A 112,319-nucleotide genomic window follows, 5' to 3' on the forward strand; every position below is an offset into this window, starting at 1 on the left:
TCAGGCCGATGATCCGTTCGGTGCCCTCGCTGCGGTCCACCGTGCCGCCGAAATAGACCGGATCGCACATGATGGTGATGTCATCCGGGCCGAGTTCCTCGGCGAAGGTCTTCGCCAGTTCGTGCCCCATCTGGCGCAAGGGGCCATAGCCGTGCGGCTGGAAGAAGGCGATCACCCGGCCCGGCTGGCTTTTCAGCGTGCGCAGGGTGGCGCGGCATTTCTCAGGATTGTGGCCGAAATCGTCGATCACCACGATCCCGTCACTCGACGTGCCGACGATGTCGAACCGCCGCGCCAGGCCCTTGAATTCGGCCAGGGCCAGGACCGCATCATGCATGGTGACCCCGGCGGCAACGGCTCCGGCAATCGCCGCCAGGGCATTGGCCAGGTTGTGCCGCCCGGGAACGGGCAGGCGCAGCGGGTGGACCGTGTGGTCGCGGCGGTCGAGCAGCAGGGCGCTGATGCTGGTGGGGCCTTCGCGGATCGAATCGGTCTCCACGCCGATGTCGGCATCCTGGCTGTTGATGGCGAAAGTGATCCGCTTTGCCGCCCGCTCGCCCAGGAAGCGCGAATCCTCGTCATCCAGGTTGATTGCCGCGATGCCCGCACGCGCCACGAAGTCCCCGAACAGCCGACGCAGTTCCTCGATGCTCTTGTGATCCAGGCTGACGTTGAGCAGGACCGCCACCGAAGGATTGTAGAGATCGATCGAGCCGTCGCTCTCGTCCACCTCGGCCACGAATGTGCGGCCGCGGCCCACCACGGCGCTGGCGAAGGGGTTGGCGACGCTGGCGAAGTTCTTCATCACCGCACCGTTCATGATCGTGGGATTGCGGCCGTCCTTTTCGATGATCCAGCCGATCATGCCGGTCACCGTGCTCTTGCCGCTTGTGCCGCCCACGGCGATGGAGCGGGGTGCGGTGTTGAACAGGGCGCTGAGCAGTTCGGCCCGCGTCACCCGGTCGCACCCCAGGGCCTTGGCGCGGATCACCTCGGGCACGGTGTCCTCGATCGCCGCGCTGGCGACCAGCACCTGCTGCGGCGAGGTGATGCCGCTGCCGTCCTGCCGGAAGATGCGAATGCCCTGGCGGCGCAGCCAGTCGAACTTTTCGGGCGTGCGGCCCTGGTCCCAGCTGCGGTCCGATCCCGACACTTCGGCGCCCACGCCGCTGGCGATCACGGCTAGGGGCAACATGCCCGATCCGCCGATGCCGCAGAAGAACAGGGGGCGGGAAACAAGCTCGGCAGGTGTCAGGGCGTCCATTAACCCTGCCTATTATCCCGGTGGCACTTTGAAAAGCGGGTGGGTAGGAATGTTTTGCCATGACGCTGAAAATCGCCCTCGTGTGTCCCGGAAAACCGCTGCTGCGTGATCGCGCGGAGGCCGTGCTGGCCCTGGCGGCTGCCGAATATCCGCAGGTGGAACTGGCGTTCCACCCGCAGTGCTTCCTTGAGCAGGGCCACTTTGCCGGGCCGGACGAGGCGCGGCTGGCCGCCTTTCTGGAGGTAGCGAACGACCCGGCGGTGGATGGCGTCTGGTTCGGCATGGGCGGCTATGGCTCCAACCGCATCGCCCATGCGGCCATCGCCGGGCTGGGCGAAGCGGCCATGGACAAGACCTACCTCGGCTATTCGGACTGCGGCACCCTGCTGGGGGCGCTTTACCGCAACGGCATCGGCAAGCCCGTCCACGGGCCGCTGGCGGGCGATATCCGGCGCGAAGGCGGCGAGGATGCCGTGCGCCGGGTGCTCGACTGGTTCATTGGTAACCCGCAAGGATTGGAGGGCGGGCTGGACCATCGCCCCGCCGTGGCCTTCAACCTGATGACGCTGGCCATGCTGGTGGGCACCGACCTGATGCCCGACGTGGCCGGCCACGTGGTGCTGGTGGAGGAGGTGGCCGAGCATCTCTATGCGGTGGACCGGCTGATGTTCCATGTGACCCAGCACCTGCAAGGTGTGGCCGGCCTGCGCCTCGGCCGCGTGTCCGCCGTGCCTGAGAATGACCGGCCCTTCGGTGCGACCGAGGAGGATATTGCCCGTTACTGGTGCCAGCGCAGCGGCATTGCCTGGCTGGGCCGTGCGGACATCGGCCACGATGCTGCCAACAGGATTGTCCCATTCGGCCTTGCCTGATCGCGCCCGCAGTCATAGGCGCTGCCGCCAACAGAGGAGACCCCCGCGCAATGATCGCATTCGTTTTCCCCGGTCAGGGCAGCCAGAAGGTGGGCATGGGCGTGGACCTGGCCGCAGCCAGCGCCGCCGCCCGCGAAGTGTTCGAAGAAGTGGACGAGGCGCTGGGCCAGAAGCTGTTCGCCCTGATGGCCGAAGGGCCGGAGGACGAGCTGACGCGCACCGCCAATGCCCAGCCGGCGATCATGGCGCATTCCATCGCGGTCGCCCGCGTGCTGGAGCAGGACTTTGGCGTAAAGCTGGCGCAGGTGGGTGAGGCGGTGGCCGGTCACTCGCTGGGCGAATACTCAGCACTGACCGCCGTGGGAGCCTTCGGGCTGGCCGATGCCGCCCGCCTGCTGCGCGTTCGCGGCGATGCCATGCAGGCCGCCGTGCCGGTGGGCGTGGGCGGCATGTGCGCGCTGCTGGGGGCCGACCTGGAAAAGGCGCAGGCCCTGGCCGATGCCGCCGCGCAAGGGGAAGTGTGCGAAGTCGCCAATGATAACGATCCGGGCCAGGTGGTCCTCTCGGGCCATGCCGGGGCCATTGCCCGCGCGGTGGACCTGGCCAAGGAGTATGGCTGCAAGCGCGCCGTGCCGCTGCCGGTCTCCGCTCCGTTCCACTGCAGCCTGATGCAGCCTGCTGCCGATGCAATGGCCGAGGCGCTGGCCAAGTGCCCGCCGAAGGGCCTGCTGCTGCCGGTCTATGCAAACTTCACCGCCGCGCTGGTGAGCGATCCGGCTGAGGAACTGGACCTGCTGGTAAAGCAGGTAACCGGCCGCGTCCGCTGGCGCGAGAGCATGGCCGCCATGGGCGAGGCCGGGATCACCCGTTTCGTGGAGCTTGGCGGCAAGGTGGTGGGCCCGATGATCCGCAAGATCGTGCCCGACAGCACGCAGGACAGCCTGGTATCGATGGCCGAGATCGAGGCGCTGGCGAAGGAGATTGCATGATGTTCGACCTTACCGGAATGAATGCCCTGGTCACCGGCGCAGCGGGCGGGATCGGTTCTGCCATCAGCCGCGCGCTGGCGGCGCAGGGCGCTCGCGTGGCCCTGTCCGGCTCCAACGGGGCCAAGCTGCGCGCCTTTCGTGACGAGCTGAACGAAAGCTTCGCCCACCACGACCATGACGGGCATGTCGAGATAACCTGCGATCTCAGCAACACCACCCAGGTGGAGGAACTGGTGCCCGCCGCGCTCGACACGCTGGGCAAGATCGACATCCTGGTGAACAACGCCGGCATCACCCGCGACAACCTGGCCATGCGCATGAAGGACGAGGAATGGGACGCGGTGATCCGCATCAACCTGGAATCGACCTTCCGGCTGATGCGCGCGGTTACCCGGCCGATGATGAAGGCGCGCTTTGGCCGCATCATCACCATCACGTCCGTGGTGGGGGCCACCGGCAACCCGGGGCAGATGAACTATTGCGCGGCCAAGGCGGGAATTACCGGCATGACCAAGAGCCTGGCGCAGGAAGTGGCCAGCCGCGGCATCACCGCCAACTGCGTAGCTCCCGGCTTCATCCGCACCCCGATGACCGAGGTGCTGACCGATGACCAGAAGGCCGCCATCAACGGCCGCATCCCCATGGCCCGCATGGGCGAGGGCGATGATATCGGGGCGGCCGCGGCCTATCTCGCCAGCCGCGAGGCGGGCTATGTCACCGGGCAGACGCTGCACGTGAACGGCGGGATGGCGATGATTAGCTGAACGAACGCCCATCCGGGCGTTCGTCCTCGGTGCTGTTTACTCCGCTTCGCTTCGCGGCACCTGCGGGCGGCCGGTCGGCCTTGCGGCGGGTGCGTCGCCGTTGGCGCTTAGTTGCGGGATTTGTGCAGCTTTATCCCCAAGGAATCGCCCTTTGCGGGCCAGATTTCCCAAGCGGTGCTTGCCCCCTCTGGCACCCCGGTTAAGACTGTAACGGTCATTTTCCGGCGCCTGTGGGCGATTCCGGCCAATACCGGTCAGGATCACGGCTACAGGCGCGCGAGATCAGGGGTTTGAAGGCGATGAAGGCCACCATCGAACGGGCAAAACTGCTCCGCTGCCTGAGCCACGTGCAAAGCGTGGTGGAGCGGCGCAACACCATCCCGATCCTGTCCAACGTGCTGATCGAGGCATCCAGCGATGGCCTGGTCAAGATCATGGCGACTGACCTGGACCTGCAAGTGGTGGAAAGCCTGGCCGCCAACCGGGTGGACAGCGCCGGATCGATCACCGTTTCCGCCCACCTGCTGTTCGACATTGCCCGCAAGCTGCCCGATGGGGCGGAAGTCAGCCTGGAGACGGCGGACAACCGCATGGTGGTGAAGGCCAACCGCAGCCGGTTCCAGCTGCCCACCCTGCCGCGCGATGATTTCCCGGTAATCGTGGAAGGTGACCTGCCGACCAGCTTCGAGTTGCCCGCCACCACCCTGGCCGAGCTGATCGACCGCACCCGCTTCGCCATCTCCACCGAGGAGACGCGCTATTATCTCAACGGCATCTTCCTGCACGTGGCGGAGGAGAACGGCGGCGTGCTGAAGGCCGCTGCCACCGATGGCCATCGCCTGGCGCGCTTCACCGTGACGCGGCCCGCCGGGGCGGAAGGCATGCCGGACGTGATCGTGCCGCGCAAGTGCGTGGCCGAACTGCGCAAGCTGCTGGAAGAATCGCTCGATACCAACGTGCTGGTCGATCTGAGCCCTTCGAAGATCCGCTTCACCCTGGGTGGCGAGGGCGGGGTGGTGCTCACCTCCAAGCTGATCGACGGCACTTTCCCCGATTACAGCCGCGTGATTCCCACGGGGAACGACAAGCTGCTGAAGCTCGATCCCAAGAGCTTCTTCGCCGGGGTCGACCGCGTGGCCACCATCGCCACCGAGAAGACCCGCGCGGTCAAGATGGCGCTGGAGCCGGACAAGGTGACGATCTCGGTCACCAGCCCGGACAACGGCAACGCATCCGAAGAGCTGGCCGCCGACTATCGCAGCGACCCGATGGAAATCGGCTTCAACGCCGGTTACCTGAAGGACATCCTGGCCCAGATCGACAGCGATACGGTGGAACTGCACCTGGCCGACGCCGGTGCGCCCACGCTGATCCGCAAAGACGAGAAGAGCCCGGCGTTGTATGTGCTGATGCCGATGCGGGTGTGACGCGGGGGGCGGAGCGTGGAGCAGTCCGCACCCTTGTGGATCGTCCCGCTGTTCCTGATCGGGTTTTTAGCCTTCTGGCTGCTTGTGACGACCTTGCTCTTGGCGCTGGCCGACTGGCCGGCTCTCGCTGATCGCTTTCCCGACAGGCAGGAGACCGCGGTTAAACGGTTTCGCATGTGCTCGGGTGGGATGGGTACGACGTTACCGGAGTTTTTCGGCGTAAATTTCGGCAATTGTCTTACGCTTGATGTTGCCCATGCGGGCTTGCGGGTCAGCGTCTGGAAGCTTTTCAGGCCCTTTTCGCCGCCAATCCTGGTGCCGTGGAGCGAGATCGAAGCGGCTCACCGCAAGGTGCTGTTCTGGCCGCAGATACGCCTTGGTTTTGGCCATCCTGAAATCGGTCGCCTGACGATCATACCCCGTCTCGCCGTCAAGCTGGCGGAAGCCAGCCAAGGTAAGCTCAAGCTTCCCCCTTCGCCCTGATCATCGCCGCTACATCGACGAATTTCTCGCGCGGGGCGCCATCCCGCGCAGCCTTCTCCTCGGCCTCCTCGATCTTCTTCCAGTCGCGAAAGGTGACCACGTGCAGGCTGCGCTGTTCGGCAATGGTATCAAAGCCCTGGCGACCTTTCTTGCCACCCGGTCCCAGTACGCCCGAGGCAATGTCCTCGACCACCTTGTCGATCACCGAATAGCCATCGGGCCGGTTGGTGCCGATGGTGCCGGACGGGCCGCGCCGCGCCCAGCCGACGCAATAGAGGCCGGGCAGGATGCGCCCTTCATCGTTGGCGAAGCGGCCGGCGCGTTCCTCGAACGGCACCCCGGGGATCTCGACGCTGCGATAGCCGATGCAGGCCACTACGAGATCGGCCGGCAGGGTTGCGCGCCGTCCTGTGGGCACGGCCTTGCCCTTGATCACCTCGGTCTCCTCGATCACCACGCCGGTAACCTTGCCGCCATTGCCCACCAGCTCCACCGGCTGGGCGCAGAAGGCAAACTCGATGGCCACCGGCTTTTCGGCGCGGATGTGCTCCGGCACGGCGGCGAACTGGCGCAGCAGGGTCACGCTTTTCCGCAGGCCCGGCTCCAGCAGCGCGTCCTCCGCTTCCGGCGGCAGGTCACCGCGCGCGACGTGCGGGGCGGCGCGTTCCAGCTCGCCCAGCTCGCCCAGTTCCTTTGGCGTCATCATGATCTGGTGCGGCCCGCGCCGGCCCAGCAGCACGATGCGTTCCAGCTTCGATCCCGCCAGCAGGTCCAGCGCGTGGGCCACGATGTCGCTGCCGGCGAATTCCGCCGGGGTCTTTGACAGGATGCGTGCCACGTCCAGCGCCACGTTGCCCATGCCGATAACCACGGCGGTGCCGCCCGACAGGTCAGGGTCAAGCGCGGCGAACTGTGGATGCCCGTTGTACCAGCCCACGAAGGCAGCCGAGCCGAACACGTTGGAAAGGTCCTGCCCGGGAATCCCCAGTTCGCGGTCTTTCGGAGCGCCGGTGGCCAGGACCACGGCATCATAAAGCTCGCCCAGCTCGGCCACGGAAATGTCGCGCCCCACCATCACGTTGCCCACGAAGCGCACGTTGTCGGTCAGCGCGACTTTTTCGTACCGTTTGGCCACCCCCTTGATCGATTGGTGATCGGGCGCCACGCCGCTGCGGATCAGCCCGTAAGGCACTGGCAGACAGTCGAAAATGTCCACCCGGACATCCCCTCCCAAGGCCTTCTGCGCGGCCTCGGCGGTATAGTAACCCGCCGGACCCGAACCGATAATTGCAATATGCCGGACCGCCATGGCGCTGCCTCCGTCTCCCGAGGCGCGAGTGTAGCGCGCCTGACCGGCTGCTCAAGCGATTGTCACAAGGCAGCCGCAATCTTGCGCGCCCCACGTAGAATCGCGCAGGTTTTCCCCTTGCGGGTTAACCGTTTTTCAAAGCCGCATGCTGCATTGCGGCTGCATGGAGCGAGCAAGGCAGCCACAGGTTTCGCGCGATGCGTCCGCGGCGTACGATGCTGGGTCCGCGCCGCCTGCGGCGACGCCCCAGCCTGTTGCCCGGCCTGCCGTCCATGTTGCCGCGCCACCCCTGCCTGCCGAGGAAGTCGCCGACCGGCGCGTAAGATCCCGCCGCGAACAGTCTGCCACCCGCGTCTTTGCTCCACTGGATGCAGACCTGCTGCAGGCCAGCATGCAACCGCTGCGCTGGTACCTGGCCACGGTCACCATGGCCCTGGTGGCCCTGGTGGGCGGCCTCGCCACGATGGTCCTGCCCGGGTTGATGACCGTCAGCCTGTTCCTGCTGGCACTTGGCCTTTCGGCGCTGGTTCCGGTGGTTCACCCATGGATCGTGCAGGAGAAGCCGACCTGGCGCACCCCGGGCGAGCTGGTGCTGCTGGGTCTGCCCATGCTGCTGTTCGGCGCGGCCACATCGCTGTGGGTTCAGGAAGGCATGGACCTGATCGTGGGCCTGGCCATGCGCGTTACGCTGGGCGCGGTAGCTGCCGTCAGCCTGCGATCCCGCCCCGGCCTGATCGTGGCGACACAATGGGCATTGTGGGCCAGCCTGACGCTGATGGAACCGAGCTTCCTCAGCATTGGCTCGCTGGTCTTTGCCGGCGCCATCGCCTTCTCCATCGGCCGGAACGAGCAGGCCGAGCAAACCCGCGAGGAGCAACTGCGCGCCGCCCAGGAACGCGCCCAGAGCCGTGCCCGCGACATCCTTTCGGATTACGAGGACACCGGGCAGGGCTGGTTCTGGGAGACCGATCGCCGCTCGCAGCTTACCTATGTCTCGGAGACGGTGGCGCGCCTGCTGGGCCGCACTGCCGATGCCATGGTGGGCCGCCCGCTGGTGCAACTCTTCGACCTGGCGCAGACCGACGAGAACAGCGAGCGGACGCTGATGTTCCACCTCTCCACCCGCTCGGCCTTCAAGGAACTGGCCGTGCGGGCGGCAATCGAGGGTGATGACCTCTGGTGGTCGATCAGCGGCCGGCCGATCTTCGACAGCTACGACAATTTCGTGGGCTTTCGCGGCTCTGGCACCGACCTGACCGAACGCAAGCGCAGCCAGGAGGAAGTATCCCGCCTGGCCAATTTCGATTCGCTCACCGGCCTTGCCAACCGCCGCCAGATCAGCCGTGTGCTGGAAAAGCTGCTCAGCGCCCCGCAGGCCGACAAGCGTGATTGCGCGGTGTTCCTGCTCGATCTCGACCGGTTCAAGCACGTCAACGATACCATGGGTCACCCGGCGGGCGACGCGCTGTTGAAACAGGTGGCGCAGCGGCTGGAGCGCACCGTGGGCAAGGTGGGCCAGGTGGGCCGCCTTGGTGGCGACGAGTTCAAGGTGGTCATTCCTGGCAAGCACAAGCAGCAGATGCTGAGTGAACTGGCCGGTGCGGTGATCCACGCGCTGTCGCAGCCCTATGCGATCGAGGGCCAGCGGGTGATGATCGGAGCGTCGGTGGGCATCGCCATCGCGCCCGACAACGGCAACAATGCCGATGACCTGGTGCGCAATGCCGACCTGGCGCTCTATGCCGCCAAGGATGGCGGGCGCGGGCGCTTCCACTTCTACGCGCAGGACCTGCACGCCGAGGCCGAGGCCCGCGCGCAGATGGAAGAGGAACTGCGCGACGCCATCACCAAGGGTGATCTGCAACTGTTCTACCAGCCCATCGTCTCCACCGCGACCGAGGAGATCACCGGCTTCGAGGCGCTGATGCGCTGGCACCATCCGGTAAAGGGCTGGGTGCCGCCCGATCGCTTCATCGGCATTGCCGAGGATACCGGGATTATCGCCCAGCTTGGCGAGTGGGCCCTGCGCACCGCCTGCAACGACTTGGCCGATATGCCCGCCAGCGTGCGGGTGGCGGTCAACGTGTCACCGCTGCAATTTTCCAATCCGCAACTGCCGGCGATCGTCACCCATGCCATCGCCCAGTCCGGCATCCAGCCCGACCAGCTCGAACTGGAGATTACCGAGAGCGTGTTCCTGTCTGACGATGCCGGCACGGATGCCATGTTCAAGGCGCTGAAGCGGGTGGGCGTGCGCCTGGCGCTGGACGATTTCGGCACCGGCTATTCCTCGCTCGGCTATCTGAAGACCGCGCCGTTCGACAAGATCAAGATCGACCAGAGCTTCGTGCGCGGCGCCACCCAGGAAGGCAGCCGTAATGGTGCCATCATCGCCTCGATCACCAGTCTGGCGCATGCACTGGGCATGGAAACCACGGCCGAGGGCGTGGAGACGATGGACGAGCTGGACCTGGTTCGCCTGCACGGCTGCAGTCACGTACAGGGATTCATTTACGACCGCCCGCTGGATGCCGCCACCGCCAAGAGCCGCCTGGCATCGGGGCTGATGGCCGTGGCCCGTGGTCCGCGAGCTTCGCGCGCACCGCGCCAGACCATGCTGCGCAAGGTGGTGCTGGAGCACGGCGGCCACTTCTACGATGGCACCATCCGCAACATCTCCACCACCGGGGCCATGATCGAAGGGCTCTGGAACGTGCCGGTCGGAACGGTGTTCTCGGTCCAGCTCTCGCAGGGCTTCGCCATCGGCTGCACCACGCGCTGGAGCCTTGACGAGAAGATCGGTGTGGAATTTGCCAATCCGCTGCGCCGTGATGAAAGCGGCCGGCTGATCGGGGTGCAGGGGCCGCCGGTCAAGCCGGTGGCCGCCGATCCCGCGCGCAAGGCCGGCTAGCGCAAGCGCCCGCGAAACCGTTCGTTAAGCCTGATCCTTTAGAAAGGCCCGATCATCGCGGTTGCCGCAACCGCGCACTTGGGGTTTGGCATCAATGGCGATGCGCGACATATTCCTGAAGCGGCGCGACAAAGAGAGCGCGACCGCTGGCAACGGGGCCGTAGCCGTGATCGGCAACGGCGAGCGCTTGGCCATGCTCGACGCTTTCGAGAGCAGTGATCTGGCCTGGTTCTGGTCCACCGATGCGGAGGGCCGGGTTAACTATCTTTCACCCAACGCCGCAGAGCGGTTCGGCGAGGACTTCCAGATCCTGGGCTGTCCGTTGACGGACCTGCTGGAGACGGTGGCCGAGGATGGTGTTTCCTCGGGCGAGCGGCCGCTTAATTTCTTCCTCTCGTCCCATACGAAGATCCAGGACCAGGTGGCGAAGCTGCTGGTCGGCGGCACGCAGGAATGGTGGTCGCTGACCGGCCGTCCCTACTTCGACCAGGACCACCAGTTCTGCGGCTTTCGGGGCAGCGCCAAGGATATCTCCAGCCAGTTCCAGCGCCAGCTCGACCAGACCCGCCTGGCACAGTTTGACGACCTGACGGGCCTGGCCAACCGCCACCGGATGCAGACACGGCTGGAATCGATCCTTTCGGCCTTCAGGGTCAGCCGCCGAAGCTGTGCGCTGATCATGCTCGATCTCGACAAGTTCAAGGCGGTCAATGACCGGCTGGGTCACCCGGCGGGAGACGAGCTGCTGCGCCAGGTGGCCCAGCGGCTGCGCGGTATCCTCGTCTCGCCGGCGGAGATCGGCCGGCTGGGCGGTGACGAGTTCCAGGTGATCATCCCCGACATGGACGATCGCGGCCTGCTGGGCGATCTCGCCAAGAAGATCATCCAGATGCTCTCGCAGCCCTATGACCTGCATGGGGACCGCGCGGTGATCGGCGCTTCGGTGGGCATTGCCATATCGCCTTACGACGGCGAGACCCCGGCCGACCTGGTCAAGAATGCCGACCTGGCGCTCTATGCGTCCAAGGGCGGCGGGCGCGGGCAGTACCGCTTCTTCGCCAGCGACCTGGCCAATGCCGCCCAGCGCCAGCGCGAGATCGGCGAGGAGCTGCGCGGGGCCCTGGCCAACGACCAGCTCGCCATGAGCTACCAGCCGATCGTGCGCGGCAGCGACAACACCGTCGTCGCCTTCGAGGCGCTGCTGCGCTGGGAGCATCCGCAGCTCGGTGCCATCAGCCCGGCCACATTCGTGCCCATCGCCGAGGAGCTGAACCTCACCGCGCGCCTGGGCGAATGGAGCCTGCGCCGCGCCTGTCAGGAAGCCGCCGCCTGGCCGGGTGACTTGCGGGTAACGGTCAATGTCACTCCGCAGCTGTTCTTCTCCGGCATGCTGGTGCCGGCCGTGGAGGAGGCATTGGAAGCCAGCGGCCTGCGCGCCAACCGGCTGGAGCTGGAGGTGAGCGAGGGCGTGTTCATGGGCGAGAGCAGCCAGGTGGACAAGATCTTCGCCCGTCTCGCCAAGCGCGGTGTGCGGCTGACGCTGGACGATTTCGGCAAGGGCTACTCATCGCTTGCCTTCCTGCGGCGGGCGCCGTTCGAGAAGATCAAGATCGACCAGGGGTTTGTGCGCGGCTGCACGCGGGTGGATTCGTCCAACGCGGCGATCATCTCGGCGATCGTCAGCCTGGCGAAGGCGCTGGATATGGAGACCACCGCCGCCGGGGTTGAGGCGATGGACGAACTGTCCACCGTTCTGCAGCAGGGTGCCACCTACATCCAGGGCTTCATCTATTCCCGGCCCGTGCCGCAGGAGGTGGTGCTGGAAAAGCTGGAGGGGGGCGACTTCGTCTTTCAGCCGGTGGGGCCCGAACACCACCGTGCCGAGCGGCGCACCGTGCTGCTGCGGATCGGGGTCTATCACGAGAACGACCGCTACGAGGCCACCCTGCGAAACCTCTCGCGCACCGGGGCCCTGATCGAGGGATTGCTCGATGTGCCGGTGGGCACCGACCTGGTGCTCGACCTGGGCGGCGGACAGCTGGCCGTGGCAACCGTGCGGCGCAGCCAGGATGCTACCCAGGGTGTCGAGTTCGAGACACCCCTGATCAGCGACGGTGCCAACGGCCTGTGCACCCGCCATCGTGTCTCCCCGCAGCAGATGGCGGCAGCCGGCTTCGGTCAGGCAGCGGGCGGCATTGCCGAGGGCATGGGGCAGGGCAGGCGGCGGTTCATCCAGGTCGACCTGTCCGCCACATCATCCCGCGCGGCCTAGGGCCTTTCAACGCTGCTGACAGGGCGGCCGGACCCCGCTAGAGGCGGGCCATGTCTACTGACCTGTCCCTGATCCGCAACTTCAGCATCATCGCCCATATCGACCATGGCAAGTCCACCCTGGCGGACCGGCTGATCCAGGCCACCGGCGGCCTGACCGACCGCGAGATGAGCGAGCAAGTCCTTGATAACATGGACATTGAGCGCGAACGCGGGATCACCATCAAGGCCCAGACCGTCCGCCTCAACTACACGGCGAAGGACGGCAAGACCTACGAACTCAACCTCATGGACACCCCCGGCCACGTCGACTTCGCCTACGAGGTCAGCCGCAGCCTGGCCGCCTGCGAGGGCGCGCTGCTGGTCGTCGATGCCGCGCAGGGGGTGGAAGCGCAAACCCTCGCCAACGTCTACCAGTCGATCGAGCACGACCACGAAATCGTCCCCGTGATCAACAAGATCGACCTGCCCGCCGCCGAGCCCGAAAAGGTCAAGGCCGAGATCGAGGACATCATCGGCCTGGATGCCAGCAACGCCGTGCTCACATCCGCCAAGTCCGGCATCGGCATTGCCGACGTGCTGGAAGCCGTGGTCCAGCGCATCCCGCCGCCCAAGGGCGATGCCAAGGCCCCGCTGAAGGCCATGCTGGTCGACAGCTGGTACGATCCCTACCTGGGCGTGGTCATCCTCGTTCGCGTGCTCGACGGGGTCATCAAAAAGGGCCTCCAGGTCAAGTTCATGCAGGGCGGCACCGAGCACCTGGTGGACCGCGTGGGCTGCTTCACCCCAAAGCGCACCGACCTGGCCGACATCGGCCCGGGCGAGATCGGCTTCATCACCGCCCAGATCAAGGAGGTGGAGCAGGCCCGCGTGGGTGACACCATCACCACGGTGAAGAACGGCGCCACCCAGGCGCTGCCCGGCTACAAGGAAGTGCAGCCGGTGGTGTTCTGCGGCCTGTTCCCGGTGGACGCGGCCGATTTCGAGAAGCTGCGCGAAAGCATTGCCAAGCTGCGCCTCAACGATGCCAGCTTCAGCTATGAAATGGAGAGCAGCGCCGCGCTGGGCTTCGGCTTCCGCTGCGGCTTCCTGGGCCTGCTGCACCTGGAAATCATCCAGGAACGCCTGAGCCGCGAGTATGACCTGGACCTGATCACCACGGCCCCGTCCGTGGTCTATCGCATCCAGCTTTCCGCCAGCAAGACGGATGACGCGCGCGAGATCTACCTGCACAACCCGGCCGACTATCCGGATCCCAACCGGATCGACACGATCGAGGAGCCGTGGATCAAGGCGGTGATCTACACGCCCGATGAATACCTCGGCTCCATCCTCAAGCTGTGCCAGGACCGGCGCGGCATCCAGACCAACCTGACATACGTGGGCGGCCGCGCGCAGGTGACCTACGAGCTGCCGCTGAACGAGGTGGTGTTCGATTTCTATGACCGGCTGAAAAGCATCAGCCGCGGCTATGCCAGCTTCGATTACGAGCAGATCGGCCTGCGCGAGGGCGACCTCGTCAAGATGAACATCCTGGTCAACAACGAGCCGGTGGACGCCCTGTCGATGATCGTCCACCGCGGCGTGGCGGAAGACCGCGGGCGCGGCATGTGCGAACGGCTGAAGGACCTGATCCCCCGCCACCTGTTCAAGATCCCGATCCAGGCCGCCATCGGCGGCAAGGTGATCGCCCGCGAAACCATAGCCGCCCTGCGCAAGGACGTGACCGCCAAGTGCTATGGCGGCGACATCACCCGCAAGAAGAAGCTGCTGGAGAAGCAGAAAAAGGGCAAGGCGCGGATGCGGGAGTATGGGAACGTGAGCATTCCGCAGGAGGCGTTTATCGCAGCGCTGCGGATGGGGGAGGAGTGAGCGGAGGCGCTAAGGAAGCTGGAGGCCGGTCAGTCGGCTGCCAAAATCGTGAATAGTTCCATTTGCTTTCCGCTAAGCTCATCTAGGATTTTGTGTTTCGTCTTTGGGCTCCGAAACATTTGATAATGAGCCACGGATTTCTGTTGACTGCAGGCTTTGGAAACAACTTCCACAGCCTCATCGATCAGCGGCTGCATTGCATCCCGATCCGGAATCGGCAAACCTCGCTTGGCGAGAAGCATCTTTATCGTAAATAGAACGAACCAATGGCCGTATATGAGATATTGGTAAGACCCACCGCTTTCAATATGCCCCGAAAAGTCGGCGCTATACCTATCTCTGAGTTCTTCAATCTTTTGATATAGATTTATTAGTCTAACTAGTTGCGATATGTCGTAGGATTCGTGAAAAATCTGATTAAATCGAATTCCAAATATGGAATCTGATTCACTACGTGCGCGTTCAGGCTCGTTTAGATAATATGATAGAATCATCTGACCCAATTTAAGCGCGTCAACACGAGAATCTGCCGCTTTGTCTGCGTGCATATTCCTTTTTCGTTCGAAAAATAGGCCGTGATCACTGAGTGCCAGTTCTAGCTTTTTGAGAACTTCCGTGTTCGAACGCAAATCTCGATTTTGGATCTTAGCTTGACTGTTGGTGGCGACTGCCACGCTCTCGACAATATCCTTCTCGCTTGTTGCATATATGCGGACTAGCAGCACAACATTTTGAAGTGATTCCGGGTCGAAGCGATAAGCTTCCATCAGAGAGTGTGACGTCTGTGCGCCATTGACAATTTGGAAGTCCTCCAAATTTATCACAGGATTTGCGTGCCCTTTATTATACGTGTAAGAGTTACAAATTATCGTAATTCCGTTATTTAAGTACCAAAAAAGATAACTCTTTGATGATGTTGCGGTTGCAATGATGTCAGCGTTATAGCCACCGCTTTGTCCAAGAAAGATTCGAAGGTTGTCATCAAATAGGTATCGTTTTACGGATTTTTTGTCTGAGCTAGCAATCATCTCAATAAAGGAATATGGGTCAACTGACGCAATCACACCCCTCACGTTTCCGTCTGTCCGCTCGAAAAGTTCTTTCCCTAAGACTTGAAGTTGCCCCTTTTCGCTGCGCTTTTGCCCTGCGCCCAAATCCGCCACGAGCTGTTCCGCGCCGTAGTGGATGTAGGAGATTTGTTCATGTCTATCGCAATACCCGTCTAAGATTGATGTTGCAGAGCTCGACAACCCTTCATCGTTTGAACAAAACACAATCTTGTAACGGCAAAACAAACCTTTCTCGTGGAGAGACCAAATTTGGCGGATTTTTTGACTGGTCAGAAAATTTGCTCCCGCAGCGAGGTCCGCCGAGCGGTCAAATAGATCATTAAGAAAGGCGCAGATCTTTAGCGCTTCATTGTCATTTATGGTTCTTTTCGAAGAGGAGTGTGTATCTCTGTATTTCGCTTGAAATATGTAAACCTCGGCAGAATCTTCCTTTTCTATAATGTGTATCGCATCCACACCCCGATCATTTTTTCCATCGGTAATGGTTTCAATGCGATCTTCTTCCGAACTTGGAAAAAATTGGTCTAGGATTAGCCAGAGGAAAGCCCATGACTTATTTGGCGTGCTGCGCCTTTCTTCGATCGCTTTCACTCGGGAGTCGACTATATCCCATTCTAGCCTCGAGATCGTCACTCTAAGGTCTCCGCAACTAAGTCTATGAGAGCGGGCGAGGTGTAGACATTAATAGTGCATTGAGTCTACGTAGTTCCTCCAGCGCCGAACGATCCGGCGAGAACCTCTATCGGATGCGAAATGACATTCGGCGTATTCATGCATAAGGACGGGTCGATCTACGACGACATTCCCGAAGTGCATTACCAGTTTCCGAAGAGCTATCTCAGCCGAGCCAAGCAAATGGTCGGCGATTGGATCGTATACCGAGAGCCGGTAAAGCTGCCGCAGTCCAAAGGCTTCTTCGCCGTGGCGAAGGTGGAACGGATCATCCCCGATCCAGCCGTGTCGGATCGCTACCGGGCGATCATTCAGGAAGGCAGCTATCTGCCATTCTCGCCTACCGTTCCGCACATCGTTGATGGCCAACCAGTTGAGAGAGATTTGGCGAACGCGCAGGCGGCAGTGCGGCCTCTCTCGGCATCGGATTTCTCGCGCATTATCGGCCTAGGCCTGCCCGAAGACGATACCCTGCCGCGCGTTGGCGAACTCGAGGGGGAGCTACGGGTCCGAGACCCGCAAATGCCGTTCGAGATCGAGCGGCCCATTGTCCAAACTCTGCTCAATCGCCCGTTCCGGGACCGTGCCTTTCGCCGCGCCGTGCTGCACGCCTATGATGGGCGCTGCGCAGTCACCGGTTGGCGGCTGGTCAATGGTGGCGGTCGTCTGGAGGCAGAGGCGGCGCATATCCGCCCCGTGGAGCGGGGAGGGCCAGACAGCATTCGCAATGGTTTGGCGCTCTCAGGCACGGCGCACTGGATGTTCGACCGGGGATTGATCGGGCTTAGCGACGATCTGGACATCATGGTTTCGCGTCACGTGAATGACCCTGCCAGCGTGGCGGGCATCATCAACCGTTCGGGAAAAGCCTTGGTGCCGCCGCGCGAGGGCGATAGGCCTCATCCTGAGTTCCTGAGGTGGCATCGGGACAACTGCTTCAAACACTGATCCCCACCACCCCTACAGACACCCGCCCCAACTTGCGCTAAGCGCCCCGCATCCCCCCATCCGGCGCGCGCCTCCACGCCCGCGCCCATCAGACAATAAAGTGACCGACTCCCATCATGGCAGGATTCAAGGACAGTTTCGAAGATCGCGCAGCCCGCTCGCAGGCGGCGCGGGAGAAGGCGTTGCAGATGCTCGCCAACCGCGCTCCGGTGGACGAGGCGGAGGTGGCCCGGCGCAAGGCGGCGCAGGAGGCCAAGGAAGCCGCTCGCGCCGAGAAGAGCGCCGCGCGCAAGGCGGCCATTGCCCAGGCCAAGGCCGACAAGGCGGCGGCCGCTGCCGTGCCCGTGAAGGCCGCGCCCACCGAGGCGGAGCTGAAGCAGGCGCGGGACGAGAAGTACGCCGCGCGCAAGGCACGCAAGGGCTGAGTGCGGGGGGCTGATCGACGGGCGGCTCAGTCGCCGAACACCATGTCGATGATCTGCCACACCTTCGCCCGCTTGTCCGGCGTGAACCAGCGGGCATAGTCTTCCTGCGCCAGGGCATGGTCGGCTTCGTCCCACGGGCCTGAGTGGCGGGCCATGCGGTCGGCTGTCTCGGCCTCGCGGAACGCGGCATAGGCGGCGCGGGCCTGCGGGCCAAGGGTGGTGAACCAGCGGCGGTGCAGCTCGGCCAGGTATTCCACCGTGGCCGCGCCGGTCTCGTCGTATTCTGCCGCCGCGCGGATGGCGGCCTCGCGCTCCCACTCCTCGCGCCACTGGGCCTTCAGGCGCTTCAGCTCGGCTGCATCGGTGGCGCTCAGCGCCTTGGGCTTGCCGCCGGTGAACCGATCGGGCGCGCGGTTCCTCAGCATGAACATCAGCAGCCGGTCGTTATACACGGTGCGCGTGCCCACCAGCTTGCCATAGGAATAGACCGGCACCTCCACCCCGTTCAGCGCGCGGTCCATCGCCACGTCCTCGATCCGGCGCATGCCGATGTCCAGCGCGGCATCCCACGCGGCGCGGAAGGCGGCGGCTTCCGGGTGGCGGCGCAGCATGTAGGCGCCGTGGTCGGCCCGGCCCACGCGGCGGCAGGCGGCCTTGACGCTGCCGGTCTCTGCCAGCGCCTCGATGAAATCGCGCTGCACCTGCGCGGTCCAGCCGTTGGAGCGGTGCTTGGCGCGGGGCACGGGGTCGAATGCGGGGAGGACGGCGGGAAGGGTCTGGTCGGTCATGCGGGTGGTCCTGTGGCAGGGTGCTGTGCGGACAGGGGTGGCGCGCCTGCGGGGCTGTAGGAAAGCGGTTTTGCCTGCTAGGGTGCCCTCCATCATCCCGTGGGGGGAGGGCAGGCGTTGCGCGATATCATGGCCCGGGTGCGGCACTGGCTGGCCGAGCGCAGCCTTTCGGCGGCGGGGCTGGCCGTGCTGGGCCTGCTGGCGCTGCTCGCCTGGACCGACCCCGCGCCGCTGCAGCGCGTGCGCTTGCAGGTGTTCGACGGCTGGCAGCGGCTGGCCCCCGCGCCGGTCGCCAGCGGGGCGGGGCAGGTGGTGGTGGTCGATATCGACGAGGCGTCCATCGCCACCCTGGGCCAGTGGCCCTGGCCGCGCACCGACCTCGCCACGCTCACCACCCGGCTGGGGCAGGCGGGGGCGAAGGTGGTGGCCTTCGACGTGGTCTTTTCCGAACCCGACCGCACTAGCCCGGAGCAACTGGCCACGCGGCTGGGCCTGCCCGCACTCGCCGCGCTCCCCGGCCACGATGCCGCGCTGGCGCAGAGCTTTGCCAGCGTGCCGGTGGTGGCGGGCTTCTTCCTCGATCGGCAGCGGATCGGCCGCGCGGTGGAGCCGGCCGCGCCGTTCCTGCTCCACGGCTCGCTCCCCACCCGATCGGTGGCGCAATACCAGGGCGCGCTGCTGCCGCTTCCGGTGCTGGAGCAGGCGGCGGCGGGCACCGGCTCGCTGACGCTGGAGGCGGACCCCGACGGCATCGTTCGCCGGGCGCCGCTGGTGGCGATCCATCGCGGTACGCTGGTCCCCTCGCTGGGCCTGGAGGCCGTGCGGCTGGCGACCGGCGCAGGCAACCCCGACCTGACCACCAGCGACGGCAGCGGCGAGACGCTGGCCGCTCCCGGCGCGGCGGTCTCGGTGCGGCTGGGCGATACGGTGATCCCGGTCGACGCGGGCGGCGAGATGTGGGTGCACTACCCGCGCAATGACACCCGCCCCGTGCTCAGCGCCGCGCGCATCATCGGGGGCGAAATCAGCCCGCAAGCCCTGCGCGAGGTGGTGGGCGGGCGGATCGTCTTCGTGGGCGGAAGTGCGGTGGGGCTGCAGGACCTCGTCTCCACCCCGCTGAGCGAGCGCACCGCCGGGGTGAACACCCACGCCGCCGCGGCCGAGCAGATGCTGGCGGGGCACTTCCTCCAGCGGCCGGACTGGGCCTTTGCGCTGGAATGGGTGCTGGCCCTGCTGGCCGGCGGCGCCCTGGCCCTGTCTCTGCCCCGGCTGGGCGCGGCCAGGGGGGCCGTGGTGGCGCTGGCAGGCGTGGCGCTGGCGGTGGGGGGCAGCTGGCTGGCCTTCACCCGCGCGGGCTACCTGCTTGATCCCACCTGGCCGGTGCTGGCGCTGCTGGCGGTCTATACCGTGCAGACGGTGCTGGCCTTCCGCCGCGAGGAGCGCCGCCGCAGCTATATCCACCGCGCCTTCGATCGCTACCTCTCGCCCGAACTGGTGCGCCAGATCGCCGCCGATCCGGGGCGGCTGGAACTGGGTGGCGAGGAGCGCGACATGAGCGTGCTGATGGCCGACATCCGCGGCTTCAGCCGCATTTCCGAACGCCTCAGCCCGCGCCAGGTGATCGACTTCCTGGTGGCCTTCCTCACACCGATGAGCGCGATCCTGCTGGCCCGCAAGGCCACGCTGGACAAGTACATCGGCGATGCCGTGCTGGCCTTCTGGAACGCCCCTCTGGACGATCCCGAGCACCCGCAGAACGCCGCCCGCGCCGCGCTGGAGATGGTTGCCAAGGTGGCGGAACTGAACCGCACGATGCCCCGGCAGAACAAGGTGCCGTGGCCCGGCGAGGTGAAGATCGGTGTGGGCCTGAACACCGGCCTGTGCTGCGTGGGCAACATGGGCAGCGCCGAGCGCCTGTCCTACACCCTGATCGGTGACACGGTGAACGTGGCCAGCCGGCTGGAGGGGCTGACCAAGCTCTACGGCGTGCCCATCGCCGTAGGCGAGGCCATGGCCGCGCGCCTGCCCGGCTTTGCCCTGCTGGAGCTAGACCGGGTGCGCGTGGTGGGCCGCGACCAGCCCGCCACCCCGTCTGCCCTGCTGGGTGACGAGACGCTGGCGGCCGACCCGCAGTTCCTGGCGCTGCGCCACCTGCACGACCAGATGCTGGCCGCCTACCGCCCGCAGGAATGGGACGCGGCGGAGCGCCTGCTGGCCGAGGGACAACCGCTATACGCGGCGCTCGGCATCCCCGGCCTGCACGCGCTCTACCGGCAACGCGTGGCCACGCTGCGCGCCGATCCGCCGGGCGCGGGCTGGGACGGGGTGTTTACCGCGACGGAGAAGTAGGCCCACGCTGACAGGCACAGGCGGCATGGCCCTGTGGCCTTCGGGTAACAGCCTGCCGCTGTCACGGCGCCGCAACAAATCTGTCGTCCCGTTGCAACGCAGCAGGGCCAGTGCGCCCCCGTCATTCAACCAGACGGGACCACCCCCATGCTTCGTTCGCGCTTCCTCCTCACCGCCGCCACTGCCGCCCTTGCCAGCGCCATTGCCCTGCCGGCCGCCGCCCAGGACCAGGCCCCCGCCGGAACGGCGGACGAGACCCAGGTGCAGGATGCCAGCACCATCGTCGTTCTCAGCGGCATCGGCTATCGCAACCGCAGCGAGGATGCCGTGCCCGAGCTGGTCTATGACGAGCAGTTCTTCCAGCGGTTCGAGCCGCTGACCGCCGGTGACGCGCTGCGCCGCGTGCCCTCGGTCACCTTCCTGTCGGACGTGATCGAAAGCGACGGTGCCCGCCTGCGCGGCCTCGATCCCGGCTATACCCAGATCCTGATCAACGGTGACCGCGTTCCCGGTTCCAACGCCGACCGCTCGTTCTTCCTTGACCGCGTACCCGCCGAACTGATCGAGCGGGTGGAGATCGTCCGCTCGTCCACCGCGCGCCGTACCGGTGATGCCGTGGCCGGCACGATCAACATCGAACTGCGCGATGGCCTGTCGCTGGATGGCGGCTACATGCGCGCGGGCGGCCTGTATTTCAACGATGGCGAGATCAAGCCCAGCGTGGGCGTCTACTTCGGCGGCGAGATGGGGCCGGGCCGCGTGCTGGCCGGCTTCAACGTCCAGGGCCGCTATAACCCCAAGCAGAAGACCAGCCTGCGCTTCGGCGATTCTCCCGAGAACAATCCGGACTTCTTCGCGGACGATTTCGACAACCGCGAGGACCAGACCGATACCCGTGACGGGATCGATTATGCCGGCAACGTGTCCTACGTGATCGATGCGGACACCACCCGGTTCGAGCTGGCGGGCAACTTCGTGCGCACCGACCGCACCGAGACCGAGCGCAGCTTTGAATACAACAGCCCCACCGCCATCAGCGGTCCGGTGCGCACCACCCCGCCGGGCAACCTGCTGACCGATAACGACAACGTCAACGACATCAGCCAGACCAGCTTCTCGCTGGAATCCGAGCTGGAGCAGGAATGGGCGCTGGGCGAGACCAAGCTGCGGGCTGCCTTCTCCCGCTTCACCGATGACCAGTTCGAGTACGAGTACGAGATCGACTTCGATCGCACCGCGCCGCGCTTTACCGGTGATCTGACGCAGGTCGACATCGTGGACGAGGAAATGTCGCTGCAACTGGAGCACATCTTCAAGCTGGCGGACGATCTTGACCTGGCCATCGGCGGCTTTGCCCAAAACAAGGACCGCGATACCGACATCGGCGAGATCCGCAGCCGCTTCAACCTGCCGGCGGCCATGCGCACCGGCTACAACCAGTTCAGCCAGACCCCGCTGGACTTCGTCGGCACCTTCGCCCCGTTCGCAGCCCCGGCTGGCGGCCTCAACACCATCGAGGAAGACCGCCGCGACCTGTTTGCCCTGATCGAGGGTGAGAGCGGCGCGCTGAGCTTCGAGGCAGGCATCCGCTGGGAAAACACCGATGTCACCATCGAGGACCTGACCGTGGCGGCGGCGCAGCGGGTGCAGACCAACTCCTACGATTACATCCTGCCTTCGGCCTCGGCCAAGATCAGCGTCGGCGATGGCCGCTTCACCCTGTCGGCCGCGCGCACCATGCGCCGTCCGCGCCTCGACTACATCAGCCCCGCGCTGCTGGAGGCCGAGCTGGGTGACAACGACCTGCTGGGCAATCCGCAGCTCGCCCCGGAAACCGCCTGGGGTGGCGATGTGGGCTATGAACACCGGCTGGGCCGCACCGGCGTGGCGGGCATCAATTTCTTCTACCGGGCTGTGCAGAACCTGGTGGAAGTGGCCAACACCGGGGTGGAGGGTTCGGAAGGCGCGGGCACTTTCGTGCTCCAACCGCGCAACACCGGCGACGGCAAGGTGTGGGGCGTGGAGTTCGACCTGTCGACCAGCCTCGGCTTCCTGGGCCTGCCCGATACCGGCGTGTTCGGCAACCTGGGCTATGTCGACAGCGAGATCACCGACGTGTTCGGCACCCGCCGTTTCAACGGGCAGAGCGAGTATGTCTACAACGTGGGCCTGATTCAGGACTTCCCCTCGCTGGGGGCCGCCCTGGGCGTGAACTACCGCAAGCAGGGGGCGGCGTTTGATCGCACCGTGGGCGAGGAAGTGACCACCACCTATGGCGCGGACCTGGAAGTGTTCGTGGAGAAGCGCTTCGGTGACAGCTTCACCGTGCGCCTGGTGGGCTCCAACCTGCTCGACTCCAGCAAGGACGAGGTGTTCAACAAGTTCACCACCATCGAAGACCAGCAGGATCGCAGCTTCGACGAGTACGAGCTGGAGACCGAGGAAGCCGGCCCGGTGTTCCAGCTGATCGCGCGGTACGCCTTCTGATGCGGGGGCAAGTTTTCATCGCAGCGGCCTGGGCTTTTGCCCTGGCCGCCTGCGCCACCACCCCGCCGCAGGGCCTGCCGCCGGTGACCGTTACCGCGCTGGCGGAAACCGTGCCGGTGGGCACCGCCAACCAGGATGCGGCGGACGATCCGGCGATCTGGCGCAACACGGCCAACCCGCAAGCCAGCCTGATCGTGGCCACCGACAAGAAGGCGGGCCTCTACGTCTATGGCCTGGACGGGCAGGTGAAGAGCTTCACCAACTCGGGCCTGGTCAACAACGTGGACGTGGTGGACCTGGGCCAGTCCGGGGGCGCGCAGGGCGTAATCGTGGTGGCGAGCGACCGCAACGACCTGACGCAGGCCGTGCTGCAGGTCTATCGCCTGAACACCGCCACCGCCACGCTGGAGCCGCTGGCCAATGGCCCCGGCGGCGCGGGCGAGGGCTATGGCCTGTGCCTGGGTTATCGCGATGGCGTGCTGCGCGCCTATTCGGTGCTGAAGGAAGGCCGCACGCACGAGGTGCGGATCGACCTTGCCGGCGCCACCCCGCAGTTCACGATGGAGCGCACGCTGACGGTCGCCAGCCAGCCCGAAGGCTGCGTGGTCGATAACCGCAACGGCACGCTCTACGTGGGCGAGGAGACGCGCGGGCTGTGGCGTTTTGCCGCCGGGACAAGCGCCGGGGAACTCGTCGCGCCGATCGACAACCAGTACCTGGTGGCCGATCTGGAAGGCTTGGCGCTCGCCCCGTCCGGCACCGATGGCGGCTACCTGGTCGCGTCCAGCCAGGGTGACAATGCCTACGCCGTGTTCGCGCTTCCCGGCGTGACCCCGGTAGGCCGGTTCCGCATTGCCGCAGGCACGCTTGGCGCAACCGAGGAGACCGACGGGATCGACCTGGTCCTGGGTGACTTCGGGCCGCTCTATCCGCAAGGGCTGTTCGTGGCACAGGACGGGCACAACGCCCCCGCCGCGCAGAACTTCAAGCTGGTGAGCTGGCAGGCCGTGGCAGAGGCGCTGGGGCTGGCCGAATAGGCGGTCATCCCGCCCGGTCTCAATTGGGCGGGGCGGTGGGACTGTTCGGCCCGCCCACGGTGGAATTGGGCACATCGTTCGGTGTCGTCACCGTTTGTCTGCCGTCCCCGTCACCATCGGTCAGCACGGCCACGCCTACCACGGCCGCCACGCCTGCGGCCACAGGCAGGATGTCGCCCAGCAGGCTGCCGTCGTTCGCCCGCTCCACCGTGGCGGAGACGCGATCGATGATCCGGCCAAGCCCTGCGTCGCTGATCTGGAAGGGGCCGATGGGCGGGGCACCGTTGCGCGGGATGAACGCGGCCATGCCGGGGCGGTCGAGCCGCACGGTGACCCCTGCCGCCGTGACGTCGGCCAGGCCGGGGGTCAGGCCGCCTGCCGTGCCGGGGCCGCGCAGCACCACCAGAGTTGCCTCGCGCTCGCTGGCGTTGTTGCCGCCGCCCACGGCGGGCTCGTTGCGGGCAATGGCGCGGGCGTGTTCGCCCACCAGCATGTCGAGCGCAGTGCCGCGGATGCCGATGCGGCCCGATGGCGTATCGATATCGGCGCTGTTGCCGCTGGCCTGCCGCCCGCTGAGGAAGCGCAGCGCCCCTTCCAGCAGCGTGGCCGCCAGCGAGCGGCTGGCGGCGGGATCATAGACATAGCGGTCTATCCGCAAGGTCGAGCGCGGGCCCACGCCGAAGGTGGTGCGATCTAGCAGCAGGATCTGCATCTGCGCGCCGTGGCCGGTGCGGATCTGGTCACCCCAGGAAAGGCGGCGGCCCAGCGCCACACGCTGCGGGCGGGTTATCACGGCGTTGGTCAGGTTGACCTCACCCACAACGCTGGCGGCGGTGCCCACCTGCTGTTGCTGCGCCACGGCAGGGGTGGCGAGCGCGAGGAGCGCCACGGCGGCAAACAGGGCGCGGGTCATTTCGCGGCTCCCGTTCCGGCGGCGCGGCAGCGGGCCTCGGCATTGGCCAGGATTGCTTCGCCATCGCGGCGGCGCTCGGCCAGTTCGCGGGGTTTCAGGCGCGCCAGTTCCAGCAGGCCGCCCTGCTTGTCGTCCACCTCGCACAGGTAGAGTGCGTGGAGCAGGCGCGAGCCTTGCGAGCGGGGGTTTACCGCCAGCACCCGGTCCAGCGTAGCCAGCGCCTCCAGCCAGCGCCCCTCGGCCGCCTGCTGCTGGGCAAGGGCGGTTCCGGCCTCCTCCTGCTGCGAGGCAGTGGCGAGGGCGTCCAGCTCGTCAAGCGACTGGGCATTTGCAGGGGCAGCCAGCAGCAGGGCCAGCAGCGGGGCCAGCACGGCAAGCGGGCGTAAACAGGCGGCGATCATCGGCCTCCCTCCTCCGTGGCGGAGAGTGCCACACTTGCCCTACACGCGGCAAGCGCCGGCCGTCAGTTGACGGCGTCGCTGACCGAGGAATTGACCTCGCTGTACTGGGTGCTGATCGTATCGCCCAGGTTGGCATAGGCCGTGACGGCGGCAAGGCCGACCAGCGCGGCGATCAGCGCGTATTCGAGCGCAGTGGCCCCGCGCGTATCGCGCAACAGGCGGCGGAAGGGGGCACGGATCATCGGCTTGGGTCCCGGAGACGCTGGAGTGGTTCCCCGCGCCTTACCCGGCCAGGCCTCGCCAGCCCCCTCCCGCAACCCTACGTAGTGCTGCGGTGGCGGGCCCGGTTACTGCACGGCGGCGGAAACCTTGCTGTCCACGCCCTCGAACTTGGCCTGCACCCCTGCACCCAGGGTATCCATGCCGGTCAGCGCCGCCATCGCGATCAGGCTGGCGATCAGGCCATATTCGATGCCGGTCACGCCGCGCGTATCCTGCGCCAGCCGGCGCCAGAAGCTCTTGCGAAAAAAGATCATGTCTCGCATCCCCAAAGTCTCGCGACCCCCAATTGTCGCCTAACGGGGGTGAAACAGGCCCGGTTAGCGGCGGGTTGCCGCTTGTGGTGAGGGGATGGCCTTAACCCGCTTTACACCACGTTTGTCCGGGCACGGTGCCGCTCAGGGCTTGCGCGCGGAGACCAGCGAGTAATAGCCGCCGCCGGTGCGCACCGCCTGCACGTCCACGAAACCCGCTTCCTCCAGGATGGCGCGGAATTCGGGCAGGGAATACTGCTTGCCCAGCGTGCCCAGCAGCATCAGCAGGCTGAAGGCGGCGGCATGCCAGGGGCCGGCCAGGTCATCGTTCATCAGGATTTCGGACAGCAGGATGCGGCCGCCGCTGGGCAGGGCGGCAAAGCTTTTCTTCGCCAGCAGCAGGTTGGTTTCCTCCGACCAGTCGTGGAACACGTTGGCGAAGAAGTGGGCATCGTGGCCGGTGGGCCAGTCCTCCTCGAACATGTTGGCGGGGTTGGTCTTCACCCGGTCCGACAGACCGGCGCGGGCGACATAGCCTGCCGCCTCGGCGCACATCTCCTTCAGGTCCAGCAGGGTCACGGCAAGCTGCGGGTTCTCGCGGGCAAAGGCGATGCCATAGACGCCCGATCCGCAGCCAACGTCCATCACGCTGCCGATCTCGCGGAATATACTCTGCACCGCCGCCCCCTTGGCCGGGGCCATCGAATGGGCGTGCATGAAGGCGGCGATCTGGCGGGCGGTCTCGGCACTCATCGTGCCGCGCTCCCATTCCGGGCCGCCGGATACGGCATCGGCCGGGCGCTTACCGGTGCGCAACGTTTCCAGCAGCTTGGCGTGGAGCGGCTCGGTCTGGCGGAAGCGGGCGATGAACCCGCCCCAGTAGCCTTCCGCTTCCGGGTGCAGCCAGGTGCGCGCGGCGGGGGTGGCCAGCCACCTGCCGTCCCGCTTTTCGACGAGACCGCTGGAGGCGAGCGCACCCAGATGGATGCCGAGGGCACGGGCGTCCACCCCGATCGCGGCGGCCAGATCCTCGGTGGTCAGCGGGCCGTTGCCCAGCGCGCGAAAGGTGCCCACCTCGTCCGCCACGGTGGCCACCGGCAGGCGGAACTGCGCCTCCCACATGTCCCAGATCAGCCGGTCGTCGGTGCTTGGCGGCAAGGGCCCCATCGTATCTCTCCCCCAACTCGAATCGCTTCGGTTGATTTTGTCCGCAGGCTATTGTTCCTGCTTGCGTAGCGCCAGTGCGCCGTTGCATGTTTCTAACAGACGTTATGATAGGGTTGGGAGAGAAGACAATGGCCAGTGTCCTGGAGAACGATCCGGAAGCGGGCGCGCGCGAGGTGCGGGCGATGATGCGCTATGTCGATCCGGGCGATTTCATCACCCGCCGCTATGTCAGCCAGGGTGAGGAGATCAACACCGGCACCTATTCCGACCACGAGGTGACGATCCGCGACGGGATGCCGGTGCGCTATCACTTCTCGCTGGATACCCACGGCTTCGTGATCGCCCGCAGCCGCAGCGCTGTGGCCGATTTCCATGACAAGGCGCAGGTCGATGCCCTGTACGAGCGCGAGGTGGAGCGCGAGGTGCTGCGGCTGACGGGCGCGGACAAGTGCGTGGCGCGCGGCTGGATGATCCGCACCAGCGCCGACCTGTCCGCAGTGAAAGCGCAGAAGGTGGCCGGCTACCAGCATTCCGGCGGCACGCAGCCCCCGGCGGGCGAGGCGCACGTGGACATCAACACCCCCACCGCGCGGCGCATGGCCGAGGCGACCTATGCCAAGCACTTCCCCCACGGGCCGGGTTTCAAGCGCTTCCTGATCAGCAGCTTCTGGCGCACCTTCAGCCCGCCGCCGCAGGACGTGCCGCTGGCGATGATGGACGGGCGCTCCAGCTTTGGCGGCGAGGAGAAATCGAACACCCTCTACATCGTCGACGAGTTTCCCGTGGGCGATGCGCTGCCGGCACCCGATCCGGGCGAGGGCGAGCGGCTGGCGGCGACCATCTTCAGTCATCACCCCGGCCACCGCTGGTGGTATTTCAGCGGCATGACGGCAGACGACGCGCTACTGTTCAAGTTCCACGACAGCGACCATTCGGTCACCTGGCGCTGCCCCCACTCGGCCTTCCGCGACAGCAGCGCTCCGGGCGCCAACATCCGGGAAAGCATCGAGTGCCGCAGCGTGGCGTTCTGGGAATAGCAGTCCGGCAATCAATTGCCTTTGTCAAAATCCCCTAAGTGACAGATTTAGCAAAGGTGCGAGGTTGCTTTTGTCCTCGCTTGCAATCGATTGCGGCTGTCCTTATGCTTTCCCGCAGAAGCACCCCGTCGCTGGATGACGAGGGTGCCGATTGGGAGGAACAACATGAACACCAGGCGAATTCTCGCGGCTTCCGTCGCGCCCCTTGCGCTCACCATCGCCCTTGCGGCGCCCGCTGCCGCGCAGGATAGCGATGCCGCCGAGGCGGCGCGCAACGACCAGCCGCCGGTCATCATCGTCACCGCCTAGCGGCGCGAGGAAGACCTGCAGGACGTGCCGATTGCCGCCACCGCGCTGTCGGGTGACATGCTGGACGACAAGGCGGTGGAACGCCTGGCCGACCTGCAATTTGCCGCCCCCTCCGTATCGATCACCGACCAGGGCCTGACCCAGTCGGTCAACCTGCGCGGCATCGGCATCGCCAGCGGCTCGCCGGCAGTGGCCAACGGCGTGGCGCAGTATATCGACGGCGTATTCCAGCCGCCGATCATCACCTCGTCCACGTTCTATGACATCGCCACGATCGAGGTGCTGCGCGGGCCGCAGGGCACGCTGGTCGGCTCGAACTCCACGGGCGGGGCGATCTTCATCAACACCCGCAACCCCGAACTGGACGCGATCGGGGGCTATGCCGAAGCCCATTATGGCAGCTATGATGCCTATGGCGTGGAAGGGGCGATCAACCTGCCGCTGGCGCAGGACGTGGCAGTGCGCGTGGCCGGCACCACCCGCTGGCGCGACAGCTATTACACCGATGTCGGCCCCTTCGCCAACGAGCCGGGCGCGCTGGACGAGCAGGCCGTGCGCGTGGGCCTGCTGTGGGAGCCGGAGAACTTCCGCGCCCTGGCCAAGGTTGAATGGATCGACAAGAACACCGGCGGCTATGCCTATCGCCCGATCGCCGGCACCACCTTTGCCAATGCGCGGCGGGCCGATTACCGGCTGTTGTCCTACAACGCCCCCACGCTCAACAACGAGCGCGCGTTCCACTCCAGCCTTGAACTGCGCTACGAGCTGGGCGACGGGATCGTGCTGCGCTCGGTCAGCGGCTACCTCAACAAACGGATCAACAATCTTTACGACCTGGACGGGTCCGATCGTGCCTCGACCAGTGATCCGGCGGCCAGCTTCGTGCAGGTCTCCGACCAATTCGTGCGCGAACGGCAGATCACCCAGGAATTCAACCTGATCTCGCCCGATGAAGGGCCCTTCACCTGGATCCTGGGCGGCTATTTCCAGCAGAACAAGATCGACGTCATCATCGAGAACCGCAGCGGCGATTTCGTGGGCGATCCGGTGGATATCCTCAACTTCCAGGACAAGCAGACGCTGGGCGTGTTCGCGCAGGTGGGCTTCGAACTGTCGCCGCAGCTCGAACTGCAGGTGGGCGGGCGCTATTCGGCCTATGACGTGACCAGCGAAGGCAGCGTGACGATCGGATCGGAAGGGCCGGTGTTCGGCCCCAACGGCCTGGTGGTGGCCAACCTTGCCGGCGCTCATGACGATGGCCGCGCCACGGGCAAGGTGGCGCTCAACTGGACGCCCAACGTGGACCACAACTTCTACGCCTTCGTCGCGCGCGGCTACAAGCCGGGCGGGGCCAACAACGCCACGTCCGAATTCGGGCCGGAAACGGTGATGGATTACGAACTGGGCTGGAAGGGCAGCTTCCTCGACAACCACCTGCGCACCCAGGTGGGCGCGTTCTACATGGATTACAGCGATTTCCAGTTCGACGCGCTGGAGCCGCTGACCGGGCAGACCGGGGTGATCAACATCGCCAATGCCACGATCAAGGGGCTGGAATTCCAGGCCCAGGCCAACGTGGGCGGGTTCGGCTTCGATGCGGGCCTCGCCTATGTCGACAGCTCGCTGGACGAGGTGGTGATCGTCAACCAGCGCACCCTGCCGCAGATCGGCCAGCTCGGGCCGCAGTGCCCCACGGGCACCGCGTCCAACCCGCCGGTGTGCTTCAACTATGCGCCGTTCCAGGTAACCGCCGGGGGCGGGCCCAACCTGTTCTCGCCCAAGTGGTCGTACAACTTCGGCCTGCAATACGAGATCTGGCTGGAAGGCGGTTCGCTGACCCCGCGCATCAACTATGCCTATGTCGGTTCGCGCTGGACCAACCTGCTGTACAACCCGGCGCTGGACTTCCTGCCCGGGCGCGGCTTGCTGTCGGCCCAGTTGACCGCCGATTTCGGCGACTATTCGATCGAACTGTATGGCACCAACCTGGCGGGCAAGGACTATGTCAGCGGCCAGTCGGGCAACAACGAGTTCTATGGTGCGCCCAGCGAAGTGGGGGTGCGGGCGCGGATCGACTTCTGATCCTTGCCTGTCGGTGACGGGGAAGGGGCCGGACCTGCCGACCCCTTTCGCCGCTCAGTCGAACAGTTCTTCCAGGAACGATTTCTTGCGCTTGGGATAGCCGCGCCGGTCGGGCCGGTAGTGGTCGTGGCCATAGGCCTGCTGCTGCGGCGGCGGGGCGGAGGAATAAGGGGCTGCGCGCGGGGTGACCAGCGGGGCCACGTCGTGTTCCACCGTGCGCTGGATGATCTTGTCGAGCTCGCCGCGATCGAGCCACACGCCGCGGCACTGCGGGCAATAGTCGATCTCCACCCCCTGCCGCTCGCTCATCACGAGGGCAACTCGGCATACGGGGCAGGGCATTCCGGCGGCGGGATTGGTCATCGGCAAGGGTCTCCTCGGTTGGCTGCTTCCAAACCGGGGTGGCCGATGCTGGCGGGGCGGGGGAACCAGGGAGCCGAGCCATCATCGGGTCACCCCGATGCGGTCCGACATCACGATGTTCCCATCGCCAGAGGGGCCCGGCCCGCACCCTCAATATGGGGGCGTGCCAGGCGTTCGCAAGAGCCGGAAAACCGCAGCGGCCGGATCATGCGCGGGCCAGCGGCACCGCAGGTCCCGGCACGGGTGACAAAGGCCACCCTTTCACTTGGCGTTCATCACCGCGCTGGTTATAGGCTGGCGGCATGAGGCATTCCAAGATCCTGTCCGTGGGCCTGCTGGCCGTGTCCGCCCTGGCCCTGTCCGCCTGTGCCGGCCGCGGTGGCGGGACCAACGAGCGTGAGACGCAGTACGTCGCGCGGGACGTGGAAACGCTGTACAATTCGGCCAAGGCCCGGATGGACCGCGGCGACCTGACCGTGGCCGCCGCCCTGTTCGACGAGGTGGAACGCCAGCACCCCTATTCGCCCTGGGCCCGCCGCGCCCAGTTGATGAGCGCCTTTGCCTATTACGCCAGCCGCAACTACAACCAGTCGATCCAGTCGGCCACGCGGTTCATCTCGATCCACCCGGGCAACCGCGATGCGCCTTATGCCTATTACCTGATCGCGATGTGCTATTACGAGCAGATCAGCGACGTCACGCGTGACCAGGCAATCACCCTGCAGGCCCAGCGGGCGATGAACGAGATCATCCGCCGCTACCCGCGCAGCGAGTATGCCGCCGATGCCCGCATCAAGCTGGACCTGGTGAATGACCACCTGGCCGGCAAGGAAATGGAAATCGGCCGCTTCTACGAACGGTCGGGCCACTGGCTGGCGGCGCAGTACCGCTTTCGCGAGGTGGTGGAGACCTACCAGACCACCAGCCACACACCCGAGGCACTCTATCGCCTGACCGAGACCAGCCTGGCGCTGGGCCTGCCGGTGGAAGCGCAGCGCTATGCCGCCGTGCTGGGGGCCAACTATCCGGGCAGCGAGTGGTACCAGAAGGCGTTCGACCTGATGCAGGAACACGCGCCTGCCGTAGCAACCGCCGGATAATCCGCTTTTGTTCCGCCGCGGCGATTGCGCTGCGGTGCGCGCCGCCTTAAGTCTGCGGGCCTTGCCATGCTGACTCACCTGGCCATCCGCAATGTCGTGCTGATCGAGGCGCTGGACCTGGCTTTCGGGCCGGGGCTGGGCGTGCTGACGGGCGAGACGGGGGCGGGCAAGTCGATCCTGCTCGATGCGCTGGGGCTGGTGCTGGGCAACCGCGCCGAGACAGGCCTGGTGCGCGCCGGGGCGGACGGGGCCTCAGTTACCGCCACCTTCGAATTCGCCGCCCTGCCTGCCGCCGTGGCCGGTCCTCTTGCCGAAGCCGAGGTGGAACTGGAACCGGGCGAGCCGCTGCTGATCCGCCGCACCATCAAGGCTGACGGGGGCAGCAAGGCCTTCATCAATGACCAGCCGGTGGGCGTGGCCCTGCTGCGAGAGATCGCCGGGGCGCTCGTGGAACTGCACGGCCAGCACGATGATCGCGGGTTGGTGAACCCCCGAGGCCACCGCCTGCTGCTTGACCGGTTCTGCGGCGGCGACGTCGATGGCGTGACCGCCGCCCATGCCGCCTGGGCCGATGCCGTGACGCGCCTCTCTGCGGCAAAAGCGGCCATCGCCAAGGCCAGCGCCGACCAGGACCTGCTGCTGGCCCACCTGGAAGAACTGACCGCCATGCAGCCCGAGGAAGGCGAAGAGGAGCGCCTGGCGCTCGCCCGGGCCGACATGCAGAAGGGCGAGCGGCTGGCGGATGACCTGCAGGACCTGCGGACCTACTGGGACGGGTCAAACAGCGCATTGGCGCAACTGCGCGCCGCCGCCCGCAAGCTGGACCGGATTGCCGACCAGCATCCCGTGCTGGCCGAAGCACTCGCCAGCCTTGACCGCGCCGTGATCGAGGCGGGCGAGGCGGAAGACTCCCTGCGCCGCGCAGCCGAGGCCATGGAGTTCGATCCGCAGGAGCTGGAGAACGCCGAGACCCGCCTGTTCGAACTGCGGGCGCTGGCCCGCAAGCACGATTGCCGGGTGGATGACCTGCCGCGCGTGATGCGCGAGATGCGCGCGGCGCTGGATGCCATCGAGCATGGTGAGGCCGACGTTGCCGCGCTGGAGGCGGAAGTCGCCAGCACCCGCCAGGTCTATCTGGCGCGGGCCGAGGCATTGCACGCCACGCGCGTTTCGGGCGCGCTGCAACTGGATGCTGCCGTGGCGGGCGAACTCGCCCCGCTGAAGCTGGACGCCGCCCGCTTCCGCACTGCCGTGACCCTGCTGGACGAGGACCGCTGGGGCGCGGGCGGCATGGATACGGTGGAATTCCTGATCGCCACCAACCCCGGCGCGGACTTTGCGCCCTTGGGCAAGATCGCATCGGGCGGCGAACTGTCCCGCTTCATCCTGGCGCTGAAGGTGGCGCTGGCGGAAAAGGGCGGGGCCGCCACGGTGATCTTCGACGAGATCGACCGCGGCGTGGGCGGGGCGGTAGCCAGCGCCATCGGCGAACGGCTGGCGCGGCTGGCTGGCCAAGGGGAAGAGGGGGGCGGGCAACTGCTGGCCGTCACCCACAGCCCGCAGGTGGCCGCACGCGGCGGCACGCACTACATGATCGCCAAGAGCAGCGAGGGGACTGTCACGCGCACCTCGGTGGCGCTGTTGGACAGTGCGGGGCGGCAGGAGGAGATCGCCCGGATGCTCAGCGGCGCGGAGATTACGCCAGAGGCGCGCGCCCAGGCAGACCGGCTTCTGGAGGGGGTGTGATGACAGTCCCTAAGCAGTTTTCGGCAAATTACATTCCGATAAAGTACTTTCTCTCCTCATTTCGTGCCTTGAGCGATGGACGTGGCGGAATAAGACACCTCAAGCATCTGCTCACACAGCCCAACTTTTTGCTTTCTGAGTGGAAGATCGTTTGGATCGGAACATGCACCACGCTCCGCAGCGCAATCGACCTCTTTAGAGTCGATAGCCGCTCATGCCTAGACTCCCGAATCCGCGATGAAATCAATGTTGAATGGAAGCTGATCAAGGCCGATCCCAGCAAGCACCAAATATACTGGGAATTTCTAAAAAAAGAGCGCGACAACATCATTCACGAATATAAGTGGTCCGCTTACGAGGCATGGCTTTCTCCTGACGGCGAGGTTCAGGCTCCGCCGTCCATCCTGGGAGGTTTACTCGGAAGAGGAGACGGTTCACCCATCATCTTAATGCGTAACGGCTTTTACAAAGGCCAGGATTCTTGCAATTTGCTCGAGCAGGCTGCCGACTGGGTCCAAGATCGAATTTTCGCAGCGATAGGTCGAGCGGGGTATGATCCAGACGAAAAGCGCGGAGCTTCAAATTTTGAGAGAATGCCTGAGACGAATCTAAAGATAATCGGTCCTCTTGCGGCTCAATTCAATGCCAAAGCCTGAAATCACCGAAGCCGATGCCGCCAACGAACTGATGCGGCTGGCGAAGCAGATCGCGCATCATAATCGGCTGTACCACGCCCATGACGCGCCGGAGATTTCCGATGCGGAGTTTGATGCGCTCGTCCGCCGCAATGCCGAGCTGGAGGCGGCTTTTCCGCACCTGATCCGCGCTGACAGTCCGTCGCAGGCAGTGGGGCACGAAGTGGCCGCGTCACCGCTGGGCAAGGTGGCGCACGAGGTGCGCATGATGAGCCTCGACAACGCCTTTGCCGACGAGGAGGTGGCCGATTTCGTCGCTCGCGTGCGGCGCTTCCTGGCGCTGGCCGATGATGCCCCGGTGGCGATCACGGCGGAAGACAAGATCGACGGCCTTTCGTGCTCGCTGCGCTATGAGAACGGCGTGCTGGTGCGCGCCGCCACGCGGGGTGACGGGCAGGTGGGCGAGGACGTGACTGCTAACGTGGCCTACATCGCCGACATTCCGCAAAATCTGCACGGCCAAGCCCCGGTGGTGTTCGAAGTGCGCGGCGAAGTTTACATGGAAAAGCAGGCTTTTGCCGCGCTCAACGCGCAGCAATCCGCCAGTGGCGGACGGCTGTTTGCCACCCCGCGCAATGCCGCCGCCGGATCGCTGCGCCAGAAGGACGCCAGCGTCACCGGCCAGCGCCCGCTGCGCTTCCTGGCGCACGGCTGGGGCGCGGCAAGTGCCCTGCCGGCAGAGACGCAGCTTGAAGTGATGCAGGCCATCGCCGGCTGGGGTCTGCCGATCTCGCCCGACCTGGTGCTGTGCCATTCGGTGGAAGAATTGCTGCAGCATTACCGCAGCATCGGCCAGCGGCGGGCCGGGCTGCCCTATGACATCGATGGCGTGGTCTACAAGGTCAACCGGCTGGACTGGCAGGCGCGGATGGGCTTCGTGGCCAAGGCCCCGCGCTGGGCCATCGCCCACAAGTTCCCCGCCGAGCGGATGGAAACAACCGTGGAGGCGATCGACATCCAGGTGGGCCGCACCGGCAAGCTGACCCCGGTGGGCCGCCTGGCCCCGGTGCTGGTGGGCGGGGTCACCGTCACCAATGTCACCCTGCACAACCGAGACGAGATTGCCCGACTTGGCCTGCGGGTGGGCGACCGGGTGGTGATCCAGCGCGCGGGCGACGTGATCCCGCAGGTGGTGGAAAACCTGACGCGAGAGGTGGAGCGGCCCGCCTACCGCTTCCCCGACCATTGCCCCGAATGCCACAGCGAAGCCGTGGCCGAGGAGGGCGAGGTGGACGTGCGCTGCACCGCCGGCCTCATCTGCCCGGCGCAGCGGACCGAGCGGCTGAAGCATTTCGTCTCCCGCGCGGCGATGGATATTGACGGGCTGGGTGACAAGACGATCGACGAGTTCTTCGCCCTGGGCTGGCTGGAGAGCCCGGCCGATATCTTCCGCCTTCGCCGGCGGCGTAGCGAGATCGTGGGCCGTGAAGGGTGGCAGGACAAGTCTGTGGACAACCTGTTGGCCAGTATCGAGGCGCGCCGCAGCCCCGATGCCGCGCGGCTGCTGTTCGGCCTGGGCATCCGCCACGTGGGCGCGGTGACGGCGCGCGACCTCCTGAAGCGGTTCGTGACGCTGGAGGCTTTGCGCGAGGTGGCCCAGCAGGCCCATACCGGCGATGCCGAGGCGCTGGCCGAACTGACCAGCATCGACGGCATCGGCCCCGCCGTGGTCGAGGCGCTGGGCGATTTCTTTCACGAGCCGCACAACGTGGCCGTGTGGGAGGACATCCTGCGGGAAGTGACCCCGCCGCCCTATGTGGTGGAGACGAAGGCCAGCGCGGTCAGCGGCAAGACTGTGGTGTTCACCGGCAAGCTTGAAACCATGAGCCGCGACGAGGCCAAGGCCCAGGCCGAACGGCTGGGCGCACGCGCTGCCGGCTCGGTCTCCGCCGCCACGGACCTGCTGGTGGCGGGCCCTGGCGCGGGGTCCAAGCTGAAGAAGGCGGCCGAGCTGGGCATCGAGGTGATCGACGAGGCCGCCTGGGCGCAGATCGTGGCCGAAGCGGGCTGATCGTTCCTCAGGCAAACGTTTTCTTGTCGGACAAATAGTGTTAGCCCCGCCCGAAAAGGGGAGAGGGACATGGCACAGGCACCCGTGGCGGCAGGCTTGGAGGCCGCCACCTATCGCAAGGTGGCGCGGCGGCTGCTGCCGATCCTGTTCGTGGGCTATTTCGTGGCCTACCTGGACCGGGTGAACGTGGGCTTTGCCAAGCTGCAGATGGCCGGCGACCTGGCCCTGAGCGATGCGGTCTACGGCGCGGGGGCGGGGATCTTCTTCCTGGGCTATTTCCTGTTCGAAGTGCCCAGCAACCTGTTGCTGCGGCGGATCGGCGCGCGCATCTGGATCGCACGGATCATGATCACCTGGGGGCTGATCTCGGCCGCCTTCGCCTTTACGGGGATGATCCACTGGGGTCCGGTGGCGCCGCTGTTCGGCCTCAACGATGCGGAATTCACCTTCTATTTCCTGCGCTTCATGCTGGGGCTGGCCGAGGCGGGGTTCTATCCCGGCGTAATCCTGTATCTCACCTTCTGGTTTCCCGCAGCGCGGCGGGCGCACATCATCGCCCTGTTCATGTCGGCCATCGCCTTTTCCAACATTGTCGGCTCGCCGGTATCGGGTGCGATCATGCAGTTCATGGACGGGCTGGCGGACTGGCGCGGGTGGCAGTGGCTGTTCGTGGTGGAGGGCATTCCTTCCGTGCTGATGGGGCTGGTGGTGCTGGCCGCGCTGCCCGATGGCCCGCACAAGGCCCGCTGGCTGGCCGATGACGAGCGCGCTCTGGTGCTGCAACGGCTGGCCGAAGAGGAAGACGGCAAGGCCGCGCGCGGCACCCGGCACGGCGTGGCGGACCTGTTCCGCGATGTGCGCGTGTGGCTGTTCGCCTTCGCGTTCTTCTGCCTCAACGCCGGGTTCTATGCCTTGAGCTTCTGGATGCCCACGATCATCCAGGAAGTGGGGCTGGCCCCCGATGACTACTTCGGCGTGGGCCTGCTCAGCATGATCCCGTGGAGCGTGATCGCCCTGGTGATGATCTACTGGGCGCGCCATTCGGACCGGACGGGCGAGCGCACCTGGCACGCGGTCAGCGGCTCGCTTACCGCCTGCGCGGGCATGCTGCTGCTGGCCTTCGGCGGCGGGCACGTGGCGCTGGCGCTACTGGCGCTGGCGATGGTGGGGGCAGGCGTGCTGTGCTGGCAGACGATCTATTGGTCGTTCCCCACCAGTTTCCTGTCGGGCGCGGCGGCGGCAGGCGGGATTGCCCTGATCAACGCGCTGGGCAACCTGGGCGGCTTCTTCGGGCCGGACCTCATCGGATCGATCCGCGATGCCAACGGGGGGGATAGCACCATGGCCTTCGTGGTGCTGGCCGGGCTGGCGGCGACCAATGCCGTGCTGACACTGGTGCTGTCACGCATGGCCGGGCCGGGCTGGCAGGGGCAGGGCGCGCTCATTCCCGCTGGCAAAGCCGGCGTGGAGGCGTAAAGGCGCGGCTGTGATGCGAATCGCCCTGCCTCACCGCCGACACCTGGCCATGCTGCTGCTGGCAGTAGCCCTGCTGGTGCGCGCCGTGGTGCCGCAAGGCTTCATGCTGGAGCGTGGCGGCGAAGGCGTGACCATCGCCATGTGCAATTCCGACATGACGATGACGATCCCGTTCAAGGACGGGAAGGGCCCCAAACAGGCGGACAGCAAGGCCGACCCTTGCGCCTTTGCCGGGCACCAGAGCGCCGCCGCCCCGCCCGAGGGCGTAGCCCCGCTGCCGCTGCCGCTGCTTGCTCCGGCGCCCTATGACGCGGTGCGTGAACGCGCCCTGTCACCCGCCAGCCCGCACCACCTGCCGCCTGCAACGGGGCCGCCGCACCTCGCCTGACACGACCGCCACGGCAATTGCCCGTCCTGCCCTTGCGGCATGATCCGGCCACTTGACCACGCTCACGCTTGTCGAGACGAGATTTTGCATGACTTTCCAGACCTTTTTGCGCTGCGCCAGTGCGCTGGTGCCTGCCACGCTTGCGGCCACCCCCGCCGTTGCCCAGCAACAGACCGCTGACATCGCCACCGACGTCATTGTCGTCACCGCTTCGCCCAAGCCTGACGAGACCACCGACATCATCGACGCCCCGCGACAGATCGCGCTGCCGGCCGATGCCGTGGCCATTGCCGCCCGGGCACCGGGGGCAGCGGCCGTGGGCAACGGCGCGCTGTCGGGCCAGCTCAGCTATCGCGGGCTGTTTGGTGAGCGGGTGACCGGCACCATCAACGGCCAGCGCTTTGCCACCGGCGGTCCCAACGCGATGGACCCGCCAATGCACTATGCCCCTTCGATCCTGGTCGAGAGCATCGCCATTGCGCGCGGTGTGTCGCCGGTGTCCGATGGCCCGGCCCTGGCTGGTGCGATCGATGCACAATTGCTGCAGGCCCACTTTGCCGGCGGTTCCGGCGTGGAGGTCCACGGCCAGGCGGCAGCCCAGTATCGCAGCGTCGATGAAAGCCATGCCGCCGGCGGCCTGCTGGCCCTGGCCACCTCCACCGTCCGGCTGGGGGTTATCGCCAGTCGCGAGGAAGGCAGCGACTACCGCTTTGCCGGCGGCAGGGCTGGCGGCACGTCGTTCGAACGCACCCTGTACGGCGTTCACGGCGGCATCCGGCTGGGGCAGGGCGAACTGTTTGCCGAGTACCGCCGCAGCGAAACCGATCCTTCGGGCAACCCGCCGTTCGCGCTGGACATCGTCTATTTCAACACCAACTTCTTCCAGGCCGGCTGGCGTGGCGATCTGGCTGACAATGTGGGCCTGCAGGTGCGCCTTGGCCGGGTCACCGTGGGCCACCTGATGGACAACCAGACCCTGCGCCGCCCGGTTGCCGCCGTGCCTCGGGCCAGCTTTGCCCAGGCCGATACCACCACTGCCGATGCCAGCCTGCGGATCGGATCGGCGGGTCGCCATATCCTGCTGGGCGGCGATGCCGAGTGGATCGACAAGACGGTGGTCATCACCAACCCGGCCAACGCAGCCTTCAGTATCACGGCCCAGCCTCTGTCGCAGGGGGACCGTGCCGGCGGTTTCATCCAGTGGCGGCATGGCAGCGGACAGGTGGAATGGGAGCTGGGCGCACGCCTTGATCGCACCCGCCAGCGGGTTGCCACGCCCGTGCTGGGCACCGCGGTCACGGGTGGCCCGGTGACACTGGCCAATGCCTTTGCCGCCAGTGCCCGCCGGGCAGGGGATACCACCGTGGATGCCGCGCTGCGTATCTGGCTGCCGGGTGACGAGGTTACTCCGCGCCTGAACCTGGCGCGCAAGACCCGCGTGCCCAGCCTGCTGGAGCGCTTCGCCTGGCTGCCGACCGAGGCCAGCTATGGCCTGGCCGATGGCAACATCTATGTGGGCAACCAGGCCCTGCGGCCGGAAGTGGCGTGGATTGCCGAGGCCGGCTTTGATCTGGACAGCGGCCCGGTGACCATGCGCCCCACGTTGTTCTATCGCCGGATTGACCATTACATCCAGGGCACGGCGTTCGATGCCTCGCCGGGGGTCATCAACAGCCCGGTGGAGATGGTCGCCAGCATGAACGGCGATGCCACGCCGTTGATGTTCCGCAACACCGATGCCCAACTTTACGGGCTGGATTTCGATTTCAGCGCTAGGCTGACCGATCACCTGCAGGTTGATGGCACCAGCAGCTGGGTGCGCGGCAAGCGGCGTGATACGGTGGACAATCTCTACCGCGTGCCGCCCCTGTCGCTGCGCCTGGCGGCGCTGTGGCAGGCCGAGCGCTGGACGCTGGGCGCGGAAATGACCGCTGCGGACAACCAGCGCATGGTCTCTGCCACCAATGGCGAGACGCCCAGCGACGGCTATGCCGTGTTCGGCCTGTTCGCCAGTTACGCCCTGAGCAGCGCTATCCGGCTGGAGGCGGGTGTCGAGAACCTGTTCGACGCGTTCTACCAGCCGCATCTTGCCGGGCTCAACCGCGTTGGTGTGTCCGATGTTCCCCTGGGACAGCGCCTGCCCGGTGCCGGGCGCGGCCTGTGGGCGCGGGCCAGCGCCAGCTTCTGAACCAGATCATCCCATTACCCTCTGATCGAGGAACCCGTACCGATGAAAAACACCACAATGATGGCGGCCCTGGCGCTTGCCACCAGCCTCACTCCCGTCTGTGCCCTGGCGCAGGTCCACCACGAAGAAGCCCCCGGCACCACCGCCGATACCACCTTTTCGGTCGGCACCATCGTCGTCACCGCGCGCGGCATGGCGGGCAGCTCCGCCAACGTGCTCACCTCGGTCGACGTGCTGGGCGGTGACGTGGCGCAAGGCTCCGATGTCGATAACGTCTGGGAACTGGTCGGGCGGATGCCCGGCGTGCAGGTGACCGATTTCAACCAGGGCACGACCAGCGGCAAGTTCTCGCTGCGCGGCTTCAACGGCGAAGGCACGATCAACGCGGTCAAGCTGCTGGTGGATGGCATTCCGTCGAACAGCAACGATGGCAACATGCCCTGGATCGACATGATGTTTCCGCTGAACGTGGCCGGGATCGAGGTGGTGCGCGGCACATCCGATCCGCGCTTTGGCCTCCACGCCATCGGCGGCAGTGCCAACATCATCACCCGCAGCGGCGGCAACTACGTGGACGCGCGGGGCTCCATTGGAAGCTACGAGACCTACGAGGGCCAGGTGGCGGTGGGCATCGAGCGCGGCAGGCTGAGCCAGAACTACATGGTCGGCTACCGCGATGGCGAGGGGTACCGCGATCACGGCAACTTCGACCGGCTGAGCCTGTCGGGCCGCTGGGGGCTGAACCTGACCGAGGAAGTGCGGCTGGGGGCCATTGCCCGGTACTACAAGGGCAATGCCGAAGAACCCGGCTACCTGACTTTTGCCGACAGTCGCCGCGATCCGCAGATGACCAATGCCTACAACGCGACCGATGCCGATGCGCGCGAGATGCAGCAATATGGCCTGACGGCGGACGTGACCTTCTCGCCCGCGCTGGACTGGTCGAGCACGTTCTACCTCAACCGCCTGCACGATGACCGTTACGTGAAATTCTCCGCCGGGGCCTCGCAGCAGCGGCGGCTGACGATCGAGGACCATTACGGCGCGATGACCGCGCTGCACTGGCACGGTGGCATGGCCGGCGTGCCGCTGATGCTGGAGGCGGGCGGCGATGTGCAGTGGCAGGACAACCAGTCGCTGCGCTGGCTCTCGGTCGCCCGCGTGCCCACCAGCCAGACGCGCAACCAGCAGTATGACCTGACCGTGGGCGGGGCCTATGTGCAGGCGATCATCGAACCGGCCGACTGGCTGCGGATCACGCCTGCGTACCGGATCGATTGGGTGGATGGCACCTTTGCCAACCGCTTGAACAGCACCGGCGCGCCGATCAACGATTATGGCAGCATCGACCAGCCCAAGCTGTCCGTCGCCGTGCTGCCGCTGGCGGGGCTGACGCTTTATGGCAACTGGGGCAAGACCTACCAGATCGGCCTCGCTTCGGGTGCCTACCTGATCCCGCCGCGGCTGGTGGACCTTGACCCGTCCATCAACGAGGGGTGGGAACTGGGCGCGAAGTACGAGGTGGGCGATGCCGTCCAGGCGCGCGTGGCCTGGTGGCAGCAGACCGCCAGCGGCGAGATTGCCCGCAAGCTCAACGATCCGCTGGGCGATTTCGAGAACGTGGGGGCCACCCGCCGCAAGGGGCTGGACGTGCAGGCCAGCCTGTCACCCGTGCAGGGCCTCAGCCTGTGGGGCGCCCTGGCCTGGCAGAAGGCGGTGATCACCGTGCCGCCCGCCGCCACGCCGCAATACCTGGGCAACCGCATCGACCACACGCCCGAATGGCTGTGGTCCGGCGGGGTGGAGGTGCAGCCGGTCGGCGGCCTCACCCTGTTGTTTGCCGGGCGCGGGGCCAGCAAGTATGACCTGACCAGTGCCAATGCCGAGGGCCGCTGGGGCGGGATGACCGCGTTCGACGTGACGGCCCTTTACGCCCTGACCGAACACCTGGACCTGGGCCTGGCGGTGAAGAACATCACCAGCGCCTACTACGAATACGTCTGGTGGGACGGCGCGCAGACGTTGCACAGCCCGGCCGATGGCCGCAACGTCACGCTCAGCCTGCGGGCCCGCTACTGATGCGCCAGCGGGGGGACCGGTTGCGCCATGCCGTGCGAAGGCTGCACCTGTGGCTGGGGCTGGGCGCGGGTGCGCTGCTGGTCCTCCTGGGGCTGACCGGATCGATCCTCGTCTTCTACCCGCAACTGGATGCCGTGCTGCATCCCGAACTGCGGGCGGAGGGCGAGGGGCCCCCCGATTTCGACCGCGTACTGGCCACCCTGCGCGCGGAGTTTCCCGACAAGGCCGGGCCGTGGCGGCTGGAGGTGACCGGCGGGCGGGGCGCGATCCCGGCGCGCTATTACAACCCGCCCGAGCGGGAGGGGCACGCCTTCCGCCCGATGATGGTCTGGCTCAGCCCCGATGGCGCGCGGGTGCTGCGGCGCGACTATTGGGGGGAGTACGCCGTCACCTTCATCTATGACCTGCACTATCGCCTGCTGCTGGGCGAGACGGGGGGCAAGGTGGTGGGCTGGAGTGGCTTCGTGTTGCTGGCACTGATGCTGTCCGGCCTGTGGGCCTGGTGGCCGCGCGGCTCCTGGCGCAAGGCGCTGCGCTTCAAGCGCCACGCGGCGCGCCAGCGGGCCCTGCGTGACTGGCACAAGCTGGCGGGTCTGGGTGGCCTGGCCTTCCTGCTGATCCTGACCGTGACGGGGATCATGCTCGCCCTGCAGGAGGAAAGTGACGCCGCGCTGGCGGCAGCGGGCCTGCCGGTAGTGGCCATGCCGCATGTCCATGACCACGGCAGCGGCGGGGTGGCCATTCGGCCCAGCGGAGCCGTGGCTGCCGCGCTCAAGAGCTTGCCCGGCGCGCGGGTGGCCTGGATCGAGACACCGCCAGCCAGCGGCGGATTCTATCGCCTGCGGATGCAGGTGGCGGGCGACCCGTCGTTCCGCTTCCCGCACAGCTATGCGTGGGTGGATGCGGCGACCGGGCGGGTGCTTGCCATCCACGATGCCCGTGCGGCGGGGGCAGGAGGCACGGTCAACCTGTGGCTCCACCCGCTGCACGATGGCTCCGCCGGGGGCATATGGGGCCGGCTGCTGGCCTTCCTTGCCGGGCTGGTGCCGCTGCTGCTGTTCGTCACCGGCTGGCTGCGCTGGCGGGGCCGGGCGCGCTAGGCCAGCTTCGCCAGCATCCACAAGCCCATCCCGATCATCGCCAGGTTCTCGGTTAGGGACACAAAGCCCAGTGGCACTTTCGAACTGCCGCCCACGCAGGCGCATTTCAGCTCGCGCTTGTCGATGTAGACCGCCTTGAACACGCTGACCGCGCCGATCGTGCCGATGAACAGCGACACCGGGATCGACAGCCAGGGCAGGGCGTGGGCCGTCATCAGCACGCCCGCCAGCGCTTCGCCATAGGGATAGACGCGCCCGTATGGCACCCAGCGTCTGGCCAGCAGGTCATAGTTGAGGAACATGGTGGCGAAGGCCTCCACATCCTGCAGCTTGAGCAGGGCGAGCAGGCACATCGACAGGCTGACGAACCATTCCGCCGCAGCCACGGTCAGCACGGTGCCGCTCATGTGCCAGCTCAGCGCGCCCGCCATCGCCGCGGCCATGGCGAACAGGGCCAGCACGGGACGATAGCTGACGGCATCCTTGTCCGGCACGGCAAGGCCGAAGTGGCGTCGCAGGTCGTCGAACCCGCCGATACGCTGGCCATCGATGAACACCTGCGGCGTGGTGGCGACACCATGCTGCGCCTTGAAAGCGTCCACCTGCTCGCGCGTGGTCAGCACGTGATCCTCCACCCGGTAGCCGCGCGAGCGCAGCAGGTGCCGCGCTTTCAGCCCGTACGGGCAGGTGTGATGTTCCAGCACCATGCGGTGCAGCACCGCCGTCTTCCCGTCGCTTGCCATGACTGTCGCTTCCCCATTCCGGAATATACCCTAGGGGGGTATATGGAGCAGGGCGTGACAGTTTCAAGGCCCGGGCGTGGCCGGTGGTTCGATCCAGCGCATCACGCCGCCGGCAAACGGCGTCCATCGGCCCATCGGCAGGCCGGCATCGGCCAGCCGTTCGCCGGTCCAGGTGTTGCAGGAATTGGCCAGGGTATAGTGGCCCAGCGCTGCGTAATAGGTGTCTCCCCTCTCCACCCCGCGCAATGGCTGGCGCGGGCCGCCGCCGGCATCGGGCAGGCTGGCACGGATCGAGCGGGCCAGTCGCCGGTAGCCCGCGCGGCTGATTACCACCGGACGGTGGTCCGGGCCGGGGGCGGGGCGGACATAGCTGGCCACGCGCATCACCGAAGGCCCCCCGGCAAAGGCGATCCGCAGCGCCGTGCCGATCTTCAGGTCACCCCAGGTGGGCGTGTCGAGGAATACCTCGCGCTCGCCCCAGCCGATCGAGACGTGGGTGGGCATCTCGCCCCCGCGCGCCAGCGCCACGCCGGGAAAATCCTGCCGCCAGTCCACGTCCTGCGTGACCATGGGCATGACGATGGCGGTGTGGATGCCGTTGGTCTCGACCATGACTTCCACGCCGTCAGCGCGAGGTCCGGCAGCGCTATCGGCATCGTTATTGCGCGGGATCAGCGCTCCGGCCCAGCCGGCCAGCACGAACAGCCCCGCCGCCAGCGCCATGCCCGCCAGGATGCGGGCCAGCACGCTTGCGGCCAGCCTTACCCGCGATAGCGCTGGCGCAGCCACAGCACGGCCCAGTCCCCCCGGTGGAGTCGCTGTTGCAGGCGGAAGCCCGCCTTGCGATAGGCCGCCAGCACCGCCGCCTCCTGCGTTACCAGCAGGCCGGACAGGACAATATGCCCCCGCTCGCAAACGGAAGCGGCAAAGTCCGGTGCCAGGTCGATCAGCGGCCCGGCCAGGATGTTGGCGATCAGCAGGTCATAGGGCGCGCGGGCTTGCAGGAACTCGTCCGCCATCCCTTCCGCCACCACCATCGCCAGCGCGCCGGGCTCGGTACCCATGGTAAAGCCGTTGAGCGCGGCGTTCTCCTCCACGGCGGGTAGGCATACCGGATCGATGTCGCTGGCGCTGGCCTTGGCGTGCGGCCACAGGACCATCGCGGCAAAGGCCAGCAGGCCCGTGCCGGTGCCGATATCGGCCACATTGCGGATCACCAGCCCCTGCCGTTTCATCGTATCGAGCATGGCCAGGCAGCCCCAGGTGGTGGCGTGCTGGCCGGTGCCGAAAGCCTGTGCGGCGGGGATGCAGAAGCTGGTTACACCTGCTTCCGCGCAGGGGGCGTGGTCGGGCGTGTGGACGAAGAAGCGCCCGGCGCGGATAGGGTCCACGCCCTTCTGGCTTTCCACCACCCAGTCCGCGTCGGGCAGCTTCTCCGCCGTCAGCGCGGGGGCGGGGGCATCGAACAGCGCGGCCACGGCCTGCGTCTGGGCCTTGGTGGGCTTGCCGGGGGTATAGGCGTCCAGCACCCAGTCATCAGGCCGGTCGGGGGCGATCTCGTAGCCGGTCAGGACCACGTCCTCGTCCCAGTCCCACGCCTCGTCCCGCCGCTCCAGCGCGGCTTCGACCAATTCCTTGCTTGCGTGGGCGACCAGTTTCCAGCTCATGGCCGTGCTTCACCGGCAAGGCGCGTGGCGAAAGTGGCTTCCGCCCGCGCGGCATAGGCGGCGCATCCCGCGGGATCGGCCAGCGGCGCACTGCCTGACAGGCGGGCGGCCAGGTTGCTCGCCTCCGGGTGGGGTGTGATCAGCACGCCGCACGGCACTGTGGCGGCCTTGGCAAAGGCGGCGCGCACACCGGCCACATAGTCCGGGTGGTCGGTGAAGCGATAGTCGTCCGCCGCCGGGGTGCTCAGCGAATCCATGTAGGCCATCGTCTGGCACCGGCTGCCTTCGCACGATTGCCAGGTCCAGCTGGTGGAGCCGGGGGTGTGCACGGGGTTGGAGTGGGCCACGAACGTGGTGTCGCCCAGGGTGATCGATCCGCCATCCTGGATCACGCTGTCGATAGCGAACCCGGTGAAGCGCGGGATGATGGTGGCCTGCGGGTCATAGGGCCAAGGCTCGCCCGTCTGCAGCGGCTGGCGGGCGGGTTCCAGCGCGGCAGTCAGCGCGCCGGTCATCCGCTGCAATTCCGCGGTGGCACCAACGTGGTCGAGATGTTCGTGGCTGGACAGCAGCCACTTCACATCTGCCAGCCGGACACCGACTTTCTCGATATTCGCGGCGATCAGCGGGGCGGCCTCGGGCATGCCGGTATCGAGCAGCACGGCCCCGTCATCGGTCACCACCAGCAGCGCGGTGATCCCGCAGGTGCCGACCATGTACGTGTTGCCGTAGATTCGCGTCGGCGGAGCGGGCTTGACCCAGCCATCGCTCCCCTGCGGCGCATCGGCACAGGCGGCGACCCATTGGGCAGGCGTGACTACCTGCGCCGCAACGGACTGCGACGGCGCGGGAGCGGGCGCGCAGGAAGCCAGAGCCAGGGCGGCGCAGAGCGTGATGGGGAGAGCTTTCATGCAGGTCCTTTGGCAGCGTAACGCGCCGCCGTCATGCGCGCTTTTGCGGTCCTAGCGAACATAACTGGCGCCATTGGCATCGATGGTGGCGCCGGTCATGCTGGCAGGGGCATCCAGCGCGCAGAATACGGCAATTTGCGCAATCTCCTCCGGCGTCGCCACGCGGCCCAGCGGAATGTCCTGCAACAGCCCCGCGCCGCCCCGGCTGGCCAGGTAATCCCCGGCCATCGCGGTATCGGTGAAACCCGGCGTGATCGCGAAGCTGAGGATCCCTTCGGCCGCATAGGCGCGGGCGATGGTCTTGTGCAGCGCCAGCATCCCGCCCTTGGCCGCGGCATAGTGCCAGTGCTCGGGCGAATCCCCCCGGTGGCCCGCGCGGCTGGCCACGTGGACGATGCGGCCCGCCAAGCCCCGTTCACGCCAGTGGCGCACGGCATAGCGGCTGAGTTGCGCCGCGCTGGTCAGGTTGATCCGCAGGGTATCCTCCCACCGGTCCAGCCAGGCGATGTCGCTGGCGTCCAGCGGGCTGGCTTCGAACAGGCCGGCGTTGTTGATAAGCACGTCCACCTGTCCGCCGCTGCGCTCCAGCGCCTCGGCCCACAGCATGTGCGGGGCGGCGGGCTCGGCGAAATCGGCGGCAATCGTACCTGCGTCCACCGCGCGCGTGGCATGGCCGATCACCGTGGCGCCGCGCGCAGCCAGGCCCGCCGCGATGGCCGCCCCTATGCCGCGGGAACTGCCGGTTACAAGGATCGTGGTCATGCCCGCCAGCCTAGCTGGCCCATCGCGCAAGAGAAAGGGCGGCACGGGGAAAAATACCGCCCAAGGGCCGCTTGCCTCACGGCTGCTATCCGCTAAGTGGGGCGCAACAGCGTGTGCGGGGCGCGCACGCGAAGGACTCGATTGGAGCCGGGGCATGGCCACAAGACCCTTATCGCCGCATCTCACCATCTGGAAATGGGGGCCGCACATGCTGGTCTCGATCCTGCACCGGATTACAGGCGATGGCATGGCGCTGGTCGGCATCCCGGTGCTGCTGTGGTGGCTGGGTGCGCTGGCGGCGGGGCCGGAAGCCTATGCCACGTTCCAGGAGCAGGCCAATTCCTGGTATGGCATGGTGGTGCTGGTGGGCCTGTCGTGGGCCTTCTTCAACCACCTGTGCAGCGGCATCCGCCACTTCGTGCTGGATATGGGCGCGGGTTTTGAACTGGATACCAACAAGCGCTGGTCGGTCCTCTCGATCGTCATCGCCGTGGTGCTGACCGTGGGCTTCTGGGCCGCGGTCTGGTTTGTGTAAGAGGGGCGCGGGCAATGGGTAACGGAACTCGGCTGGGCAAGGTTCGCGGCCTTGGCTCTGCGCGGCACGGCTCGGGCGAATGGATGCGCCAGCACGTGCTGGCTGCCGGCAACATGCTGTGCAGCATCTTCCTGGCGGTCAGCATCATCGCGCTGCCGGACCTGGGATACGAGACGGTCACCGCGTGGCTGGCCAAGCCCTTTCCGGCCACCGTGGCGGTGCTGTTCGTGGTCACCACGCTGTGGCACGCCCGGCTGGGCCTGCAGGTGGTTATCGAGGACTATGTCCACGTGGAAAGCAACAAGTTCGCCCTGCTGCTGGTGATGGACCTGCTGGCCGCCACCGGCGCCACCTATGGCGTGATCAGCGTGATCCAGCTTGTGACCCACCAGGACACGCTGACGCAGGAAGATGTCCAGCAGCAGCTGGGCCAGATGATGCAGCAGATGCAGCAGATGCAGATGATGGGCGTGCCTGGTGGCGCACCGGGAGGCGTACAGTGAGCACGCAGGCCGCATACAAGATCATCGACCACACCTTTGACGTGGTGGTCGTCGGCGCGGGCGGATCGGGCCTGCGCGCCACGATGGGCGCGGCGGAAGCCGGGCTGAAGACCGCCTGCATCACCAAGGTGTTCCCCACCCGCAGCCACACCGTGGCGGCGCAGGGCGGCATCGCGGCCAGCCTGGGCAACAACAGCCCGGACCACTGGACCTGGCACATGTTCGACACCGTCAAGGGGTCCGACTGGCTGGGTGACCAGGACGCGATCGAATACCTAGCGCGCGAGGCCCCCGCTGCGGTCTATGAGTTGGAACATGCCGGCGTGCCGTTCAGCCGCAATGCCGATGGCACGATCTACCAGCGTCCCTTCGGCGGCCACATGCAGAACATGGGTGAAGGCCCACCCGTGCAGCGCACCGCCGCCGCGGCGGACCGCACCGGCCATGCCATGCTTCACGCGCTCTACCAGCAGAGCCTAAAGTATGACGCGGACTTCTTCATCGAATATTTCGCCATCGACCTGATCATGGACGGCGAGGGCGCCAACAAGCGCTGCGTGGGCGTGATCGCCATGTGCCTGGACGATGGCACGATCCATCGCTTCCGAGCCCAGGCCGTGGTGCTGGCCACCGGCGGCTATGGCCGTTGCTACTTCACCGCCACTTCCGCCCACACCTGCACCGGTGACGGCGGCGGCATGGTGCTGCGCGCGGGCCTGCCGCTGCAGGACATGGAATTCGTGCAGTTCCACCCCACAGGCATCTATGGCGCGGGCGTGCTGATTACCGAAGGCGCGCGGGGCGAGGGCGGCTACCTCACCAATTCCGAGGGCGAGCGGTTCATGGAACGCTATGCGCCTTCCGCCAAGGACCTCGCCAGCCGCGACGTGGTCTCCCGCTCGATGGCGCTGGAAATGCGCGAAGGGCGCGGGGTGGGGCCGGAGAAGGACCACATCTACCTGCACCTCGATCACATCGATCCCACGGTGCTGGCCCAGCGGCTGCCCGGCATTACCGAAAGCGGCAAGATTTTCGCTGGTGTCGACCTGACGCGCCAGCCGCTGCCGGTGACGCCCACGGTGCACTACAACATGGGCGGCATCCCCTGTAACTACCACGGCGAGGTGGTCACAATCGGACCCGACGGGAACCCCGATCACGTGGTGCCCGGCCTGTTCGCCGTGGGCGAGGCGGCCTGCGTTTCGGTCCACGGGGCCAACCGCCTGGGCTCCAATTCGCTGATCGACCTGGTGGTCTTCGGCCGCGCCACCGGCCACCGCCTCAAGTCGCTGTTGCAGCCCGGTGCCAAGCAGCCGCAACTGGCCGCTGACAGCGCCGATTTCGCGCTGGGCCGGTTGGACCACTTCCGCAACGCCAACGGCGGGTCGCCCACGGCGCAGGTGCGGGCCGACATGCAGAAGACCATGCAGAAGCACGCTGCCGTGTTCCGCGATTCGGCCCTGCTGGCCGAAGGCAAGGCGCTGATGGACCAGGCCAACAAGCGGCTGCAGGATGTCCACGTGACCGACCGCAGCCTGATCTGGAATTCGGACCTGATCGAGACGCTGGAACTCGACAACCTGATGGCCCAGGCCGTGGTGACGATGAACAGCGCGGAAAACCGCAAGGAAAGCCGCGGCGCCCACGCGCACGAGGATTTCCCCGAGCGCGACGATGCCAACTGGATGAAGCACACCGTCGCCTGGTTCGACGGCTGGGGCGGCACCGGCGGCATGGGCAGGATCGATTACCGCCCGGTCCACGAGTACACGCTGACCGGCGATATCGAGTACATCAAGCCGAAGAAGCGCGTTTACTAGAATTGCGCTTCGGTTTTGTCGGGAACCGCCATCCCTTTCGGCTGTTGAACGTCCAGACGTCCTCCATTCGCGGATGACTGACGAACGGGGGTTTGCTGACATATGGACGAAGCCGGATGGCCGGAGCCCGGCTCGGGCTACACGCAGCGCGAGCTCGTGTACCGGCAACTGTTCGATTCGATGGACGAGGGATTCTGCGTCATAGAATTTCTCGATGGTCCTCACGGACCGATGAGCGATTATATCCATGTTCTCGCCAATGCCGCCTATGAGCGCAATGCGGGAATTCCAGATGTGGTCGGGCAGCGGCTGCGCAACATGGTGTCGGAACAGGCAGCGAACGACTGGGTATCCTACTATCGCAAGGTGCTGGTTACGGGCGAACCGATCCGTTTCGAGCGCGAGCTGGAGGAAACGGGGCGTTACCTGTCGCTGTCTTCATTCCGGATCGAACCGCCCGAAGCGCGCCAGGTTGCGGTCCTGTTCCAGGACATCAGCGCGCGGCGCAAGGCCGAGGAAGACCTGCGCGAGCTGAACCGCACACTGGAACAGCGGGTGGACCAGGCGCTGGCGGAAAGACGGCTGCTGGCTGACGTGGTCGAGCAGACCGATGCCTTTGTCCAGGTGGTTGATCTTGAAGGCAACTGGCTGGCGATCAACGCTGCCGCCGTGCATGAGTTTGAACGGGTTCACGGTGTGACTGCCGCTGCCGGGGCCAACATGTTCGAAGCCGTGGCCGGGCGACCGACCGCCGAGCAGGAGGTGCGATCGGTCTGGTCGCGTGCCCTGGCGGGCGAGGAATACACTGATATTGCCGAATTCGGCGATCCGGGGCGCGATCGGCGCTATTACGAGATGCGCTTCAGCAATTTGCACGGGCAGGGCGGCGAGCGGATCGGCGCTTATCTGATGTGCTATGATGTTACTGAACGGCTGGAAGAGCAAAAGCGCCTGGCCCAAGCGGAAGAGGCGCTGCGCCAGGCCCAGAAGATGGAAGCCGTGGGCCAGCTTACCGGCGGCCTGGCACACGACTTCAACAACCTGCTGATGGGCATTTCCGGCTCGCTGGAAATGATCTCGGCCCGGCTGGCGCAGGGCAAGACCGGCGATGTCGAACGTTATCTTAACGCGGCTCAGGGTGCCACCCGGCGCGCGGCTGCCCTGACCCACCGGCTGCTTGCCTTTGCCCGGCGGCAGACGCTGGAGCCGACGCCGGTTGTGGTCAACGATCTGCTGCCAGATCTGATGGAGCTGGTCCGGCGCACGGTTGGTCCGGCGATCAAGGTGGAATCAGTCGCCGCTGCAGGCCTCTGGTCGGTGAACGTGGACCACAACCAGCTGGAGAACGCGCTGCTCAATCTGTGCATCAACGCGCGCGATGCCATGCCGATGGGCGGGCTGCTGACGATCGAGACGGGCAACAAGTGGATTGACAGCAGGACCGCCCAGTCGCGGCAGCTTGACGAAGGGCAATACGTTACAATCTGCGTCAGCGACACCGGATCGGGCATCGAAAAGGATCTGATCGACAAGGTGTTCGACCCCTTCTTCACCACCAAGCCGATCGGCGAAGGAACGGGTCTGGGCCTGTCGATGGTTTATGGGTTTGCCCGCCAGAGCGACGGGCACGTGCGCATCTATTCCGAGGTTGGACAAGGCACCATGGTCTGCATCTATCTCCCGCGCCACCACGGGGAGGCGGCTGTCGCCGAGCAGCCGCAGGCCCAGGCAATCGAACCGGTCAGCGCAGGCACGCGCCGGGTTTTGGTGATCGACGATGAACCACTGATACGCATGCTGGTGGTCGAATCGCTGGAAGAGGCCGGCTTCACCTGCCTGGAAGCGGGCGACGGACCGAACGGCCTGGCGGTGCTGGAGCAGAACAAGGACATCGAAGTGCTTGTGACAGACGTTGGCCTGCCCGGTGGGCTCAACGGCCGACAGGTTGCCGATCGGGCGCGCGAACTCTATCCTGAGTTGAAAGTGCTGTTCGTGACCGGTTATGCCGAGAACGCCGCACTCAATCACGGGCATATCGGCCCGGGCACGAGGGTGCTGACCAAGCCTTTCGCCGTCAATGATCTGGTGGCCCGGGTGAACGGACTGCTTGAAAGCGATTGAGGCGTCGAAAGGCAGCCGGACCGGTAATTCGCAAGCGCTCGCGATCGCACCAGTTTCGGCTGGGCGGCGCGGAACGGCTGGATCTTGTTCGGCTATGCCTTGGTCAACCGGGCTTTGGCCCAGCCGCTGCCCGCGGCCGCAGCAGAGGCGCGCGATGCCATCGGCTGGAAAATGGTCCAGCCTTACAACGCCTAACAGCCGGAGGTAAGAGTGCAGCGCACCGCCCGCGACCGCTTCGGCCGCAAGGCGGTGGCGGACTAGCCGACGCTCTCACGCGTCTCGGCAAAGGCCAGCAACTCCAGCAGGCTATCGCGCCGGTCCGCCAGCATGTCCGCCAGGGTGAACTGGTCGAGATGTGCAAGAAAGGCCTCCAGCGCGCCAGCCAGCACCGGCTTCAGGCGGCACGCGCCAATGATCGAACAATCCGCGCCGGTGCCCATGCACGATACGAAGCTGTCGACCCGCTCCAGCCCGCGAACCACCTGGCCGATGCCGATATCTGCAGGATCGCGCGCCAGCCGCAAGCCACCGCCGCGCCCGCGCAGGGTTTCCACCAGACCTTCCGCCTGAAGGGCCTGCACCACCTTGGCCAGGTGGTTGCGCGAGATGGCGTAGCGCGCGGCGATATCGTCGATCGTCATCTGCTGGCCGGTCGCTCCCAGCAGCATCATCACGCGCAGGGCGTAATCGGTATGGAGGCTCAACTGCATAAAAGAGGTATATAATATATTGCTTTGATCAGCAAGTGGCGTAAACAGGCACATAAGATACCTGTTTGTGAGTCGCATCCGATGCATCCTGCTGAAGCCATCACCGACCATCGCCAGCATGTGCTGGCCGTGCGTGACCGCAAGCGGGCCGAAGCGCTGGCTATCGGCCTGGACGAAGTGGTGATCGACCGGGTGGTGGAGGCCTTCTACGCCCGCATCCGGGGCGATGAGCTGCTCGGTCCGATTTTCACCCAGCGCATTGCCGACTGGCCACCACACCTGGCGCGGATGAAGCAGTTCTGGCGCTCGATCCTGCTGGGCACTGCCGAATTCAACGGCAACCCGATGGCCAGGCACCAGCAGATCCCCGGGCTGGACCACGCCCATTTCAGCCACTGGCTCACCCTGTTCTACCAGACCCTGCGCCAGGAGTGCCCGCAGCCGGAAGGCGCGGCCCTGTTCGGCCAGCGGGCCAGGATGATTGCCGAGAGCCTGCTCATCGGCGTGGAGATGCACCGCGACGGGCTTGCCGTTCGCGGGGTGAAGAAGGAGCTGCCCCATGTTTGACCAGGCCCGCCAGTTCACGTTGGATCATGCCGAACCTGCCGCCCCGGCAGAGCGGCCAACGCTTACATTGGTGCAACAGGCAGACGCATCGCCGCCGGCCCAGCCGGAAGCGCGCCGGTTCGAACTGCCCCGATCGGTCTGGGCGGGGATGCTGGCCAGCTATGGCGTGTTCTTTGCCGCCATCACCATCGCCACGGGCGGCAGTGGCCAGTCGGTGTTCGCCATCGTTATCAGCCTGCTCTATACCGCGATGTACTTTGGCCTGGCCCGGGTGATTGCCCGGCAGGCGGGGCCGGACGCGAAATCTCCCCTGCTGCGCGGCGAGGCGCTGCCCACCTGGTGCGGGCCGATGGATGCGAAGGCCGTCTATGGCCAGATCCTGGTGGTGCCGATGGCCGTGGCGCTGTTCGGCGTGGGCATTGCGGTGATCTGCGCGGTGGTGCTCTGAATGGACCCGGCAATCCCCGCAGGCTTTGCCCTGGTGCGGCGGATCGGCCCGTTTACGGCTGATACGCTGCCCCGCGGGCTGCTGGGGGAACATCGGCTGAAGCCCGATCGCTGGGGCCACCTGACGCTGGAAGCCGGGGCCGTGCGGCTGGTGTGGGACGATGGTTCCAGCCGGAGCGAAGACCTGGCGGCTCCGGCGCAGGCGCTGATCCCGCCGGAAGTTCCGCATCACCTGGAATTCACGGACGACTTCGTCCTGCGGATCGACTTCCTGCAACAGGCGGGCTGACCACCTATTCCGCCGCCGCCCGCACGGCGCGGGTGATTATCACCGGCTGGGCCAGCATCTCGCCCTTCATCCACCCTTCGCCCTTGTCCGGATCGCGCGGGGCGGCGTGGATGGCTTCCACCACGTCCATCCCGCCAACCACTGTGCCGAACACGGCATAGCCCAGTGGGTCGGGATTGTCCGGGTCCGCATCCATGCTGGGCTGAGCTTGCAGCAGGATCGAGAAATCGCCGTTGGCGCTGCCCGGCTCGTTGCGGGCCATGCTCAGCGCGCCGCGCCCGTGGGTCAGGCCGGTCACGCTGGTCGGCTCATGCGCGATCGGCGGCAGGATCCGCGCGGGATCGAACTGGGTGCCGCCCTGGATCAGGCCGTTGGGGTGCGGCTCCCAGTCAAGGATCATGCTGCGGTAGAATACCGTGCCGTCCAGCCGTTGCTCGTCGACATAGCGCAGGAAGTTGCCCGCGGTGATCGGCGCGCGCTCCACCTCCAGCGCCACGGTGATCGTGCCCATGGTGGTCTGCAATTCCACCGCCACAGTGCGCGGGGCGGGCGTGGCAGGGTCCTGCGCGAGCGCCGGAACTGTCAGCGAGACGAAGGCCGCAAGCGCTGCGGCGATGCGCGTGGCTATACCATACATGGGGGGATTGTGCCCGATCGGCCCCGCGCTGCAAGCCGTGGAGCGGGGTGAGGGGTTCACAAGGCATTCAGTTCGTCGCCCACAGAGAACGGTTCATCGCACAACGATGAGGGAGTCCCCGCGATGTTTCGAACCCGCAACCCGGCCATCAGGCTGTTTCTGGCCGGCTTTGTCGCCGTACTCCTGATGATCCCGCTGATGATGGTCTACTGGCTGGTCTACGACCGCGAAAGCCAGAGCCAGACCGCGCAGGCCGCCATCACCGCCGGCTGGGGCGGGCCGCAGACAATCACCGGGCCGGTGCTGGTGATTCCCTTCGAGCGGGAGGTGTCCACCACCGAGACCGAAAACGGCACCACCCGCAATCGCATCACCCACGAACGGCGCGAGCTGTTCGTCTCGCCCACCCGGCAAAGCGTGACCACCACGATCAACCCCGATCGCAAGCGCTATGCCATCTATGAAAGCGTGGTGTTCGACAGCGCCCTGTCTGGCACGGCCCGGTTCGTGCTGCCGGCGGACCTGCCGCGCATCGGGGTCGATCCTGCCAGCCTGCAGTTCGACCGGGCAGAGCTGCGCTTCGGCGTGTCCGACCCGCGCGGGCTGACCAGCGATGCGCAGGTCACCGCGGCCGGCGAGGTCCTGCCGCTGCAACCGGGCAAGGGGCCGGCGATCACCGGCGGCGCGGGCTTTTCCGCGCCGCTGGCCTGGAACGGCGCGGGGGACCTGGCGGTTGCCTGGCGCTACGGCCTGCGCGGCAGCCACTCGCTGGGGCTGGTCCCGCGCGGCGGGGAGACCGAATGGCAGGTCAGCTCGGCCTGGCAGCATCCCGGCTTCACCGGCAGCTTCCTGCCCGACGAACGCCGGCTTGGCGCGGAGGGCTTCACCGCCACCTATGCCGGGATCACCAACCTGGCGCTGGGCCAGCCGCTGGCGACGCTGGAGGATGACAGCGTGACCCAGCCGGCGACCATCAGCCTGGTCGATCCGGTGGACCTCTACAGCCAGGTCGACCGCTCGGTGAAATACGGCTTCCTGTTCATCGGCTTCACCTTTGCCGCCTTCCTGCTGTTCGACCTGGTCGGCGGCGCGCGGGTGGCCAGCGCCGAATACCTGCTGGCGGGCACGGGCCTGGTGCTGTTCTTCGTGCTGCTGCTGGCCTTTGCCGAGGTGATCGGCTTTGCGTTGGCCTACGTGGTCGCGGCAGCGGCGATCATCGGCCTGCTGACCGCCTACAGCGCGGCGGTGCTGGGCACCTGGCGGCGGGCGGGCTTCATGGGCGGGCTGCTGGCAGGGCTCTATGCGCTGCTCTATGTCCTGCTGAACCTGGAGACCTATTCTCTGCTGATCGGCTCGGTGCTGCTGTTCGTGGCCCTGGCGGGGATCATGTACCTGACCCGCGCAATCGACTGGTCGGCCGTCTCCGTCCGCGAGGAGGGTGAGGCTTAGCGCCGCGACCGCAGGCAGGTGGGGGTGAGCTGGTCGACCCTGTTCACCCCCATCAGCTTCATTCCGCGTTCGATCTCGGCCGCCAGCAGGCCCACGGCGCGGTCCACGCCGGGCTGGCCCGCCGCCGCCAGGGCATAGAGATAGAGGCGCCCGCCACTGACCGCCTTGGCCCCCGTGGCCAGCGCCTTCAGCACGTGGCTGCCGCGCCGCACGCCGCCATCAAGGATCACCTCGATCCGGTCGCCCACGGCCTGCACGATCTCGTCGAGCTGGTCGAACGGGGCACGGCTGCCATCAAGCTGGCGGCCGCCGTGGTTGGATACCATGATGGCATCCACCCCCATGTCCGCCGCGCGCCTGGCATCTTCGACCGACATGATGCCCTTCAGGCAGAACTTGCCGCCCCACTGGTTGCGCAAGTCCTCGGCCGCCTGCCAGTCCATCGACGGGTCAAGCATCTCGTTGAAGTAGTCCTGGATCGAGATCGCCTTGCCCGATCCCGCCTGCACGTGGGTGCTGAGGTTGGGCAGGTCGAACTTCTCGCGAAACAGGAAGTTCAGCGCCCAGGCCGGGTGGGTGGCATAGCTGAGGAAGCTGGCGGGGGTGAACTTGGGTGGGGTGGTAAAGCCGGTGCGCTTGCACCGCTCGCGGTTGCCGGAAACGATCGTGTCCACCGTCAGCGTGATGGCATCGAAGTTCGCCGCCCGCGCCCGCTCCACCAGCGCGGCGTTGAGCCCGCGATCCTTGTGGTAGTAGTATTGCAGCATCTTGGGGCCGGCATAGTTCGCGCCCACTTCCTCGATGCTGACGCTCGACAGGCTGGAGACGCCGAACCAGAGGCCGAACTTCTCCGCCACGGCGGCCACGGCGCGCTCGCCCTGCCAGTGGAACAGGCGCTGCAGGGCCGTGGGGCTGAGCATCAGCGGCAGCGGGGTGGTGCGGCCCAGCACGGTCACGCTCATGTCGATATCGGCCACGCCCGCCAGCACGCGGGGCACCAGGTCCACCTCCTCGAATGCGGCGGTGTTGCGGTCCTTCGTGGCCTCGTCATCCGCTGCGCCATCGATGTAATGGAACACGGGGAAGGGCAGGCGACGCTTCGCCAGCTCACGGAAGTCCGCGATGTTATGGCACTGGTCCAGACGGCGGACGGCATAGCTGAGGCGCTTGGTCATCTGCGCGCCATAGACCCGCCTTGCATTAATCGGCAATTCAGATTACATCTGTAGTCATTGGGACCGACGAAGAGCTTTGAGGGAGTCGCTTCGATGACCGGGGATAGCAGCCTGACCCAAACCGACGCCGATAACGGTGGCGGTGCCGAGCGCATCAGCGATGCCGAATATGCCGTGATGGAGGCGCTGTGGCAGAAAAGCCCGCAGACCGCCGCCGAAGTCTGTGACCATGTCTGTGACCAGCGCGGCTGGTCGATGCCCACGGTCAAGACGCTGCTGGCCCGCCTGGTGACCAAGGGCGTGCTGGCCACCCAGCCCGATGGCCGCCGCTTCCTCTATACCCCGCTGGTGGCGCGCGAGGCCTATGTCGGTACCGAAAGCCGCCGGCTGGTCGATCGCCTGTTCGGCGGCCGCGCCGCGCCGCTGTTTGCCCACCTGGCCGAGAGCGAGGCCCTGTCGGCCGAGGATATCGCCGAGATCGAGCACCTGCTGCGGGAGTTGAAGAAATGACCCAGTGGCTGGTTGATACCTTCATCTGGACCGGCGCGCTGATCGCGCTGGTTCTCGTCCTGCGCCGCCCGGTGGCGCGCCATTTCGGGCCGCAGGTGGCCTATGCCCTGTGGGCCCTGCCGCTGCTGCGCCTGTTGCTGCCGCCGCTGGTGTTGCCCGCCAGTATGGCCCCGGCACAGAATTTCTCCGGTGCGGCCATGGCAGCCGACATGCCTGTGGCCGCGATGCCGATATCCGCCGCGTCTCTGGAGGCGGCCCCCGGATCCGCTTTCGACTGGACGCTGCTGCTGGCCGCGCTGTGGCTGGGCGGTGCGTTCCTGCTGCTTGGCTGGCGCTATGCCCAGTACCAGGCCATGCGCGCCGACCTGCTGTCCGATGCCCGCCCGGTGGGCGAGGCGGGGCGGGTGCGGCTGGTGGAAACCCCGGCCGTGCGCGCCCCCGTGGCCTTTGGCGTGTTCGACAAGGTGGTGGCCCTGCCGCCGGGCTTCATGGCCCAGCCTGACCGCGCCGCGCGCGACCTGGCGATTGCCCACGAACTGGCCCACCATCGCGGCCACGACCTGCTGGCCAACATTGCCGCCCAGCCGCTGCTGGCGCTGCACTGGTTCAATCCGCTGGCGTGGGCCGGATGGCGCGCCATGCGGCGCGACCAGGAGGCTGCCTGCGACGCCCGCGTGATCGCCGGGTGCGATCGGGACGAGCGGGTGACCTACGCCCGCGTGATCGCCGGCTATGCCACGGGCCGCCCGATGGGCCTGGCGGCGCCCATGGCCGGGCCGCTGAAGGGCGAGAAGTCGATCATCCATCGCCTGCGCACCCTGACCATGGCCGATGTCTCCGCCGCCCGCCGCAAGTGGGGGCTGGGGGCCATCGCGGGTTCCGCCCTGCTGGCGCTGCCGCTGACTGCCTCGATCACCTATGCCCAGCCGGAGGCGCCGGAAGCGCCAATTGCTCCCGACGCTCCCGAAGCGCCCGCCGCGCCCGAGGCACCGCAGGTCACCCGTCGCGTGGTGATCGTCGAGGGCACCGACGGATCGGCCAAGAGCGATGCGGACCTGCACGAGCAGGCCCGGCGCGACCTTGAAGAGGCCGACCGCGAGGTGGCACAAGCGATGGCGGACACCCGCCGCGCCATGGCCGACAACAGCGCCGCGATGGCCGATCACCGCGAAGCCCTGGCCGACCAGCGCCGCGCGCTTGCCGAAAGCCGCCGGGCCATCGCCCAGGCCCGCGCTGACCTGCCGCGCATCGAACAGGCGTGCGAAGGAGACCAGACGGTAACCGAACGGGTCGATGCCGATGGCCGCAAGGTGATCGTGATGTGCCAGCGCAATGTCCGCGTCAGCGCCAGCAACGGCCTGCGCGAAGCCCAGCGCGCGATCCGCTCCGCCCCCGGCATCCCGGAATCCGAACGGCGCGAGATCCTTCGCGACCTGCAGGAGCAGATCGAGGAACTGGAGCGCGAGGAGTTGTCCTTCGCCGTGCCGCCGGTCGCCCCCGTCGCGGTTCCGGCGGCGGTTGCCCCGGTGGCCTATCCGGTGCGGAGCGTGCGGGTGCGGGTGAAGGCTCCCCGTGTGCCTGCGGCTCCCGATGCGCCCGCAGCACCAGCCGCTCCGGCTGCGCCCCAGGCGATGCCGGTGGCGATCTGGCTGTCGGGCGGCACCGTGGTCTTCGGTACCGTGGCGAGCTGATCTGTCAGGCGCGGCGAAAGGTGACCAGGTTGTGCAGCACGAAGCTGGCAACGGGGTGATAGACCGTCACCGCCGGGTAGCTGACATAAAGTGACCCGGCAGCCAGCGCGATGACGTTCTGCACGGCCATCGCGCCCAGCACGATCACGCAGGTGACCACCAGGAACAGCGGCCCCTTGCGGTTATGGCCGCTGGTTGCCTTAAAGGAAAAGTATTAGTGGCCGACACAGGATAGTAGCAGGCTGCCGGCCAGGCCGGCCAGGCCGATCAGGTTGATCAGGGCCGGGGGCAGGGCGGTCAGGTATTCCAGGCCGCCGGTGATCAGCAAGTACTGAGGGTGGCCGACACGCCGACGATGCCGAAGCGCACCGTGCGCGACGCCAGGATGCGGCGGGTAAGCGCGATCATCGCGGGGCGGTCACGGCTGGCGGGCAGGTCTGCGCAAGCATGTCCCGGGCGATGGCTGCCCGTGGCGGGCGGGTAAAGCGCACCGCCCGCCGCCGTTCACCATGGCCCGATCAGCGGCGTCGGCGCGAGGTTTCCTGCACGACCGGCTCGGAGACGAACTGCACGTCGCCGCTGTCTTCGCCGGCATTCTCGCGCCGGTCATCTCCACGGCGGTTGCGGCCGGAGTTGTTGTCCTCTGCCTGCTCCGCTGCCGCTGCGGCCGCTTCGCGTTCGGCGCGGATGCGGATCGCCTCGGCCTCGGTGGCGGGGCGGGCGGGGTAATTGCAGCCCATGCCCTGGCCGCGCCCTTTCAGGTAGGCACGCCGCGTCATCCCCGCGGCAATCGCTTCGCGGAAGTCGCGTTCGTGCTCGTTGGCGCCCGACACTTCGCGGATGATCCCGCGGAACGGGATCAGGCTGCCCAGCAGGCGTTGGGCAATGTTGCCGGCGGAAATGTTGCGGCCCCCGGCATCGGGTACTTCGGTATCGAAATCGGAACCAAGGACCGCGTCGAGCTCTGCCACGCTCTGGATCAGCTGGCGGCAGTTGCGCACGCCGGTCTGGTCGTACGGAGCTTCGCGCGCCGCCAGCAGCAACGGCGGGATGGGATCGTTGCGCAGGTTGAGGTCACCCAGCGGGGTCAGTGCCACGTCGGCCGCATCGGGATCGTTGTTCAGGCCGCGCGGCTGGTTCTGCGCCAGCGCGGGGGATGCCAGTCCCAGTGCAAGCAAGGTTAGCGCACTAGCGGCGCAGGTCGGCAAACGTGTCGCACTGGTCTTCATCACCGGTCTGGATTCCCCTTCTGAGCCATTCCATGCGCTGGGCGCTGGAGCCGTGGGTGAAGCTTTCCTGGTTCACCGATTGCCCCGCGTTGCGCATCAGCGTGTCGTCACCAATGGCATTGGCGGCGGTCATGCCCTCTTCAAAGTCGCCAGGTTCGATAAGGTTCCGGTTGCGCCCGGCCCACACGCCTGCATAGCAATCCGCCTGCAGCTCCATGCGCACCTGCAACTGGTTGGCGGCTTGCGGGTTCTGCTGCTGGGCGGACCGGATCTGGTCGGCCAGGCCGGTCAGGTTCTGCACATGGTGGCCATACTCGTGCGCCATCACGTAATACCGGGCAAAGTCGCCGCTCGCGCCCATCTGGCTGGCCATCTGGTCAAAGAAACTGGTGTCGATGTAGATGCCCTGGTCGGGCGGGCAATAGAACGGCCCCATGGCCGACTGGGCCGCGCCGCAGCCGGAATTGGTGCCGCCCTGGTAATAGACCAGCGTCGGCTGTTGGAACGGAATGTTCGCCTCGGCAAACAGCGGCTCCCATGTCTGGTTCAGGCTGTCGAGGGCGTTGCAGCCTTCCAGCGCATAGGTGTTCGAATTGCACAACTCCTCCACGCTCTGGCTGCTGCCCGCCTGGTCCTGCGGCAGGCTCTGCTGGCCGCCCTGGACCATGCCGATCATCTGCTGCGGATCGGCCCCGAACACGAACACGCCGATCAGCACCACGATCAGGCCGCCGCAGCCCATCCCGCCCGCGCCAATGCCGCCGCCTCCGCCGCCGCCACGCACGCGGATGTTGTCGGGATTGAATGGATTGAGCCGCATGTACCTTGCCCCTCTTGTGCAATTGCGAGATGGGGCTGGACCAGCCCCGCCCCCGCGTGGGAAACCTATGGCGACAAATCAATGGAGTCGAGAATGTTCCTGAACGGCAAGCGTGCCCTTGTTACCGGGTCCACTTCGGGCATTGGCCTGGCCATAGCCCGCGCCCTGCGCGCCGAAGGGGCAACGCTGGTGCTCAACGGCTTCGGGCCGGGCGAATTGATCGATGAGCTTTGCGGCGAACTGGGGGCCAGTCACGTCGATGCCGACCTGACGAGCGCGGCAGGGGCCGAAAAGCTGATGGCCGCGGCGGGCGAGGTTGACGTGCTGGTCAACAATGCGGGCATGCAGTTCGTCAGCCCGGTTGAAGACTTTCCGGTGGCAAAGTGGGAGGCGATCATCAACCTCAACCTGTCCTCCGCCTTCCACACCTCGCGGCTGGCGGTGCCTTACATGAAGCAGGCGGGCTGGGGCCGGATCATCAACGTGGCCAGCGCCCACTCGCTGGTCGCCAGCCCCTACAAGGCGGCGTATGTGGCGGCCAAGCACGGCATCGCCGGCCTCACCAAGGTGCTGGCGCTGGAACTGGCCGAGGCGGGCATTACCGCAAACTGCATCAGCCCCGGCTATGTCTGGACCCCGCTGGTCGAAAACCAGATCCCCGACACCATGGCCGCCCGCGGCCTGACCCGCGAACAGGTGATGCGCGATGTGCTGCTGGCCAAGCAGCCGACCAAGAAGTTCGTGGCGGTGGAGGAAGTGGCGGCCATGGCCGTGTTCCTGTGCGGCGAAGCAGCGCAGAACATCAACGGGGCGAACATGTCTATCGATGGTGGGTGGACGGCGGAGTAACTTTTCCCCGCCCCCTAGCGATTGCCACAAGCTGCGGTTACATGGGCCGCCACGAATCGCCTTGCGCACAACATCTGGTGGCACCCATGGAAATCGAAACCGGCCTGACATTCGACGACGTCCTCCTGCGGCCGGGCGAGAGCGACCTGGTGCCCAGCCAGACCAGCACCCGCACCCGGCTGACGCGCGACATCTCGCTCAACATCCCGGTGCTGTCGGCCGCTATGGACACCGTGACCGAAAGCGACATGGCCATCGTGATGGCCCAGCTTGGCGGCATCGGCGTGCTCCACCGCAACCTGACGATCGAGGAACAGTGCGCCGCCGTGCGCCAGGTGAAGCGGTTTGAAAGCGGCATGGTGGTCAACCCCATCACCATCACGCCCGATGCCACGCTGGGCGAGGCGCAGGCGCTGATGACGCAGAACCGCATCAGCGGCATTCCCGTGGTCGCTGCCGATGGCAAGCTGGTGGGTATCCTGACCAACCGCGACGTGCGCTTTGCCGACAATCCGCGCCAGCCGGTGCGCGAGCTGATGACGGCGGAGAACCTCGCCACGGTGTCCGAAGGCGTCAGCCAGGAAGAGGCGCGCCGCCTGCTCCACGCCCGCCGGATCGAGAAGCTGCTGGTGGTGGACGATGCCTATCACTGCGTGGGCCTGATCACGGTGAAGGATATCGAGAAAGCGGTGCTGCACCCTGATGCCACGAAGGATGCCGCCGGTCGCCTGCGCGTGGCGGCGGCCACCACCATCGGCGACAAGGGCTTTGCCCGCACCGAAGCGCTGGTGGATGCCGGGTGCGACGTGATCGTGATCGATACCGCCCACGGCCACAACAAGGACGTGGCCCGCGCGGTTGAGCGGGTAAAGAAGCTGAGCAACGCGGTGCAGGTGATCGCCGGCAACGTGGCCACGGCTGAGGCGACCAAGGCGCTGGTCGGCGCGGGCGCGGACGGCGTGAAGGTGGGCATCGGCCCCGGAAGCATCTGCACCACCCGCATCGTGGCGGGCGTGGGCGTACCGCAGTTGACCGCCATCATGGAAGCCGCCAGCGCTGCTGGCGATGTGCCGATCATCGGTGACGGTGGCCTGCGCACCAGCGGCGATGCGGCCAAGGCCCTGGCCGCCGGTGCCAGCACCGTGATGATCGGCAGCCTGCTGGCCGGCACCGAGGAAGCGCCGGGCGAGACGTTCCTCTACCAGGGGCGCGCCTACAAGGCCTATCGCGGCATGGGCAGCGTGGGGGCGATGGCACGCGGCAGCGCGGATCGCTATTTCCAGCAGGACATCAAGGACCAGATGAAGCTGGTGCCCGAAGGGATCGAAGGCCAGGTGCCCTACAAGGGCCCGGCGCGTGATGTGGTCCACCAGCTTGTCGGCGGCATCAAGGCAGCCATGGGCTATACCGGCAGCGCCACGATTGCCGACCTGAAGCAGCGCGCGCGGTTCATCCGCATTACCAACGCGGGCCTTTCCGAAAGCCACGTGCATGACGTGTCGATCACCCGCGAGGCACCGAACTATCCGACCCGCTAAGCCCGGATTGGCAGGATGACCCCCGCCGCACATATCCAGGCGGCGATCGGCATCCTCGACGCCGTGATCGCCGCCGCCAGCGGGCAGGGTGCCCCGGCGGACCGGATCGTGGCCGACTGGGCGCGCGCCAACCGCTATGCCGGCTCGAAAGACCGCAAGGCCATTCGCGAGCTGGTCTATGCCGCCATCCGCGCCTGCGGCCCGGTGCCGCCAAGCGGGCGGGCGGCCATGCTGCGGCTGGCGACCGACTTTCCCGACATGCGCGCCCTGTTCGACGGCGCCGGCTATGGCCCCGCGCCGATCGGGCCGGACGAGCAGCTTGCCGCATCGGGCGTGGCGCCGGCCTGGCTGGAGGAGCGGCTGGCGGCAGCGGACGTGGCCGGGCAAGCCGCCCGTGCGCTGCTCGATCGCGCGCCGCTGGATATCCGCATCAACACGCTGAAGGCCGATCCTGCCATGCTGAACCTGCCGCAGGCCGGGGCACCTTTGCCGGTGGCGGGGGCCCTGCGCCTGTCGCCCGGCACACCGGTTGAAGGTTGGGATGCCTTCAAGCAGGGCCTGATCGAGGTACAGGACGCCGGCAGCCAGTTGGCCTGCCAGGCCGTGGCGGCCGCCCCCGGCGAGACGGTAATCGACCTGTGCGCGGGTGCTGGCGGCAAGACGCTGGCCCTGGCCGCCGCCATGCAGAACAAAGGCACGCTGATTGCAGCGGACAGCGATCGCCGCCGCCTGGGCCAGCTTGCCCCGCGCGCCGAACGCGCCGGGGCGACGATTGCCCACACCGTGCTGCTCGACCCGGGCCAGGAGCTGGACGCGCTCGCGCCCTGGGAAAACAAGGCCGATGCCGTGCTGGTCGATGCGCCCTGTTCCGGCACGGGCACCTGGCGGCGCAACCCGGAAGCCCGCTGGCGGCTGACCCCCCGCGAACTGGAGCGGCTGGTGGCCCTGCAGGCGCGGCTGCTGGACGTTGCCGCGCAGCTTGTGCGCCCCGGCGGGCGGCTGGTTTATGTCACCTGCTCGCTGCTGGACGAGGAAGGGGCCGGGCAGGTGGCGCGCTTCCTGGCGGCCAATCCCCGCTTCAGCGCCGACCCGCTCGATCTGCCCCTGGGCTGCCCACGCGGCCCCGGCTGGCGGCTGCAACCCGGCAGCGACGGAACCGACGGATTTTTCATCGCGCGTTTATCCGCCGCATGATAGGCCTTGGGGTGTCATGACCAGCGAACGCCCGGAATCCCGGCCGACGATCAAGGAACTCGCCATGCGTTATACTCCGGCCGCTTTTGCCATTGCCCTGCTGGCTGCGGTCACCTCCAGCGCCGCCTTCAGTGCGGCCGAGGCCCCCGATCCGCGCGCGGTGCAACTGGCGGCAGAAGGCCGCGCGGCGCTTGACGCTGGCGACGTGCAGGGCGCGACAGACGCATTCGAGGCGGCCCTGGTGGTCGATCCCGGCTATTCAACCGTTTACCTTGACCTGGCCAGTGCAGCCCGCGCTTCGGGCATGCAGGGCAAGGCCATCCGCTATTACCGCATAGTTCTAGCGCGCGATCCGGAAAACCTGGCCGCGCTGGCGGGCGAGGGCGAGGCGCTGGCCGAGAAGGGCGCACTGGCCGGTGCGCGCGAGAACCTGGCGCAGCTTGAAGCGCTGTGCGGGGCAACCTGCGCCGAAGTGGCCCAGCTCAACGCCGCAATCGCCCGCGGCCCCCTGCCGCGCGTGGCATCGGCCGAAGTTTCACCGGACGCCGGCGTTTCGGTGAACTAGGCCTCAGATCAGGGGAGCCAGACCCGTTACCACCCGCTCGTAAACGGCGCGCTTGAATGGCACGATCAGGTCCGGCAGCAGGTGCGGATCGACCCATTTGAAGGCGCTGAATTCCGGGTGCTTGTGGGCGTTGAGGTCCACGTGCCGGTCCTCACCGGTAAAACGCACCAGGAACCAGGTCTGCCGCTGGCCCAGGTACTTGCCGCCCCACAGCTTGCCCTTCAGGTCATCGGGCAGGTCGTAATAGATCTCGTCCGGCAGGTGGGTGACCGGCTGCAGGTGCTTTTCGCCGATGCCGGTTTCCTCCTCCAGCTCGCGCAGCGCGGCCTGCACCAGGTCTTCGCCGGGATCCACCCCACCCTGCGGCATCTGCCACCAGTCGCCTTCCTTGTTGTCGATCCGCTTGCCCACGAACACGCGGGCATCGGTGTTGACCAGCATCACGCCCACGCAGGGCCGATAAAGCGAAGGATCGGTAGCAGTCGTCATCCCGCCGCGTTATCCAAACAGGTGGAGCAATTCCATCGCCCCGTTGCCAAAGGAACAGAAAATCTTGATTGCCCCTGAGGCGGGGGGACCATAGGGCGGCAAACCTACGGCGCGGATGCGATTTTCCCGCGCGTGAACAGGATGTGCGAGTGATGGCAACCCAGGTGGCCGACAAGCCGGCCCAGACTTCCCCGACCGCCGCCCCCGATGCGGTGGTGGTGCGCTTTGCCGGCGACAGTGGCGATGGCATGCAGTTGACCGGCGGACAGTTCACCCTGTCCACCGCCCTTGCCGGTAATGACCTGGCGACCTTCCCGGACTTTCCGGCAGAAATCCGCGCGCCGCAGGGCACGCTGTTCGGCGTGTCCGCCTTCCAGATCAACTTCGGCAGCCGCGAGATCAACACCGCCGGTGACGCGCCGGACGTGCTGGTGGCGATGAACCCGGCGGCGCTGAAGGTGAACCTCTCGGCCCTCAAGCCCGGCGGCCTGATCATTGCAGACACCGGTGAGTTCACCCAGCGCAACCTCGACAAGGCGAAGTATGCCAGCAACCCGATCGAGGATGGCAGCCTGGCCAAGTGGAACGTGCTGGCCTTCGACATCTCGGCCCTGACGGTCGAGGCGGTGAAGGACTTCGGCCTGGGCAACAAGGATGCCCTGCGCTGCAAGAACATGTGGACGCTGGGCCTGGCGTTGTGGATGTTCGACCGCGATCGGCAGCCCCTGATCGACTGGCTGAACGCCAAGTTCGCCAGGAAGCCGGAACTGGCCGGTGCCAACATCGCCGCGCTCAACGCCGGCCACGCCTATGGCGAAACGGCGGAACTGTCCGGACCGCTGAAGAAGCTGCACATCGATCCGGTACCCGCCGCGCCGGGCCTCTATCGCACCATCACCGGCGCGGAAGCGGTGTCGCTGGGGCTGGTGGCGGGGGCGCAGCTTGCCGGCCTGCACATGTTCTTCGGCGGCTATCCGATCACGCCGGCCAGCTCCATCCTGCACTATCTGGTGAAGATGAAGGAGTTCGGCGTCACCACCTTCCAGGCGGAAGACGAGATTGCCGCGATCTGTTCGGCCATCGGCGCCAGCTATGCCGGCCAACTGGGCGTAACCAGTTCCTCCGGACCAGGCATCGCTCTGAAGGGCGAGGCGATGGGCCTGGCGGTGATGACCGAGCTGCCGCTGGTGATCGTCAACAGCCAGCGCGGCGGCCCCTCCACGGGCTTGCCCACCAAGACCGAGCAAAGCGACCTGTACCAGGCGGTCTATGGCCGCAACGGCGATGCGCCGATCCCGGTGATTTCGGCCCGCTCGCCCAGCGATGTGTTCGAAGTGGCGATCGAGGCCTGCCGCATCGCGGTAGAATACATGACCCCGGTTATCCTGCTGACCGATGGCTATATCGCCAATGCGGCCGAGCCGTGGAAGGTGCCCGATCCGGAAACCTTTGCCCCGTTCAAGGCGCAGTTCCTGACCGAGAAGAACGATGGCGACCGGTTGCTGCCCTATGCGCGCGATACCAAGGGCGCACGGCCGTGGATCAAGCCGGGCACGCCGGGCCTGATGCATCGCATCGGCGGCATCGAGAAGAACCAGGGCACCGGCAACATCGACTATTCGCCGGAAAACCACCAGGCGATGACCGATGCCCGCAAGGCCAAGATCGATGGCATCGTGGTGCCCGACCAGGATGTGTCGCTGGGCGATGCCAAGGGTCGCCTCGCCGTGGTCGGCTGGGGCAGCACCTATGGCCCCATCCGCCGCGCGGTGGACAATGCGAGGGCCAAGGGCCTGTCGGTCAGCCACATCCACGTGCGCAACATCTGGCCGCTGCCCAGGAACCTGGGCGACTTGCTCAAGGGCTTCGACAAGGTGCTGGTGCCCGAGATGAACACCGGCCAGTTCAAGACCGTGCTGCGCGACCAGTTGCTGGTGGATGCCGAAAGCCTGACCAAGACCAGCGGGCAGCCGTTCCAGATCGCCGAGCTGGACGCGGCCATCGCCAAGTTCTTCGACGGCGTCCCGGGCAACGAGGGCGGGGCGGTGGAACCCAATTCGCAGCAGTTGCCCAACCCGGTGGCAGGTTACGATGACGGCTCGCTGAAGGCGGGCGGAGACGCGCAATGAACGACATGACCCCGATCCAGACCACCCTGAAGGACTGGGAAACCGACCAGGAAGTGCGCTGGTGCCCCGGTTGCGGTGACTACGCGATCCTGAAGGCCGTGCAGCGCACCCTTCCGCAGTTGGGCGCGGACCCGGCGAACACCGTGTTCGTGTCCGGCATCGGCTGCTCCAGCCGCTTCCCGTACTACATCGAAAGCTATGGCTTCCACACTATCCACGGCCGCGCGCCGGCCTTTGCCACCGGCATCAAGCTGGCCAATCCGGCGCTGGACGTTTGGCTGGTGACGGGTGACGGCGATGGCCTGTCCATCGGCGGCAACCACCTGATGCACGTGCTGCGCCGTAACGTGAACATGCAGATCATGCTGTTCAACAACGAGATCTACGGCCTGACCAAGGGACAGTATTCGCCCACCAGCCGCGTGGGCACCACCACGCCTTCCACCCCGCTGGGATCGGTCGACCGACCGGCTAACCCCTGCGCCTTCGCGCTGGGCGTGGGCGCCCGGTTCGTGGCGCGCGGGTTCGACGTGTCCAAGAACCTGCCCGATGTGCTCAAGGCCGCCCATGCCCACAAGGGTGCGGCCTTTGTGGAAATCTTCCAGAACTGCGTGGTCTACAACAAGGACGTGTTCGACGCCTTCGCCCAGCCCAAGGGTGCGGAAGACCGCCAGTTGTGGCTGGAGGACGGCAAGCCCATGCTGTTTGCCAAGGAAACCAAGGGTCTGGCACTCGATCTTGAGAACCTGGAACTGAAGGTTGTGGACGTGGTCGACGGTGATTGGCAGGCCGCCGGCGTTCTGGTGCACAACGTGAAGAACCGCAGCATCGCCCACATGCTGGTGGAACTGCCCTTCGGCCGGTTCCCGATGGCGCTGGGCGTGCTTTACGACGATCCGCGCCCCACCTATGAGGAAGGCGTGGCCGACGAGATCGCCCGCGCCACCGCCGGTAAGAACACCAGCCTGGCCCGCCTGCTGGCCAAGGGCCAGACCTGGACCGTGGAGGCAGAAGGCGGCCACCCGGCCTGATTGCGGCTTGGGGAAAGCCCCCAAGCGCGCTTGCCAAGGCTTTGCCTCACAACCTAAAGCCCTCGCAGCCCCGCGCTGCGGGGGCTTTGTGTTTCCGGGTGAGGGGGTTTCATGTCGATCGTCAGCAAGCGCATCCTGGTTACCGGGGGCGCGGGGTTTCTCGGCAGTCACCTGTGCGAGCGGCTGCTCGAGGCCGGCCACGATGTGCTGTGCGTGGACAACTACTTCACCGGCCGCCGCGCCAACGTGGCGCACCTGCTGGACAGCGACCGGTTCGAGCTGATGCGCCATGACGTCACCTTCCCGCTCTATGTGGAGGTGGACGAGATCTACAACCTGGCCTGCCCGGCCAGCCCGGTGCACTACCAGCACGATCCGGTGCAGACGACGAAGACCAGCGTACACGGCGCGATCAACGTGCTGGGCCTTGCCAAGCGCACGCGGGCCAAGATCTTCCAGGCCAGCACCAGCGAAGTCTATGGCGACCCCTCCGTCCACCCGCAGCCGGAGGAATACTGGGGCAACGTCAACCCCATCGGCATCCGGTCCTGCTATGACGAGGGCAAGCGCTGCGCCGAGACGCTGTTCTTCGATTACCACCGCCAGCACGGGCTGGAGATCAAGGTGGCGCGCATCTTCAACACCTATGGCCCGCGCATGCACCCGGCCGACGGGCGCGTGGTATCGAACTTCATCGTCCAGGCACTGAAGGGCGAGCCGATCACGATCTATGGCGAGGGCCTGCAAACGCGCAGCTTCTGCTATCGCGATGACCTGGTGGAAGGCTTCATCCGCCTGATGGCCACCGGCGCCGAGGTGACCGGCCCGATCAACCTGGGCAATCCGGGCGAATTCACCATGATCGAGCTGGCCGAGGCGGTGATCGACCTGACCGGCAGCGCCAGCCAGCTGACCTTCCTGCCCTTGCCGGCAGACGATCCCAAGCAGCGCCAGCCCGATATCACCAAGGCGCGTGAAGTGCTGGGCTGGGAGCCCAAGGTGAATCTGCGCGATGGCCTGACCCATACCATCGCCTATTTCGACCAGCTCCTCAAAGAGATCGGCTGAGGCGGCCTATTCCCCGGCAGCCTTGTCTGTCGGGGCGGGATTGTGCTGCGGTTCTTCGGGCTGCTCCACCTTGTGCTGGCGTTGCAGGCGGGCAGTGAGCGCGCCCATGGCCAGGGCCCAGGCGGCCCCGGCGGTCCAGCCGGCCACCACGTCGCTGGGATAATGCACGCCCAGGAACACCCGCGTCACGCCCACGCCGATCACCAGCAGCACGGCGCTCGCCAGGATGAACAGGCGGGTGGGGCGGTCTTCGAAATTGCGCGCCAGCACCATGGCCACCGTCAGGTAGACGATCGCGCTGTTGGTGGCGTGGCCGCTGGGAAAGCTCATCGTGTTCACCTCCACCAGGTGCGGCACGATATCGGGCCGGGGGCGGGCGAACAGGTCTTTCAGCAGCATACTGGCCAATGCGCCGCCGCCGGTGGCCGCTGCCATCACCGCCGCCAGCCGCCGCCGCTTGCGGAACAGCAGCAGTGCCACGGCCAGCAGGGATACCAGCGTCAGCACCACCACGCTGCCCAGGGCAGAGAGGTCGATCATGGTTCCTGGCAGCCACGCTGGGCCGATCGGCTGGGCCGGGTTTCCGGGTACACGGAACAGGAGGGTGATGGTCCGGTCGAGCGCGGTGGTTTCGCCCTCCACCATCTCGCCTGCCAGCTTGACGAAAGCCCAGACCAGCGCGGCGGAAGCCAAGAACAGCACCAGCCATTTCTGCTCGCGCGCCCAATGGGCCCGCAGGTCGGTGAAGGTCATGGCTCTGGCGTCTCCGTAGGTTTGCCGCCACAACGGCGGTGATGGCGAATGGTTGCCCGATGGGCGGAGCGTTTTGAATGGATAATCTCACCCACTCGCTGATCGGCGCGGTGATCGGCCAGTGTGGCCTGAAGAAAAAGACGGGCCTGTCCATGCCGGCGCTGATTATCGGGGCCAACCTGCCGGACGTGGATGCGGCGTGCTTCTTCTGGCTGGAGGGGCAGGAGCACCTGGCCTTCCGCCGTGGCATTACCCACGGCCCGCCCGCCATGATTCTCCTGCCGCTGCTGCTGGCAGGCGCGCTGTATGGCTGGGACCGCTGGCAGGCGAAGCGCGGCAAACGGCCGGAAGGACGAAGGCCGGTGCATTTCGGCTGGCTCTATGCCTTGTCGCTGCTCGGCTGCCTAACCCATCCGGCGATGGACTGGATGAACAACTATGGCGTGCGCCTGCTGGCTCCGTTCAGCCAGCGCTGGTTCTATGGCGACGTGCTGTTCATCATTGACGTGTGGATCCTGGCCATGCTGATCGGCGGCGTGTGGCTGTCGCGCAGGCGGGAAAAGAGGGGCGGCGAATGGATGCGCCCGGCGCGCGTGACCCTATCCGCCATGCTGGCCTACATCGGCCTCAACGCCGGGATCACCCATGCGCGGGAAAGCGCGCTGGCGGGGCAGGGTGACGTGGTGATCGCCAGCGCCGTTCCGGTGGCCTTCTGGCAGCGGCAGATGATCGTGGGGGGCGAAGGGCGCTATACCATCGACGGCGAACCCATCGGCGATTTCGACCTGACCGAGGCTGACGAGCCTGACATAGCCCGCGCCGTGCCACAGGCCGCGCCCTTCCTGTTCTGGGCACGCGCGCCTTTGGTCCATGTTGCCGATGACGGGCGCTATCTCCTACGCGATGCCCGCTATCTGATGCGCGGGACGAACAGTTTCAGCGTGGAACTGCCCGCCGAGGTCTGCGCTCCGCAAGAGCCGCCGACGCAATAGGAAAGGACGCCCTTCGTGCCGCAACCGCAAATCGTCTGGCTGCGGCGCGATCTGCGCCTGGCGGACCAGGCTGCCTTCCACGCGGCGGCCAGGCTGGGCCCGGTCATCCCGGTCTATATCCTGGATGACGAGACGCCCGCCGAACGCCGGATGGGCGGGGCCAGCCGCTGGTACCTGCACCAGGCGCTGTCCGCGCTGGAGATCGAGCTGGATCACCACGAACTGCGCCTGATCCTGCGCCGCGGACGGGCCGACGAGGTGCTGGGGGCGCTGGTCGAGGAAACAGGGGCCGCCGGGGTCCACGCGCTGCGCCATTACGAACCCTGGTGGCGCGAGGCGGAGGAGAGACTGGCGGGCAAGGTGGACCTGACGCTGCATGACGGGCTGTACCTGCTGCCGCCCGGCTCGGTGGTGACGGGGGGTGGCACGCCGTTCAAGATCTTCACCCCCTTCATGCGCGCGCTGTTTGCCGAGATTGGCGAGGAGGAGCCACTGCCCGTCCCCGATTTCTCGCGGCCCGCGAAGTGGCCCAAGTCCGACCGGCTGGAAGACCTGGCCCTGCTGCCGACCGCCCCTGACTGGGCAGAGGGCATGCGCCAGGCCTGGACCGCCGGTTCAGCCGCCGCGCAGGAGCGGTTCGACAGCTTCCTGGAGGTGATCGACGACTATCGCGAAGATCGCGAACTGCCCTCGATCGACGGTTCCTCGCGCCTCAGTCCGCAGCTTCATTTCGGGGAGGTCAGCCCGCGCCAGTTGTGGGCCCAGGTGGCGCACAATCCCGGGCGCGGGGCGGGCTTCTTCCGCGCCGAACTGGCGTGGCGCGACTATGCCGCCAACCTTGTCGCCCAGTTCCCGCGCTATACCGAGGAGCCCTATCGCCCCGGCTATGACCACCGCCTGTGGCGCGATCCGCTGACCGACGAGGAGGCAGCAGCGGACCTGAAGGCATGGCAGCAGGGCCGCACCGGCTATCCCATCGTCGATGCCGGGATGCGCCAGTTGTGGCAGACCGGCTGGATGCACAACCGCGTGCGGATGATCGCCGCCAGCTTCCTGGTAAAGCACCTGCTGATCGACTGGCGCCACGGTGAGGAATGGTTCTGGGATACGCTGGTGGATGCCGACCATGCCAGCAACGGCACTAACTGGCAGTGGGTCAGCGGCACGGGGGTAGACAGCAACATGTTCGTGCGGATCATGGCCCCGTTGAGCCAGAGCGAGAAGTTCGACGCGGGCGACTATATCCGCCACTACGTGCCGGAACTCGCCAGCCTGGCAGACCCCTATGTGCACGATCCGGAGGAAGCCGGCTGCCGCCCCGCAGCCTACCCGCGCAAGGTCATCGGCCACCGGGAAGCGCGCGAGCGGGCGCTGGCGGCCTATCGCGCCATCAGCCGCTGACGCTGCGCCTCCATATAAGCGCGCACGTGCTGCTGCAGCACGGGGAAGGACTGCTGCATCGGGTTGCCCTGCAGTTCGCCACTGGCTTGCTGCATCGCCTCGCGCTCGTTGACGCGGGGATAGGGGATTTCGGGCACAGGCACGCCCAGGAAGGCACATAGCGGCTCCCACCCGTCGCGTGCCTCGAACACCAGTAGCCGCTCGGCCGGGATGGTGGCCTTCACCGCCTCGCCATACTGTTCGAACCGGGCGGTCATTGCCTCGCGGTCAAGCTTCGTGCCGAAGGGGTTCTGCGCCAACATGCCAGGGGCCAGCGGCGACCGCATCATGACCTTCACATGCCCGGGGTCGCCCACCGTCTCGCGCACCGAATCGAACCAGGCATCGGGATCACGCCGCGTCAGGATCACCTTTGCCTGCGGGAAGCGTTGCGCCAGTTGCCGCCACATCATGCAGCCGGGGCTGTCGACCGTGGCCTGGTAGGTGTCCCACAGCGGATCGAGCAGCCCGGGGCGCAGCTTGGCGAAGGCCCACTTCCAGCGGTGTTCGGGGTGCTGGATGAACTCGGTCATGTGATAACATGGGCCGAAGCCCAGCAGCTCTAGCGCGAACTTCAGGCTCAGCGTGCCCGTGCGCGGCATGGCCGCCCCGATCACCTGCAGGGCCATGGCCCGGTCCTTCCCCGTTGTTGTTTTTTGCCCTGATAGGCGCGCGCGTGGGCGGAGGCAAACCTTGCCCAGTAACCCGCGCGGGCGCATAAACCCGCGCATGGCAACACGGGGAGAGGAGCTGTTGCACGCCGGTGCGCGATTCGGGTCCAGCCCGGGCGTGCTGTCGCGCCTGGTGGCCCCCGGTTTTCGCCACCTGATCGCGCGGATCGATGCGGGGCTGGCCGCCGGCCGGATCGATGCCGTGCTGCCCGATGGTTCGCGCATCACCCTGGGCGGCCGCGCGCCGGGCTTTGCCGGGCAGATCCACCTGAAGGACTGGCGCGCCCTGTTGCGGCTGGCCACCGGCGGGTCCAGCGGCTGGTACCAGGCGTGGGAAGCGGGCGAATGGACCAGCCCCGATCCGGTGCCGCTGTTCGCCCTGTTCGCCGCCAACGGGGCCACGTTGGGCGAGGTCGGCCGTGCCAAGGGCCCGTGGCGCTGGGGCGCGCGGCTGTTCCACTGGCTGAACCGCAACACGAAGCGCCAGGCAGAGCGTAACATCCACGTGCATTACGACCTGGGGAATGATTTCTACGGCGCCTGGCTGGACCCCACGATGAGCTATTCCTCGGGCTATCACCTGCGGGGTGACGGGCTGGAGCAGAGCCAGCACGCCAAGTGGCAGCGGCTGGCCGAACGGCTGGGTAATCCGGCAAGCTTGCTGGAGATCGGCTGCGGCTGGGGAGCCCTGTCCGGCCATTTCGCTGCGGCCGGGGCGGCGGTGACGGCCATCAGCCTGTCTGACGAACAGCTTGCCTGGGCACGGTCGCGCTATCCCGCCGTGGACTTCCGCAAACAGGACTACCGCGACACAGGAGTGGAGGGTGGGGGCCAGTTCGATGCGATCGTAAGCGTGGAAATGGTCGAGGCGCTGGGCCGCGAATACTGGCCGGCCTTCATGGATTGCGTGGCGCGCAACCTGAAGCCGGGCGGCCGCGCGGCGATCCAGTACATCGCCATGCGTGATGACCTGTTCGACGGCTATGCCCGCAATGCCGATTTCATCCAGGCCTATATCTTCCCCGGCGGCCTGCTGATCCGCGCCAGCGAATTCCGCCGCCTGGCCGAGGCGCGCGGGCTGGCCTGGGAAGACGAGGAAAGCTTCGGCCTCGACTATGCCGAAACGCTGCGCCTGTGGCGCGAGCGGTTCGATGCGGCACAGCGCGAAGGGCGGCTGCCCGCTGGCTTCGACGAACGGTTCTGCCGCCTCTGGCGCTTCTACCTGCAATACTGCGAAGGCGGCTTTCGCGGCGGCGGCATCACGGTCAGCCAGGTGACGTTGGTGAAGCGCGGGTGAGGTGCCAGTGAAACGGGGGCTGAAACTAGGCCTGCTGGCGCTGGCGGCCCTGGGCCTGGCCGGCGCGCTTGCCTGGCAGGCGATGGACCGCGACCTGCGGGCACTGGCCCTGACCGGCCCGACCGATACCGACATCCTGTTCTGGTCCACCGGGCAGCGCGACGCCGGCTTCCGCGCGCTCGACAAGCTGGATTGGGTGGTGGGCAACCGCACGATTGCGCGGGGGGAGCGGGTCCATCCCCTGCCGCCGGGTGAACCGCTGGCGCTGCCTGCCAGCTTCGATTTCCCGCGCTATCTGGCGCACCAGCGGGTGGCGGCCATTGTCGTGTTGCTCGATGGCAAGGTGGTGCTGGAACATTACGGGCTGGGCTTCGGGCCGCAGGGGCGCTGGACGAGCTTCTCGGTCGCCAAGAGCCTCACCTCGACCATGGTCGGTGCCGCGCTGCAGGACGGGGCGATCCGCTCGCTGGACGATCCGGTGACCGATTACATCGCCGACCTGCGCGGATCGGCCTATGACAAGGTGAGCGTGCGGCAACTGCTGACCATGACCAGCGGGGTGCGCTGGAACGAGGACTATGCCGATCCCGCCAGCGACGTCGCCCGTTTCAACAGCGCCACGCCCGATGCCGGGGTGGATGCCACCGTCAGCTACATGCGCCGCCTGCCGCGCCTCTATCCGGCCGGAGAACGCTGGGTCTATAAGACCGGCGAAACCAACCTGATCGGCGTGCTGGTGAGCGAGGCGACCGGCAAGCCGCTGGCCCAGTACCTGTCCGAAAAGGTCTGGGCGCCTTTCGGCATGGAGCAGGATACCACCTGGCTGCTCGGCGCAACCGGCCACGAGATCAGCGGCTGCTGCATCCAGGCTACCACCCGCGACATGGCCCGCTTCGGCCTGTTCGTGCTGGGCGATGGGGTGATCGACGGCCGGCGCGTGGTGCCGGAGGGCTGGTTTGCCCAGGCCGGCAGCAGGCAGGCCGATATCGGCAAGCCCGGCAGGGGCTATGGCTTCCAGTGGTGGACCTATGACGATGGCACTTTTGGCGCGCAGGGCATCTTCGGGCAGGGTATCTTCATCGATCCGGCGCGGCGGCTGGTTATTGCCAGCAACGCGAACTGGCCGGTCGCCAGCGACGATGCCTATTGGGAGGAACGCGAAGGCTTATACCGCGCGGTTCAGGCGGCGGTAGATGCGGCTCAGCCGCGATAGACCCCGTCTCCGCGATAGCGGGCCAGGATGTTGTCGTGGACAATGGGGCTGAGCAGGTTGGTGAAGGCGCAGCCGCACTGGCCGTTTTCCCACCAGACCACCTCGGCCTGCAGCGATTCGAGGCCCGGCAGGGTGAGCCAGCAGATCGACCCCGGATACATCCGCGTGATCGCCGTGGCCGAGAAACCCGACAGGGACAGGTCGTTCACCACCGTCTGGTAGGCGCGCATTCCGGAGGCGCGCAGTTGCGCCGGAATGACGATCTTGGTCCGCGGAGCCGAGCGGTCTTCCTGGGAGACGATCTCGTAGCGGCTGTGCCGGTTATGCAGCTCGACCATAGTGCTTCTTGCCCAATTGCTTGCGGAAAAACCGGAAATTGTCCGGCGATGCGGGGCAAGAATGCAGGCGGCTGTTTAACAGCAGCTTGCCAAACGTGGTTACCGTGAAGTTTCCACTCTTTCGCGGTGCAGGTTGGGGAAGTCCTCTGCCAGCAGGGCGGCAATGCGCTGACCCACCACTTCGGGAGCTTTCACGGTCTGCGGGTCCTCGCCCGGATAGGCGCGCGCGCGCATCTGGGTGCGCGTGGCGCCCGGATCGATGATGGCGACGCGCGTATTGGAGATGCGGCCGATCTCCTGCCCGTGGCTCAGCAACAAGCTTTCGAAGGCGGCCTTGCTGGCCCCGTAGGCACCCCAGAAGGCACGCGGCTCGCTGCCGACGGAGCTGGTGAGGCCCACGATCCGGCCATCGGCGCTGCGCTTGAGCAGCGGATCGAAGGCGGCGATCAGCGCTTGCGTGGCCAGCACGTTCAGGGTCAGCGCTTGGCTGAACTGCTTCGGCTCGATCTGCGTTACGGGCGTCAGCGTGGGCAGCATGGCGGCGTTGATAACCAGGATGTCCAGCCGGTCCCACCGCTCGGCCACCGCCTGGGTGAGGCGCAGGATGCCGTCGCCCTCGGTCAGGTCCAGCGGGGCGATGGTGCTGGTGCCGCCGGCTTCGTGGATGGCATCCTCCACCGCCTCGAGCTGCTTCACGCTGCGTCCGGTGATGATCACGTGGGCACCCGCCGCAGCCAGCGCCTGCGCCGTCGCCGCGCCGATGCCGCGGCTGGCACCGGTTACCAGGGCGACGCGTCCGGCCAGGGGCTTGTCGGTCATGGCAGCAAACTCAGACCAGCGCGGCCTTGCCCACCGGCAGGGCAAGCTGTGCCTCGTCCTGGGCGCGCAGGGCCAGGTCGGTCAGCGGTGTGGGATAGTCGCCGGTGAAGCAGGCATCGCAATACTGCGGGCAGGCGTTGTCGCGGCCCTTGAGGCCGACCGCGCGATAGAGCCCGTCAATCGAAACGAAGGCCAGGCTGTCAGCCTGGATGAACTCGCGCATGGCGGCCAGGTCCATGCGACCGGCCAGCAGCTTTGAGCGCTCGGGCGTGTCCACCCCGTAATAGCAGCCGTGCCCGGTGGGCGGGCTGGCCACGCGGAAGTGGACCTCGGTGGCCCCCGCATCGCGCATCATCTGCACGATCTTGAGGCTGGTGGTGCCGCGCACGATCGAATCGTCGATCAGCACGATGCGCTTGCCGGCCACGATGGCGCGGTTGGCGTTGTGCTTGCGGGCCACGCTGTTGTGGCGCGTGGCATCGCCCGGCTGGATGAAGGTGCGGCCGACATAGTGGCTGCGGATGATCCCCAGCTCGAACGGGATGCCCGACTGCTGCGAATAGCCGATTGCCGCGGGAACGCCGCTATCGGGCACGGGAACGACAAGGTCTGCCTCTACCGGGGCTTCCTTGGCCAGTTCCATGCCGATGGCCTTGCGCGATTCGTAGACCGAACGATCGTTGAAGATCGAATCCGGGCGGCTGAAATATACGTGCTCGAAAATGCACGGCCGCGCCTTGACAGTACCGAACGGGCGGTGGGTGCGGATTGCGCCGTCAAAATCCACCTCGACGAACTCGCCCGGCTCGATCTGGCGGACGAAATCGGCGCCCACGGTGTCGAAAGCCACTGTTTCGCTGGCAAACACGGTGTTGCCGTCCAGCATGCCCATCACCAGCGGGCGGATGCCCAGCGGATCGCGGCAGGCGATCATGCCGCGCGGGGTCATCACGATCAGGGCATAGGCCCCTTCGACCAGGCGCAGGGCATCCACCAGCTTGTCGAGCATGGTGGGATAGCGGCTGGTGGCGACCAGGTGGATGATCACCTCGGTATCGCTGGTGGACTGGAAGATCGCGCCTTTCTGCACCAATTCCTGGCGCAGCATCCGGGCGTTCGAGATATTGCCGTTGTGCGCCACGGCAAAGCCGCCGCTGGCAAGGTCGGCATAAAGCGGCTGCACGTTGCGCATGCCCGCGCCGCCGGTGGTGGAATAGCGCACGTGCCCTGCAGCCATGTGGCCGGGCAGTTCGGCAATCGATTCGCCGCTGGCGAAGTTCTCGGCCACGTGGCCCAGGCCGCGGCGGGTGAAGAACTCGACCCCGTCGAAACTGGTGATCCCCACGGCTTCCTGCCCGCGATGCTGCAGGGCATGGAGCCCCAGCGCGCAGGTAGCCGCGGCGTTCGCACCGCTGGCGCCATTTCCGATGATCCCGAAAATGCCGCATTCCTCGCGCAGCTTGTCGCCGTCGAGGTCAAGGAAAGGGTGGGTAAGGTTGGTCATCCCAGGGGGTTGTGACTCTGTAGCTGGACCGGCGCTGCCCCCAATGGCGATGCGCGCCGGCAATTACAAGTTGGCATGGGGGCTTTTCAGACCTGATCTGCCGGAATTTTGCGGGTTTTGCGATGATTGGACCGGCCAGGCAGGTGATACACTTTGGTCATCAAGGGGTTAACACGCTTGCGGGAACGCGCCGGCGCGGTTAGCGAGTGCGCCATGCGGCAGATGGACATGCAACCCGGCGGCGGCGGCTCGGCCTATAGCGAAGTCCTCGCCGGCAGGGGCCATTCGGCCATTGGCCGGCGTACGCTGCTGGAACGCTATACCTTCATCCTGCCGCTGATGGTCCTGTTCGTGCTGGCGGGGCAGACGCTGGTGGCGCTGACCATGCTTTCCGTGCCGCTGGGGCACCGGGACGTGATCAACGGGTACATTGCTGCCGTCCCGGTCAACGTGCTGGCGGCACTGATCCTGCGCGAGTTTCGCCGCACGCCCGGCACCAGCCGGTTCGCCTTCATCCTGCCCTCGTTCGCCCTGCCGGTGTTGGCGATGCTGGCCGTGCTGGTGGGGCTTCGCATCCCTTACAGCAACTACATGCTGGTGGGCGGCGTGGGCAGCGCGCTGGCCTTCCTCTACCTGATCAGTGCTTTCCAGCGCCCCACCTCGGGACGGCGCATCTACCTGGTGCCGGGTGGCGAGATCGCGCAGTTGCAGGAGGACATGGGCTGGCTGAATGTCGAGGTGCTGCGCAGTCCGGCAGACCTCGCCAGGTGCGGCGACGGGGCGGTGGTTGCCGACCTCAGGCATGAGTTGTCTTCCGAATGGGAGCGCGGCATCGCCCGCGCCACGATCAACGGCGTGCCGGTCTATAACGCCAAGCAGGTGCGCGAATCGCTGACCGGGCGGGTGCAGATCGAATCGCTGTCCGAAAACTCGTTCGGCGCGCTGATCCCCTCGCTCAGCTACCTGCTGGTCAAGCGGGTGATCGACCTGGTGGGTGCGCTGGTGCTGCTGGCGGTGCTGGCCATTCCGTTGGTGGCGATTGCCCTTGTCATCCGCGCCGATTCCCCAGGGCCCGCGCTCTATCGCCATCGCCGCGTTGGCTATCGCGGCCGGCCGTTCGATACGATCAAGTTCCGCACCATGCACGCGCGGGTGCAGGACGATGAGGACCTGGAAAGCCAGAAGACGCTGGACAACGATCCCCGCGTGACCGCGGTGGGCCGGACCCTGCGCAAGATGCGGCTGGACGAACTGCCGCAACTGATTAACGTCGTGCGCGGCGAAATGAGCCTGATCGGCCCCCGGCCGGAAGCCCAGGCCCTCTCGCGCTGGTACGACGAGCATCTGGATTTCTACGACTACCGGCACATCGTGCGTCCAGGCATAACCGGCTGGGCCCAGGTCAACCAGGGCCATGTTACCGAACTGGATGACGTGTATATCAAGCTGCAGTACGACTTCTATTACATCAAGAACGTCTCGGCCTGGCTCGATCTCCTGATCGCGCTGCGGACCTTGGGCGTGATGATCAACTTTCGCGGCGCAAAGTAGGGCGGGGCAGTGATGAACGCGAAATCCGGCCGCAGGCACGGCCGCAGTGGCCGTAAGGGCGGCCTCAACAGCGAAACTGCCTTCTGGCTGCTGGCCGGCTTCGTGGCGCTGGTCATGCTGATGGGCGGCGGATCACGGGCCGACATCGCCAGCAACGGGCCGCTGCGGGCGCTTGCCGCCGTGCTGCTGGCGGTGGGTGTGTGGTACCAGACGCGCACCAGCCTGCGCCGCGTGCTGGTGCCGCTGCTGGCCCTGCTGGCGCTGGCCTTGCTTATCGCCCTGCAACTGGTGCCCTTGCCGCCCGACGTGTGGGGCAGCCTGCCTGGGCGCGAGCCTTTCGTGCGGCTGGGTGAACTGGCCGGTATTCCAGATGCCTGGCGGCCGCTCACCTTCTCGCCGATGAAAACCGGCAATTCGCTGGCCGCGCTGATAGTGCCGCTGGCCGCCCTGCTGATGGTGAGCCTGCTGGACGACGAGCACTGGCGCAACCTTCCCTGGGTGTTCATCGCCGCCGGCGTGGCATCCGCGCTGTTCGGGATGGCCCAGATCCTGCTGCCCGGCGCGGGCGGTCTGTACCTTTACGACGTCACCAACACCGGCAGCGCCGTGGGGCTGTTTTCCAACCGCAACCACAACGCCATGTTCCTGGCGGTGGCGCTGCTGCTGTGCGTGCTGCGGCTGGAGCGCGCCCGGCGCGGCCCGCTGGAGAACGAGGTGCTGGCCGCCGGTCTGGCCGCACTGGTGATCCTGGCTGGTATCCTCGTCAATGCCTCGCGTTCGGGCCTGGTTGGCCTTGGCCTGGTGGGGCTGATCTTCGCGGTGCGGGCCCTGCTCCACTGGCGCGAGCAGGCCCGGGCCGGCCAGTCCGGCGTGCCGCGCCGGGTATGGGCCGGTGGTCTGGTGGGCCTGCTGTCGCTGGGCCTGGTCGCCATGTTTGCCGCGCTGGGCCGCAGCCCGGCAATCGCGCGCCTGCTGCAGGAAGACCCGGGCCAGGACCTGCGCGTGCAGGCGCTGCCCACCGTGCTGGCCATGCTGCGCGATTTCCAGCCTTTCGGCGCGGGCTTCGGCGCCTTCGAATATGCCTTCTTCGTCCGCGAGCCGGAAGCGATGCTGGGCGAGCGCTATCTCAACAACGTGCATAACGACTGGCTGCAGTTCCCGCTGGAGGGCGGCGTGCCGGCGATCCTGCTGGCGCTGGTGCTGCTCGGCCTGTTTGTTAGCCGCTGCTGGCAGCTTGTCCGCGACCGTGCGCACGGCGGGGCCATGCTGCGTAACGCCGTCGCCGGTGCGCTGGTGCTGCTGCTGCTGATGATCGGCAGCCTGGTCGACTATCCGCTGCGCACGCCGTCGATCATGGTGCTGGCCGTTGTGGCGGCCGCCATGCTGTTCAAGCCGATTGCCGACAGCAGGCACTGATATGCATTTGCACAATACTGCAAGGTGGCTAAGACGAGGGCCGAAACGCGGACAAGAAACCGGCCCTGGTGTCGGCGCGAGGTTGAAATTGAGTATTTTTCCTAAGGTATTGCTTGCGGTTGCCGCTTCCGTCAGCCTGGCGGCCTGCGGCGGCGGGGACCGGCCGATCGGTGAGGATAGCGCCACCATGGTGGCCGAACTTACCAGCCTGCCTGCTCCCGGCGCGCAGGACTATTCTGCCGGTCGCCAGGATGACCAGGTGCGCCCGCTGGACCAGTTGAGCATTGCGGTGTTCGGCGTGCCGGAACTGGCGCGCACGGTGCGTGTCGGCAACGGCGGGTTCTTCGACTTTCCGCTGATCGGCGCGGTCCAGGCAAATGGCCGCACGCTGGCCGAAATCGGCTACGAGATCGAGACCCGGCTGCGGGGCACCTATGTCCGCGATCCCGACGTGACGCTGGAATTTGGCGAGCGCAGCGGCCAGGTCATCACCGTGGGTGGCGAAGTCGCCCGGCCGGGCCAGTTCCCGATCCGACAGCGCACCACGCTTATGGAGGCGATCACGATGGGCGGCGGGCGCGGCCAGTTTGCCAGGATGTCCGAGGTGCTGATCTTCCGCGAGGTCAATGGCCAGCGCTACATCGGAGTCTATGACATGACGGCGATCCAGCGTGGCAACTACCCCGACCCGCAGGTCTATGCCCACGACATCATCATGGTTGGCGATTCGCCCAACCGGCGGGCTATGGCCGATGTGATCCAGTATGCGCAGATCCTGACCAGCCCGTTGATTCTCCTCCAGCAGACGATCGGGAACTGAGCCATGAACGGTGAAGCCAATCTGCGTCGTCCGACGTCGGTGCCCGTGCTGGCAGACAGCGCCTATGACGAGGTCGTGGCGGCTGACGGCGGCGTGTCGATGGTCGAGCAGTACCTCCAGGTAGCCCGCAACCACAAGCTGCTGATCGCGGCCATCATCCTGGGCAGCCTGGTGCTGGGCCTGATCATGTCGCTGCTAGCCGAGGAGCGTTTCCGCGCCTCCTCGCGCATCGAGATCAGCCAGATCCAGGATAACGTGACCGAGGTCCAGTCGGTCCAGAACGGGGATTTCCGGCAGGACCGCCTGTACCTTCCCACGCAGTACGAACTGCTGCAGACCAAGTCGCTGGCGGGCCGCGTGGTGCGCGAGCTGAACCTGGGCCAGGATCGCCAGTTTCTCGATGCCTATGGCATCGAACTGGGTGGCGACGCCAATGTCGAGGACATCCTGGCTCCTGTGCTGCTGGGTAACCTCACCATCGTGCCGGTGCAGAACAGCTCGCTGGTGGATATCCAGTTCACCAGCCGCAACCCCGAGGTTGCCGCCAAGCTGGCCAATGCCTGGGCCGACCAGTTCATCGCCGAGAACCTCGACCGCCGCTATGGTGCCACGATCGAGGCGCGCCAGTTCCTCGAGGAACGGCTGGCGCAGACCCGCGAGCGGCTGGAGGATGCCGAGCGGCAACTGATTACCTACGCTTCCAATCGCGGCCTGCTGACCATCGAGCAGGCCAATACGGGAGGATCGGATAGCCAAGGCACAGTGTCGCAGACCCTGGTGGCCAGCGACCTGCAGGCCCTCAACCGGGAACTGGCCGCTGCCACCTCTGCTCGCATCACGGCGGAAGCCGCGCTGGCCGCCGGCAATACTTCGGACACCAGCAGCACATCGGCCACTGTGGCCTCGCTGCGCCAGCGCCGGGCCGAGGCAAACGCCCAGCTCGCCGACCTGACCAGCCGCTTCGGTGATGGCTACCCGCCGGTCCGTGCCCTGCGGGCGCAGATTGCCCAGCTGGATAACGACATTGCCAGCGAGGAAGGCCGCACTGTCTCGCTCAGCCGCACTGCCTACCAGGAAGCCCTGGGCCGCGAGCAGCGCCTGCGGGCGCAGGTCAACGGCCTGCGCGACCAGTTCGTTACCCAGCGGCAGGACAGCGTCCAGTACAACATCCTGCAACGCGATGTGGATACCAACCGCGAGCTCTATGCCGGCCTGCTGCAGCGCTATCGCGAGATCGGCGTGGTCGGCGCGGGAGAAAGCAACGTGCTGGTGGTTGACCGGGCCAGCGTGCCGGGTGCCCCGTTCGAGCCCAACCTGGTCCAGAACCTCGTTGTCGCCCTGCTCCTGGGCGTGCTGCTGACCGCCGTGGTCCTCTTCATCCTCGAGCAGCTCAACCAGAGCTTGCGCGATCCGCGCGAAGTGCAGGAACGGCTGGGTCTTCCCCTGCTGGCCGGCATTCCGCGCACGGCCGAGAAGGACCTCATGGAGGATATCACCCGGTCCTTCTCGGAACTGTACGAGGCCTATTTCAGCCTCACCTCCACCATGGCGTTCCGCAATGGCGGAATGGTGCCGAAGTCGATCATGGTCACCTCCTCGCGTCCTGGCGAAGGCAAGAGCCTGAGCGCCGTGGCGCTGGCCTACCTGCTGGGCCGCCAGGGCAAGAAGGTGCTGCTGGTCGATGCCGATCTCAGGCATTCGGGCATGGGCAAGTACCTGCAAGCCGAAAGCAACATCGGCGTCAGCCAGTACCTGCAGGGCAACGACGACTGGCGCGCCATGCTCTCGCGGCCCGATCCGCTGGATGGCTTCGATCTGCTGGGTCCGGGGCGCAAGTCGATGTCGGTTGCCGAGATGCTGGCCAACGGCCGCTTCCAGCGCCTGCTCGACGCGGTCGAGGCGGAATACGATCACGTGGTGGTCGACGGGCCGCCGGTGCTGGGCCTGGCCGATGCGCCGCTGATCGCAGCCGCGCTCTCGGGCGTGCTGATTGTGATCGAGGCGAACGAGGGCAAGTGGCGCTATGTCGAAAGCGCGATCATGCGGCTCGAGCAGGCCCATGCCACGCTGCTGGGCGCCGTCGTTACCAAGCTTGATGACCGCAACGCCAGCTATGGCTACGGTTATGGCTACGGCTACGGCTATGGCTATGGTCCGGGCGGCAAGGACGGTTCCGGGCAGGAGGCGTCTGCGTGAACCGGGTAGCCCGGTGGATCGTTTGCGCGCTTTGTCTGGCCCTGGCACCGGTTCTGCTGTTCCAGGGCCAGGCCAATGCCAACCGGCCATCGGGACCGTTCCTGACAACTAATGGCTTCAACCTGGCGGGAATGGCCCGGGCCGGCCTGCGGGTGCGCGAGACCCGCGGCACCACCACGCTGACGGTAGAGCCGGCGGCTCTGCGGATGGCTCGCCGGGCCTTTGCCCGCGAGCCGCTGGCGGGTGATGCGCTGTTCGTCATGGCCATCGACGAGCGCGCCAATGTGCCTGGCGGCGAGGGGGAGCAGGCGCTGCTGGATGCCGCTGCCGCGATGATCCCGCGCAGCCGTTATCTCGGCGCGTTGCAGGTAGAGCAGTTCTCGCGCCGGGGGGACTTTACCCGCACCTTTGCGGTGATCGATCGCCTGGCGCGGGTCTATCCGGGTCTTACTTCCGAATTTGTCCAGCCGCTGGTGGAGGCACTGCGCCAGGACGATGCGCTGGACGTGATGGCCACCGCGCTTGCCGGCAACCCGGTGTGGGCCAGGGAGTTCTGGTTGGCCGTGCCGGGTGATCCGGAGCTGGTGGGGCGCATGTTTGCCCTGCGCCAGCGGGTGGACAGCGGCACCGATGCCACCACCGATGCCCGGCTGATGGCCGGCCTGGTGGGGGCCGGACGGTTCGACGATGCCATCGCCTTCCGCGACAGCCTGCCTGCCGGCCGGCCGCAGGGCACCGGCTTCGTGAGCTTCGGCGGAGAGGCGCCGTTCGGCTGGAACCTGGAGGCCAGCGGAGAGCGGGCAATGAACCCGCAGGGCGATGCGGGTTACGACGTTTTCGTCCAGCAGGACACCAGCGGTGTGCTGGGACAGCAACTGCTGGCCCTGCGGCCGGGCCGCTACACCTTTGATGCCACGGTTACTCCGGTCTCCTCCGCCCCGAACCTCAAGGTACGCCTGCGCTGCGCCACCGCGCGCGGCGATGCCGGCACCACGCAGCCGCTGGGCAAGCCCTTGAGCTTCAGCGTTACGGGCGCGTGCGAGGCCTGGTGGCTGGAGATCATGGGCGATGCCTGGAACTTGCGCGATGGCCTGCGCGCAACATTATCGGACATGAGCTTCGAGGCTGCGCGGTGACATGGCCGGCGATCACCGGCAGGACCAGCAAGACCGGGTAATCTGGGTCAACCGGTTCTTCTATCCTGACGAATCGGCCACCTCGATCATGCTGACGGACCTGGTGCGGCAGCTCGCCGCCACCGGTGCCGGGCACGAACACCACCTGGTGACCAGCACTGCGCGCTATGCCGGCGGGGCGGAAGACGGTGGGGCGGGGCTGCCCGGCGTCATCGTCCACCGCATCCCCGCCCTGGGCCGCGGGAACGATTCCCTGCTGCTCCGGCTTGCCAACTTCCTGCTGTTCTATACCGGCGCGCTGCTGCTTTTGCTGCGGTACGCCCGCCGCGCCGATACCATCGTGGCCCTGACCGATCCGCCCTTGGTGGGCACTGTCGCCGCACTGGCCGCGCGGCTGAAGGGGGCGTGGCTGATGCACTGGGTGCAGGATATCTTCCCCGAAACAGCCAGCCGGCTTGGTTTCGCCCGCGAGGGTGGCGTGCTGGAGGGAATGCTGGTCCGCCTGCGCAACGCCGCCTGGCAGCGCGCCGGGCGCAACGTGGTCATCGGCGAACGGATGCGGGACTTCCTGGTGGTGCAGGGCATCCGGCCGGAACGCATCGCGGTGATCCCGAACTGGGCCGACGAGACCGCGATCCGGCCCGTGCCACCATCCGCTAATCCGCTTCGCGCCGAATGGGGTTATGCCCCGGAGCACTGCGTTATCGGCTATTCCGGCAACCTGGGCCGGGCCCACGATGTGGCCACCAAGGTCGCGGCCATGGAGCACCTGCGCGCCGCCGGCCCGGCCAACCTGCGGTTCCTGTTCATCGGGGGCGGTGCCCGGCAGGGCGAACTGCGCCGCCTGGCAGGCGAGGGGGATGATGGCCTGCTGGCCTTCCGTCCCTACCAGCCGATGGCCATGCTGGCGAACAGCTTGTCGGTGCCCGATGTCCACTGGATATCGCTGCTGCCCCGGCTTGAGGGGCTGATCGTGCCAAGCAAGCTTTACGGTGTGCTGGCGGCAGGCCGGCCGGTGGTCTTCATTGGCGATCCGCGGGGCGAGGTGGCGCGGCTGCTCGCCGAGGGCGAGTGCGGGGCCAGTTTTGCCCCGGGCGAGGCTGACACGCTGGCCCGCTACCTGGCACGGCTGGCACAGGATCCGGGCCTGCGCGCCGAGCTGGGTGCCAGGGCCCGATCGCTGGCCGAGGACCACCTTCATCGCCAAGGCCGGGCTGCTGCCTGGCGGGCCCGGTTGCGGGGCGATGGCACCGGCGAAGGCGGCAAATAATGGGTTTGTTCCGCGCGGCTTATATGCCAATTGGGTCGGCATGACCCAGTCGACGATCACCCCCAACAGGCCCGGTGCCCGTCGCTACCGGTCGGCCCCGCGTGCCCCCGCCCGGGCTGCTGCGGCGCAAAGTGGCGGCTACATCCTGCCCGGTACTCCGCCCATCGCCCTGCTGCAGGCCACGTTTGCGCTGGTCGTGGGGTGCCTGGTGACCGGTTTTTCGATGCCCGAAGGGATCGACGAACTGGCGGTCTATCGGCACTGCTCGATGTTTCTGGGCCTGTCACTGGCCGTTTCGCTGCTGATCCAGGCGCGGGGCAACCTGCGCCGGCTGATCCGGGCAGACGTGGTGGCCCTGTGCGCCATGTATTTCCTGACCTTCGCCGAGTTTCTCAACCCCGACGTGCGCGTGCTGTTTGCCGGCTATACCGGACAGGCCCAGCACGCATCGTGGCTGGTGCTGGCAACGATGATGTCGATCGCTGTCGGCCGTCATCTGGCGCCGAACCTGGGAAGCAGGCCGTTCAATCTGCCGCACCTGTCGTTGAACGGCATGCTGGTCGTGGCCGTCGTCTGTTTCTTTCTGGGCTACCTGTGGCCGCTGATCACCGTCAACTTCAACCCTGTGAGCCTGGTGACCGAGGCGCTTGGGCCCCGCTTCAGCCAGCCCTGGCAGCGCGGGCGCACGGGTGACTGGAGCTCCTTCCTCACCGAGCTGAGCCTGCTGCACTATGCCTTTGCGGGCCTGGTCGGCGTGATCATGAGCGGGCGGCAGAAGCTGGTGCTGCCGGTGGTGGGCCTGCTGGCCGGCCTGTTCGCGTTCATGTGCTTCATGGATTTCGCCGCAGGCACCCGCTACATCCTGATGATCAAGCTGGGTCTGGCGGTTGCGGGCTATGTGGCGGGGTCGCGCAAGATTGCCAGCATGAAGCTGTGGATCGTGGGTGCGCTCAGTCTGGCGGCCATGTGGTTCATCACCGGCGAGATGCTGCGCTTGCGCGAAGTGGGGCTGACGCGCTGGATCGAGGGTGACCAGATCACCGCCGCCACCGCGGGGCAGAACTACTTCCTGGTCGACAACAACATGATCACGATCGCCCGCGCCCTGCAGGTGTTTCCCAATCCCAACCCGTTCCCGGGGGCCGACGTGGTCCTGGTGGCAATCACCAAGTGGGTTCCGCGCGTGCTCTGGCCGGGCAAGCCGGCAGAATGGGGAACAAGCCTGGAACAGGCCCTGGGCCTCGACGGCAGCTATACCCTGGCGGTCACGCTGACGGGCGAGGCATACCTGATCGCCGGCCTGCCATCGCTGATCGTCGTCGGGCTGCTGATCGGCATGGCCACCACTTTCTGGAACCGGAAGGGCGAAACCCTGCGCAGCAACCTTGACCTGCTCCTCTACATCAGCGCCTTCTTTGCCGCAGCCATTTGCATGCGATCGCTGCAGTTCGTGACCGTGGCGATCCTGCCCACGGTCATGGTGTACATCATGGGCAAGGTGGTCGCCCAGCAGCGCAGCCGCGTTCCCGGCGGCAGACGGTACCAGGCCTGAGAGCTGTGATGCACGGTTTTGCTGTTACACCTGCGTGCAACCGCGCCGTCGCCACCAGTGCCACCGGCACTGCGTGGAATTGCGGATCAGTCCTGGCGTTTGACCCTCTGCGGGTGACAACCGCCACCACATATGGCAGCGCGTTCGCTCTCGCTGCATCCAACCTTTAGTTCGAGGAACCCGTTCCGAATGACGCGCACGCATTGCATGAATTGTGGCGAAGCCCGCCTGCACGAGTTCATCGACCTGAAGGACCAGCCCAACGGCAACAGCTTCCTCCATGCGGACGAGCTGGCGAAGGAGCAGAAGTTCCCGCTGGCCATGATGGTCTGCGACAACTGCTGGCAGGTGCAGATCAACGAGTTCCCTTCACAAAAGGTGCTGTTTGACGACCATGCCTATATCACCGGCCGCAATGCCCCGGTGGTGGCGCACTTCAAGGAGCTGGCCCCGCGCATCGTCAACAAGCTGGGCCTGAAGGAAAACGACCTTGTCATCGACGTGGGCGCGAACGACGGCACCTTCCTGCGCGCCTTCCAGAGCCAGGGAATGCGCGTGCTCGGGGTCGATCCGTCGGACCGCACCGGCCAGCTGGCCCGCGCGCAGGGCGTCACCGTGTTCCGCCAGTTCTGGTGCCACGAAACCGGCAAGAGCCTGAAGCAACTGGGCGTGAAGCCCGATGCCATCACCGCCACGGCGGTGTTCTATCACGTGCCCGACCTGCACGATTTCGTGGCGGGACTGGAAGAGGTGATGGGGCCGAACACGGTGTTCGTGGTGCAGGGCGTCAACTGCCTGGACCTGATCCAGAAGAACGAGTTCGACCATTTCTACCACGAGCATAGCTGTATCCACGCGGTGGGCCCCCTGCAGCGGCTGTTCAACGCGCATGGGCTGGCCATCCGCGACGTGGAGTTCTCGCCCATCCACGGCGGCAGCTTCATCCTCTATGTCTACCGGCAGGAGAACCCGATTGCAGAAAGCCCTGCGGTGGCCGCTGCCATCAGGGCCGAGGAAGAGGCCGGCCTGTTCCGGTTGCAGACCTACCAGGACTTCGCGGCCCGGGTGGAGCACAACATGACCGAGCTGCGCGCGCTGCTCGAGAAGCTCAAGGCCGAAGGCAAGACCGTGTGGGGCCTGGGCGCACCGGTGAAGGGGTCCACCGTGCTCAACTATGCCGACATCGGCCCCGATCTGGTCAGCCACGTGACCGAGGTGAACGAGTTCAAGATCGGCCGTGTCACGCCGGGCACGCACATCCCCGTGATCGACGAGAACGCCGTGACCGAGCACCCGGACTACTATCTGGTGCTGTGCTGGAACTTCCTCGATTTCCTGCTGGGCAAGTATGACGGCTACCTGAAGGCCGGCGGGCGTTTCATCACCCCGGTGCCATCGGTGCAGATCCTGGGGCCGGGTGGCAAGCCGGAAGCCTGATCGATGAAGAACGTCATCGTCACCGGGGCCACGGGTTTCGTCGGCAAGACGCTGGTGCGCGAGATCCGGCGCCGGTTTCCGGATGCCAACGTGATTGCCGCAGGCTCGGCCACGGTCGACCTGGCCGACATGCATGCCACATCGGCGTGGATGCAGGGCCTGAAGGACAGCGGCTTTGCCTGCGATCACATCATCCACCTGGCCGCGCTTTACAAGGCGGGCGACTGGCCAGTGCGCCATCCGGCCACGCAGCTTTACGCCAACATGGTGATCAACATTAACCTGCTGGAAGGCTGGAAGTCCTTTTTCCCTGAGGCCAAGCTGACCGCGATCATTTCCTATTGCCTCTACCCCAGCACCGAGCATCCGCACCCGGAGAGCGAGCTGTGGGGGCACGAGCCGGAGGAATACCTGTTCGCCTATGCCTTCGCGAAGAAGGCGTTGCTGGTGGGGCGCAAGGCCTACCTCAAGGAGTATGGCCTTAAGAGCACCTGCGTGGTCCTGCCAACGGTCTATGGCCCGGGTGACAGCTTTGCCGAAAACAGCCACGTGGTGGGCGCACTGGTGGGCAAGTTCGTGCGCGCCGCGCGCGAAGGCAAGCCATCGGTGGAAGTGTGGGGGACCGGCGATCAGCAGCGAGAGTTCCTGCATGTGGATGACGCCGCAGACGGCATCATCGCCGCTGCCCTCGGCTCTGACGAGGAAGCGCTTAACCTGGGCATCGGCGATGCCTATCGCATCCGCGATATTGCCGAATGGATCCGCGATGCCGCCGGGTTCACGGGCCAGATCGAATACCGCGTGGAGGGCCGCTTCGTGGGGGTCCACAAGCGGATGCTCGACGTGACCCTGGTGCGCGAGACGCTGGGCTGGACCGCGCCTACGCCCATCCGGGACGGGTTGCAGAACACGGTCGACTGGTACCGCGACCAGCTGGACGCGGGCCTGGCATGAGCGGGCAAGCACGGCTGTCATCCGGTCGCGCGCCGTGGCACAGTGCCGCAGGCTTGCGGCAGGGGCGGGACGGCCGGTCGGCGGTATGAAGGCATCAATCTTCAGCAGTGTCTACGAGATCATCCGCCCGTTCGGACGGCGGCGGCTGGTCAGCGTGTGCCTGGTCATGCTGCTGCAGGCGGTTACCCAGTTCCTGGCGGTATTCTCGCTTGCCCCGTTCCTGGCGGCGGCAACCGATACCGCACTGTTCCGTGGCTCCAACGCCGGCCAGCTGCTGCTGGGCGTGCTGGGCGATGTCTCCGATTTCGACCTGATCATGATCACCGGCATCGTCTCGCTGGTCAGCATCGCGATCAGCAATGCCGTGGGCCTGCTGGGCGATTATACGCGGGCCCGCTATTCCTATGCGCTGGCGCACTGGACGCGGATGCGCGTGCTGCACAATGTCCTGTCACGGCGGTACGAATACTTCCTTTCGGTCAACACTGCGCACCTTTTGAAGACGCTGGCGGAAGATGTGAGCCTGCTGGTCAATCACGTGGTCATGGCGATTCTCGACCTCGCCTCGCGTGCTGTCATCGTCGTGCTGCTGGCGCTGGTGGTGCTGATCGTCAGCCCGCAGGTGATGCTGGTAGCGGTCCTTGCGCTGGGCGTGTTCGTGCTGACTATCCTGAAGCCCATGCGCCGCCGGGCGGCGGATGCCTCGGACGAATTGCTGGTGTGGCTGCGGGCCACGTTCAAGGAGGTCAACCAGCTCCTCGCGGGGATCAAGCCGGTGCTGGCCACATCGCGCATCCCGCAGTTTGTCGACCGGGTCTCGCGCGCCTCGCAGGGATATTCCAACGTGATGGTACGCATGCCGATCTACGCCGCGATCCCGCGCAGCGCGCTGGAAGTGCTGGTGTTCGGCGGGATCATTGCCTGGGTGATGGTGGTCATGGCTACCGGCGGCAACCTGATTGCCATGCTGCCCGAACTGGGCGTGATCGGGCTGGTTGCCTATCGCATGATGCCGCTGCTGCAGGCGATCACGATCCAGAGCATGAACATCACCTCGTCCCGCCAGGCGCTGGACGAGGTGCTGGCACTGTATCGCGAGCAGCATCTCCATGCCGACCAGCCGGAACCCTGGACCGCCAAGCCGGAGCAGCCACCGGCCATCACCTGGGCAAGCGAAATCCGCCTGCAGGACGTGAGCTTCACCTACGCCGGGGCGGAGCGCAAGGCGATCGACGGCATCAGCCTGACCATCCCAAAAGGCTCGCACGTGGCTTTCGTAGGGCCCACCGGATCGGGCAAGTCGACCATCATCGACATGCTGATGGGCCTGCTGCTGCCCACCGAGGGGCATATCCTGATCGACGGCAAGCCGCTGACCGCCGAACAGACCCCCGCCTGGCGCAAGGGCATCGGCTATGTGCCGCAGGATCTATTCCTGTACGATGCCACCATTGCCGAAAACATTGCCTTCGGCTTTCCGCGTAACGAGGTGGACGATGACCGCGTGCGCGAGGTGGCCGGCCTGGCTCGGGCGGCGGAATTCATCGAGCAGCCGGGAACCGCCGGGTTCGAAACCATGGTGGGGGAGCGCGGCGTGCGGCTCAGCGGCGGCCAGCGCCAGCGGCTGGCCCTGGCGCGCGCGCTTTATGACGGGCCGCGCGTACTGGTGCTGGACGAGGCGACCAGCGCGCTTGATCCACGCACTGAGGCAGCCGTGGTGGCCAACCTGGGCAAGGGGAGCGACAAGCTGACGGTGATCTCGATCACCCATCGGCTAGCGACCATCAAGCATTACGACTGCATCTTCTTCATCCGTGACGGGCGGATCGTGGCCTCCGGCTCGTACGACGAGTTGCAGAAGGACCCTCACTTCCACGAGTTCAGCCACTGATGCCCGCGCCGCACGGTCCGCTTGCCGGCAAGCGCATGCTGGTGGTCGAGGAAGCGCTGAAAAGCGAGAGCGGCCATTGGTTCGAATATGTTCGCTCCGTCAAGCAACTGAACGCTGCTGCGGGGGCGGAAACCGTGGTGGTGGTACACAAGGATGCCCAGCCTGACGTGGTGGCCGCGCTGGAGGCGCACGCGCTGTTTCCGTGGACCAACTGGGACGGGATATACAACCATCCCCAGGCCTGGCGGCGCTATCTCGGCATCGTGCAGCACAACTGGCGGGTGTTCCGCCTCATGCGCGGGTTCGTGGCCAGGCACGGTCCGTTCGACATCGTCTTTGCCCCTACCGTGGTGATCCACCACGTGTTCGGCTGGCGCTGGCTGATGGCCGCTCAAGGGCACAGGATCGGGCAGATCGTGCTGCTGTTCCGCAACAACGCTGGATCCTATGAACCCGGACGGCGCGAGCCGGTGTTCAAGCGCTCCACTGCCGTGCTGCGCTGGGCCTTGCGCAGCTTTGCTCCGCTGATCGCGCGCGGACGGGCGCGTTTCGCCACCGACAGTGCCAAGCTGGCGCTGGAGTATCGCCTGCTGTGCGGCATCGAGCCGCAGGTCTTTCCCAGCCCGCGCGTGTCGCCGCCGCCGCCGCTGGAAGAGGCCACCCGCGCGCCCGATGCGCCGGTTACCTTTGCCTGCCTGGGTCCGGCACGGTTCGAGAAGGGGATCGATGTGATGCAGGAAGCGATCCGCCGCTTCCTGGCGGCCCATCCGCAAGCGCGGGCGCGGTTCGTGATCCAGTGGAACCAGCCGATCCTGGACGAATCGGGCGCGCTGTATGAACCCGATCCCGCGCTGGTGGCCGACCCGCGGGTGGACCTGATCACGGAGGCGATGAGCAGCGAGCGCTACGATGCCGAAGTCGCCGCGACCGATTGCATGCTGCTGCCCTATCGCCGCGCCAGCTATTATGCGCGCATTTCCGGCGTGGCGGTGGAGGCGGTGACGGCGGGCGTACCGCTGATCTACACCCGCGACACCTGGTGCGAGGACCTGGTGGCCGACGTGGGTGAGGGCATTGGCGTGGACGATGGCGACGTGGACGGGCTGGCCCAGGCCATTGCCCGCATGGTCGCCGATTTTCCCGCCATCTCCGCCCGCGCCCGCGCGAAGGCCCTGGCCGCGCGCGAGAGCCATTCGGGTGAAGCTTTCACCGCCGCCCTGTGGGGCCTCGGCGGGCATGGCTGACGCAGCCCCCTGGATCACCTGCCAGATCGGCGCGCGCGAACACTATGTGCTGGCGGCGGAGCTTCACCGGATCGGGCGGTTGCGAAGGCTGGTCACCGATCGGTGGGCACCGCCGGGTTCTCTGGCTGCGGGCCTGCCCGGCGCGTTGGGGCAGCGGCTGGCCGATCGTTACAATCCTGCGCTGGCCGATGCCCCGGTGACGCATTTCACCGCTGCCTCGATGGCTCGCGAAGGGCGTGCGCGGCTGCCGGGGGCAAAGGCTGGCTGGCACAAGATCATGGCCGACAACGCCTGGTTCGAGCGGCGCAGCGCGGCGGCCCTGGTGCGGGGCGGCTGGCTGGACGGGCAAGTCAAGCCGGTGGTCTTCGCCTATAGCTATGCCGCGCTGGGCATCCTGCAGGCAGCAAAGGCGGCGGGCTGCGTGACCGTGCTGGGGCAGATCGACCCTGCCGTGATCGAGGAAGAGATCGTCGCCGCCCTGCCGCATGGTAACGGCAGGTTGGAGCGGACCCCGCCAGGTTACTGGCCACGCTGGCGGCAGGAGTGCGCGCTGGCCGATCACATCGTGGTCAATTCCGCATGGGCGCGCGACGGGCTGGTGCAGGCAGGGATCGCGCGGGAGAAGCTGCACGTGGTTCCGCTCGCTTACGCCGCACCACCGACGCCGCAACGCGGGCCCGTGCCGGAGGTGTTCACCGCGGCCCGTCCGCTGAAGGTACTGTTCCTCGGCTCGCTGATCGCGCGCAAGGGCATTCACGAGGTGATCGGCGCGGCAGGACTGCTGGCTGGCGAGCCGGTGGAGTTCCATCTTGTTGGTCCGGGCGGCGATGCACTGCGGGGCGAATTGGCCGGGATACCGCATGTGATCGACCATGGCCCGGTGCCGCGCGGTGAGGTGCCGGCACGCCTTGTCGCTGCCGACCTGTTCGTCCTGCCGACCCATTCCGACGGGTTCGCGCTGACCCAGCTCGAGGCCCAGGCCCACGGCCTGCCGGTGATCGCCTCACGCCGTTGTGGTGACGTGGTGCAGGACGGGATCAACGGCACGTTGCTGCCAGAAGTCTCGGCCGAGGCGCTGGCCGCTGCCGTGCGTGGCTATCTTGCCAATCCCGGCCTGCTGGGCACGCAAGGGCAGGCGGCGTTGGCGGGCCTGGACCGGTTCAGCCCGCAACGGGTGGTGGCGGATCTGCTGCGGATCGCAGGCTAGCCTGCCTTGCCCTCGCGGCGGGCGATTTCCAGTTCCGGAAATGGCGGATCGTTGCCGATCAGCGTGTTCAGCGTGATGGTCCGCATCTGCGGATTGATAACGGCCGCCACCGCCGAAAGGTAGGACACCGTGCGCACGCACACCTTGGCGCGGGCGATCAGGAACGAGTTGACCAGTGCTTCCAGCGCCTTGTCGTCCGGGTTCATGGTGGAGCGATAGCGGGCCGTGCCCGATGCCACGTCACCGATGTCGTAGGAGACGAACCGCGCCCGGGGAAAGCGCGCCCGCACGACCTGCGCGAAAGCAGGGATATCCGTGGCCAGGAACACGACCGGATCGGCCAGGCCCTGCAACTGCCGCTCGATCTCGGCCAGCGCTGCGTCGGCGCTGGTGGTGGTCGCTTCCATCGACTTGTCGGTGCCGCGATAGTGGATGGCCAGGTCGAATGCGGCAAACCCCTGCGAGCCTTCCTCGATCGCGTCAGCCAGCAGCGGGGTGGGGCGGAAATGGCGCTGCACCAGTTCGCTGGCGCGCTGCAGGTCCATATGGTCCGGCCGCAGGTACTCGATGATGAAATCGCAGGTCTTGCTGGGCAGCATCCGAACATCGGCGGGCCAGGGTTCGGCGATGAAGTGGCGGGCCAGCACGTCCTGTCCCGGTCGGGCATAGAACGGGCTGGTGGCGCGCAGGTGGCAGGCGATTCCAGCGCGTTCAAAGTGATCGTGCAGCAACAGGGCATGGCACACGATGGCCCCCATGCCGATCGGCGTATCGATATCGAGGCCAATGGCGGCCTGCCCCGTGCCTTTCCAGCGCGCATAGGCGAGGGCCCCCGGCAGGGCGCGGACCTTGCGCACCGCGCCCGATGACTTGGCCCGCACCATCACCGGATAAAACCGGCCCAGCCGCCGCTTGGCCAGCGCCTTAAGTTCCGAATAGGCCAAGCTTAAATCCACCACCGCTGCATTGCGCCGGTTCCTAGGGCGGGCAGCCCCGGCGAGCAAGGCGTTTGGCCGGTCACCGGCTGCGGCCTGTGGCGAGGGGTTTTGACTGGCGCGTCGGCTGCCCCTACCGAGAGGCGGATGAGCCTGCGCAAGATTCTGATCCATTGTTCGCTGCCCGAAGGTGGCCTGGCCGAGCATTCGCATTACCAGGCGCAGGCGCTGGAGGATGCGGGGGTGGCGGTCACGCTGCTCACCTGCCGGCAGTTCCTCCCCAGCCACCAGGGCAAGCGTTATCGCCAGTTGAATTGCCTGCTGGCCCCCTATTCCACCAGCCGCAACCCCTGGCTGCGCCGCGCCTGGTTCGTGCTGGCCACGCTCACCAACGAGTTCATGCTGGCTCTGGTGATCGTATTTGGCCGGTTTCGCCACGTGGTCATGGCCTCTCCGTCGGAAACGCTGGTGCTGCTGTGGATCTGGCCCCATGCCCTGCTGCGGCTGCTGGGGGTGCGCTATGCCACCAATATCCACGATCCCCAGCGCAAGCCGCGCGAGGGGCTGGGCTGGCTGCATGGCTGGGCGGTCAGGGCCAGTTTCCTGCCGATCCGCTATGGCCTGATTCACGAGGATTTCGATCCTCACCAGCCACATATCCCTGCGCATGTGCGGTGTCTGCGCGTGCCCTATGGCTGCATGGCGGCGAGCATCTCTCCGCAGGACGGGCAGGATCTGCGTGCCCGGCTGGCTCCGCCAGGATCGCACGTGTTCCTTTCCTTCGGCTACATTGCCGACCGCAAGAACATCGACGCCTGCGTGGAAGCGGTGGCGCAGATTCCGCAGGCCGTGCTGCTGGTGGCGGGCCGGGTGGCCTCGCGCCATGACAAGCCGGCACAGTGCTACCGGGACCAGGCCGCCCGGCTGGGCTGTGCCGACCGGGTGCACATCTTCGATGGCTTCGTGCCGGAGGAGATGATCGCCCACTATTTCGGCGCTGCGGACAGCGTACTGCTGACCTACAAGGCCGAATTCGTCTCGCAGAGCGGGGTGCTGTTGCTGGCCGCGAACTGGGGCAAGCCCGTGATTGCGTCCTCGGGGCCTGGACCGCTGGTGGAAACGGTCCGCAAGTTTGACCTGGGGCCGGTAGTTCCGGCAGAAGACGTAGCGGCCCTTGCCGAGGCCATGCGGCAGGTGATCGCCAGCGGCTATTCCGCTGCCGGGTGGGCGCGGCTGCGCGAGCACGCATCGTGGGCGCGCAATGTGGCGATCCTGCGGGCGGCGCTTGAAGGGCGAGCCGACGAGGTAGCGGCGTGACGGCGGGGGTGATCCTTTGTGGCGCCGACGGCGCATGGCCGCTATCCTCGCGGATGAAAGGGCGGGGGACAGTCTGAATGCGCGTGCTTGCCGGCACCATCCTGGCCTTTGCCTACAACCGCATAATCGGGCGCATCCCCTCGCGCACGCTGCGTCGCCTGTTCCTGGCCGCCTGGTTGCAGCGGTTGGGGCAGGGCAGCGGGGTGCAGCTCGATTGCCGCTTCCTCAACGGTCGCAAGATCTCGCTGGGCCAGCGCAACGTGATCAATTTCGGCACCCTGTTCGACGGGCGCGGACACGCGGTGACCGTGGGCGATGACGTCTCGATCGGGCCGCAAGCGACCATCCTGACGCTGGGCCACGATCCACAGTCGCCCCATTTCGCCGACAAGGGCGGCCCGGTGACCATCGGCAGCCGGGCGTGGATCGGCTATGGCGCGCTGGTGCTGCCGGGCGTGACCATCGGCGAAGGCGCGGTCGTCGCGGCGGGCGCAGTGGTGACGAAGGATGTTGCTCCCTATACGATTGTCGGCGGCAATCCGGCACGGCCAATCGGCGAGCGGCAGCGGGGGCTGGACTATCGCCTCGCCTACCAGCCCTGGCTGACCTGATCCGCCGTGGCTTCCTTCCGCGACAGGTGGACCGTGCTTGGCGAGCGGGTGCTGCTGGCCCGCCCGCCCTATGTAACCGTGACCCAGCAGCAGGTGCGAACCTCGGCTGGTGCCACGATCGACGATTTCTACCGCGTCGACCTGGCCAGCTTCGCGGTATGCGTGCCGCAATTGGCCGATGGCGGGATCATGACGCTGTGGCAGTACAAGCACGGGCCGCAGGCCTATGGCCTGTCGTTCCCCGCCGGATACCTTGAGCCGGGCGAGGAGCCACTGGCCGCCTGCCAGCGCGAACTGCTTGAGGAGACGGGGTTGGCGGGTGGCGACTGGAGCCACCTCGGCAGCTTTGTCGACAACGGCAACCAGCGCGGATCGCTGGGCCATTTCTACCTTGCCACGGGCTGCCACTTCGCCGGTGAGCCGGATCACGGCGACCTGGAGGAGATGGAGCTGCGGGTGATGCGCCCGAACGAGATCGATGCCGCGCTGGCGGCAGGGCAGATCCAGATTCTCCACCACGCCGCTGCCTGGTCGCTGGCGCGGGGGGCCCTGCTGGGCTAGGGCTGCGCAAGTGTTGAAAATCGCCGTCTATTTCCGGATGTTCAGCCCCTATATCCTCGCCCGTCTCAACGCGGCGGCAGGGGTGGCGCAGGTCGTCGGGATCGAGGGATCGCGCCGCAGTTCCACCTATGCCTGGGAGCCGCGCCTGGGTGAGGAAGCGTTCGAACGCGTTACCCTGTTCGAGGACCGGGCGGTGGAACAGGTGCCCAATCGCGAGGTGATGGCGGCGGTTGCGGCCGCGCTGGATCGTGCTCAGCCCGATGTGGTGGTACCCGGCGGGTGGAGCCATGTGGAGGCGCTGGCGATGATCCGCTGGGCGCGGGCGAACCGGCGGCGCGTGGTGATGATGTCGGAAAGCACAGCGCACGATTACGCCCGCTCCCCGTTTCGCGAGGCGATCAAGCGCCGGCTGGTGCAGTTGGCCGATGCCGCACTGGTGGGCGGCGCGCCGCAGCGGCGGTATATTTCCCAGCTTGGCCTGCCGGAAAGCCGCGTATTCCTGGGCTATAACGCGGTGGATAACGCCTGGTTCGAGCGCGGCGCGGCCGAGGCGCGGGCAAACCCGGCGCTGCGCGCGCAACTGGGCCTGCCGCCGGCCTATTTCCTTGCCTCCGGCCGCTTCATTCCCAAGAAGAACTTTGACCGGCTGGTCCGCGCCTATGCCTCCTATCGCGCCTCTGCGGGAGCGGGTGCGTGGGACCTGGTCCTGCTGGGCGATGGCGAGCTTCGCGCCGAACTGGAAGCGCTGGTGGCGCAACTGGGACTTGGCGCGCAGGTCCATTTCCCCGGCTTCCGCCAATATGACGAACTACCGCAGGTGCTCGCCTTTGCCGGAGCCTTCGTTCACGTCAGCCTGTCTGAGCAGTGGGGCCTGGTGGTCAACGAGGCGATGGCGGCGGGCCTGCCGGTGATCGTCTCGCGCCAGTGTGGCTGTGCCGAGGACCTGGTGGAGCACGGCGTCAACGGCTGGACCGTGGATGCCTGGTCCGAGGTCGAGATTGCCGCGCGCCTGGACGACGTGACGCGGGCTGACCGGGCAGCGATGGCAGCGGCGGGCCAGCAGATTGTTGCCCGCTACGGCCCGGCGCGATTTGCGCAAGGCATGGCGGCGGCCCTGGCGGCAGCGGGCGCGGTGGATCCGCGTGGCCTCTCCCTGGCAGACCGGTCGCTGATCGCCGCGCTGGCGCTGCGCGGTACCAGCGCGGGCTAGGGTCCGGTGCACATCGTCCACCTGCTCGATACGTCCTCCCGGCTGGGCGGCGGCATTCCCGAGGCGGTGAAGGGGCTGGCCAGAGCGCAGGCGGCGGCGGGGGCGCGGGTCAGCGTGCTGGCCGGTGCCGATGCCCGCAGCCTGGCCGACGCGTCGGACTGGGCACCGCTGGCTGTCGACAATGTCCCTTCTGCCGGTTTTGCCAATGGCCTTCACGGCGCGGCCCTGCGCGCCCGGCTTGATGAACTGCGGCCCGATCTGGTCCACCTCCACGGCCTGTGGGGACCGGCAGCGCGCGCCCTGGCAGGGTGGCGCGGCGGTGCGCCCCATGTCGTCTCGCCACACGGGATGCTGGATAGCTGGGCGCTGGCCCGCAGCGCGGCCAAGAAGCGCCTGTCCGCCGCCCTGTGGGAGGGGGGGCTGCTGCGCCGTGCCGCTTTCATCCATGCGCTGGCCGGGGCCGAGGAGCAGGCGGTGCGGGCCTATGGACTGGCCGGGCGGGTGGAAGTGGTGCCGAACGGCGTCACCTGCCGGCAGCAGATCGGCCCGCTGACTTCCGCAAGGCCACGCACCTTGCTGTTCATGGCGCGAATCCATCCGAAGAAGGGGCTGGCCGAACTGATCGCTGCCTGGGCCATGCTGCCGCCCGAACTTCGCCACGACTGGCACCTGCGGATCGCCGGCTGGGACGAGATCGGCATTCTCGATTCGCTGCGCCAGCAGGCCGCTGCGGCGGGGCTGGGCAATGGCGTGAGTTTTCCGGGCGGGCTGCACGGGGCAGACAAGGATGCGGCCCTGCACGGGGCCAGCGCCTTCATCCTGCCGAGTCATTCCGAGGGCCTGCCGATGGCCGTGCTGGAAGCCTGGGCCCATGGCCTGCCGGTAATCATGACCCAGGCTTGCAACCTGCCCGAGGGCTTTGCGGCGGGGGCGGCGGTGGAAGTGACCACCGATCCCGCGCAGATGGCCACAGTCCTGGCGCGGGTGCTGGCCGATGATTCCGCGCTGGCCGCCATGGGCGCCGCCGGCCGCAGGCTGGCGCTGGAGCGGTTCGCCTGGGACACGATTGCCGCGCGGATGCTGGCGCATTACCACAGCGTGGTGGAGGGCCGATGAGCCAGCAGATTGACACCGGGCGCGCGCCGTTGACCATGCAGGACCCGCCGGGCCTGGCCAACAAGATCGCAAGGGGCCTCTGGGGCCTCGTATGGCTGCTGCTTTACCGGCCCAGTCCGCGCCCCTTGCACGCCTGGCGACGCCTGTTGTTGCGGCTGTTCGGGGCGAAAGTGGGCAAGGGGGCGCTGGCCTATCCCTCGGCGGTTATCTGGGCTCCCTGGAACCTGTCGCTGGGCCCGGGTTCGACCCTGGGTGACGGGGTCGATTGCTACAACGTTGCCCATGTGCGGCTGGGGGCGGGGGCCGTGGCCAGCCAGCGGGCGTACCTGTGCACGGCCAGCCGCAACATCGATGCCCCCGGCAAGCCGCTGATGACTGCGCCGATCGTGCTGGCAGACCATTCCTGGGTGGCGGCCGAAGCCTATCTCGCGCCCGGTGTCACCGTGGGCGAGGGAGCCGTCGCGGCAGCCCGCGCCGTGGTGACGCGCAGCATCGCGCCCTGGAGTGTGGTGGCCGGCAACCCGGCGCGCGTGATCCGACGGCGCCAGGGCGCCGACTGATCATCGCCAGTTTTAGAAGAAATGGTCGGGGAAAGAGGATTCGAACCTCCGGCCCCTGCCTCCCGAAGACAGTGCTCTACCAGGCTGAGCTATTCCCCGACCGATCTTGCCTGCGAGAAACCCGCAGGCGAGGCAGACGCGGGCCAATAGCGGCCACTTGGGCCACTGGCAAGCGGGTATGCCAAGGAAATTGCGCTCCTCCTCGCATCGGCCATCCACAGCCTGCGGTTTGCCTCGCCAAGCCGCGCGGTGGTAGCTACTGGCCATGATGCAGGACTCGCCCCACGCCCGCCATTACGAATGGCAATACCTCGACCTGATGCGCCACGTGTGGGAGCACGGCGATCAGCGGATGGACCGCACGGGAGTGGGCACGCGCTCGGTCTTCGGGGTGCAGTTGCGCTTCAGCCTGGCCGAAGAGCAGGTGCCGCTGCTGACCACCAAGCGCGTGTTCTGGAAAGCCGCCGCGCGCGAGATGCTGTGGTTCCTGACCGGCGAGACCAACATCCGCCCCCTTTTGCAGGAAGGCGTGACGATCTGGAGTGACTGGCCGCTGGCGAAATTCCGCAAGGCCAGCGGCACCGACATCACGCAGGCCGAGTTCGAGGCGCGAATCGTCGCCGACGAGGCTTTTGCCGCACAATGGGGCGACCTCGGCCCGGTCTACGGCAAGCAGTGGGTCAACTGGGACACCTACGAATACGGGCCGGATGGCAAGTACACCAAGGGCAAGGGCATCAACCAGGTGGCGCAAGTGGTGGAAAGCCTGCGCAGCAACCCCGGCAGCCGCCGCCACATCATCGAAGGGTGGAACGTGGCCGAGCTGGACCGGATGGCCCTGCCGCCGTGCCACAAGACCTACCAGTTCCATGTGGCGGGCGAGGGTGCCAGGGCGCGGCTTAACTGCCTGCTCTACCAGCGTTCGTGCGATGTGGCGCTGGGCCTGCCGTTCAACCTGTTCGGGGCCGCGCTGCTGACGCGGATGATGGCGGCGCAGACCGGCCTGCAGCCGGGCGAACTGGTGTGGAGCGGGGGTGACGTGCACCTCTACCTTAACCACGCCGAACTGGTCGAAGAGCAGCTTGGCCGGACGCCTGAAGGCAGCCCGCGCCTGGCCCTGGTCCGTCAGCGGGATTCGATCTTCGGCTACCGGATCGATGATTTCCAGGTGTGCGACTATGCGCCGCAAGGGGTGATCCGCGCGCCCGTGGCAGTGTGATTTGCGGGTGGGGACAAGTTTTTCACCAGCCGCCGATCAGCCGGTTGACAGCCATTTTGATCGGCCCTAGAGGCGCGTCTCCCAAGCGGTGCAGTCGCAAGATACGCGGGTGTAGCTCAGTTGGTTAGAGTATCGGCCTGTCACGCCGAGGGTCGCGGGTTCAAGTCCCGTCACTCGCGCCACTTGGGACATTTCGGATCGTCCGCCCGGATTGACGGATGGTTGAAAGCCCCTGTGAAAGCAGGGGCTTTTCACATTTGGAGGCCACGAGTTCAGGCCTTCCAGCGTCCGGTTTCCATCCAGATCAGGAACGGGCGCAGCGGCAGCAGCCAGGCCACGCCCAGAATAAGGTAGACCACAGCCTGCACCGGTACTGGCCACTGGCCAATCCACTGGCTGGCCCAGGCCACCCCCAGGGCATAGAGTGCCAGCACCACGATCAGCGCGAGGATACCGAAGGGGATTCGCAGGGTGGGCTTCTGGCGCATCAGAACGGACCCAGCACGCGGGTGGGGGTGACGATGGCGGTCAGCGGCATGTCATGGTCCTCGATGGGTAGCTCGGCCACTTCCTGCATGTCCCAGGCCATGCCGATGGCGATGGTATCAGGGTGGGCGGCAAGCCAGCGATCGTAGAAGCCGCCGCCCTGGCCCAGCCGCTCGCCGCGCGCGGTGAAGGCGACCAGCGGCATGAACAGCACCTGCGGCACCACTTCGGGCAGGTCGCCCGATGGCTGCATCAGGCCCATCACTCCGGGCACCAGGTCGCTTTCCTCGTAGGGATCGGTGTGGGCGTGAAAGCGCATCGGCTGCGACAACCTGGTCACGCGGGGCAGAGCCAACGGATGACCCGCTTCGAAGAAGTATCGCGCATAGCCACCTGTCGGTGCCTCGCCCGGATCGGCGCGGTAGATGCCGATGGTCGCGCCTTCCGGCACCAGCGCGCGAACCGGGGCGGGGGGCTGGCGGAAGACCAGCGCGCTCACCTCGCGCGGGAGGGCGGCGGCATGGGCGCGGCGCTCATCCCGCAGGCGATCGCGCAGCGCTGCCTTGTCTTCGCTTACGGTTGTCATGCGCCGCCCTTGTTCACCGAAAATCGAGTGGCGGAACCACCATGGGTCGTTTGCCGGGAAATCCACTGACGCCTAACGTCAGGTGGGCACCGTATATCCCGAACCAGGGTTCAGGTAGGGACAGCTCCCATGGATTGCTTATAGCCTCAGGGATATTCGAAGGCTCGTGCCGGGCAGTCCCGCCGTGGCCTATTTAGGAAGCTGCCGCCGAAGCCTCAAGCTGCGATGCGAGCGATTCCAGCCGGTCGGCCAGTTTTTCCAGCGGCTCGGCTGCACCGGACTGCTGCGTCGGGGCCTGCTTGCCAGCCTCGTGCAGTTCGTCCGCCAGCAAAAGGGCGGCGTAAAGCAGCGAGCGCGCCTCGGACTGGCCGTGGACATTGGGGATCGTGCTGAGGCGATCATTGATCGTGGCGCCCAGTCCCGCGATGTGGCCTTCCTCGCCCGGTGCGCAGGCGATGGTGTAGCGCCGCCCGCCGATCTGCAGCGTGACATTGCTCATGCGGGAATCGTTTCGATCAGGCTGTCGAGCTCGGCCAGGGCGGCCCATGCCTCGCGCTTCAGCGCCTCGTGGCGGCGGGCAAGATCGGGATCGGCGGGGGCTGCGGGCGAAGGGGCGGGGCGGGCGGCGATCCGCTCGATCCGCGAAGTGGCTGCCTCGATCCGCGCCAGGGCCTGCTGGATACGATCCTGCTCCATCCGCGCTGCATAACCAAAACCGCCCCTTGCGGCAAAGCCTTGGACCGCGAACTTGTGAATAAGCCTGCTGGCGATGCGGCCCGCCGCGCGCGCGCTTGCCGCCCCCTGCGCTTGACGCAAGGGTGGCTGCCTCGCATGGAGCGCGCGAGCCGAATCGACAGCCGGTTATCCCGGGCGGAGAAAAATCCATGAGCCAAGACGCCAGCCGTTTCCTGCCGATGGCCAATGCCATCCGCGCCCTGACCATGGATGCGGTGCAGGCGGCCAACATTGGCCACCCCGGCATGCCCATGGGCATGGCCGACGTGGCGACCGTGCTCTATGCCGATTACCTGAAGTTCGATCCGGCCGACCCGCACTGGGCCGACCGTGACCGGTTCATCCTTTCCGCCGGCCACGGCTCGATGCTGATCTATGCCCTGCTGCACCTGACGGGCTATGCCAGCCCCACGCTGGATGACATCCGCAATTTCCGCCAGCTTGGCAGCGTGTGTGCCGGCCACCCGGAAAACTTCCTGATCGACGGTGTCGAATGCACCACCGGTCCGCTGGGCCAGGGCCTTGCGATGGGCGTGGGCTTTGCCCTGGCCGAGCGGCACCTGAACGCGCAGTTCGGCGATGACCTGGTCAACCACCGCACCTGGGTGATGGCGGGCGATGGCTGCCTGATGGAAGGCGTGAACCACGAGGCCATCGGCCTGGCCGGCCACCTTAAGCTCTCCAACCTGATCGTGCTGTGGGACGACAACAACGTCACCATCGATGGCAAGGTGGGCCTGTCCTCCAGCGAGGATATCCGCGCCCGCTATCGCGCCACCGGCTGGCATGTGGTCGATTGCGACGGACACGATGTGGCCAGCATCCGCGCGGCGATTGACGAGGCGCTGGCCAGCCCGCTGCCTTCGCTGGTGGCGTGCAAGACCATCATCGGCAAGGGCGCGCCCAACAAGCAGGGCACCAGCGGTGTCCACGGTTCGCCGCTGGGCGCGGATGAAATCGCCGCTGCCCGCGTTGAACTGGACTGGCCGCACGAGCCGTTTCTGATCTCCGAGGATATAATGGCCGATTGGCGCTCGCTCGGCGCGCGCGGCGCAGCGGCCCATGCCGAATGGTCCGCGCGGCTCGATGCCAGCGCCACCAAGGCGGGTTTCCTCGCCCGCTTCGCTTCGGTGGCCGACCAGGCCGGGCCGGCGGTACAGGCGCATATCCGCGACCTGGCGGCCAAACCGCAGAAGATCGCCAGCCGCGTTGCCTCGCAGAAGGCGCTGGAGCCGCTGACCGTGGCCCTGCCGCAACTGATCGGCGGTTCGGCCGACCTTACCGGATCGAACAACACCAAGACTGCAGCCACCCACGGCATCACCGCCGAAAACTATGGCGGGCGCTATGTCTATTACGGCATCCGCGAATTCGGCATGGCCGCGGCGATGAACGGCATGATGCTGCACGGCGGGATCGTGCCCTATGGCGGCACCTTCCTGATCTTCAGCGACTATGCCCGCAATGCCATCCGCCTGTCCGCGTTGCAGAAGGCGGGCGTGGTCTATGTGCTGACGCACGACAGCATCGGCCTTGGCGAAGACGGCCCCACCCACCAGCCGGTGGAGCAGGTGATGAGCCTGCGCCTCATCCCTAACCTCACCGTCTTCCGCCCGGCAGACGCGGTGGAGACGGCGGAGTGCTGGGCGCTGGCGCTGGCCACTCCGGCAACGCCCTCGGTCCTCGCGCTGTCGCGCCAGAACCTGCCGCAGGTGCGGGGCGAGGGGGACGCGGAGTGGACCCCGGCCGGCAACCGCAGCGCCAAGGGTGCCTATCGCCTCAAGGCCGCCATGGCTGCCCGCAAGGTGGTGCTGATGGCCACCGGCAGCGAGGTTTCGGTCGCGCTCGATACCGCCGCCGCGCTGGAGGCCCAGGGCATCGGCGCGGACGTGGTTTCGATGCCATGCCAGGAACTGTTCAACCGGCAGGATGCTGCCTACAAGGCAGACCTGCTGCCGGCCGATACGCTGAAGGTCTCGATCGAGGCGGGCGTTACCCACGGCTGGGAACGCTATACCGGGCTCGACGGCCTGACCATCGGGCTCGACCGGTTCGGCGCTTCGGCCCCGGCAGAGGTGCTGTTCCAGCACTTCGGTTTCAGCGCGGAGAAGATTGTTCCGCAAATCCTCGCCAAGCTTGGCAACTGATCAGGAGACAGGTTCCATGACGATCAAGGTATCGATCAACGGTTTCGGGCGCATCGGCCGCAACGTGGCGCGCGCCATCCTGGAGCGGACCGATCACGATCTGGAACTGGTCCACATCAATGACCTCGCCAGCCCCAAGGCCAACGCCATGCTGTTTGCCCGTGACAGCGTGCACGGCCCGTTCGGCGGCAAGGTGGACGTGGAAGGCGATGACCTGGTGATCAACGGAAAGCGCATCCGCGTGACGGCTGAGCGTGATCCCGCCAACCTGCCGCACGGCGAAATGGGCGTGGATATCGCCCTGGAATGCACCGGCTTCTTCACCGACCGTGCTTCGTGCGAAAAGCACCTGGCGGCGGGTGCCAAGCGCGTGCTGATCTCGGCTCCCGGCAAGAACGTGGACCTGACCGTGGTCTTCGGCGTCAACCATGACAAGCTGACCGCCGATCACACCATCGTGTCCAACGCTTCGTGCACCACCAACTGCCTGGCACCCTTCGCCCAGGTGCTGAACGATACGGTGGGCATCGAGCGCGGCCTGATGACCACGATCCACGCCTATACCAACGACCAGAAGATCCTCGACCAGATCCACTCCGACCCGCGCCGCGCCCGCGCTGCGGCGATGAGCATGATCCCCACCAGCACCGGCGCCGCCGCGGCGGTTGGCCTGGTGCTGCCCGAACTGAAGGGCAAGCTGGACGGCTCGTCGATCCGCGTGCCCACGCCCAACGTCTCGGTGGTGGACCTGACCTTCCAGCCCAAGCGCGACACCACGGTCGAGGAAGTCAACGGCATCCTGAAGGCCGCGGCAGAAGGCGCGCTGAAGGGCGTGCTGGGCTATACCGAGGAGCCGCTGGTATCGATCGATTTCAACCACGATCCGCACAGCTCCACCATCGACAGCCTCGAAACGGCGGTGATCGATGGCAAGCTGGTGCGCGTGCTGAGCTGGTATGACAACGAGTGGGGCTTCTCCAACCGCATGATCGATACCGCCGGCGTGATGGGCAAGCTGCTGTAAAGGTGGGCGGCAGGCTGGCAGGAATCGCCAGGCGCGACCGGCCCAAGGGCCCGATGCACACGGTCGATCACGGCCAGGTGTCTCTGGCCGAGGGCCTGCACGGCGATTTCCGCAGCGCGCTTGCCTCCGGTAAAGGCACCCGCAAGCGCCAGCTCTCGCTGATCGAAGGCAATAGCTGGCGCGCCGCACAAGCGGACAGTGGCTGCTTGGCCGACTGGTCCGAAGCCCGCCGCAACCTGCTGGTTGAAGGCCTGCGCCTACCGCGCGAACCGGGCGCGCAGATCGCCATCGGTTCCGCGCTTGTGCTGGAAGTAACCGGTGAATGCGATCCGTGCGAGCGGATGGATGCCCTGCACGAAGGGCTGCGCGCCGCGCTGACGCCGGACTGGCGCGGCGGGGTGCTGGCGCGCGTGATATCTGAAGGGCCGATCGCCCTTGATGATGAGGTAAGGATAGTCTGATGGCTGCTTTCAAGACGCTCGACGATCTGGGTGATGTGACCGGCAAGGTGGCGCTGGTGCGGGTGGACCTGAACCTGCCCATGGCTGACGGCGTGGCGACCGACCTGACTCGCGCGCGCGCCGTCGCCCCCACGATCCTGGAGCTGGCCGACAAGGGTTCCAAGGTGCTGCTGCTGGCCCACTTCGGCCGGCCCAAGGGCGCGCGCCATTCGCAGATGTCGCTCAGCATGGTGCAGGGCGCACTGGAGGGTGTGCTGGACCGCGAAGTGATGTTCATTCCCGAAGTTGCCGGCCCCGTGGCCGCCCAGGCGATCGACATCCTGCGCCCCGGCGACATCGGCATGCTGGAGAACACCCGCTTCTGGCCGGGCGAGGAAAAGAACGATCCGGAATTTGCCAGGGCCATTGCCGCCAACGGCGATTTCTATGTCAACGATGCCTTCTCTGCCGCCCATCGCGCGCACGCCACCACCGAAGGCCTGGCGCACTTGCTGCCGGCCTATGCCGGCCGCTCGATGGAGGCCGAGCTGAAGGCCCTTGATGCCGCGCTAGGTAAGCCTCAGACCCCCGTTGCCGCAGTTGTGGGCGGGGCCAAGGTGTCCACCAAGCTGGCCGTGCTGGAGAACCTTGTCGGCAAGGTGCAGCACCTGATCATCGGCGGCGGCATGGCCAACACCTTCCTGGCAGCGCGCGGCGTGGACGTGGGCAAGAGCCTGTGCGAGCATGACCTGACCGCCAAGGCCGAGGCCATCATGGATGCCGCCGATGCCTCAGGCTGCACCGTCCATCTGCCGTATGACGTTGTGGTGGCAAAGGAATTTGCCGCCAATCCGGCCAGCTTGCGCACCTGCAATGTGCATGAGGTCGCTGCCGACGAGATGATCCTCGACGTCGGCCCGCAGGCGGTGGAAGCGCTGGGCGATGTGCTCAAGACCTGCCGCACGCTGGTGTGGAATGGCCCGATGGGTGCGTTCGAGACCCCGCCGTTCGATGCTGCTACCGTGGCCCTTGCGAAGACCGCCGCTGCCCTGACCAAGGAAGGTTCACTGGTCTCGGTTGCCGGTGGTGGCGATACCGTGGCCGCGCTGGCACACGCCGGGGTGACCGATGACGTCACCTATATCTCCACGGCGGGCGGGGCTTTCCTCGAATGGATGGAAGGGCGTGAACTGCCCGGCGTGGCGGCGCTCTCCGCCTAGTCCAGCGGCCTGTCCGGCGAACTGCCCTCGTAGGCGAAGCGATAGTCCTTCGGGTCAGTTTCCGCTGTGCCCGCCATCCGGCCCGGTTCGGCGGAAACGAGGTTGAGGACATAGCCGTGGGTGCCTGCCGGCTCGCCCAGTTGCATCGGCAGCGTTTCGCGCCAGCCGCGTCCGTCTACGCGCGTTTCCACGATGATCTGGCCGGCCCACACGCAGCGGGCGTTGATCGGGCAGCGCGAATCCTCGGTCACGCGGAGGGGAGTCAGCACGATGTCGGCCACCTGCACCGGCTGGCCAAGGGCAACCGTGCTGCCTTCAGGCGCGGCGGGGCCCGCAAGCGGGGTGGTGGCACAGGCTGCCAGCAGGGGCAGGGCGGCAAGGGAGAGAAATAAGGTTTTCATGGCCGGCTATACGCAGCACGGCGGGTTTCGCTCCGCTGAACGGACGGTTCCCTTTGTGCGCAGGGGGTTCTAAGGGCGTGGGCCATGTCTGAATCCGGCTGCCAGCTTTATCTGATTTCCCCGCTCGATGTGGGCGGGGACTTTCCCCAGCGGCTTGCCCGCGCGATCGATGCGGGAGACGGCCTTGTTGCCGCCTTCCAGTTTCGCGTGAAGGGGCTGGACCAGCACGAGTCGGCGCGCCTTGCCGCCCCGCTGCAGGCCATCTGCGCCGAGCGGGATGTGGCTTTCATCGTCAACGATTCCATCGCGCTCGCCAAACGGCTCAAGGCCGATGGCGTGCACCTGGGGCAGGATGATGGTGACGTGAAAGAGGCGCGCGAGGAACTGGGCCGCGAGGCGCAGATTGGCGTCACCTGCCATGCCAGCCGCCACCTGGCGATGGAAGCGGGCGAGGCGGGGGCCGACTACGTGGCGTTCGGCGCTTTCTTCCCCAGCGGCACGAAGCAGACCGAGCATCATGCCGAGCCCGACCTGCTGGAATTCTGGGCCGGCCTGTTCGAGATTCCCTGCGTCGCCATCGGCGGCATCACGCCGGAGAACTGCGCCCCGCTGGTTGCGGCGGGAGCCGATTTCCTGGCCGTGTCGGGGGCCGTGTGGAACGGGGACGAGGCGGCTGCGGTGCGCGCCTTTACCCCAGTGCTGAAGGCCTGACAGGCCTGTCGCTACCCTTTGCGGCAACCGATCGCGCGCTTGCGCGTTGGGCAGCCAAAGGGAGGCTGTCGCCATGCGTTCGTTTCAGGTTTTCGTTGGGGTTGCGGCCCTGTCCCTGCTTGCAGGTTGCGGCCTCAATGGCACCGACCGCAACCGCAATGACCATTCGGAAGGGGCCCCAGAGGATGCGGGGCTCGCCGACTCCATGCGCTCGGATGATGATGTCGCCCAGACCTTACCGGACAGCCAGCCGCGCCCGGTGATGCAGTTGCAGGTCGTGCTCGATCGCCTTGGTTTCACCCCCGGTGTTGTCGATGGCAAGGAAGGCTTCTCCACCACCAACGCCATCAGCGCCTTCCAGGAA

Annotated in this window: 104 protein-coding genes, 2 tRNA genes and 1 other RNA gene (2 of these 107 only partly in view); 72 read left to right on the plus strand and 35 right to left on the minus strand. The window is 66.6% G+C overall.

The genetic code is table 11. The features are described from left to right. Positions 1-1,264, minus strand: the 5' portion of a protein-coding gene (locus GRI99_RS07800) for a glutamate ligase domain-containing protein (RefSeq protein WP_160771452.1). Its footprint begins 161 nt before the window's first position; only the first 1,264 of its 1,425 coding nucleotides appear in the window; its start codon is at positions 1,262-1,264; the stop codon falls past the left edge of the window. Positions 1,265-1,323: 59 nt separating this feature from the next. On the opposite strand from GRI99_RS07800, the gene GRI99_RS07805 reads away from it, so the two are divergent. From GRI99_RS07805 to GRI99_RS07825, 5 genes are all read left to right on the plus strand, one after another. Continuing rightward, the gene (locus GRI99_RS07805; RefSeq protein ID WP_160771453.1) at positions 1,324-2,136 is read left to right on the plus strand and encodes an LD-carboxypeptidase; all 813 of its coding nucleotides are present in this window, start codon (positions 1,324-1,326) and stop codon (positions 2,134-2,136) included. A 50-nt stretch (positions 2,137-2,186) separates the two neighbouring features. Then, positions 2,187-3,125 carry an ACP S-malonyltransferase gene (gene fabD / locus GRI99_RS07810; RefSeq protein ID WP_160771454.1) on the plus strand — a complete coding sequence of 313 codons (939 nt, stop codon included), beginning with the start codon at positions 2,187-2,189 and terminating at the stop codon, positions 3,123-3,125. Beyond that, entirely contained in the window at positions 3,125-3,889 is a 765-nt protein-coding gene (fabG, locus tag GRI99_RS07815; protein WP_160771686.1) for a 3-oxoacyl-[acyl-carrier-protein] reductase, read from the plus strand. Before fabD ends, fabG begins: the two co-directional genes overlap by 1 nt. 299 nt (positions 3,890-4,188) lie before the next feature. After that, positions 4,189-5,316, plus strand: a complete 1,128-nt coding sequence (gene dnaN / locus GRI99_RS07820) for a DNA polymerase III subunit beta (protein WP_160771455.1) — start codon at positions 4,189-4,191, stop codon at positions 5,314-5,316. Between the two features lie 15 nt (positions 5,317-5,331). After that, positions 5,332-5,799, plus strand: a complete 468-nt coding sequence (locus GRI99_RS07825; protein WP_160771456.1) for a hypothetical protein — start codon at positions 5,332-5,334, stop codon at positions 5,797-5,799. Here the strand turns inward: GRI99_RS07825 and GRI99_RS07830 are convergent. Further along, on the minus strand, positions 5,777-7,108 hold the full coding sequence (locus tag GRI99_RS07830; RefSeq protein ID WP_160771457.1) for an FAD-dependent oxidoreductase: 1,332 nt from the start codon (positions 7,106-7,108) through the stop codon (positions 5,777-5,779). The two genes, GRI99_RS07825 and GRI99_RS07830, sit on opposite strands and share 23 nt — an antisense overlap. A gap of 391 nt (positions 7,109-7,499) precedes the next feature. Between GRI99_RS07830 and GRI99_RS07835 the strand changes: the two genes are divergently transcribed. The 3 genes from GRI99_RS07835 to lepA all read left to right on the plus strand — a co-directional run bounded on the left by GRI99_RS07835 (position 7,500) and on the right by lepA (position 14,162). Continuing rightward, entirely contained in the window at positions 7,500-10,019 is a 2,520-nt protein-coding gene (locus GRI99_RS07835) for an EAL domain-containing protein (protein ID WP_160771458.1), read from the plus strand. Between the two features lie 100 nt (positions 10,020-10,119). After that, positions 10,120-12,291, plus strand: coding sequence for an EAL domain-containing protein (locus GRI99_RS07840; protein WP_160771459.1), 2,172 nt, complete (start codon positions 10,120-10,122; stop codon positions 12,289-12,291). A gap of 50 nt (positions 12,292-12,341) precedes the next feature. Beyond that, positions 12,342-14,162, plus strand: a complete 1,821-nt coding sequence (lepA, locus tag GRI99_RS07845) for a translation elongation factor 4 (protein WP_160771460.1) — start codon at positions 12,342-12,344, stop codon at positions 14,160-14,162. Between the two features lie 29 nt (positions 14,163-14,191). Here the strand turns inward: lepA and GRI99_RS18975 are convergent, their stop codons facing one another. Then, positions 14,192-15,823 (minus strand): AIPR family protein, encoded by a 1,632-nt coding sequence (locus GRI99_RS18975; protein WP_202392978.1) that lies wholly within the window; start codon positions 15,821-15,823, stop codon positions 14,192-14,194. A gap of 162 nt (positions 15,824-15,985) precedes the next feature. On the opposite strand from GRI99_RS18975, the gene GRI99_RS07855 reads away from it, so the two are divergent. Then, the gene (locus GRI99_RS07855; RefSeq protein ID WP_160771462.1) at positions 15,986-16,852 is read left to right on the plus strand and encodes an HNH endonuclease; all 867 of its coding nucleotides are present in this window, start codon (positions 15,986-15,988) and stop codon (positions 16,850-16,852) included. A 116-nt stretch (positions 16,853-16,968) separates the two neighbouring features. Then, complete coding sequence (locus GRI99_RS07860; RefSeq protein ID WP_160771463.1) at positions 16,969-17,277, plus strand: hypothetical protein; 309 nt, start codon at positions 16,969-16,971, stop codon at positions 17,275-17,277. 26 nt (positions 17,278-17,303) lie between these two features. On the opposite strand, the gene GRI99_RS07865 is transcribed toward GRI99_RS07860, so the two are convergent. Continuing rightward, positions 17,304-18,065 (minus strand): hypothetical protein, encoded by a 762-nt coding sequence (locus tag GRI99_RS07865; protein WP_160771464.1) that lies wholly within the window; start codon positions 18,063-18,065, stop codon positions 17,304-17,306. A 117-nt stretch (positions 18,066-18,182) separates the two neighbouring features. Between GRI99_RS07865 and GRI99_RS07870 the strand changes: the two genes are divergently transcribed. From GRI99_RS07870 to GRI99_RS07880, 3 genes are all read left to right on the plus strand, one after another. Beyond that, on the plus strand, positions 18,183-20,414 hold the full coding sequence (locus GRI99_RS07870) for a CHASE2 domain-containing protein (protein WP_160771465.1): 2,232 nt from the start codon (positions 18,183-18,185) through the stop codon (positions 20,412-20,414). A gap of 147 nt (positions 20,415-20,561) precedes the next feature. Further along, positions 20,562-22,901: a TonB-dependent receptor plug domain-containing protein gene (locus GRI99_RS07875; RefSeq protein WP_160771466.1), complete on the plus strand. Its 2,340-nt coding sequence runs from the start codon at positions 20,562-20,564 to the stop codon at positions 22,899-22,901. Continuing rightward, complete coding sequence (locus GRI99_RS07880) at positions 22,901-23,938, plus strand: phytase (RefSeq protein WP_160771467.1); 1,038 nt, start codon at positions 22,901-22,903, stop codon at positions 23,936-23,938. Before GRI99_RS07875 ends, GRI99_RS07880 begins: the two co-directional genes overlap by 1 nt. A 19-nt stretch (positions 23,939-23,957) precedes the next feature. Here GRI99_RS07880 and GRI99_RS07885 read toward each other — a convergent pair whose 3' ends face one another. The 5 genes from GRI99_RS07885 to GRI99_RS07905 form a co-directional block, all read right to left on the minus strand. Next, complete coding sequence (locus GRI99_RS07885; protein ID WP_160771468.1) at positions 23,958-24,851, minus strand: FecR domain-containing protein; 894 nt, start codon at positions 24,849-24,851, stop codon at positions 23,958-23,960. Continuing rightward, on the minus strand, positions 24,848-25,252 hold the full coding sequence (locus tag GRI99_RS07890) for a hypothetical protein (protein ID WP_160771469.1): 405 nt from the start codon (positions 25,250-25,252) through the stop codon (positions 24,848-24,850). Before GRI99_RS07890 ends, GRI99_RS07885 begins: the two co-directional genes overlap by 4 nt. A gap of 62 nt (positions 25,253-25,314) precedes the next feature. Then, positions 25,315-25,494 carry a Flp family type IVb pilin gene (locus tag GRI99_RS07895; RefSeq protein WP_160771470.1) on the minus strand — a complete coding sequence of 60 codons (180 nt, stop codon included), beginning with the start codon at positions 25,492-25,494 and terminating at the stop codon, positions 25,315-25,317. 105 nt (positions 25,495-25,599) lie between these two features. After that, positions 25,600-25,788 (minus strand): Flp family type IVb pilin, encoded by a 189-nt coding sequence (locus tag GRI99_RS07900; RefSeq protein WP_160771471.1) that lies wholly within the window; start codon positions 25,786-25,788, stop codon positions 25,600-25,602. Positions 25,789-25,929: 141 nt separating this feature from the next. After that, the gene (locus GRI99_RS07905) at positions 25,930-26,952 is read right to left on the minus strand and encodes a methyltransferase (protein WP_160771472.1); all 1,023 of its coding nucleotides are present in this window, start codon (positions 26,950-26,952) and stop codon (positions 25,930-25,932) included. A 128-nt stretch (positions 26,953-27,080) separates the two neighbouring features. On the opposite strand from GRI99_RS07905, the gene GRI99_RS07910 reads away from it, so the two are divergent. The 3 genes from GRI99_RS07910 to GRI99_RS07920 all read left to right on the plus strand — a co-directional run bounded on the left by GRI99_RS07910 (position 27,081) and on the right by GRI99_RS07920 (position 30,380). Further along, complete coding sequence (locus GRI99_RS07910) at positions 27,081-27,989, plus strand: CmcJ/NvfI family oxidoreductase (RefSeq protein ID WP_160771473.1); 909 nt, start codon at positions 27,081-27,083, stop codon at positions 27,987-27,989. Between the two features lie 165 nt (positions 27,990-28,154). Continuing rightward, positions 28,155-28,298 carry a hypothetical protein gene (locus tag GRI99_RS07915; protein ID WP_160771474.1) on the plus strand — a complete coding sequence of 48 codons (144 nt, stop codon included), beginning with the start codon at positions 28,155-28,157 and terminating at the stop codon, positions 28,296-28,298. A gap of 24 nt (positions 28,299-28,322) precedes the next feature. After that, positions 28,323-30,380 carry a TonB-dependent receptor domain-containing protein gene (locus GRI99_RS07920; protein ID WP_160771475.1) on the plus strand — a complete coding sequence of 686 codons (2,058 nt, stop codon included), beginning with the start codon at positions 28,323-28,325 and terminating at the stop codon, positions 30,378-30,380. Positions 30,381-30,434: 54 nt separating this feature from the next. On the opposite strand, the gene GRI99_RS07925 is transcribed toward GRI99_RS07920, so the two are convergent. After that, on the minus strand, positions 30,435-30,743 hold the full coding sequence (locus GRI99_RS07925; RefSeq protein ID WP_160771476.1) for a TFIIB-type zinc ribbon-containing protein: 309 nt from the start codon (positions 30,741-30,743) through the stop codon (positions 30,435-30,437). Between the two features lie 302 nt (positions 30,744-31,045). On the opposite strand from GRI99_RS07925, the gene GRI99_RS07930 reads away from it, so the two are divergent. The 9 genes from GRI99_RS07930 (at position 31,046) to GRI99_RS07970 (ending at position 43,526) form a co-directional block, all read left to right on the plus strand. Next, a complete protein-coding gene (locus tag GRI99_RS07930) occupies positions 31,046-31,843 on the plus strand; it encodes an outer membrane protein assembly factor BamD (protein ID WP_160771477.1) in 798 nt (265 codons plus the stop codon). 66 nt (positions 31,844-31,909) lie between these two features. Further along, positions 31,910-33,589: a DNA repair protein RecN gene (recN, locus tag GRI99_RS07935; RefSeq protein ID WP_160771478.1), complete on the plus strand. Its 1,680-nt coding sequence runs from the start codon at positions 31,910-31,912 to the stop codon at positions 33,587-33,589. Then, positions 33,589-34,245 carry a hypothetical protein gene (locus tag GRI99_RS07940; RefSeq protein ID WP_160771479.1) on the plus strand — a complete coding sequence of 219 codons (657 nt, stop codon included), beginning with the start codon at positions 33,589-33,591 and terminating at the stop codon, positions 34,243-34,245. The genes recN and GRI99_RS07940 overlap by 1 nt, the downstream gene beginning before the upstream one ends. Beyond that, positions 34,232-36,295, plus strand: a complete 2,064-nt coding sequence (gene ligA, locus GRI99_RS07945; RefSeq protein ID WP_160771480.1) for an NAD-dependent DNA ligase LigA — start codon at positions 34,232-34,234, stop codon at positions 36,293-36,295. Before GRI99_RS07940 ends, ligA begins: the two co-directional genes overlap by 14 nt. Before the next feature lie 69 nt (positions 36,296-36,364). Further along, on the plus strand, positions 36,365-37,771 hold the full coding sequence (locus GRI99_RS07950; RefSeq protein WP_160771481.1) for an MFS transporter: 1,407 nt from the start codon (positions 36,365-36,367) through the stop codon (positions 37,769-37,771). Positions 37,772-37,784: 13 nt separating this feature from the next. Beyond that, positions 37,785-38,159: a hypothetical protein gene (locus GRI99_RS07955; protein ID WP_160771482.1), complete on the plus strand. Its 375-nt coding sequence runs from the start codon at positions 37,785-37,787 to the stop codon at positions 38,157-38,159. Between the two features lie 88 nt (positions 38,160-38,247). Then, complete coding sequence (locus tag GRI99_RS07960; protein ID WP_160771483.1) at positions 38,248-40,347, plus strand: TonB-dependent receptor plug domain-containing protein; 2,100 nt, start codon at positions 38,248-38,250, stop codon at positions 40,345-40,347. 42 nt (positions 40,348-40,389) lie between these two features. After that, on the plus strand, positions 40,390-42,426 hold the full coding sequence (locus tag GRI99_RS07965; protein WP_237438189.1) for a TonB-dependent receptor: 2,037 nt from the start codon (positions 40,390-40,392) through the stop codon (positions 42,424-42,426). Then, entirely contained in the window at positions 42,426-43,526 is a 1,101-nt protein-coding gene (locus tag GRI99_RS07970; protein WP_160771484.1) for a PepSY-associated TM helix domain-containing protein, read from the plus strand. The genes GRI99_RS07965 and GRI99_RS07970 overlap by 1 nt, the downstream gene beginning before the upstream one ends. Here GRI99_RS07970 and GRI99_RS07975 read toward each other — a convergent pair. The 5 genes from GRI99_RS07975 to GRI99_RS07995 form a co-directional block, all read right to left on the minus strand. Further along, on the minus strand, positions 43,523-44,269 hold the full coding sequence (locus GRI99_RS07975) for a MauE/DoxX family redox-associated membrane protein (protein WP_237438190.1): 747 nt from the start codon (positions 44,267-44,269) through the stop codon (positions 43,523-43,525). The two genes, GRI99_RS07970 and GRI99_RS07975, sit on opposite strands and share 4 nt — an antisense overlap. A 63-nt stretch (positions 44,270-44,332) precedes the next feature. Then, a complete protein-coding gene (locus GRI99_RS07980; protein WP_337192888.1) occupies positions 44,333-45,016 on the minus strand; it encodes a DUF2459 domain-containing protein in 684 nt (227 codons plus the stop codon). 14 nt (positions 45,017-45,030) lie between these two features. Beyond that, on the minus strand, positions 45,031-45,936 hold the full coding sequence (locus tag GRI99_RS07985; protein WP_160771485.1) for a 50S ribosomal protein L11 methyltransferase: 906 nt from the start codon (positions 45,934-45,936) through the stop codon (positions 45,031-45,033). Beyond that, positions 45,933-46,847, minus strand: a complete 915-nt coding sequence (bla, locus tag GRI99_RS07990) for a subclass B3 metallo-beta-lactamase (RefSeq protein WP_160771486.1) — start codon at positions 46,845-46,847, stop codon at positions 45,933-45,935. Before bla ends, GRI99_RS07985 begins: the two co-directional genes overlap by 4 nt. A gap of 51 nt (positions 46,848-46,898) precedes the next feature. Continuing rightward, positions 46,899-47,609, minus strand: coding sequence for an SDR family NAD(P)-dependent oxidoreductase (locus GRI99_RS07995; RefSeq protein ID WP_160771487.1), 711 nt, complete (start codon positions 47,607-47,609; stop codon positions 46,899-46,901). A 154-nt stretch (positions 47,610-47,763) separates the two neighbouring features. Between GRI99_RS07995 and sdhC the strand changes: the two genes are divergently transcribed. The 4 genes from sdhC to GRI99_RS08015 all read left to right on the plus strand — a co-directional run bounded on the left by sdhC (position 47,764) and on the right by GRI99_RS08015 (position 52,588). After that, positions 47,764-48,144 (plus strand): succinate dehydrogenase, cytochrome b556 subunit, encoded by a 381-nt coding sequence (gene sdhC / locus GRI99_RS08000; protein WP_160771488.1) that lies wholly within the window; start codon positions 47,764-47,766, stop codon positions 48,142-48,144. Positions 48,145-48,158: 14 nt separating this feature from the next. Then, positions 48,159-48,647, plus strand: coding sequence for a succinate dehydrogenase, hydrophobic membrane anchor protein (gene sdhD / locus GRI99_RS08005; protein WP_160771489.1), 489 nt, complete (start codon positions 48,159-48,161; stop codon positions 48,645-48,647). Then, positions 48,644-50,467, plus strand: coding sequence for a succinate dehydrogenase flavoprotein subunit (sdhA, locus tag GRI99_RS08010; protein WP_160771490.1), 1,824 nt, complete (start codon positions 48,644-48,646; stop codon positions 50,465-50,467). The genes sdhD and sdhA overlap by 4 nt, the downstream gene beginning before the upstream one ends. 102 nt (positions 50,468-50,569) lie before the next feature. After that, positions 50,570-52,588, plus strand: a complete 2,019-nt coding sequence (locus GRI99_RS08015) for a PAS domain-containing protein (protein ID WP_160771491.1) — start codon at positions 50,570-50,572, stop codon at positions 52,586-52,588. Between the two features lie 257 nt (positions 52,589-52,845). Here the strand turns inward: GRI99_RS08015 and GRI99_RS08020 are convergent, their stop codons facing one another. Then, a complete protein-coding gene (locus GRI99_RS08020) occupies positions 52,846-53,298 on the minus strand; it encodes an RrF2 family transcriptional regulator (RefSeq protein ID WP_160771492.1) in 453 nt (150 codons plus the stop codon). 81 nt (positions 53,299-53,379) lie between these two features. Here GRI99_RS08020 and GRI99_RS08025 point away from each other — a divergent pair, with 81 nt between their 5' ends. From GRI99_RS08025 to GRI99_RS08035, 3 genes are read left to right on the plus strand one after another with little or no spacing between them, the layout of a single operon-like run. Continuing rightward, entirely contained in the window at positions 53,380-53,865 is a 486-nt protein-coding gene (locus tag GRI99_RS08025; protein WP_160771493.1) for a group III truncated hemoglobin, read from the plus strand. Next, positions 53,858-54,313 carry a hypothetical protein gene (locus tag GRI99_RS08030; RefSeq protein WP_160771494.1) on the plus strand — a complete coding sequence of 152 codons (456 nt, stop codon included), beginning with the start codon at positions 53,858-53,860 and terminating at the stop codon, positions 54,311-54,313. Before GRI99_RS08025 ends, GRI99_RS08030 begins: the two co-directional genes overlap by 8 nt. Continuing rightward, the gene (locus GRI99_RS08035) at positions 54,314-54,601 is read left to right on the plus strand and encodes a TehB-like domain-containing protein (protein ID WP_160771495.1); all 288 of its coding nucleotides are present in this window, start codon (positions 54,314-54,316) and stop codon (positions 54,599-54,601) included. It abuts the gene before it with no gap. A 4-nt stretch (positions 54,602-54,605) separates the two neighbouring features. Here GRI99_RS08035 and GRI99_RS08040 read toward each other — a convergent pair whose 3' ends face one another. After that, positions 54,606-55,238 carry a peptidylprolyl isomerase gene (locus GRI99_RS08040; RefSeq protein WP_202392979.1) on the minus strand — a complete coding sequence of 211 codons (633 nt, stop codon included), beginning with the start codon at positions 55,236-55,238 and terminating at the stop codon, positions 54,606-54,608. Between the two features lie 123 nt (positions 55,239-55,361). Between GRI99_RS08040 and creD the strand changes: the two genes are divergently transcribed. After that, positions 55,362-56,687, plus strand: coding sequence for a cell envelope integrity protein CreD (creD, locus tag GRI99_RS08045; RefSeq protein WP_160771496.1), 1,326 nt, complete (start codon positions 55,362-55,364; stop codon positions 56,685-56,687). Here the strand turns inward: creD and GRI99_RS08050 are convergent. Continuing rightward, complete coding sequence (locus GRI99_RS08050) at positions 56,684-57,862, minus strand: alpha-hydroxy acid oxidase (RefSeq protein ID WP_160771497.1); 1,179 nt, start codon at positions 57,860-57,862, stop codon at positions 56,684-56,686. The genes creD and GRI99_RS08050 overlap by 4 nt on opposite strands. Positions 57,863-57,955: 93 nt before the next feature. On the opposite strand from GRI99_RS08050, the gene GRI99_RS08055 reads away from it, so the two are divergent. Both GRI99_RS08055 and GRI99_RS08060 read left to right on the plus strand, forming a co-directional pair. After that, positions 57,956-58,372: a BlaI/MecI/CopY family transcriptional regulator gene (locus GRI99_RS08055; RefSeq protein ID WP_160771498.1), complete on the plus strand. Its 417-nt coding sequence runs from the start codon at positions 57,956-57,958 to the stop codon at positions 58,370-58,372. Then, positions 58,369-60,063 carry a M56 family metallopeptidase gene (locus GRI99_RS08060; RefSeq protein ID WP_237438191.1) on the plus strand — a complete coding sequence of 565 codons (1,695 nt, stop codon included), beginning with the start codon at positions 58,369-58,371 and terminating at the stop codon, positions 60,061-60,063. Before GRI99_RS08055 ends, GRI99_RS08060 begins: the two co-directional genes overlap by 4 nt. Positions 60,064-60,067: 4 nt before the next feature. On the opposite strand, the gene GRI99_RS08065 is transcribed toward GRI99_RS08060, so the two are convergent. The 3 genes from GRI99_RS08065 to ypfJ all read right to left on the minus strand — a co-directional run bounded on the left by GRI99_RS08065 (position 60,068) and on the right by ypfJ (position 62,112). Next, positions 60,068-60,223, minus strand: a complete 156-nt coding sequence (locus GRI99_RS08065) for a hypothetical protein (RefSeq protein ID WP_160771499.1) — start codon at positions 60,221-60,223, stop codon at positions 60,068-60,070. 358 nt (positions 60,224-60,581) lie between these two features. Beyond that, the gene (locus tag GRI99_RS08070) at positions 60,582-61,241 is read right to left on the minus strand and encodes a hypothetical protein (protein WP_202392980.1); all 660 of its coding nucleotides are present in this window, start codon (positions 61,239-61,241) and stop codon (positions 60,582-60,584) included. A 10-nt stretch (positions 61,242-61,251) separates the two neighbouring features. Further along, positions 61,252-62,112 (minus strand): KPN_02809 family neutral zinc metallopeptidase, encoded by an 861-nt coding sequence (gene ypfJ / locus GRI99_RS08075; protein ID WP_160771500.1) that lies wholly within the window; start codon positions 62,110-62,112, stop codon positions 61,252-61,254. A gap of 93 nt (positions 62,113-62,205) precedes the next feature. Here ypfJ and GRI99_RS08080 point away from each other — a divergent pair, with 93 nt between their 5' ends. The 4 genes from GRI99_RS08080 (at position 62,206) to GRI99_RS08095 (ending at position 66,258) form a co-directional block, all read left to right on the plus strand. Beyond that, on the plus strand, positions 62,206-62,961 hold the full coding sequence (locus GRI99_RS08080) for a 3-hydroxybutyrate dehydrogenase (protein WP_160771501.1): 756 nt from the start codon (positions 62,206-62,208) through the stop codon (positions 62,959-62,961). Positions 62,962-63,047: 86 nt separating this feature from the next. Beyond that, positions 63,048-64,499, plus strand: a complete 1,452-nt coding sequence (gene guaB, locus GRI99_RS08085; protein ID WP_160771502.1) for an IMP dehydrogenase — start codon at positions 63,048-63,050, stop codon at positions 64,497-64,499. Between the two features lie 15 nt (positions 64,500-64,514). Further along, entirely contained in the window at positions 64,515-65,693 is a 1,179-nt protein-coding gene (locus GRI99_RS08090) for an RsmB/NOP family class I SAM-dependent RNA methyltransferase (RefSeq protein ID WP_160771503.1), read from the plus strand. Positions 65,694-65,757: 64 nt separating this feature from the next. Then, positions 65,758-66,258: a tetratricopeptide repeat protein gene (locus tag GRI99_RS08095; RefSeq protein ID WP_237438192.1), complete on the plus strand. Its 501-nt coding sequence runs from the start codon at positions 65,758-65,760 to the stop codon at positions 66,256-66,258. 3 nt (positions 66,259-66,261) lie between these two features. Here the strand turns inward: GRI99_RS08095 and GRI99_RS08100 are convergent, their stop codons facing one another. Then, a complete protein-coding gene (locus tag GRI99_RS08100; protein ID WP_160771505.1) occupies positions 66,262-66,747 on the minus strand; it encodes an RNA pyrophosphohydrolase in 486 nt (161 codons plus the stop codon). A gap of 152 nt (positions 66,748-66,899) precedes the next feature. On the opposite strand from GRI99_RS08100, the gene GRI99_RS08105 reads away from it, so the two are divergent. From GRI99_RS08105 to GRI99_RS08115, 3 genes are all read left to right on the plus strand, one after another. Continuing rightward, entirely contained in the window at positions 66,900-68,876 is a 1,977-nt protein-coding gene (locus tag GRI99_RS08105) for a 2-oxoacid:acceptor oxidoreductase subunit alpha (RefSeq protein WP_160771506.1), read from the plus strand. After that, entirely contained in the window at positions 68,873-69,907 is a 1,035-nt protein-coding gene (locus GRI99_RS08110; RefSeq protein ID WP_160771507.1) for a 2-oxoacid:ferredoxin oxidoreductase subunit beta, read from the plus strand. Before GRI99_RS08105 ends, GRI99_RS08110 begins: the two co-directional genes overlap by 4 nt. Before the next feature lie 111 nt (positions 69,908-70,018). Then, complete coding sequence (locus GRI99_RS08115) at positions 70,019-70,975, plus strand: UDP-glucuronic acid decarboxylase family protein (RefSeq protein ID WP_160771508.1); 957 nt, start codon at positions 70,019-70,021, stop codon at positions 70,973-70,975. Positions 70,976-70,981: 6 nt separating this feature from the next. Here the strand turns inward: GRI99_RS08115 and GRI99_RS08120 are convergent, their stop codons facing one another. Then, on the minus strand, positions 70,982-71,728 hold the full coding sequence (locus GRI99_RS08120) for a phosphatase PAP2 family protein (RefSeq protein ID WP_160771509.1): 747 nt from the start codon (positions 71,726-71,728) through the stop codon (positions 70,982-70,984). Positions 71,729-71,805: 77 nt separating this feature from the next. Here GRI99_RS08120 and GRI99_RS08125 point away from each other — a divergent pair, with 77 nt between their 5' ends. Beyond that, positions 71,806-72,720: a metal-dependent hydrolase gene (locus GRI99_RS08125; protein ID WP_160771510.1), complete on the plus strand. Its 915-nt coding sequence runs from the start codon at positions 71,806-71,808 to the stop codon at positions 72,718-72,720. A gap of 15 nt (positions 72,721-72,735) precedes the next feature. Further along, positions 72,736-74,121, plus strand: coding sequence for an FAD-binding domain-containing protein (locus GRI99_RS08130; RefSeq protein WP_160771511.1), 1,386 nt, complete (start codon positions 72,736-72,738; stop codon positions 74,119-74,121). On the opposite strand, the gene GRI99_RS08135 is transcribed toward GRI99_RS08130, so the two are convergent. Then, on the minus strand, positions 74,100-74,789 hold the full coding sequence (locus GRI99_RS08135; RefSeq protein WP_160771512.1) for a sulfotransferase family protein: 690 nt from the start codon (positions 74,787-74,789) through the stop codon (positions 74,100-74,102). The two genes, GRI99_RS08130 and GRI99_RS08135, sit on opposite strands and share 22 nt — an antisense overlap. A gap of 100 nt (positions 74,790-74,889) precedes the next feature. Here GRI99_RS08135 and GRI99_RS08140 point away from each other — a divergent pair, with 100 nt between their 5' ends. Then, positions 74,890-76,128, plus strand: coding sequence for an SAM-dependent methyltransferase (locus GRI99_RS08140; RefSeq protein WP_160771513.1), 1,239 nt, complete (start codon positions 74,890-74,892; stop codon positions 76,126-76,128). A 7-nt stretch (positions 76,129-76,135) separates the two neighbouring features. Continuing rightward, positions 76,136-77,341: a serine hydrolase domain-containing protein gene (locus GRI99_RS08145; protein ID WP_337192889.1), complete on the plus strand. Its 1,206-nt coding sequence runs from the start codon at positions 76,136-76,138 to the stop codon at positions 77,339-77,341. Here GRI99_RS08145 and GRI99_RS08150 read toward each other — a convergent pair. From GRI99_RS08150 to purF, 3 genes are all read right to left on the minus strand, one after another. Next, positions 77,329-77,679 (minus strand): PilZ domain-containing protein, encoded by a 351-nt coding sequence (locus tag GRI99_RS08150; RefSeq protein WP_160771514.1) that lies wholly within the window; start codon positions 77,677-77,679, stop codon positions 77,329-77,331. The genes GRI99_RS08145 and GRI99_RS08150 overlap by 13 nt on opposite strands. 99 nt (positions 77,680-77,778) lie before the next feature. Further along, positions 77,779-78,498, minus strand: a complete 720-nt coding sequence (locus GRI99_RS08155) for an SDR family NAD(P)-dependent oxidoreductase (protein WP_160771515.1) — start codon at positions 78,496-78,498, stop codon at positions 77,779-77,781. Positions 78,499-78,508: 10 nt separating this feature from the next. Beyond that, positions 78,509-80,002 carry an amidophosphoribosyltransferase gene (gene purF / locus GRI99_RS08160; RefSeq protein WP_160771516.1) on the minus strand — a complete coding sequence of 498 codons (1,494 nt, stop codon included), beginning with the start codon at positions 80,000-80,002 and terminating at the stop codon, positions 78,509-78,511. A gap of 213 nt (positions 80,003-80,215) precedes the next feature. Between purF and GRI99_RS08165 the strand changes: the two genes are divergently transcribed. The 12 genes from GRI99_RS08165 to GRI99_RS08220 all read left to right on the plus strand — a co-directional run bounded on the left by GRI99_RS08165 (position 80,216) and on the right by GRI99_RS08220 (position 96,676). Next, positions 80,216-81,553 (plus strand): sugar transferase, encoded by a 1,338-nt coding sequence (locus GRI99_RS08165; protein WP_160771517.1) that lies wholly within the window; start codon positions 80,216-80,218, stop codon positions 81,551-81,553. A 12-nt stretch (positions 81,554-81,565) separates the two neighbouring features. Next, positions 81,566-82,969 (plus strand): O-antigen ligase family protein, encoded by a 1,404-nt coding sequence (locus GRI99_RS08170; protein WP_160771518.1) that lies wholly within the window; start codon positions 81,566-81,568, stop codon positions 82,967-82,969. Positions 82,970-83,078: 109 nt separating this feature from the next. Further along, the gene (locus GRI99_RS08175; protein ID WP_160771519.1) at positions 83,079-83,789 is read left to right on the plus strand and encodes a polysaccharide biosynthesis/export family protein; all 711 of its coding nucleotides are present in this window, start codon (positions 83,079-83,081) and stop codon (positions 83,787-83,789) included. Between the two features lie 3 nt (positions 83,790-83,792). After that, entirely contained in the window at positions 83,793-85,985 is a 2,193-nt protein-coding gene (locus GRI99_RS08180; protein WP_160771520.1) for a GumC family protein, read from the plus strand. After that, positions 85,982-87,121: a hypothetical protein gene (locus GRI99_RS08185; protein ID WP_160771521.1), complete on the plus strand. Its 1,140-nt coding sequence runs from the start codon at positions 85,982-85,984 to the stop codon at positions 87,119-87,121. Before GRI99_RS08180 ends, GRI99_RS08185 begins: the two co-directional genes overlap by 4 nt. A 1-nt stretch (position 87,122) precedes the next feature. Further along, complete coding sequence (locus tag GRI99_RS08190) at positions 87,123-88,391, plus strand: glycosyltransferase family 4 protein (RefSeq protein WP_160771522.1); 1,269 nt, start codon at positions 87,123-87,125, stop codon at positions 88,389-88,391. A 40-nt stretch (positions 88,392-88,431) separates the two neighbouring features. Next, on the plus strand, positions 88,432-89,943 hold the full coding sequence (locus GRI99_RS08195; RefSeq protein ID WP_160771523.1) for a hypothetical protein: 1,512 nt from the start codon (positions 88,432-88,434) through the stop codon (positions 89,941-89,943). A gap of 189 nt (positions 89,944-90,132) precedes the next feature. After that, positions 90,133-91,380, plus strand: a complete 1,248-nt coding sequence (locus GRI99_RS08200) for a class I SAM-dependent methyltransferase (RefSeq protein ID WP_160771524.1) — start codon at positions 90,133-90,135, stop codon at positions 91,378-91,380. A 3-nt stretch (positions 91,381-91,383) separates the two neighbouring features. Continuing rightward, on the plus strand, positions 91,384-92,334 hold the full coding sequence (locus GRI99_RS08205) for an NAD-dependent epimerase/dehydratase family protein (RefSeq protein ID WP_160771525.1): 951 nt from the start codon (positions 91,384-91,386) through the stop codon (positions 92,332-92,334). Positions 92,335-92,419: 85 nt separating this feature from the next. Beyond that, positions 92,420-94,225, plus strand: coding sequence for an ABC transporter ATP-binding protein (locus GRI99_RS08210; protein WP_160771526.1), 1,806 nt, complete (start codon positions 92,420-92,422; stop codon positions 94,223-94,225). Beyond that, complete coding sequence (locus tag GRI99_RS08215; protein WP_160771527.1) at positions 94,225-95,469, plus strand: glycosyltransferase; 1,245 nt, start codon at positions 94,225-94,227, stop codon at positions 95,467-95,469. The genes GRI99_RS08210 and GRI99_RS08215 overlap by 1 nt, the downstream gene beginning before the upstream one ends. Continuing rightward, entirely contained in the window at positions 95,462-96,676 is a 1,215-nt protein-coding gene (locus GRI99_RS08220; protein WP_160771528.1) for a glycosyltransferase family 4 protein, read from the plus strand. Before GRI99_RS08215 ends, GRI99_RS08220 begins: the two co-directional genes overlap by 8 nt. On the opposite strand, the gene GRI99_RS08225 is transcribed toward GRI99_RS08220, so the two are convergent. Beyond that, positions 96,673-97,620, minus strand: coding sequence for an O-fucosyltransferase family protein (locus GRI99_RS08225; RefSeq protein WP_160771529.1), 948 nt, complete (start codon positions 97,618-97,620; stop codon positions 96,673-96,675). The genes GRI99_RS08220 and GRI99_RS08225 overlap by 4 nt on opposite strands. A 138-nt stretch (positions 97,621-97,758) precedes the next feature. Here GRI99_RS08225 and GRI99_RS08230 point away from each other — a divergent pair, with 138 nt between their 5' ends. The 6 genes from GRI99_RS08230 (at position 97,759) to GRI99_RS08255 (ending at position 102,986) form a co-directional block, all read left to right on the plus strand. Beyond that, positions 97,759-98,928 carry a glycosyltransferase family 4 protein gene (locus tag GRI99_RS08230; RefSeq protein WP_160771530.1) on the plus strand — a complete coding sequence of 390 codons (1,170 nt, stop codon included), beginning with the start codon at positions 97,759-97,761 and terminating at the stop codon, positions 98,926-98,928. A gap of 77 nt (positions 98,929-99,005) precedes the next feature. Further along, a complete protein-coding gene (locus GRI99_RS18855) occupies positions 99,006-99,539 on the plus strand; it encodes an acyltransferase (protein WP_160771531.1) in 534 nt (177 codons plus the stop codon). A gap of 6 nt (positions 99,540-99,545) precedes the next feature. Then, complete coding sequence (locus GRI99_RS08240) at positions 99,546-100,100, plus strand: NUDIX domain-containing protein (RefSeq protein ID WP_160771532.1); 555 nt, start codon at positions 99,546-99,548, stop codon at positions 100,098-100,100. A gap of 10 nt (positions 100,101-100,110) precedes the next feature. Further along, positions 100,111-101,310: a glycosyltransferase gene (locus tag GRI99_RS08245; protein ID WP_160771533.1), complete on the plus strand. Its 1,200-nt coding sequence runs from the start codon at positions 100,111-100,113 to the stop codon at positions 101,308-101,310. Positions 101,311-101,316: 6 nt separating this feature from the next. Continuing rightward, on the plus strand, positions 101,317-102,426 hold the full coding sequence (locus GRI99_RS08250; protein ID WP_160771534.1) for a glycosyltransferase: 1,110 nt from the start codon (positions 101,317-101,319) through the stop codon (positions 102,424-102,426). After that, positions 102,423-102,986: an LbetaH domain-containing protein gene (locus tag GRI99_RS08255; protein WP_202392981.1), complete on the plus strand. Its 564-nt coding sequence runs from the start codon at positions 102,423-102,425 to the stop codon at positions 102,984-102,986. Before GRI99_RS08250 ends, GRI99_RS08255 begins: the two co-directional genes overlap by 4 nt. Before the next feature lie 22 nt (positions 102,987-103,008). Here the strand turns inward: GRI99_RS08255 and GRI99_RS08260 are convergent. Next, a tRNA-Pro gene (locus GRI99_RS08260) sits at positions 103,009-103,085 on the minus strand. A 166-nt stretch (positions 103,086-103,251) separates the two neighbouring features. Between GRI99_RS08260 and thyA the strand changes: the two genes are divergently transcribed. Then, the gene (gene thyA, locus GRI99_RS08265; protein ID WP_439098428.1) at positions 103,252-104,205 is read left to right on the plus strand and encodes a thymidylate synthase; all 954 of its coding nucleotides are present in this window, start codon (positions 103,252-103,254) and stop codon (positions 104,203-104,205) included. Between the two features lie 105 nt (positions 104,206-104,310). Then, positions 104,311-104,387, plus strand: a tRNA-Asp gene (locus GRI99_RS08270). Between the two features lie 90 nt (positions 104,388-104,477). Here the strand turns inward: GRI99_RS08270 and GRI99_RS08275 are convergent. The 5 genes from GRI99_RS08275 to GRI99_RS08290 all read right to left on the minus strand — a co-directional run bounded on the left by GRI99_RS08275 (position 104,478) and on the right by GRI99_RS08290 (position 105,973). Continuing rightward, complete coding sequence (locus GRI99_RS08275; protein WP_160771535.1) at positions 104,478-104,693, minus strand: DUF2842 domain-containing protein; 216 nt, start codon at positions 104,691-104,693, stop codon at positions 104,478-104,480. After that, positions 104,693-105,277 (minus strand): 5-formyltetrahydrofolate cyclo-ligase, encoded by a 585-nt coding sequence (locus GRI99_RS08280; RefSeq protein ID WP_160771536.1) that lies wholly within the window; start codon positions 105,275-105,277, stop codon positions 104,693-104,695. Before GRI99_RS08280 ends, GRI99_RS08275 begins: the two co-directional genes overlap by 1 nt. A gap of 29 nt (positions 105,278-105,306) precedes the next feature. Further along, a non-coding RNA gene (ssrS, locus tag GRI99_RS19060) (6S RNA) lies at positions 105,307-105,460 on the minus strand. A 10-nt stretch (positions 105,461-105,470) separates the two neighbouring features. Further along, complete coding sequence (gene zapA, locus GRI99_RS08285; protein ID WP_160771537.1) at positions 105,471-105,776, minus strand: cell division protein ZapA; 306 nt, start codon at positions 105,774-105,776, stop codon at positions 105,471-105,473. Then, positions 105,773-105,973 carry a hypothetical protein gene (locus GRI99_RS08290; RefSeq protein WP_160771538.1) on the minus strand — a complete coding sequence of 67 codons (201 nt, stop codon included), beginning with the start codon at positions 105,971-105,973 and terminating at the stop codon, positions 105,773-105,775. The genes zapA and GRI99_RS08290 overlap by 4 nt, the downstream gene beginning before the upstream one ends. Before the next feature lie 188 nt (positions 105,974-106,161). Here GRI99_RS08290 and tkt point away from each other — a divergent pair, with 188 nt between their 5' ends. Genes tkt through GRI99_RS08310 form a run of 4 tightly spaced genes read left to right on the plus strand, consistent with a single transcriptional unit; the run spans position 106,162 to position 110,843 of the window. Beyond that, entirely contained in the window at positions 106,162-108,159 is a 1,998-nt protein-coding gene (gene tkt, locus GRI99_RS08295; protein WP_160771539.1) for a transketolase, read from the plus strand. Between the two features lie 16 nt (positions 108,160-108,175). Next, positions 108,176-109,183 (plus strand): type I glyceraldehyde-3-phosphate dehydrogenase, encoded by a 1,008-nt coding sequence (gene gap / locus GRI99_RS08300; RefSeq protein ID WP_160771540.1) that lies wholly within the window; start codon positions 108,176-108,178, stop codon positions 109,181-109,183. A gap of 53 nt (positions 109,184-109,236) precedes the next feature. Then, on the plus strand, positions 109,237-109,644 hold the full coding sequence (locus GRI99_RS08305; RefSeq protein ID WP_202392982.1) for an MOSC domain-containing protein: 408 nt from the start codon (positions 109,237-109,239) through the stop codon (positions 109,642-109,644). Next, complete coding sequence (locus GRI99_RS08310; RefSeq protein ID WP_160771542.1) at positions 109,644-110,843, plus strand: phosphoglycerate kinase; 1,200 nt, start codon at positions 109,644-109,646, stop codon at positions 110,841-110,843. The genes GRI99_RS08305 and GRI99_RS08310 overlap by 1 nt, the downstream gene beginning before the upstream one ends. Here GRI99_RS08310 and GRI99_RS08315 read toward each other — a convergent pair. Continuing rightward, positions 110,840-111,244 (minus strand): hypothetical protein, encoded by a 405-nt coding sequence (locus GRI99_RS08315; protein WP_160771543.1) that lies wholly within the window; start codon positions 111,242-111,244, stop codon positions 110,840-110,842. The genes GRI99_RS08310 and GRI99_RS08315 overlap by 4 nt on opposite strands. A gap of 84 nt (positions 111,245-111,328) precedes the next feature. Between GRI99_RS08315 and thiE the strand changes: the two genes are divergently transcribed. Both thiE and GRI99_RS08325 read left to right on the plus strand, forming a co-directional pair. After that, on the plus strand, positions 111,329-111,955 hold the full coding sequence (gene thiE / locus GRI99_RS08320; RefSeq protein ID WP_160771544.1) for a thiamine phosphate synthase: 627 nt from the start codon (positions 111,329-111,331) through the stop codon (positions 111,953-111,955). A 73-nt stretch (positions 111,956-112,028) separates the two neighbouring features. Then, positions 112,029-112,319, plus strand: the 5' end (the start) of a protein-coding gene (locus GRI99_RS08325) for a L,D-transpeptidase family protein (protein WP_160771545.1). It continues 873 nt past the right edge of the window; only the first 291 of its 1,164 coding nucleotides appear in the window; it begins with the start codon at positions 112,029-112,031; the stop codon falls past the right edge of the window.

The sequence above is a fragment of the Alteraurantiacibacter buctensis genome, from assembly GCF_009827655.1.
Taxonomy (GTDB): Bacteria; Pseudomonadota; Alphaproteobacteria; order Sphingomonadales; family Sphingomonadaceae; genus Alteraurantiacibacter; species Alteraurantiacibacter buctensis.

Bases quoted from the DNA above. Each gene is read 5' to 3' on its own strand.
- GRI99_RS07805 (WP_160771453.1), top strand. From the start codon at position 1,324: ATGACGCTGAAAATCGCCCTCGTGTGTCCCGGAAAACCGCTGCTGCGT.
- fabD (WP_160771454.1), top strand. From the start codon at position 2,187: ATGATCGCATTCGTTTTCCCCGGTCAGGGCAGCCAGAAGGTGGGCATG.
- fabG (WP_160771686.1), top strand. From the start codon at position 3,125: ATGTTCGACCTTACCGGAATGAATGCCCTGGTCACCGGCGCAGCGGGC.
- dnaN (WP_160771455.1), top strand. From the start codon at position 4,189: ATGAAGGCCACCATCGAACGGGCAAAACTGCTCCGCTGCCTGAGCCAC.
- GRI99_RS07830 (WP_160771457.1), bottom strand. From the start codon at position 7,108: ATGGCGGTCCGGCATATTGCAATTATCGGTTCGGGTCCGGCGGGTTAC.
- GRI99_RS07835 (WP_160771458.1), top strand. From the start codon at position 7,500: ATGCAACCGCTGCGCTGGTACCTGGCCACGGTCACCATGGCCCTGGTG.
- GRI99_RS07840 (WP_160771459.1), top strand. From the start codon at position 10,120: ATGCGCGACATATTCCTGAAGCGGCGCGACAAAGAGAGCGCGACCGCT.
- lepA (WP_160771460.1), top strand. From the start codon at position 12,342: ATGTCTACTGACCTGTCCCTGATCCGCAACTTCAGCATCATCGCCCAT.
- GRI99_RS07855 (WP_160771462.1), top strand. From the start codon at position 15,986: ATGACATTCGGCGTATTCATGCATAAGGACGGGTCGATCTACGACGAC.
- GRI99_RS07860 (WP_160771463.1), top strand. From the start codon at position 16,969: ATGGCAGGATTCAAGGACAGTTTCGAAGATCGCGCAGCCCGCTCGCAG.
- GRI99_RS07865 (WP_160771464.1), bottom strand. From the start codon at position 18,065: ATGACCGACCAGACCCTTCCCGCCGTCCTCCCCGCATTCGACCCCGTG.
- GRI99_RS07875 (WP_160771466.1), top strand. From the start codon at position 20,562: ATGCTTCGTTCGCGCTTCCTCCTCACCGCCGCCACTGCCGCCCTTGCC.
- GRI99_RS07880 (WP_160771467.1), top strand. From the start codon at position 22,901: ATGCGGGGGCAAGTTTTCATCGCAGCGGCCTGGGCTTTTGCCCTGGCC.
- GRI99_RS07885 (WP_160771468.1), bottom strand. From the start codon at position 24,851: ATGACCCGCGCCCTGTTTGCCGCCGTGGCGCTCCTCGCGCTCGCCACC.
- GRI99_RS07890 (WP_160771469.1), bottom strand. From the start codon at position 25,252: ATGATCGCCGCCTGTTTACGCCCGCTTGCCGTGCTGGCCCCGCTGCTG.
- GRI99_RS07895 (WP_160771470.1), bottom strand. From the start codon at position 25,494: ATGATCCGTGCCCCCTTCCGCCGCCTGTTGCGCGATACGCGCGGGGCC.
- GRI99_RS07900 (WP_160771471.1), bottom strand. From the start codon at position 25,788: ATGATCTTTTTTCGCAAGAGCTTCTGGCGCCGGCTGGCGCAGGATACG.
- GRI99_RS07905 (WP_160771472.1), bottom strand. From the start codon at position 26,952: ATGGGGCCCTTGCCGCCAAGCACCGACGACCGGCTGATCTGGGACATG.
- GRI99_RS07910 (WP_160771473.1), top strand. From the start codon at position 27,081: ATGGCCAGTGTCCTGGAGAACGATCCGGAAGCGGGCGCGCGCGAGGTG.
- GRI99_RS07915 (WP_160771474.1), top strand. From the start codon at position 28,155: ATGAACACCAGGCGAATTCTCGCGGCTTCCGTCGCGCCCCTTGCGCTC.
- GRI99_RS07925 (WP_160771476.1), bottom strand. From the start codon at position 30,743: ATGACCAATCCCGCCGCCGGAATGCCCTGCCCCGTATGCCGAGTTGCC.
- GRI99_RS07930 (WP_160771477.1), top strand. From the start codon at position 31,046: ATGAGGCATTCCAAGATCCTGTCCGTGGGCCTGCTGGCCGTGTCCGCC.
- recN (WP_160771478.1), top strand. From the start codon at position 31,910: ATGCTGACTCACCTGGCCATCCGCAATGTCGTGCTGATCGAGGCGCTG.
- GRI99_RS07940 (WP_160771479.1), top strand. From the start codon at position 33,589: ATGACAGTCCCTAAGCAGTTTTCGGCAAATTACATTCCGATAAAGTAC.
- ligA (WP_160771480.1), top strand. From the start codon at position 34,232: ATGCCAAAGCCTGAAATCACCGAAGCCGATGCCGCCAACGAACTGATG.
- GRI99_RS07950 (WP_160771481.1), top strand. From the start codon at position 36,365: ATGGCACAGGCACCCGTGGCGGCAGGCTTGGAGGCCGCCACCTATCGC.
- GRI99_RS07955 (WP_160771482.1), top strand. From the start codon at position 37,785: ATGCGAATCGCCCTGCCTCACCGCCGACACCTGGCCATGCTGCTGCTG.
- GRI99_RS07960 (WP_160771483.1), top strand. From the start codon at position 38,248: ATGACTTTCCAGACCTTTTTGCGCTGCGCCAGTGCGCTGGTGCCTGCC.
- GRI99_RS07965 (WP_237438189.1), top strand. From the start codon at position 40,390: ATGAAAAACACCACAATGATGGCGGCCCTGGCGCTTGCCACCAGCCTC.
- GRI99_RS07970 (WP_160771484.1), top strand. From the start codon at position 42,426: ATGCGCCAGCGGGGGGACCGGTTGCGCCATGCCGTGCGAAGGCTGCAC.
- GRI99_RS07975 (WP_237438190.1), bottom strand. From the start codon at position 44,269: ATGGCAAGCGACGGGAAGACGGCGGTGCTGCACCGCATGGTGCTGGAA.
- GRI99_RS07985 (WP_160771485.1), bottom strand. From the start codon at position 45,936: ATGAGCTGGAAACTGGTCGCCCACGCAAGCAAGGAATTGGTCGAAGCC.
- bla (WP_160771486.1), bottom strand. From the start codon at position 46,847: ATGAAAGCTCTCCCCATCACGCTCTGCGCCGCCCTGGCTCTGGCTTCC.
- GRI99_RS07995 (WP_160771487.1), bottom strand. From the start codon at position 47,609: ATGACCACGATCCTTGTAACCGGCAGTTCCCGCGGCATAGGGGCGGCC.
- sdhC (WP_160771488.1), top strand. From the start codon at position 47,764: ATGGCCACAAGACCCTTATCGCCGCATCTCACCATCTGGAAATGGGGG.
- sdhD (WP_160771489.1), top strand. From the start codon at position 48,159: ATGGGTAACGGAACTCGGCTGGGCAAGGTTCGCGGCCTTGGCTCTGCG.
- GRI99_RS08015 (WP_160771491.1), top strand. From the start codon at position 50,570: ATGGACGAAGCCGGATGGCCGGAGCCCGGCTCGGGCTACACGCAGCGC.
- GRI99_RS08020 (WP_160771492.1), bottom strand. From the start codon at position 53,298: ATGCAGTTGAGCCTCCATACCGATTACGCCCTGCGCGTGATGATGCTG.
- GRI99_RS08025 (WP_160771493.1), top strand. From the start codon at position 53,380: ATGCATCCTGCTGAAGCCATCACCGACCATCGCCAGCATGTGCTGGCC.
- GRI99_RS08030 (WP_160771494.1), top strand. From the start codon at position 53,858: ATGTTTGACCAGGCCCGCCAGTTCACGTTGGATCATGCCGAACCTGCC.
- GRI99_RS08035 (WP_160771495.1), top strand. From the start codon at position 54,314: ATGGACCCGGCAATCCCCGCAGGCTTTGCCCTGGTGCGGCGGATCGGC.
- GRI99_RS08040 (WP_202392979.1), bottom strand. From the start codon at position 55,238: ATGTATGGTATAGCCACGCGCATCGCCGCAGCGCTTGCGGCCTTCGTC.
- creD (WP_160771496.1), top strand. From the start codon at position 55,362: ATGTTTCGAACCCGCAACCCGGCCATCAGGCTGTTTCTGGCCGGCTTT.
- GRI99_RS08050 (WP_160771497.1), bottom strand. From the start codon at position 57,862: ATGACCAAGCGCCTCAGCTATGCCGTCCGCCGTCTGGACCAGTGCCAT.
- GRI99_RS08055 (WP_160771498.1), top strand. From the start codon at position 57,956: ATGACCGGGGATAGCAGCCTGACCCAAACCGACGCCGATAACGGTGGC.
- GRI99_RS08060 (WP_237438191.1), top strand. From the start codon at position 58,369: ATGACCCAGTGGCTGGTTGATACCTTCATCTGGACCGGCGCGCTGATC.
- ypfJ (WP_160771500.1), bottom strand. From the start codon at position 62,112: ATGCGGCTCAATCCATTCAATCCCGACAACATCCGCGTGCGTGGCGGC.
- GRI99_RS08080 (WP_160771501.1), top strand. From the start codon at position 62,206: ATGTTCCTGAACGGCAAGCGTGCCCTTGTTACCGGGTCCACTTCGGGC.
- guaB (WP_160771502.1), top strand. From the start codon at position 63,048: ATGGAAATCGAAACCGGCCTGACATTCGACGACGTCCTCCTGCGGCCG.
- GRI99_RS08090 (WP_160771503.1), top strand. From the start codon at position 64,515: ATGACCCCCGCCGCACATATCCAGGCGGCGATCGGCATCCTCGACGCC.
- GRI99_RS08095 (WP_237438192.1), top strand. From the start codon at position 65,758: ATGCGTTATACTCCGGCCGCTTTTGCCATTGCCCTGCTGGCTGCGGTC.
- GRI99_RS08100 (WP_160771505.1), bottom strand. From the start codon at position 66,747: ATGACGACTGCTACCGATCCTTCGCTTTATCGGCCCTGCGTGGGCGTG.
- GRI99_RS08105 (WP_160771506.1), top strand. From the start codon at position 66,900: ATGGCAACCCAGGTGGCCGACAAGCCGGCCCAGACTTCCCCGACCGCC.
- GRI99_RS08110 (WP_160771507.1), top strand. From the start codon at position 68,873: ATGAACGACATGACCCCGATCCAGACCACCCTGAAGGACTGGGAAACC.
- GRI99_RS08115 (WP_160771508.1), top strand. From the start codon at position 70,019: ATGTCGATCGTCAGCAAGCGCATCCTGGTTACCGGGGGCGCGGGGTTT.
- GRI99_RS08120 (WP_160771509.1), bottom strand. From the start codon at position 71,728: ATGACCTTCACCGACCTGCGGGCCCATTGGGCGCGCGAGCAGAAATGG.
- GRI99_RS08125 (WP_160771510.1), top strand. From the start codon at position 71,806: ATGGATAATCTCACCCACTCGCTGATCGGCGCGGTGATCGGCCAGTGT.
- GRI99_RS08135 (WP_160771512.1), bottom strand. From the start codon at position 74,789: ATGGCCCTGCAGGTGATCGGGGCGGCCATGCCGCGCACGGGCACGCTG.
- GRI99_RS08140 (WP_160771513.1), top strand. From the start codon at position 74,890: ATGGCAACACGGGGAGAGGAGCTGTTGCACGCCGGTGCGCGATTCGGG.
- GRI99_RS08150 (WP_160771514.1), bottom strand. From the start codon at position 77,679: ATGGTCGAGCTGCATAACCGGCACAGCCGCTACGAGATCGTCTCCCAG.
- GRI99_RS08155 (WP_160771515.1), bottom strand. From the start codon at position 78,498: ATGACCGACAAGCCCCTGGCCGGACGCGTCGCCCTGGTAACCGGTGCC.
- purF (WP_160771516.1), bottom strand. From the start codon at position 80,002: ATGACCAACCTTACCCACCCTTTCCTTGACCTCGACGGCGACAAGCTG.
- GRI99_RS08165 (WP_160771517.1), top strand. From the start codon at position 80,216: ATGCGGCAGATGGACATGCAACCCGGCGGCGGCGGCTCGGCCTATAGC.
- GRI99_RS08170 (WP_160771518.1), top strand. From the start codon at position 81,566: ATGAACGCGAAATCCGGCCGCAGGCACGGCCGCAGTGGCCGTAAGGGC.
- GRI99_RS08180 (WP_160771520.1), top strand. From the start codon at position 83,793: ATGAACGGTGAAGCCAATCTGCGTCGTCCGACGTCGGTGCCCGTGCTG.
- GRI99_RS08190 (WP_160771522.1), top strand. From the start codon at position 87,123: ATGGCCGGCGATCACCGGCAGGACCAGCAAGACCGGGTAATCTGGGTC.
- GRI99_RS08195 (WP_160771523.1), top strand. From the start codon at position 88,432: ATGACCCAGTCGACGATCACCCCCAACAGGCCCGGTGCCCGTCGCTAC.
- GRI99_RS08200 (WP_160771524.1), top strand. From the start codon at position 90,133: ATGACGCGCACGCATTGCATGAATTGTGGCGAAGCCCGCCTGCACGAG.
- GRI99_RS08205 (WP_160771525.1), top strand. From the start codon at position 91,384: ATGAAGAACGTCATCGTCACCGGGGCCACGGGTTTCGTCGGCAAGACG.
- GRI99_RS08210 (WP_160771526.1), top strand. From the start codon at position 92,420: ATGAAGGCATCAATCTTCAGCAGTGTCTACGAGATCATCCGCCCGTTC.
- GRI99_RS08215 (WP_160771527.1), top strand. From the start codon at position 94,225: ATGCCCGCGCCGCACGGTCCGCTTGCCGGCAAGCGCATGCTGGTGGTC.
- GRI99_RS08220 (WP_160771528.1), top strand. From the start codon at position 95,462: ATGGCTGACGCAGCCCCCTGGATCACCTGCCAGATCGGCGCGCGCGAA.
- GRI99_RS08230 (WP_160771530.1), top strand. From the start codon at position 97,759: ATGAGCCTGCGCAAGATTCTGATCCATTGTTCGCTGCCCGAAGGTGGC.
- GRI99_RS18855 (WP_160771531.1), top strand. From the start codon at position 99,006: ATGCGCGTGCTTGCCGGCACCATCCTGGCCTTTGCCTACAACCGCATA.
- GRI99_RS08255 (WP_202392981.1), top strand. From the start codon at position 102,423: ATGAGCCAGCAGATTGACACCGGGCGCGCGCCGTTGACCATGCAGGAC.
- thyA (WP_439098428.1), top strand. From the start codon at position 103,252: ATGATGCAGGACTCGCCCCACGCCCGCCATTACGAATGGCAATACCTC.
- GRI99_RS08275 (WP_160771535.1), bottom strand. From the start codon at position 104,693: ATGCGCCAGAAGCCCACCCTGCGAATCCCCTTCGGTATCCTCGCGCTG.
- GRI99_RS08280 (WP_160771536.1), bottom strand. From the start codon at position 105,277: ATGACAACCGTAAGCGAAGACAAGGCAGCGCTGCGCGATCGCCTGCGG.
- zapA (WP_160771537.1), bottom strand. From the start codon at position 105,776: ATGAGCAATGTCACGCTGCAGATCGGCGGGCGGCGCTACACCATCGCC.
- GRI99_RS08290 (WP_160771538.1), bottom strand. From the start codon at position 105,973: ATGGAGCAGGATCGTATCCAGCAGGCCCTGGCGCGGATCGAGGCAGCC.
- tkt (WP_160771539.1), top strand. From the start codon at position 106,162: ATGAGCCAAGACGCCAGCCGTTTCCTGCCGATGGCCAATGCCATCCGC.
- gap (WP_160771540.1), top strand. From the start codon at position 108,176: ATGACGATCAAGGTATCGATCAACGGTTTCGGGCGCATCGGCCGCAAC.
- GRI99_RS08305 (WP_202392982.1), top strand. From the start codon at position 109,237: ATGCACACGGTCGATCACGGCCAGGTGTCTCTGGCCGAGGGCCTGCAC.
- GRI99_RS08310 (WP_160771542.1), top strand. From the start codon at position 109,644: ATGGCTGCTTTCAAGACGCTCGACGATCTGGGTGATGTGACCGGCAAG.
- GRI99_RS08315 (WP_160771543.1), bottom strand. From the start codon at position 111,244: ATGAAAACCTTATTTCTCTCCCTTGCCGCCCTGCCCCTGCTGGCAGCC.
- thiE (WP_160771544.1), top strand. From the start codon at position 111,329: ATGTCTGAATCCGGCTGCCAGCTTTATCTGATTTCCCCGCTCGATGTG.